General features: G+C 58.1%; 111 protein-coding genes and 1 tRNA gene (2 of these 112 running past the window's edge). 42 read left to right on the plus strand and 70 right to left on the minus strand.

All coding sequences use genetic code 11. From position 1 onward, the window contains the following. Positions 1 to 82: the 5' portion of an NAD(P)H-quinone oxidoreductase gene (locus ABJM03_RS14160; RefSeq protein WP_348418499.1), read on the minus strand. 905 nt of this gene lie to the left of the window's left edge; 82 of the gene's 987 nt are visible here — the first part of the coding sequence; the start codon lies at positions 80 to 82; the stop codon falls past the left edge of the window. 128 nt (positions 83 to 210) lie between these two features. Here ABJM03_RS14160 and ABJM03_RS14165 point away from each other — a divergent pair, with 128 nt between their 5' ends. Next, on the plus strand, positions 211 to 1,407 hold the full coding sequence (locus ABJM03_RS14165; RefSeq protein WP_348418500.1) for an AMP-binding protein: 1,197 nt from the start codon (positions 211 to 213) through the stop codon (positions 1,405 to 1,407). Then, positions 1,404 to 2,504 (plus strand): thiolase family protein, encoded by a 1,101-nt coding sequence (locus ABJM03_RS14170; protein WP_348418501.1) that lies wholly within the window; start codon positions 1,404 to 1,406, stop codon positions 2,502 to 2,504. The genes ABJM03_RS14165 and ABJM03_RS14170 overlap by 4 nt, the downstream gene beginning before the upstream one ends. Here the strand turns inward: ABJM03_RS14170 and ABJM03_RS14175 are convergent. From ABJM03_RS14175 to ABJM03_RS14190, 4 genes are all read right to left on the minus strand, one after another. Further along, positions 2,493 to 3,044 (minus strand): biotin transporter BioY, encoded by a 552-nt coding sequence (locus ABJM03_RS14175; protein ID WP_348418502.1) that lies wholly within the window; start codon positions 3,042 to 3,044, stop codon positions 2,493 to 2,495. The genes ABJM03_RS14170 and ABJM03_RS14175 overlap by 12 nt on opposite strands. Continuing rightward, positions 3,041 to 3,655, minus strand: coding sequence for an energy-coupling factor transporter transmembrane protein EcfT (locus ABJM03_RS14180; protein WP_348418503.1), 615 nt, complete (start codon positions 3,653 to 3,655; stop codon positions 3,041 to 3,043). The genes ABJM03_RS14175 and ABJM03_RS14180 overlap by 4 nt, the downstream gene beginning before the upstream one ends. After that, positions 3,630 to 4,361: an ABC transporter ATP-binding protein gene (locus ABJM03_RS14185; protein ID WP_348418504.1), complete on the minus strand. Its 732-nt coding sequence runs from the start codon at positions 4,359 to 4,361 to the stop codon at positions 3,630 to 3,632. The genes ABJM03_RS14180 and ABJM03_RS14185 overlap by 26 nt, the downstream gene beginning before the upstream one ends. 89 nt (positions 4,362 to 4,450) lie before the next feature. Next, a complete protein-coding gene (locus ABJM03_RS14190; RefSeq protein WP_348418505.1) occupies positions 4,451 to 5,128 on the minus strand; it encodes a COQ9 family protein in 678 nt (225 codons plus the stop codon). Positions 5,129 to 5,239: 111 nt separating this feature from the next. On the opposite strand from ABJM03_RS14190, the gene rpsU reads away from it, so the two are divergent. Then, the gene (gene rpsU, locus ABJM03_RS14195) at positions 5,240 to 5,446 is read left to right on the plus strand and encodes a 30S ribosomal protein S21 (protein WP_025051451.1); all 207 of its coding nucleotides are present in this window, start codon (positions 5,240 to 5,242) and stop codon (positions 5,444 to 5,446) included. Positions 5,447 to 5,514: 68 nt separating this feature from the next. Here rpsU and ABJM03_RS14200 read toward each other — a convergent pair whose 3' ends face one another. Then, a complete protein-coding gene (locus ABJM03_RS14200) occupies positions 5,515 to 6,615 on the minus strand; it encodes a histidine kinase dimerization/phosphoacceptor domain -containing protein (RefSeq protein ID WP_348419137.1) in 1,101 nt (366 codons plus the stop codon). 130 nt (positions 6,616 to 6,745) lie between these two features. Next, positions 6,746 to 7,201: an Lrp/AsnC family transcriptional regulator gene (locus ABJM03_RS14205; RefSeq protein ID WP_348418506.1), complete on the minus strand. Its 456-nt coding sequence runs from the start codon at positions 7,199 to 7,201 to the stop codon at positions 6,746 to 6,748. Positions 7,202 to 7,339: 138 nt separating this feature from the next. Here ABJM03_RS14205 and ald point away from each other — a divergent pair, with 138 nt between their 5' ends. After that, on the plus strand, positions 7,340 to 8,458 hold the full coding sequence (ald, locus tag ABJM03_RS14210) for an alanine dehydrogenase (RefSeq protein ID WP_348418507.1): 1,119 nt from the start codon (positions 7,340 to 7,342) through the stop codon (positions 8,456 to 8,458). Between the two features lie 62 nt (positions 8,459 to 8,520). On the opposite strand, the gene mscL is transcribed toward ald, so the two are convergent. From mscL to pyk, 11 genes are all read right to left on the minus strand, one after another. After that, positions 8,521 to 8,889 carry a large conductance mechanosensitive channel protein MscL gene (gene mscL / locus ABJM03_RS14215; protein WP_348418508.1) on the minus strand — a complete coding sequence of 123 codons (369 nt, stop codon included), beginning with the start codon at positions 8,887 to 8,889 and terminating at the stop codon, positions 8,521 to 8,523. Between the two features lie 239 nt (positions 8,890 to 9,128). After that, positions 9,129 to 9,575: a YtoQ family protein gene (locus ABJM03_RS14220; RefSeq protein ID WP_348418509.1), complete on the minus strand. Its 447-nt coding sequence runs from the start codon at positions 9,573 to 9,575 to the stop codon at positions 9,129 to 9,131. A 99-nt stretch (positions 9,576 to 9,674) separates the two neighbouring features. Next, positions 9,675 to 12,074 carry a phenylalanine--tRNA ligase subunit beta gene (pheT, locus tag ABJM03_RS14225; protein ID WP_348418510.1) on the minus strand — a complete coding sequence of 800 codons (2,400 nt, stop codon included), beginning with the start codon at positions 12,072 to 12,074 and terminating at the stop codon, positions 9,675 to 9,677. A gap of 66 nt (positions 12,075 to 12,140) precedes the next feature. Continuing rightward, entirely contained in the window at positions 12,141 to 12,938 is a 798-nt protein-coding gene (locus tag ABJM03_RS14230; RefSeq protein ID WP_348418511.1) for a polyhydroxybutyrate depolymerase, read from the minus strand. Positions 12,939 to 13,228: 290 nt separating this feature from the next. Next, positions 13,229 to 13,699, minus strand: coding sequence for a hypothetical protein (locus ABJM03_RS14235; RefSeq protein WP_348418512.1), 471 nt, complete (start codon positions 13,697 to 13,699; stop codon positions 13,229 to 13,231). 142 nt (positions 13,700 to 13,841) lie between these two features. Continuing rightward, positions 13,842 to 14,915, minus strand: coding sequence for a phenylalanine--tRNA ligase subunit alpha (gene pheS, locus ABJM03_RS14240; protein WP_348418513.1), 1,074 nt, complete (start codon positions 14,913 to 14,915; stop codon positions 13,842 to 13,844). Between the two features lie 89 nt (positions 14,916 to 15,004). Further along, positions 15,005 to 16,087, minus strand: coding sequence for a Hint domain-containing protein (locus tag ABJM03_RS14245; protein ID WP_348418514.1), 1,083 nt, complete (start codon positions 16,085 to 16,087; stop codon positions 15,005 to 15,007). A gap of 170 nt (positions 16,088 to 16,257) precedes the next feature. Further along, positions 16,258 to 16,623 carry a 50S ribosomal protein L20 gene (gene rplT / locus ABJM03_RS14250; protein WP_348418515.1) on the minus strand — a complete coding sequence of 122 codons (366 nt, stop codon included), beginning with the start codon at positions 16,621 to 16,623 and terminating at the stop codon, positions 16,258 to 16,260. A gap of 11 nt (positions 16,624 to 16,634) precedes the next feature. Further along, positions 16,635 to 16,835: a 50S ribosomal protein L35 gene (rpmI, locus tag ABJM03_RS14255; protein WP_348418516.1), complete on the minus strand. Its 201-nt coding sequence runs from the start codon at positions 16,833 to 16,835 to the stop codon at positions 16,635 to 16,637. Positions 16,836 to 16,966: 131 nt separating this feature from the next. Then, on the minus strand, positions 16,967 to 17,191 hold the full coding sequence (locus ABJM03_RS14260; protein ID WP_348418517.1) for a hypothetical protein: 225 nt from the start codon (positions 17,189 to 17,191) through the stop codon (positions 16,967 to 16,969). Positions 17,192 to 17,223: 32 nt separating this feature from the next. Further along, positions 17,224 to 18,669: a pyruvate kinase gene (pyk, locus tag ABJM03_RS14265; protein WP_348418518.1), complete on the minus strand. Its 1,446-nt coding sequence runs from the start codon at positions 18,667 to 18,669 to the stop codon at positions 17,224 to 17,226. A gap of 195 nt (positions 18,670 to 18,864) precedes the next feature. On the opposite strand from pyk, the gene ABJM03_RS14270 reads away from it, so the two are divergent. Both ABJM03_RS14270 and ABJM03_RS14275 read left to right on the plus strand, forming a co-directional pair. Further along, positions 18,865 to 19,182: a DUF1244 domain-containing protein gene (locus ABJM03_RS14270; protein ID WP_348418519.1), complete on the plus strand. Its 318-nt coding sequence runs from the start codon at positions 18,865 to 18,867 to the stop codon at positions 19,180 to 19,182. A 148-nt stretch (positions 19,183 to 19,330) separates the two neighbouring features. After that, positions 19,331 to 20,230: a calcium-binding protein gene (locus ABJM03_RS14275; RefSeq protein ID WP_348418520.1), complete on the plus strand. Its 900-nt coding sequence runs from the start codon at positions 19,331 to 19,333 to the stop codon at positions 20,228 to 20,230. Between the two features lie 56 nt (positions 20,231 to 20,286). Here ABJM03_RS14275 and ABJM03_RS14280 read toward each other — a convergent pair whose 3' ends face one another. From ABJM03_RS14280 to dgcN, 3 genes are all read right to left on the minus strand, one after another. Next, positions 20,287 to 21,147, minus strand: a complete 861-nt coding sequence (locus ABJM03_RS14280; protein ID WP_348418521.1) for a D-amino-acid transaminase — start codon at positions 21,145 to 21,147, stop codon at positions 20,287 to 20,289. A gap of 7 nt (positions 21,148 to 21,154) precedes the next feature. Next, complete coding sequence (gene dgcA, locus ABJM03_RS14285; protein WP_348418522.1) at positions 21,155 to 22,120, minus strand: N-acetyl-D-Glu racemase DgcA; 966 nt, start codon at positions 22,118 to 22,120, stop codon at positions 21,155 to 21,157. A gap of 85 nt (positions 22,121 to 22,205) precedes the next feature. Beyond that, positions 22,206 to 23,207 carry an N-acetyltransferase DgcN gene (gene dgcN / locus ABJM03_RS14290; RefSeq protein WP_348418523.1) on the minus strand — a complete coding sequence of 334 codons (1,002 nt, stop codon included), beginning with the start codon at positions 23,205 to 23,207 and terminating at the stop codon, positions 22,206 to 22,208. A gap of 240 nt (positions 23,208 to 23,447) precedes the next feature. Here dgcN and ABJM03_RS14295 point away from each other — a divergent pair, with 240 nt between their 5' ends. Further along, positions 23,448 to 24,407, plus strand: coding sequence for an L-malyl-CoA/beta-methylmalyl-CoA lyase (locus ABJM03_RS14295; RefSeq protein ID WP_348418524.1), 960 nt, complete (start codon positions 23,448 to 23,450; stop codon positions 24,405 to 24,407). Positions 24,408 to 24,461: 54 nt separating this feature from the next. Here ABJM03_RS14295 and ABJM03_RS14300 read toward each other — a convergent pair whose 3' ends face one another. Beyond that, positions 24,462 to 24,590: a hypothetical protein gene (locus ABJM03_RS14300; RefSeq protein ID WP_348418525.1), complete on the minus strand. Its 129-nt coding sequence runs from the start codon at positions 24,588 to 24,590 to the stop codon at positions 24,462 to 24,464. A 152-nt stretch (positions 24,591 to 24,742) separates the two neighbouring features. Here ABJM03_RS14300 and ABJM03_RS14305 point away from each other — a divergent pair, with 152 nt between their 5' ends. The 3 genes from ABJM03_RS14305 to ABJM03_RS14315 all read left to right on the plus strand — a co-directional run bounded on the left by ABJM03_RS14305 (position 24,743) and on the right by ABJM03_RS14315 (position 26,832). Continuing rightward, positions 24,743 to 25,336 (plus strand): LysE family translocator, encoded by a 594-nt coding sequence (locus tag ABJM03_RS14305; protein WP_348419138.1) that lies wholly within the window; start codon positions 24,743 to 24,745, stop codon positions 25,334 to 25,336. A 63-nt stretch (positions 25,337 to 25,399) separates the two neighbouring features. Then, positions 25,400 to 26,362 (plus strand): acetyl-CoA carboxylase carboxyltransferase subunit alpha, encoded by a 963-nt coding sequence (locus ABJM03_RS14310; protein ID WP_348418526.1) that lies wholly within the window; start codon positions 25,400 to 25,402, stop codon positions 26,360 to 26,362. Positions 26,363 to 26,409: 47 nt separating this feature from the next. Beyond that, positions 26,410 to 26,832 (plus strand): hypothetical protein, encoded by a 423-nt coding sequence (locus tag ABJM03_RS14315; RefSeq protein ID WP_348418527.1) that lies wholly within the window; start codon positions 26,410 to 26,412, stop codon positions 26,830 to 26,832. A 6-nt stretch (positions 26,833 to 26,838) separates the two neighbouring features. Here the strand turns inward: ABJM03_RS14315 and ABJM03_RS14320 are convergent, their stop codons facing one another. The 3 genes from ABJM03_RS14320 to ABJM03_RS14330 all read right to left on the minus strand — a co-directional run bounded on the left by ABJM03_RS14320 (position 26,839) and on the right by ABJM03_RS14330 (position 28,852). Next, positions 26,839 to 27,273, minus strand: a complete 435-nt coding sequence (locus ABJM03_RS14320) for a GNAT family N-acetyltransferase (RefSeq protein ID WP_348418528.1) — start codon at positions 27,271 to 27,273, stop codon at positions 26,839 to 26,841. 170 nt (positions 27,274 to 27,443) lie between these two features. Further along, complete coding sequence (locus tag ABJM03_RS14325) at positions 27,444 to 28,094, minus strand: GntR family transcriptional regulator (RefSeq protein ID WP_348418529.1); 651 nt, start codon at positions 28,092 to 28,094, stop codon at positions 27,444 to 27,446. Between the two features lie 68 nt (positions 28,095 to 28,162). Beyond that, complete coding sequence (locus ABJM03_RS14330) at positions 28,163 to 28,852, minus strand: SprT family zinc-dependent metalloprotease (RefSeq protein ID WP_348418530.1); 690 nt, start codon at positions 28,850 to 28,852, stop codon at positions 28,163 to 28,165. A gap of 112 nt (positions 28,853 to 28,964) precedes the next feature. Between ABJM03_RS14330 and ABJM03_RS14335 the strand changes: the two genes are divergently transcribed. Both ABJM03_RS14335 and ABJM03_RS14340 read left to right on the plus strand, forming a co-directional pair. Further along, positions 28,965 to 29,297 (plus strand): TIGR02300 family protein, encoded by a 333-nt coding sequence (locus ABJM03_RS14335; RefSeq protein ID WP_348418531.1) that lies wholly within the window; start codon positions 28,965 to 28,967, stop codon positions 29,295 to 29,297. A gap of 132 nt (positions 29,298 to 29,429) precedes the next feature. Next, positions 29,430 to 29,505 (plus strand) — tRNA-Ala (locus ABJM03_RS14340). Positions 29,506 to 29,665: 160 nt separating this feature from the next. Here ABJM03_RS14340 and ABJM03_RS14345 read toward each other — a convergent pair. Beyond that, positions 29,666 to 30,577, minus strand: a complete 912-nt coding sequence (locus tag ABJM03_RS14345; protein ID WP_348418532.1) for a LysR family transcriptional regulator — start codon at positions 30,575 to 30,577, stop codon at positions 29,666 to 29,668. 98 nt (positions 30,578 to 30,675) lie between these two features. Here ABJM03_RS14345 and ABJM03_RS14350 point away from each other — a divergent pair, with 98 nt between their 5' ends. The 5 genes from ABJM03_RS14350 (at position 30,676) to ABJM03_RS14370 (ending at position 34,304) form a co-directional block, all read left to right on the plus strand. Beyond that, complete coding sequence (locus ABJM03_RS14350) at positions 30,676 to 31,215, plus strand: CmcJ/NvfI family oxidoreductase (protein ID WP_348418533.1); 540 nt, start codon at positions 30,676 to 30,678, stop codon at positions 31,213 to 31,215. Between the two features lie 3 nt (positions 31,216 to 31,218). Beyond that, the gene (locus ABJM03_RS14355) at positions 31,219 to 31,458 is read left to right on the plus strand and encodes a hypothetical protein (RefSeq protein WP_348418534.1); all 240 of its coding nucleotides are present in this window, start codon (positions 31,219 to 31,221) and stop codon (positions 31,456 to 31,458) included. Between the two features lie 36 nt (positions 31,459 to 31,494). Continuing rightward, positions 31,495 to 32,283, plus strand: coding sequence for an SDR family NAD(P)-dependent oxidoreductase (locus ABJM03_RS14360; RefSeq protein WP_348418535.1), 789 nt, complete (start codon positions 31,495 to 31,497; stop codon positions 32,281 to 32,283). Positions 32,284 to 32,347: 64 nt separating this feature from the next. Beyond that, positions 32,348 to 33,256, plus strand: coding sequence for a 2OG-Fe(II) oxygenase (locus ABJM03_RS14365; protein WP_348418536.1), 909 nt, complete (start codon positions 32,348 to 32,350; stop codon positions 33,254 to 33,256). A gap of 61 nt (positions 33,257 to 33,317) precedes the next feature. After that, complete coding sequence (locus ABJM03_RS14370) at positions 33,318 to 34,304, plus strand: zinc-dependent alcohol dehydrogenase family protein (RefSeq protein ID WP_348418537.1); 987 nt, start codon at positions 33,318 to 33,320, stop codon at positions 34,302 to 34,304. A gap of 107 nt (positions 34,305 to 34,411) precedes the next feature. Here ABJM03_RS14370 and ABJM03_RS14375 read toward each other — a convergent pair whose 3' ends face one another. The 5 genes from ABJM03_RS14375 to ABJM03_RS14395 are packed head-to-tail and all read right to left on the minus strand — an operon-like array spanning position 34,412 to position 42,715. Further along, entirely contained in the window at positions 34,412 to 35,671 is a 1,260-nt protein-coding gene (locus ABJM03_RS14375) for a glycerate kinase (RefSeq protein WP_348419139.1), read from the minus strand. A 1-nt stretch (position 35,672) separates the two neighbouring features. Then, entirely contained in the window at positions 35,673 to 37,172 is a 1,500-nt protein-coding gene (locus ABJM03_RS14380) for a malonyl-CoA synthase (protein WP_348418538.1), read from the minus strand. Positions 37,173 to 37,218: 46 nt separating this feature from the next. Further along, complete coding sequence (locus tag ABJM03_RS14385) at positions 37,219 to 40,524, minus strand: error-prone DNA polymerase (protein WP_348418539.1); 3,306 nt, start codon at positions 40,522 to 40,524, stop codon at positions 37,219 to 37,221. A 48-nt stretch (positions 40,525 to 40,572) separates the two neighbouring features. Beyond that, a complete protein-coding gene (locus ABJM03_RS14390) occupies positions 40,573 to 42,114 on the minus strand; it encodes a DNA polymerase Y family protein (RefSeq protein WP_348418540.1) in 1,542 nt (513 codons plus the stop codon). Then, positions 42,008 to 42,715, minus strand: coding sequence for a hypothetical protein (locus tag ABJM03_RS14395; RefSeq protein WP_348418541.1), 708 nt, complete (start codon positions 42,713 to 42,715; stop codon positions 42,008 to 42,010). The genes ABJM03_RS14390 and ABJM03_RS14395 overlap by 107 nt, the downstream gene beginning before the upstream one ends. Before the next feature lie 202 nt (positions 42,716 to 42,917). Here ABJM03_RS14395 and ABJM03_RS14400 point away from each other — a divergent pair, with 202 nt between their 5' ends. Beyond that, positions 42,918 to 45,035 carry a DEAD/DEAH box helicase gene (locus ABJM03_RS14400; protein WP_348418542.1) on the plus strand — a complete coding sequence of 706 codons (2,118 nt, stop codon included), beginning with the start codon at positions 42,918 to 42,920 and terminating at the stop codon, positions 45,033 to 45,035. 93 nt (positions 45,036 to 45,128) lie between these two features. On the opposite strand, the gene ABJM03_RS14405 is transcribed toward ABJM03_RS14400, so the two are convergent. The 3 genes from ABJM03_RS14405 to ABJM03_RS14415 all read right to left on the minus strand — a co-directional run bounded on the left by ABJM03_RS14405 (position 45,129) and on the right by ABJM03_RS14415 (position 48,334). Further along, a complete protein-coding gene (locus ABJM03_RS14405; RefSeq protein ID WP_348419140.1) occupies positions 45,129 to 46,388 on the minus strand; it encodes an ABC transporter permease in 1,260 nt (419 codons plus the stop codon). Between the two features lie 5 nt (positions 46,389 to 46,393). Beyond that, positions 46,394 to 47,200 carry an ABC transporter ATP-binding protein gene (locus ABJM03_RS14410; protein WP_348418543.1) on the minus strand — a complete coding sequence of 269 codons (807 nt, stop codon included), beginning with the start codon at positions 47,198 to 47,200 and terminating at the stop codon, positions 46,394 to 46,396. Positions 47,201 to 47,329: 129 nt separating this feature from the next. After that, positions 47,330 to 48,334, minus strand: coding sequence for an ABC transporter substrate-binding protein (locus ABJM03_RS14415; RefSeq protein ID WP_348419141.1), 1,005 nt, complete (start codon positions 48,332 to 48,334; stop codon positions 47,330 to 47,332). Between the two features lie 532 nt (positions 48,335 to 48,866). Between ABJM03_RS14415 and ABJM03_RS14420 the strand changes: the two genes are divergently transcribed. The 9 genes from ABJM03_RS14420 (at position 48,867) to ABJM03_RS14460 (ending at position 61,555) form a co-directional block, all read left to right on the plus strand. Continuing rightward, positions 48,867 to 50,258, plus strand: coding sequence for an aminotransferase class III-fold pyridoxal phosphate-dependent enzyme (locus ABJM03_RS14420; RefSeq protein WP_348418544.1), 1,392 nt, complete (start codon positions 48,867 to 48,869; stop codon positions 50,256 to 50,258). 236 nt (positions 50,259 to 50,494) lie between these two features. Next, positions 50,495 to 51,883, plus strand: coding sequence for a Hint domain-containing protein (locus tag ABJM03_RS14425; RefSeq protein WP_348418545.1), 1,389 nt, complete (start codon positions 50,495 to 50,497; stop codon positions 51,881 to 51,883). A 157-nt stretch (positions 51,884 to 52,040) separates the two neighbouring features. Further along, positions 52,041 to 53,525: a PLP-dependent aminotransferase family protein gene (locus ABJM03_RS14430; protein ID WP_348418546.1), complete on the plus strand. Its 1,485-nt coding sequence runs from the start codon at positions 52,041 to 52,043 to the stop codon at positions 53,523 to 53,525. Positions 53,526 to 53,611: 86 nt separating this feature from the next. Beyond that, on the plus strand, positions 53,612 to 55,390 hold the full coding sequence (xsc, locus tag ABJM03_RS14435) for a sulfoacetaldehyde acetyltransferase (RefSeq protein ID WP_348418547.1): 1,779 nt from the start codon (positions 53,612 to 53,614) through the stop codon (positions 55,388 to 55,390). Between the two features lie 4 nt (positions 55,391 to 55,394). Then, positions 55,395 to 56,471: an acetate/propionate family kinase gene (locus ABJM03_RS14440; protein WP_348418548.1), complete on the plus strand. Its 1,077-nt coding sequence runs from the start codon at positions 55,395 to 55,397 to the stop codon at positions 56,469 to 56,471. 36 nt (positions 56,472 to 56,507) lie between these two features. Next, entirely contained in the window at positions 56,508 to 59,348 is a 2,841-nt protein-coding gene (locus ABJM03_RS14445; RefSeq protein ID WP_348418549.1) for a molybdopterin oxidoreductase family protein, read from the plus strand. Positions 59,349 to 59,454: 106 nt separating this feature from the next. After that, positions 59,455 to 60,213 (plus strand): 4Fe-4S dicluster domain-containing protein, encoded by a 759-nt coding sequence (locus tag ABJM03_RS14450; protein WP_348418550.1) that lies wholly within the window; start codon positions 59,455 to 59,457, stop codon positions 60,211 to 60,213. After that, positions 60,213 to 61,085 carry a DmsC/YnfH family molybdoenzyme membrane anchor subunit gene (locus tag ABJM03_RS14455; RefSeq protein ID WP_348418551.1) on the plus strand — a complete coding sequence of 291 codons (873 nt, stop codon included), beginning with the start codon at positions 60,213 to 60,215 and terminating at the stop codon, positions 61,083 to 61,085. Before ABJM03_RS14450 ends, ABJM03_RS14455 begins: the two co-directional genes overlap by 1 nt. Continuing rightward, positions 61,085 to 61,555: a GNAT family N-acetyltransferase gene (locus ABJM03_RS14460; protein ID WP_348418552.1), complete on the plus strand. Its 471-nt coding sequence runs from the start codon at positions 61,085 to 61,087 to the stop codon at positions 61,553 to 61,555. The genes ABJM03_RS14455 and ABJM03_RS14460 overlap by 1 nt, the downstream gene beginning before the upstream one ends. A 48-nt stretch (positions 61,556 to 61,603) precedes the next feature. Here ABJM03_RS14460 and dapA read toward each other — a convergent pair whose 3' ends face one another. Continuing rightward, positions 61,604 to 62,479, minus strand: a complete 876-nt coding sequence (gene dapA, locus ABJM03_RS14465) for a 4-hydroxy-tetrahydrodipicolinate synthase (protein WP_348418553.1) — start codon at positions 62,477 to 62,479, stop codon at positions 61,604 to 61,606. 164 nt (positions 62,480 to 62,643) lie between these two features. On the opposite strand from dapA, the gene ABJM03_RS14470 reads away from it, so the two are divergent. Next, positions 62,644 to 64,608, plus strand: a complete 1,965-nt coding sequence (locus ABJM03_RS14470) for a lytic transglycosylase domain-containing protein (protein ID WP_348418554.1) — start codon at positions 62,644 to 62,646, stop codon at positions 64,606 to 64,608. Here ABJM03_RS14470 and ABJM03_RS14475 read toward each other — a convergent pair. Together ABJM03_RS14475 and mnmD are read right to left on the minus strand one after the other, a co-directional pair. Then, positions 64,573 to 65,442: a DMT family transporter gene (locus ABJM03_RS14475; RefSeq protein ID WP_348418555.1), complete on the minus strand. Its 870-nt coding sequence runs from the start codon at positions 65,440 to 65,442 to the stop codon at positions 64,573 to 64,575. The genes ABJM03_RS14470 and ABJM03_RS14475 overlap by 36 nt on opposite strands. Further along, a complete protein-coding gene (gene mnmD, locus ABJM03_RS14480) occupies positions 65,439 to 66,098 on the minus strand; it encodes a tRNA (5-methylaminomethyl-2-thiouridine)(34)-methyltransferase MnmD (protein ID WP_348418556.1) in 660 nt (219 codons plus the stop codon). Before mnmD ends, ABJM03_RS14475 begins: the two co-directional genes overlap by 4 nt. Before the next feature lie 59 nt (positions 66,099 to 66,157). On the opposite strand from mnmD, the gene ABJM03_RS14485 reads away from it, so the two are divergent. Next, entirely contained in the window at positions 66,158 to 67,189 is a 1,032-nt protein-coding gene (locus tag ABJM03_RS14485; protein ID WP_348418557.1) for an FAD-binding oxidoreductase, read from the plus strand. Positions 67,190 to 67,201: 12 nt separating this feature from the next. Here the strand turns inward: ABJM03_RS14485 and ABJM03_RS14490 are convergent, their stop codons facing one another. From ABJM03_RS14490 to ABJM03_RS14500, 3 genes are all read right to left on the minus strand, one after another. Beyond that, a complete protein-coding gene (locus ABJM03_RS14490) occupies positions 67,202 to 67,744 on the minus strand; it encodes an NAD(P)H-dependent oxidoreductase (protein ID WP_348418558.1) in 543 nt (180 codons plus the stop codon). 162 nt (positions 67,745 to 67,906) lie between these two features. Further along, positions 67,907 to 68,581, minus strand: a complete 675-nt coding sequence (locus ABJM03_RS14495) for an OmpA family protein (RefSeq protein ID WP_348418559.1) — start codon at positions 68,579 to 68,581, stop codon at positions 67,907 to 67,909. Between the two features lie 94 nt (positions 68,582 to 68,675). After that, positions 68,676 to 69,572: a bifunctional helix-turn-helix domain-containing protein/methylated-DNA--[protein]-cysteine S-methyltransferase gene (locus tag ABJM03_RS14500; RefSeq protein ID WP_348418560.1), complete on the minus strand. Its 897-nt coding sequence runs from the start codon at positions 69,570 to 69,572 to the stop codon at positions 68,676 to 68,678. 62 nt (positions 69,573 to 69,634) lie between these two features. Between ABJM03_RS14500 and nth the strand changes: the two genes are divergently transcribed. Genes nth through ABJM03_RS14515 form a run of 3 tightly spaced genes read left to right on the plus strand, consistent with a single transcriptional unit; the run spans position 69,635 to position 71,867 of the window. Then, positions 69,635 to 70,288: an endonuclease III gene (gene nth / locus ABJM03_RS14505; RefSeq protein ID WP_348418561.1), complete on the plus strand. Its 654-nt coding sequence runs from the start codon at positions 69,635 to 69,637 to the stop codon at positions 70,286 to 70,288. Further along, the gene (locus tag ABJM03_RS14510) at positions 70,285 to 71,277 is read left to right on the plus strand and encodes an adenosine kinase (protein WP_348418562.1); all 993 of its coding nucleotides are present in this window, start codon (positions 70,285 to 70,287) and stop codon (positions 71,275 to 71,277) included. Before nth ends, ABJM03_RS14510 begins: the two co-directional genes overlap by 4 nt. Further along, a complete protein-coding gene (locus tag ABJM03_RS14515; protein WP_348418563.1) occupies positions 71,277 to 71,867 on the plus strand; it encodes a GNAT family N-acetyltransferase in 591 nt (196 codons plus the stop codon). Before ABJM03_RS14510 ends, ABJM03_RS14515 begins: the two co-directional genes overlap by 1 nt. 12 nt (positions 71,868 to 71,879) lie before the next feature. Here ABJM03_RS14515 and ABJM03_RS14520 read toward each other — a convergent pair whose 3' ends face one another. Next, the gene (locus ABJM03_RS14520; RefSeq protein WP_348418564.1) at positions 71,880 to 72,362 is read right to left on the minus strand and encodes an RNA pyrophosphohydrolase; all 483 of its coding nucleotides are present in this window, start codon (positions 72,360 to 72,362) and stop codon (positions 71,880 to 71,882) included. Between the two features lie 155 nt (positions 72,363 to 72,517). On the opposite strand from ABJM03_RS14520, the gene ABJM03_RS14525 reads away from it, so the two are divergent. The 3 genes from ABJM03_RS14525 to ABJM03_RS14535 all read left to right on the plus strand — a co-directional run bounded on the left by ABJM03_RS14525 (position 72,518) and on the right by ABJM03_RS14535 (position 76,601). After that, positions 72,518 to 74,545, plus strand: a complete 2,028-nt coding sequence (locus ABJM03_RS14525; protein ID WP_348418565.1) for an NADPH-dependent 2,4-dienoyl-CoA reductase — start codon at positions 72,518 to 72,520, stop codon at positions 74,543 to 74,545. Between the two features lie 68 nt (positions 74,546 to 74,613). After that, positions 74,614 to 75,549, plus strand: a complete 936-nt coding sequence (locus ABJM03_RS14530; protein WP_348418566.1) for a zinc transporter ZntB — start codon at positions 74,614 to 74,616, stop codon at positions 75,547 to 75,549. A 146-nt stretch (positions 75,550 to 75,695) separates the two neighbouring features. Continuing rightward, positions 75,696 to 76,601 (plus strand): LysR family transcriptional regulator, encoded by a 906-nt coding sequence (locus ABJM03_RS14535; protein ID WP_348418567.1) that lies wholly within the window; start codon positions 75,696 to 75,698, stop codon positions 76,599 to 76,601. A gap of 108 nt (positions 76,602 to 76,709) precedes the next feature. Here ABJM03_RS14535 and ABJM03_RS14540 read toward each other — a convergent pair whose 3' ends face one another. Genes ABJM03_RS14540 through ABJM03_RS14555 form a run of 4 tightly spaced genes read right to left on the minus strand, consistent with a single transcriptional unit; the run spans position 76,710 to position 79,656 of the window. Further along, positions 76,710 to 77,657, minus strand: coding sequence for an OmpA family protein (locus ABJM03_RS14540; protein ID WP_348418568.1), 948 nt, complete (start codon positions 77,655 to 77,657; stop codon positions 76,710 to 76,712). Beyond that, positions 77,654 to 78,223: a peroxidase-related enzyme gene (locus ABJM03_RS14545; RefSeq protein ID WP_348418569.1), complete on the minus strand. Its 570-nt coding sequence runs from the start codon at positions 78,221 to 78,223 to the stop codon at positions 77,654 to 77,656. The genes ABJM03_RS14540 and ABJM03_RS14545 overlap by 4 nt, the downstream gene beginning before the upstream one ends. 12 nt (positions 78,224 to 78,235) lie before the next feature. Then, positions 78,236 to 78,940, minus strand: coding sequence for a GNAT family N-acetyltransferase (locus tag ABJM03_RS14550; protein WP_348418570.1), 705 nt, complete (start codon positions 78,938 to 78,940; stop codon positions 78,236 to 78,238). After that, positions 78,937 to 79,656 (minus strand): molybdopterin-binding protein, encoded by a 720-nt coding sequence (locus tag ABJM03_RS14555; protein ID WP_348418571.1) that lies wholly within the window; start codon positions 79,654 to 79,656, stop codon positions 78,937 to 78,939. Before ABJM03_RS14555 ends, ABJM03_RS14550 begins: the two co-directional genes overlap by 4 nt. A 46-nt stretch (positions 79,657 to 79,702) precedes the next feature. Here ABJM03_RS14555 and sfsA point away from each other — a divergent pair, with 46 nt between their 5' ends. Then, a complete protein-coding gene (gene sfsA, locus ABJM03_RS14560) occupies positions 79,703 to 80,416 on the plus strand; it encodes a DNA/RNA nuclease SfsA (protein ID WP_348418572.1) in 714 nt (237 codons plus the stop codon). A gap of 17 nt (positions 80,417 to 80,433) precedes the next feature. Then, a complete protein-coding gene (gene map / locus ABJM03_RS14565; protein WP_348418573.1) occupies positions 80,434 to 81,258 on the plus strand; it encodes a type I methionyl aminopeptidase in 825 nt (274 codons plus the stop codon). A 3-nt stretch (positions 81,259 to 81,261) separates the two neighbouring features. Here the strand turns inward: map and rsmD are convergent, their stop codons facing one another. Together rsmD and ABJM03_RS14575 are read right to left on the minus strand one after the other, a co-directional pair. Next, the gene (gene rsmD / locus ABJM03_RS14570) at positions 81,262 to 81,819 is read right to left on the minus strand and encodes a 16S rRNA (guanine(966)-N(2))-methyltransferase RsmD (RefSeq protein WP_348418574.1); all 558 of its coding nucleotides are present in this window, start codon (positions 81,817 to 81,819) and stop codon (positions 81,262 to 81,264) included. Further along, on the minus strand, positions 81,816 to 83,024 hold the full coding sequence (locus ABJM03_RS14575; protein ID WP_348418575.1) for an FAD-dependent oxidoreductase: 1,209 nt from the start codon (positions 83,022 to 83,024) through the stop codon (positions 81,816 to 81,818). The genes rsmD and ABJM03_RS14575 overlap by 4 nt, the downstream gene beginning before the upstream one ends. An 89-nt stretch (positions 83,025 to 83,113) precedes the next feature. Between ABJM03_RS14575 and ABJM03_RS14580 the strand changes: the two genes are divergently transcribed. Next, entirely contained in the window at positions 83,114 to 83,602 is a 489-nt protein-coding gene (locus ABJM03_RS14580; protein ID WP_348418576.1) for a peroxiredoxin, read from the plus strand. 51 nt (positions 83,603 to 83,653) lie between these two features. On the opposite strand, the gene ABJM03_RS14585 is transcribed toward ABJM03_RS14580, so the two are convergent. From ABJM03_RS14585 to ABJM03_RS14620, 8 genes are all read right to left on the minus strand, one after another. After that, positions 83,654 to 84,511, minus strand: a complete 858-nt coding sequence (locus ABJM03_RS14585) for a mechanosensitive ion channel domain-containing protein (RefSeq protein WP_348418577.1) — start codon at positions 84,509 to 84,511, stop codon at positions 83,654 to 83,656. 5 nt (positions 84,512 to 84,516) lie between these two features. Then, the gene (locus ABJM03_RS14590) at positions 84,517 to 84,807 is read right to left on the minus strand and encodes a 4a-hydroxytetrahydrobiopterin dehydratase (RefSeq protein WP_348418578.1); all 291 of its coding nucleotides are present in this window, start codon (positions 84,805 to 84,807) and stop codon (positions 84,517 to 84,519) included. Next, entirely contained in the window at positions 84,804 to 85,991 is a 1,188-nt protein-coding gene (locus ABJM03_RS14595; protein WP_348418579.1) for a GNAT family N-acetyltransferase, read from the minus strand. The genes ABJM03_RS14590 and ABJM03_RS14595 overlap by 4 nt, the downstream gene beginning before the upstream one ends. A 58-nt stretch (positions 85,992 to 86,049) precedes the next feature. Next, positions 86,050 to 86,820 carry a glycerophosphodiester phosphodiesterase family protein gene (locus ABJM03_RS14600; RefSeq protein WP_348418580.1) on the minus strand — a complete coding sequence of 257 codons (771 nt, stop codon included), beginning with the start codon at positions 86,818 to 86,820 and terminating at the stop codon, positions 86,050 to 86,052. Next, the gene (locus ABJM03_RS14605; protein WP_348418581.1) at positions 86,817 to 87,275 is read right to left on the minus strand and encodes a RidA family protein; all 459 of its coding nucleotides are present in this window, start codon (positions 87,273 to 87,275) and stop codon (positions 86,817 to 86,819) included. Before ABJM03_RS14605 ends, ABJM03_RS14600 begins: the two co-directional genes overlap by 4 nt. A gap of 72 nt (positions 87,276 to 87,347) precedes the next feature. After that, entirely contained in the window at positions 87,348 to 88,652 is a 1,305-nt protein-coding gene (locus tag ABJM03_RS14610; RefSeq protein ID WP_348418582.1) for an HlyD family type I secretion periplasmic adaptor subunit, read from the minus strand. Further along, positions 88,649 to 90,385, minus strand: a complete 1,737-nt coding sequence (locus ABJM03_RS14615; protein WP_348418583.1) for a type I secretion system permease/ATPase — start codon at positions 90,383 to 90,385, stop codon at positions 88,649 to 88,651. The genes ABJM03_RS14610 and ABJM03_RS14615 overlap by 4 nt, the downstream gene beginning before the upstream one ends. Before the next feature lie 148 nt (positions 90,386 to 90,533). Next, positions 90,534 to 92,768: a PBP1A family penicillin-binding protein gene (locus ABJM03_RS14620; RefSeq protein ID WP_348418584.1), complete on the minus strand. Its 2,235-nt coding sequence runs from the start codon at positions 92,766 to 92,768 to the stop codon at positions 90,534 to 90,536. Positions 92,769 to 93,023: 255 nt separating this feature from the next. Here ABJM03_RS14620 and ABJM03_RS14625 point away from each other — a divergent pair, with 255 nt between their 5' ends. After that, positions 93,024 to 93,362, plus strand: coding sequence for a P-II family nitrogen regulator (locus tag ABJM03_RS14625; protein ID WP_348418585.1), 339 nt, complete (start codon positions 93,024 to 93,026; stop codon positions 93,360 to 93,362). Positions 93,363 to 93,378: 16 nt separating this feature from the next. Beyond that, a complete protein-coding gene (gene amt / locus ABJM03_RS14630) occupies positions 93,379 to 94,701 on the plus strand; it encodes an ammonium transporter (RefSeq protein WP_348418586.1) in 1,323 nt (440 codons plus the stop codon). Between the two features lie 104 nt (positions 94,702 to 94,805). Here amt and ABJM03_RS14635 read toward each other — a convergent pair whose 3' ends face one another. From ABJM03_RS14635 to ABJM03_RS14685, 11 genes are all read right to left on the minus strand, one after another. Continuing rightward, complete coding sequence (locus ABJM03_RS14635) at positions 94,806 to 95,990, minus strand: amino acid aminotransferase (RefSeq protein WP_348418587.1); 1,185 nt, start codon at positions 95,988 to 95,990, stop codon at positions 94,806 to 94,808. Next, entirely contained in the window at positions 95,990 to 96,844 is an 855-nt protein-coding gene (gene sseA / locus ABJM03_RS14640) for a 3-mercaptopyruvate sulfurtransferase (protein ID WP_348418588.1), read from the minus strand. The genes ABJM03_RS14635 and sseA overlap by 1 nt, the downstream gene beginning before the upstream one ends. A 150-nt stretch (positions 96,845 to 96,994) precedes the next feature. Then, entirely contained in the window at positions 96,995 to 97,483 is a 489-nt protein-coding gene (gene smpB, locus ABJM03_RS14645; protein WP_348418589.1) for an SsrA-binding protein SmpB, read from the minus strand. Positions 97,484 to 97,528: 45 nt separating this feature from the next. Then, positions 97,529 to 98,086 (minus strand): ABC-type transport auxiliary lipoprotein family protein, encoded by a 558-nt coding sequence (locus tag ABJM03_RS14650; protein WP_348418590.1) that lies wholly within the window; start codon positions 98,084 to 98,086, stop codon positions 97,529 to 97,531. A gap of 1 nt (position 98,087) precedes the next feature. Continuing rightward, positions 98,088 to 100,172 carry an MlaD family protein gene (locus tag ABJM03_RS14655; RefSeq protein WP_348418591.1) on the minus strand — a complete coding sequence of 695 codons (2,085 nt, stop codon included), beginning with the start codon at positions 100,170 to 100,172 and terminating at the stop codon, positions 98,088 to 98,090. Further along, a complete protein-coding gene (locus ABJM03_RS14660; RefSeq protein WP_348418592.1) occupies positions 100,165 to 100,827 on the minus strand; it encodes a paraquat-inducible protein A in 663 nt (220 codons plus the stop codon). The genes ABJM03_RS14655 and ABJM03_RS14660 overlap by 8 nt, the downstream gene beginning before the upstream one ends. Then, positions 100,785 to 101,429, minus strand: coding sequence for a paraquat-inducible protein A (locus ABJM03_RS14665; protein ID WP_348418593.1), 645 nt, complete (start codon positions 101,427 to 101,429; stop codon positions 100,785 to 100,787). The genes ABJM03_RS14660 and ABJM03_RS14665 overlap by 43 nt, the downstream gene beginning before the upstream one ends. A gap of 101 nt (positions 101,430 to 101,530) precedes the next feature. Next, entirely contained in the window at positions 101,531 to 102,502 is a 972-nt protein-coding gene (locus tag ABJM03_RS14670) for a C45 family peptidase (RefSeq protein WP_348418594.1), read from the minus strand. A 24-nt stretch (positions 102,503 to 102,526) separates the two neighbouring features. Next, on the minus strand, positions 102,527 to 103,984 hold the full coding sequence (locus ABJM03_RS14675) for a biotin carboxylase (RefSeq protein WP_348418595.1): 1,458 nt from the start codon (positions 103,982 to 103,984) through the stop codon (positions 102,527 to 102,529). Between the two features lie 24 nt (positions 103,985 to 104,008). Next, positions 104,009 to 106,756, minus strand: a complete 2,748-nt coding sequence (locus tag ABJM03_RS14680) for an aminotransferase class I/II-fold pyridoxal phosphate-dependent enzyme (protein WP_348418596.1) — start codon at positions 106,754 to 106,756, stop codon at positions 104,009 to 104,011. Positions 106,757 to 106,843: 87 nt separating this feature from the next. Then, positions 106,844 to 107,965, minus strand: coding sequence for a nitrilase-related carbon-nitrogen hydrolase (locus tag ABJM03_RS14685; RefSeq protein WP_348418597.1), 1,122 nt, complete (start codon positions 107,963 to 107,965; stop codon positions 106,844 to 106,846). 601 nt (positions 107,966 to 108,566) lie between these two features. On the opposite strand from ABJM03_RS14685, the gene ABJM03_RS14690 reads away from it, so the two are divergent. Beyond that, positions 108,567 to 110,189, plus strand: coding sequence for an FMN-binding glutamate synthase family protein (locus ABJM03_RS14690; protein ID WP_348418598.1), 1,623 nt, complete (start codon positions 108,567 to 108,569; stop codon positions 110,187 to 110,189). Here ABJM03_RS14690 and ABJM03_RS14695 read toward each other — a convergent pair. Then, positions 110,182 to 111,006, minus strand: a complete 825-nt coding sequence (locus ABJM03_RS14695; protein WP_348418599.1) for a DUF5666 domain-containing protein — start codon at positions 111,004 to 111,006, stop codon at positions 110,182 to 110,184. The two genes, ABJM03_RS14690 and ABJM03_RS14695, sit on opposite strands and share 8 nt — an antisense overlap. A gap of 112 nt (positions 111,007 to 111,118) precedes the next feature. Further along, positions 111,119 to 112,498, minus strand: a complete 1,380-nt coding sequence (gabT, locus tag ABJM03_RS14700) for a 4-aminobutyrate--2-oxoglutarate transaminase (protein ID WP_348418600.1) — start codon at positions 112,496 to 112,498, stop codon at positions 111,119 to 111,121. A gap of 196 nt (positions 112,499 to 112,694) precedes the next feature. Between gabT and ABJM03_RS14705 the strand changes: the two genes are divergently transcribed. Then, positions 112,695 to 113,246, plus strand: a complete 552-nt coding sequence (locus ABJM03_RS14705) for a cupin domain-containing protein (protein WP_348418601.1) — start codon at positions 112,695 to 112,697, stop codon at positions 113,244 to 113,246. Positions 113,247 to 113,310: 64 nt separating this feature from the next. On the opposite strand, the gene ABJM03_RS14710 is transcribed toward ABJM03_RS14705, so the two are convergent. Then, positions 113,311 to 113,463 (minus strand): hypothetical protein, encoded by a 153-nt coding sequence (locus ABJM03_RS14710; protein WP_348418602.1) that lies wholly within the window; start codon positions 113,461 to 113,463, stop codon positions 113,311 to 113,313. A 103-nt stretch (positions 113,464 to 113,566) separates the two neighbouring features. Further along, on the minus strand, positions 113,567 to 114,165 hold the final stretch of the coding sequence (locus tag ABJM03_RS14715) for a sensor histidine kinase (RefSeq protein WP_348418603.1). Its footprint extends 1,129 nt past the window's final position; the window shows 599 of its 1,728 coding nt (coding positions 1,130-1,728); the start codon falls outside the window, past its right edge — the gene reads right to left on this strand; the stop codon is at positions 113,567 to 113,569.

The raw sequence follows: 114,165 nt of genomic DNA on the forward strand, positions 1-114,165 counted from the left end.
CCGGCACAGGGCGCTGCGTTTCTTTCAGGACCTCCGGTCCTCCCGCCTCGGTAATCTCGATGGCACGCATCATCTGTGACATAGTGAGGATCCTTCTACCCTGTTGCCTTTCCCCAAACATAGATCAGGCCCAAGGGGAGTACACCCCCATGTGGCCAGCCACGCCTGCCTTTGGTATAAAGAACCATTGCCCGCCACCAAGGACGCACCATGCCCGCCGCACATTTCAAATGGCATCCCGATGCCCGCGTTTTTGTTGCAGGGCAGCAGATCACGCATCGGCGACAACAGACAAACCCCACCATTCGCGCCACGCCTGCCGCACAGGCAATAGGCGGCATTTTGAATTCTATGGGCGCGCACCCTTTCTGCGTTAGCGATACTGACGACATCGACCTCACCGTGCTGACAAGCCTCCAGTTTGCTACGCTCACGGGGGGCACCTCAGGCGCGCCAAAAGTGATCGCGCGCACACAGGCCTCATGGATTTCCAGCTTTGAAATCAATGCCGCCCAATTCTGCTACACCGCGCAGGACAGCATTGCCGTGCTTGGCAGCCTCGCTCATTCGCTTTCGCTCTATGGTGTTTTGGAGGCCTTGCATCTTGGCCTCGAGCTTCATGTGCTGGGCGGGCTTGGGCCAGCCGCTCAAACCGCACAGCTGCGCGCCCAAAGCTGCCGCATCCTTTACGCCACGCCAACACAGCTTCGCCTGCTGCCCGCAACCGCCCCTCTAAACGATGTACGGCTTATCTTGTGTGGCGGTGGCGCAATGACCGCCGACACCCGCGCCCATATAAAAGCTCTTTGCCCGAACGCACGCCTACATCTATTCTATGGCGCGGCCGAGACCAGCTTTGTCACCCTCAGCGATGAGACCACGCCCGAAGGTTCGGTCGGACGGGCATATGCAGGCGTCGATATTGCGCTGCGCGACACCAATGCCCGCGGTACTAGCACAATCTGGGTACGCAGCCCCTATTTATTTGACGGGTATCTGCAAGGCGACAGCCAGCACACACGCCGAGAGGGCGATTGGCTCACGGTTGGGGAGCTTGGGCGCATTGATTCCCAAGGGTACCTATACATACAAGGGCGCGCGGGCCGTGTGATCAACATAGCCGACCAGACGGTTTATCCCGAAGCACTGGAAGCGCATATCAGCGCCGCAACGCAACTGCCCTATTGTGCAGTGATGACGCAGGCCGATGATTTACGTGGGCGCAAATTGCTCGCCATCTTACCCGGCGTGCGGGATCCCGAACTGATCCGCCTCGTAAAGGACAGCTGCCGCACTGCCGGCCTGCACGTCCCGCGCCACATCGTGTTTCTGGCCCCCTTTCCCCTGTTGCCCTCCGGCAAACCCGACCTTGGAGAGATCGCCAAACAAACCGAGGCCCACCTATGACTGCACAGATCATCGCCGCCTGCCGCTCTGCCGTAGTGCCGCGTGGAGGTGCTTTTGCCGCGCTGTCGCTGCCTGATCTTGGCGCGCCTGTTCTGCAAGCGGCCTTGCGCCAAGCCGGTATCGCGCCCGCACAGGTCGACGAGGTTATTGTTTCAAACGCCCTTGGCGGTGGCGGCAATCCTGCCCGCCTTGTGGCACTTGCCGCAGGGCTTCCCGAACATGTCGCGGGGCTGAGCATCGACCGGCAATGCGCGGGCGGGCTGGATGCGCTGTTGCTGGCCAAAGCATTGGTCGAAAGCAGTGCCGCACACGTGGTGATCGCCGGTGGCGTCGAAAGCTATTCCCTCCGCCCGCAACGGTTACGAAATTTTCCGGATGGCCGACCGCCCGAACCCTATGACCAGCCACCATTCAGCCCGTGGCCAGACCGCGACCCTGACATGGCCCAAGCCGCAGATGCGCTGGCACAGGCTTACGGCATTTCAAGGGCAGATCAGGACGCATGGGCCATAGCAAGTCACCGCAAAGCGATGGGCGCATGTTTCAGTGCCGAGGAAATCGTTGGTATGGAAGGGCAGACCAACGACCCCTTTGCCCGCAGGATGTCGCCCTCTCTGGCCGCGCGTGTAAAACCGGTAGCAGGCAGCATCACCGCCGCCAATATGGCCGTCGCCGCCGATGGCGCGGCCTTTTGCGTTGTCGTGTCAGAACAATTGTGCCGCAGCTTGGGACACAGTGGCATCCGCATTATGGGCGGCGCGACCAAAGGAGACCAACCAGAACTGCCCGGCATTGCCCCGCTTGCGGCAATGCGCGCGACCTTTGATCAGACAGGCTTGAGCGCGCGCAATATTGCCTGTGCAGAAGTAATGGAGGCTTTTGCCGTGCAAGCCATCGCCTGTGTGCAAGGATCAGACCTTGACCCCGCCTGCGTGAACATTGGCGGCGGCGCATTGGCGCGGGGGCATCCTATCGGAGCCTCCGGCACCATCAACGCTGTGCGGCTATGTCACGAATTGCGCAAGACCGGCGGGACCGGACTTGCCACGATTGCAGCCGCAGGCGGTATCGCCACGGCCGTGGTTTTAGGCGCGTGACAAAACGCTGTCAGGGCGCGCGCGGTAAACCGCCGCTGTGATCAGCGCGGCCAGCGTTGCCTTTACCAGATCACCGAGAATAAACGCTTTGACCAACAACGCGGCCTCGACCAGCGTCTTTTCCAGAACCACAGACATACCCACGATGCCAAAGGCGTAAAGAACAAACACCCCACCCACAACAGCAGCAATCCCGGCAGCAAGCACCGCTTGCACATTGGCCAAACGCTCCATCACATATCCGGTCACGAATGCTGCCACAGGGAAACCGATCAAAAAGCCCACTGTCGGCGAGGCGAACAGGCCCAGCCCGCCCCGACCGCCCGACAAAAGCGGCAGGCCAAGAGCCACCAGCGCGATAAACAAAAGCGCTGCCAACCCACCGCGCCGCGCACCCAGCACAGTACCGCACAACATGATCCCAAGGCTTTGCGCCGTGATCGGCACCCCAAAGCCAAGCGTCAATGGCGGGATCAATCCCAATGCCGCAATCAAGGCTGCGAATAATGCGATCTGCACAAGGCTACGTTCTTGGGTCATTGTTTTCTTTCCATTCCTGTTCCGCCCCGCGCCCTAAGCGCTTGGGCAACATTATCTGCATCATCAAGAGCCAGCACCATGAAAGGCACGATTACCCGCCAGCCGGGTCGGCGGCGCGCCCGCGCGCGCCATGCCATTGACAGGGCTGCTCCCTTCTCTGTCAGGACGGGTGTAAACCGGATCACCATTGCGGTTGCAAGCTCTATTGCCCGCAGGTTCACCCCGAACCGGGCTAAAGGACGCAACAGCGCGCGCATCACTCCCATCATCGCGGCCAGCGTTGTGGTCATTGTCACCAGATTGGCAAGCGCCACCGCGGTGAGCATCCGGCACGCAATCATGGCCCCCTGCAGCGCCTCCCCCGTCACCAGATGCCACGTAAAAATGACCAGAACAAAAAACCAAAGCGGGCGGAGGCGTTGCAAACCATGGCGGAGGAATATCTGGCCCGGCAGTGCGTAAAGCGTCAAAACACAAGCAGCGGCCGCCAGCTGAAAGCCCAGATACGGCGTCATAAAAAGCACCACTGATGCCACACAAAGCGCACCCAGCTTGGCCCCCGAAGGCCAGTCATGAGCGCGGGTTTTAACTGGCGATGTCAGTGAGATCATCCCGCGCCCCCAGCTCGTGCATGGCGCGTAAATACGCCTCGACCACCACATCTGCCGCCCCTTGCTGCGCGATGCTCCCCTGTTCAATCCAAAGCGCGTGATCATAGCTTGCGATCATACGCGGATCATGGGTGATATGTATCAATGCGGCGTCAACGGTCGCCAAGACCCGCGTCAGATGCAGCATTGTCGGGATATCCAGCCCCGAGAAAGGTTCATCCAGAATGATAACTTCGGGGCGCATCACAAGGATCGACATCAGACACACCAGCTGCCGCTGGCCCTGAGACAGACGATGGACTGCTGCATCATGCCAGCCTTCCTTGCCAAATCGGGCAAGGATTTCCTGCACCCGCAGCGCGGTTTCAGCCTTGCCTAACCCCATCTGGCCAAGCCCGAAGCCGAGTTCTTCGTGCACTGTCGGGAAAATGATCTGGTGATCGGGGTTTTGAAACAAAATACCAACCGCGCCTAACGCGCCACGCCGGTCACCGGCGACATCCACCCCTGCGACGTGAACCCGCCCCCGGTCCGGCAATTGCAGCCCTGCAATCACACGCGCCAGTGTGGATTTACCCGACCCGTTGCGCCCCAACACCGCCACACGCGCCGCATTGCTGGATATGTTTATCCCCTTCAGGATATCACGTCCGTCAATCTCCAGATCGACATTCTCTACGTGCAGCAAAGACGGGGTATCTGCCAAAACGCGGGCCTTTTTAATGAGGTCAAAACCTGAACCCGCCGTTTACCAGCTTCGCAAAGCGGCGAAAAGCACGAAAGCAAATGGCGCGCTTAGCGGGTCCATCGGCCCGGCAACCCTTCGGCGGGCGGGCGCGATGGCGCTTTTACATGGCCAAGCAACCAATTCGGGCCTGCCATTACCTTGCTCAGCAACGGGTTATTGTTGACCTGCGCCTTGAGCTTTTCGATCTGCATCACATTCTCGATCCGACGATCCAGAAACGCCCATGTTTCGGCATGATCTTCGCTGGTATCGCCTAACCAGTATAACACCGTTGCCGAATACACCCCGCTAAGCGTGGCGCGTTTGGTGTACCAGTTCACATCCTCGGAGGTATCGCCCAGCGCGGTCCAGATCGCATCAGCCGTGCCCCAGATCGCCGCTGCGCCATCAGCCGCATACATCGGCAAAGCAAACAGGGTTGTGCCCCGGCGCACGACCTCTTTGTCTTCGACAGCTTCAAGGCGAAAGCGCACAGCGGCCGCCACCCGGTCACGGAATTTAATATCTTCCAGGTCGGCTTGGGCCAATTTCTCAAGCATCGCCGCATCCCCCTGCGCATGATACGCAAGGGCCAGATCGACCGCGCCGCGGGGGCACAGGCTTTCTGCCACGGTCCGCTCGACACCCGAATCAGCAATCGCAGCCTCAAAAGTCGTTTGGGACCAGCCATCAAACGGCACATGCATTACTGCGGCTTGCAAAAGAAGGTCTTTGGCGGCGGTCATTGGCTCTGCTCCGGCTCATGAGGGGATGCTAGACATTATAGCACATATTTGCTAAACGGCCACTTCCTGCAAATCCTTGCAACTTCAAACTAGAAAGGTGGTGAAAACCACATGCAGGTTAGTGTTCGCGATAATAACGTCGATCAAGCGCTGCGCGCCCTGAAGAAAAAACTTCAGCGCGAGGGGGTGTTTCGTGAAATGAAGCTTAAGCAACATTTCGAGAAACCATCCGAGAAGAAAGCACGCGAGAAAGCCGAAGCGATCCGCCGCGCCCGCAAACTGGCGCGGAAAAAGCTGCAGCGCGAAGGCATGATGTAAATCATCCCCTCACTGCTTTGAATAATCACCCCGTGACCTTCGTGGCCGCGGGGTTTTTATTTGCCTGCTCAGCCTATGAAACGCACAGTGAGCGACGTGCCACCTTCGCCGGATTCCACCTCCAGATGCCCACCCATCTGGGTTGCAGCCGCAGACATCAACATATCGCCCAGCCCTGTATTCTTTGGCTCATTGCCGGCGACTTCTGCCGCCGGTTTGCGCCCCACACCGTCATCGCGGCAAACAAGCAGAAAGTGCTGCGCGTCCTCTCGGGTCAGGCTCATTGTGACACGACCGCGCTGGCCATCCGGAAATGCATGTTTCACCGAATTGGCGGCAAATTCGCTCACGATCATACCAAGCGCCGACGCCTTGGGCGCCTCCAGCTCTTCGTCAACAGATGTCCCAGACAGGGTGACATTTTCCGGTGCGACATCCGCTAACAGCTTCAAAAGACGCTCAAGATACGGCTGTATCTCGATCGTGCTTTTCCCGTCGCGGCCCATCAGCTCGCTGTGCAGGCTCGACACCGCGCCAATCCGCCGCTCCACGACCTCCAGAACGTCCAGCGCTTTGGGGTCGGTGACCTGCCGCGACGCCACGCGCATCACAGATGCAATCGTCTGCAACGAGTTGCGCACCCGGTGATCCATTTCACTTTTCAGCGCTTCTTCCTGCGCGAGCTTTTTGCGTAGCTCCAACTGAACCATGACCTGTCGGGACAGCGTTCTGAGCGCCTTACGCTGAAAATCATTCAGCTTGCGCGGCTTGTTATCCAATACGCAAAGCGTCCCGATCGGCATCCCGTTTGGCGCAACCAGACTGGCACCTGCGTAGAACCCGACCTTTGGGCCCTCCTGGTGTAACGGATTATCCACCGAACGCGGGTCCTCCGCTAGGTTTTCAATCTCCAGAAAACCATCCTCAAGAATGGCATGCGAACAAATCGATTGGTCCAGCGTCGTCTGATCAGGCTCAAAGCCGACACGGGCCTTGAACCACTGGCGCTGATCATCGACCAGACTGATCAATGAAACAGGCACATCGCAAATCTCGGAAGCCAGCGCGACGATATCGTCAAAATCAGCCTCTTCGCCTGAATCGAGGATATCGTAGGAGTTGAGGGTCTGGATCCGCTGCGCCTGATCGGGGTGTTTATCGGCTAAAATATCCCTGCTCCTTCATCATCAGCTGGCCCCGTTAGGGTAAGCTATAGTTTACCATCTTGGCACAATAGAAAAAGCCACATTGCGCATAAAGCAAGAAGCTGCTTTGCCGCAACTAGTACTTTTATGGCTTCTACACAGGCAAAGCCGTTGTTTTGCAGACTGTGCGCAAGGAAAAACTTGACTGCATACCTTGCACGCCCGGAAGTCGCGCCAGAAACTGGCGGTGGATGCGTGCGAAATCTTCGGTGTCTTCGGCCACCACCTTAAGCAGGTAATCCGCCGTGCCGGCCATCAAATGGCATTCCAGCACATCGGGGATCCGGTTCACGCCACGCTCGAACGCCTCAAGCACTTCATCGGCCTGCCCTGATAGCGTGATCTCGACAAATACAGTCGTAGGCACGCCCAGCTTGCGCGCATCCAGCAACGCGACATAATCGCTGATATACCCTTCGGCCTCCAGTCGCTGCACACGGCGGTGGCAGGCGGAAGGCGACAGGTTGACCTGTTCGGACAGCTCTGCGTTTGACATTCTTCCGCGCCGTTGCAACGCAACAAGCAATTTCCGGTCGATACTATCCAGCATGAGCGCAATACCTTTGCAAGGTTTTCAAAATCTACGCAAGACTATCCTGAGCTTAACGCTTTTGGCGAGAGTAATTCGCCACAAAATTCAGGGCAACAGGCGTAATATGTCAGGCATCATTGGAGGAGGAAACAGTCAATGAAAATCGGTTGCCCAAAAGAGATCAAACCACAGGAATTTCGTGTCGGCATGACACCCAACGCAGCCTATGAAGCTGTCAAACACGGCCATGAGGTTGTCATTGAGGCCAACGCCGGTAGCGGCGCGGGGTTTGAGGATGCCGATTACATCGCCGCCGGTGCCACAATCCTCGGTACTGCCGCAGAGGTATTTGCCGCTGCCGACATGATCGTCAAAGTGAAAGAGCCGCAAGCCGCTGAACGCAAGATGCTGCGCGAGGGACAGATTTTGTTCACCTATCTGCACCTTGCTCCGGACCCCGAACAAACGAACGACCTGATGGCCTCGGGCGCGACATGCATCGCTTATGAAACAGTAACAGATGCCGCAGGCGGCTTGCCGTTATTGGCCCCCATGTCCGAAGTCGCAGGACGTCTTGCACCCCAGGTCGGAGCATGGACGCTGCAAAAGGCGAATGGCGGGCGCGGAGTGTTGATGGGCGGCGTCCCCGGCGTTGGTCCTGCGCGAGTGGTGGTGATTGGTGGCGGCGTTGTCGGCACCCATGCAGCACGGGTTGCAGCAGGGATGGGTGCGGATGTGACCGTGCTGGACCGCTCGCTTTCACGGATGCGCTATCTTGATGATGTCTTTGGCCGCGAATTCAAGACCAGCTTTGCCTCTGCCGGCAACACGATCGAACTGGCCCGCGCAGCCGATCTGATCATCGGGGCGGTCCTGATCCCCGGCGCTGCCGCACCAAAGTTGATCAGTCGCGCACAGCTGGCCGAACTCAAACCCGGCGCAGCCCTCGTAGATGTCGCGATTGACCAAGGCGGTTGTTTCGAAACATCCCGCGCCACCACCCATCAGGATCCGATCTATGACGTGGACGGGATCATGCATTATTGCGTGGCCAACATGCCCGGCGCTGTGGCGCGCACCGCGACCATCGCACTTGGTAACGCGACCATGCCATTCATGCTGGCACTGGCAGACAAAGGGTGGAAGCAGGCCTGTACAGATGATCCCCACCTGCTGAACGGGCTGAATGTACATGCGGGGCAGCTGACATATTTCGCTGTCGGTAAGGCCTTGGGCATTGATGTTCTCTCACCCCAGCTGGCGCTAAAGGCATAAGCCAACCTGCAACGCAAAAGGCCCGCCAGATTGGCGGGCCTTTCTCATCCAATGAAGGATAGTTACTTCTTCAAAGCAGCCAGAATTTCTGCCAACAGCTCTTCTTGTGTCGGGCCGGCAGGAGCAGCTTCTACCACTGGCTCTGGGCCTTTTGCTTTGTTCACTGCCTTTACCAGCATGAACACAACAAATGCGATGATCAGGAAGTTGATGACCGCCATGATGAAGTTACCGTAGGTGAAGGTTGCTTCGCCAACGGAGGCTTCCAGACCAGCAAAGTCTACGCCGCCCATGAACAGGCCGATGATCGGGTTGATGATGTCAGCAACCAGTGAGCCAACGATCGCCGTGAACGCTGCACCGATGATGATACCAACAGCCATGTCCATGACGTTGCCCTTGGCGATGAAGTCTTTAAATTCGTTAAGCATTGTTTCGTCCCTATGTTTATGTACCGGCCACATGGGTCCCACCCGCTTAGCCGTTAAGACCCGATAACATGCGCGTGAGCGAAAAACAGCTTGTTTCTATGGGGAAAAGACATGAAATTGCGGCATTTCGCACGAAAGCGGCGGATCACTTGCACGTTAGGGTTTAGATGCGCCGTCTGAAAAGTTGATTTTGAGAACCTGAGCAGGAACTCCCCCCTACGCAGCATCCGCATAAAATCTCACTCAGGCAGATGCGAGGTAAGTACATATCGCAGGATATCGACCACCTGATGCGGCTCACGGGCGACAGCCAAGGCAGCGGCATCAACTTCCTTAAGTGCATGGGCATGGTCCGGGCCGTGCAAAATAATCAGGGATTTACCAAGTGCGGCGGCAAAGCCTGCATCAAAGGCCGCATTCCATTGCCTGTACTGCTCACCAAAGCGCACAACGACAATGTCAGCATCCTCGATACCTTTACGGGTGCGGATCGCGTTGATCTGTGCCCCCTTGCGGTCGTGCCAGAACTTATCAGCCTCATCGCCCAGTATCGCCACACCGCAATCATCACTGGCAGCGTGGTTGGTCACCGGACCGGAAAAGACCACATCCAGCCCCTGCGCGCCCTGCGTGATCTGCTCGCGCCAGTCAGTGTGGATTTCCCCCGACAGATAAACTTTCAGCATCTCGCATCCCCTCAGATTCAGTATACGCCCGATCAGCACCTAGAGCGTCAAAGCGTGCTGTCCAGACACCCGCAGCGCCGCGGGTGTCCGGGTTAGTGGTCAGCCTCGCAGCACACCACCGGTCGCTTTGGTCACATTGGCAATGACCTTGGCCCCGACGGCTTCGATGTCAGCATCCTTGAGCGTCGCCTCGACCGGTTGCAAACGCACTGTCAGCGCCAGAGATTTCTTGCCCTCTCCCAAGCTGCCGCCAATAAATTCGTCGAACACACGCACATCTTCGATCAAAGTCTTGTCTGCGCCCATCGCCGCATTGACCAACGTCAGCGCTTCGATCTCGGCATCGACCACAAAGGCAAAATCACGCTCGACCGCCTGCAAATCACTAATCCGCAGCGCGGGGCGTGTGGCCCCTGCCTTACGTTTCATCGGCACTTCGCCGGGCCAAAGCGTAAAGGCCATCACAGGCCCTTTTACGTCCATCGCCGCCAGAATGCGCGGATGGACTTCGCCATAGATGCCCAGAACCTTTTTCGGGCCAAGGCAGATCTTACCATGACGGCCCGGGTGCCACGTATCATCAGCGCCGCGCAGGATCTGCACCTTCGCAGGGGCCCCCATCGCCGCAAGCACGGCCTCGGCATCGGCTTTCACGTCGAATACATCTACATCACGCGCAGCGCCCAATACGTCCTTGGGTCCGGTCCGTCCGACCAGCAAACCGGTGACCAGCATGTGCTGCTCCCCGGGCTCGCCACCGTGAAACGCAGGTCCGACCTCAAACAGCGCCATATCGGCAAATCCGCGTGCCTGATTACGCGCAGCCGCCTGTAACAGGCCGGGCAGCAAGGAAGGTCGCATATGGCTCATGTCATTGCTGATCGGGTTCTCAAGCCGCGTGGCATCCGTTCCGCCGCCAAACAGCGCGGCCGAGGGTTGATCGATAAAGCTGTAGGTCACACATTCGTGGTAGCCAAGCGCGGCCACAGTACGGCGCGCGGCCACTTCGCGGCGCTGCATCGGTGACATGATCGGACGCGGCACGCCTGTGGTCAGACGCGGCAACGGACGACCTTCGAGCTTTGTCAGCGAGGCGATCCGCGCGACTTCCTCAACAAGGTCTGCCTCGCCCTGCACATCGGGGCGCCAGCTGGGCACATGGGCCATATCACCGTCCAACTGGAACCCGAGCGCCGTCAACGACTGGCGCTGCGTTGATTCGGGAATATCCATCCCCACCAGGGAAATCACCCGCTTGGCATCCAGACGGTAGGCACGGCTCGTGTCGGGAACCTGCCCTGCAACCACAACCTCCGAGGCCTCGCCGCCCGCGTGATCAAGGATCATCTGCGTCGCGTGTTCGATCCCGTATGGCGTCCATGCAGCGTCAATCCCGCGCTCGAAGCGATAGCGGGCGTCCGAATTAATTTTAAGCGCACGCCCAGTGTAGGCCGTCCGTACCGGATCAAAATAAGCGGATTCGACGAAGACATTTACTGTCTCCTCGCTCACCCCTGACGCAGCACCGCCCATGACACCGCCAAGGCTTTCGACGCCATTGGCGTCGGAAATTACGGTCATCCCCGCGAGCAGGTTGTATTCTTTTTCGTCCAGAGCGGCAAAGGTCTCACCCCCGGTTGCCCGATGCACACGCAGGGCATTGCCTGCGATCTTATCCGCGTCAAAGACGTGCAGCGGGCGGTTGCGATCAAAAGTGAAGAAGTTGGTCACATCAACAAGGAAGCTGATCGGGCGCAGGCCGATCGCGCGCAGCTTGTCTTGCAACCATGCGGGGCTTGGGCCGTTTTTCACACCGCGAATAACGCGCCCATAGAAAACGGGACATTGTTCAAGCGTGTCGTCATCAATGGTCACACTCACAGGGCAATCAAACGTGCCCTCTACACCGCCGACATCGCGCGCTTTCAGCTTACCCAAACCGCGCGCGGCCAGATCGCGTGCGATCCCGCGCACACCAAGGGCGTCAGGCCGGTTCGGCGTAATCGCGATCTCGATGACGGGATCAACCTTGGAAGGATCGTTCTGGGCCAACCAATCGGTAAAGCTTTCGCCGACCTCGCCGGAGGGCAGTTCGATAATACCGTCGTGTTCCTCGGACAGCTCCAGCTCACGCTCGGACGCCATCATGCCAAAGCTCTCGATGCCGCGGATTTTGCCGACACCAATTGTAGTATCAATACCCGGCACGTAAACGCCCGGCTTGGCCACAACCACGGTGATCCCTTCACGCGCATTGGGCGCGCCGCAGATGATCTGTTGCAGCCCCTCATCCGTCTCAACCTGACAGACCCGCAAACGGTCCGCATCAGGATGCTTTTCGGCGGATTTCACAAAACCAAGCGTGAAATCACGCAGGCGCGCGCCACGGTCCTCGACCCCCTCAACTTCAAGACCAAGATCGGTCAGGGCATAGGTGATCTCATCCAGTGAGGCGGTCGTGTCGAGGTGCTCTTTGAGCCAGGAAAGTGTGAATTTCATCGCGGGCGTCCTTTGGGCGGCGTTTGGCGTTTGGGTAACGCCAATTGCCGCCCTTTTCAACGCGTTTCACGGATAACGCGGTGCGCGCCCCTCAAGCTGGTCAATCTGCCAACCCAACCAGCCGCGCGGAATGAAATGACCCGCATCATGCAGGTCCAGAACAACCCTGCCCCCGTCACAGTCCCATTCGGTGCGGTTAAAGTCGCGTTTGCCCGTGATATTGTATGTCGAGGTCCCTGTCGGCGCGCCGCAGTCATATTTTTCCCGCCACAGGGCCACAGGGTAGGTCGTATCGCCCCCCGGTCCCATTGGGAAATCCATCACGTTATCCTTCAACCCATGCACATGGCGCGCCTCGCGCGGCGCGGTGGCGCATTCGGTGTCTTGCGGCAAACTACCCCCCACAGCGAGCAGCGCCGCGACACCTTCCCCGTTGTCACAGACATAACGCCACGCCATCGCACCACCAAATGAATAGCCCGAGATATAGATACGGTCGCGGTCAATCGGGAAATGTTTCGCCGCGTCTTCGATCACCGCAGCGGCAAAGCTGACGTCCTTGCTGCCCTCGGCCCAAAAATCCCAGGTCCGGTTCACCCCGTTAGGGGCCAGCAACAGCACACCACGGCTGCGCGTATGGCCAGCGATGCGTTCATGTTTGACGATCAAATCCCCCTGCCGGCCCCAGCCGTGGAAATGCAGCAAGACAGGAAGCGGCGTTTTGCCATCCCAATCATCAGGCGCACGAAAATGATAAGAGCGGTCACCAAGGTCGCAAGCGACCTCATTCCCGCAGTCGGATTTCCACGGGCCCATGGCAGGGAGAAGGAGAAGGGCGAAGAAGAGCGTGATAAGTTTTTTCATGAAAGCGACGATAGCTTCTCCCGCAGGAGTGTCACCTCACATTACATTGAATTGGGCTAGATTATTCTGAGCCCATACTGGTCAGGGCCTAAGTGATCTCATCGGCCAAAGCCGTGGTGTCGCGGCGCTCTTTGAGCTAGAAGAGTATGAATTTCATAGCCGGTGGCCTTACGGGCTATTGGGCGTTTTGGTAGCGCTTCATTGCTTAGATTTCAACTTGCTCGGCGGTAAAGCTGAAGTGCATCTCAAAAAGGAAAATGAAACCCTAAATCCATCAGCTCTAATTTTGGTTATACTAAAAACGCAAAATTCAAGACCACGACGCATGCTGTTATATTAAAAATATTATTGGAGATGCGCAGTCTGGCTTCTTTCTTCAGAGCATCTTCAATCAACGCTACCTGCAATTCACGCCCTCTAATTGAAGATGCGTTTTTTGAAGAAATAACTGTTCTATAGTGATGTTGTCCTAAGTGATTTGCGCCCAAAAATCCTCCAAACAGAGTTGAAGCAAGGAAACCCATTGCAAAAAAGAGAACTGCTCGCCCCCCAACACTATGCCCTGTCAGTGGTAACAGAACACCAATGAGAAACGGCAGAGCAAATATTGCAATTACCAGCACGACAGCATTTTTGGCCTCCGATTTCTTCAAAATCCCAAGCAGGATGTCATGTTCTTCCGGTAAAAGTATCATTCCAGAAGGAACAAAATTTAAGTTCGTCACTCTTGGGTAGTGAAGTTGCGCACATGGCTGCTTCATCCGCGCATACGCTGAGAGCCGCGTTTTCAACAAAAAAAGCGATCTGATCTTGCAGTCCGTATCTCTTTTCGACCGCCTAAGAAAATCCACCAGACCCCCAGTACCAGCCCTAATCCAAAAAGGTCCTCGGAGAGTTCGGCGATCACCTGCTCAGACCACCATGCAGGTTCGGCTGATCCAAGCTGGCAAAGCCATAATGCCGCAGCCAGCGCAGGTCGCTGTCAAAGAAGGCGCGCAAATCGGGGATGCCGTATTTCAACATCGCAATCCGGTCGATGCCCATGCCAAAGGCAAAGCCCTGCCAAATGTCAGGGTCGATCCCGCCTGCGGCCAGTACTTTGGGGTGCACCATGCCAGAGCCAAGGACTTCCATCCAGCCGTCACCCTCACCGATGCGCAATTGGCCGTCGACCCATGAGCATTGAATATCCACCTCGGCCGATGGCTCGGTGAAGGGGAAGTGGGACGCGCGGAAACGGGTTTTGATGCCGTCGATCTCGAAGAACGCCGAGAAGAATTCCTCAAGCACCCATTTGAGATTCGCCATCGAGATGTCCTTGTCGATGGCAAGGCCTTCAACCTGATGGAACATCGGCGTGTGGGTCTGGTCGTAATCGGCGCGGTAAACACCGCCGGGGCAGATGATGCGCAGCGGCGCGCCCTCGGCCTCCATCGTGCGGATTTGCACGGGGCTGGTGTGCGTGCGCAGCACGTGCGGCGGGCGCTCGTCACCTTCCGCGCGGGCCATATAGAATGTGTCCATCTCGGCGCGCGCAGGGTGGTGGCCGGGGATGTTAAGCGCGTCAAAGTTATACCAATCGGTATCAATGCGCGGACCTTCCGCAACACGAAAGCCCATATCAGCAAAGATAGCTGTCAGTTCCTCGGTGACTTGGGACACGGGGTGCAGCGTACCAGCAGGCCGCACGCGGGAAGGCAACGTCACATCCAGCCACTCACTGCGCAGGCGTTCATCCAGCGCGGCATCGCCCAGCGCCGCCTTTTTCGCGGCCAAAGCCGAATTAATTTCATCTTTGAGCGCGTTCAGCGCGGGGCCGACGGCCTGACGCTCTTCCGGTGTCATTTTGCCCAGCTTGCGCATTTCCAGCGCCACTTCGCCCTTTTTGCCAACGGCCGCGAGGCGGATATCTTCCAGCGCAGCTTCGTCGCCAGCGTTTGCAATCTGGCTGAGGTATTTTTGTTTAAGATCATCCATGTCACACACGCCCTTTAGAATATGAACGTGTGCTAGCAGAACCGCTGCCAAAAGCAACCCAGCATCAATTTGTGATTGGCGCACGCCGCTTAGACCTGCGCGCTTGCCCCCATCATTGCCGCCTCTTGGCCTGTACAAATGCGTCGTGCGGACCGGCCATAGCCCCCCGCCCCCCTCGCCAGCTCGGGAAACAGGCTTTGCAACTCATCGCGCACAAGTGCCGCGCTCGCATCAAGGATATAATCCCCCGGGAGAAAGCTTTCGCTGAGGACTCCTTGGGTCTGGACGATCTGATGATCGTCAAACAGCAGATGAACATATGTCACCCAAGCACAAGGCGCGGGCCTTATGGTGTCATCGTTGATCAAATCTTTGGCCGCGATCAGCACCTCATCCGCACCGAACAGCAGCTCGGCACGCCAACCGCCCAGCAGTATGCGGTGCCGCGGCGACACAAGAACGTCTGCTTGCGCGCCTAATGTGCCTTTGCGGATGCAAACCGGGGCGTGCACACCGTGGCCCGAAACCCTGCGCACCCCGATCCAACGAATACGTTGCGGCCCCTGGTCCAGGGTCGTGACCAGATCACCTTCGGCAAGCGTTTCGATCAAACGGGGGCCATCGGGCGTCTCGACCATTGTGCCAGCCGTAAAGCAGGCCACGCCTGTATCCCCTTCGGAAATCGATTCAAAAACTGCTGTCTCGGGGTTTGGTTGATTGAATTGGATAGAGGTTGTGGTGCTATTGGCACTTGCCGGCGGTTGCAGGTTCTCTGACACGGCACCTGCGGCGGCCCCTGACAGGGCGGTAATATTTTGCGTCCCTCCGCCGATGTCATAAAAATCTATGACCTCGGGCGCGTCTGGCCCTGTTTGGGTCAGGGCATAAGCCTCGAAGTTCCCCGAACCACTACCGTCTGGATCGGTCAACAGGAGTGGAAGATTATCGGCGGAAAGGGTATAGATGACTTCGCCATTGTCGGGGTCAACATTCACCGTAACGCGCGGATCATCCAATGTGACCTCTAACCCCAGCGTACCATTTGCCTCGTAGAAGGATACGGTAAAATTCGCAGGGTCATCGTTTGGCCCAAGGGCAACTTCCAAAAACTCCGCCACGCCAGAGCTGTTGGCGAGCGCGTTTGAATAATGCAGTTCACTGATACGTGCCATCGGGGCATCCCATTCTAACCGGATGCAGGTTAACGCGAGATGCAGGGCCAGAATGTGTGCAATCTAAGGCTAATTGAGGCATTAACGATTTATTAGCACATTACCTCAGCCCATAGAAAAAGCCGCCCTCGGTCGGGAGCGGCTTTCAAATCACTACATCTTATCGGGGCTTAGGCCGCCAAAGATGCCTGCGCCTGCTTTACAATCGCAGCAAAGCTTTCGGGCTCGTTCACGGCCAGATCAGCCAGAACTTTGCGGTCTACTTCGATACCGGCAAGGTTCAGGCCATTGATGAAGCGCGAATATGTCAGCTCCGCATCATGTGCACGCACGGCCGCGTTGATCCGCTGGATCCACAATGCGCGGAAGTTGCGCTTGCGATTCTTGCGGTCGCGGGTTGCGTATTGGTTGGCCTTATCGACGGCCTGGCGTGCGACCTTAAAGGTATTCTTGCGGCGGCCATAATAACCTTTGGCTGCTTTGACGACCTTACGGTGACGGGCGTGGGTGACTGTACCACCTTTTGTACGGGACATATCAGCTCTCCTTAGCGGTCGTAGGGCATGAAGCCCTTGATGATCTTGGCGTCTGGCGCGGACAAAGTTGTCGTGCCACGTGCGTTACGGATGAATTTCTTCGTCCGCTTGATCATACCGTGCTGTTTCCCGGCCTGGGCGCTGATCACTTTACCAGTCGCCGAAACCTTGAAGCGCTTTTTGGCGCTCGATTTCGTCTTCATCTTGGGCATTTCTGTCTCCTATAGTCTACAGTTTGTGCGCGACTCGGCATGCCACTCGAGGCCGGCCACGCAGGAATGAAACTGGGCTATAGGATGCAGCGCGCCATAACGCAAGAGCAGATATAAAGCGCTGTCGGGCACTATGGCATATAACGCGCAATGACGTTCACAAACACATCCGGCATCTGCTCGAAGGTGTAGCCACCCGGCTTGCCCTGTACCGCAAACAAGATCAGCCCCCCTGCGATCAGTATTGTGATCGCAGAGGCGCGCGGGGCGCGTTTATCCGACAAGGCAGATAGAATAGACGGAACCGAAAACCCGGCGAGAATAATACCAATTACAAGCGCAAGATCGGCATCCATAGCGACCCTCCAAAGTTGTATTTTTTCAAATACTACTCTGGATCGGAGGAAACAATCAAACGTTCATCGCAAGGGGCTACGCGCAAAATATTGGTACTCCCCGGTACGTTGAACGGTACGCCGGCCGTCACCACGACAAAATCTTTCTCGGTGGCAAAGCCTTCATCACGGGCGGCACGTGCCGCGCTGATCACCGCCAGCTTGAAACGGTCCAGCTCTTCGGTGATGACGCAGTTACACCCCCAGCTCAACGCAAGACGGCGCGCCGTTCCTTTTAGCGGGGTCAGCGCGATGATCGGCACACGAGGCCGTTCCCGCGCAGTGAGAAGTGCAGTAGTGCCGGAATGCGTAAAGCAGCAGATCGCCTTCACGTCGGTGGTTTCGGCGATTTCGCGCGCCGCAGCGACCATCGCATCAGCAATCCCCGAGTGGGCCTGCGTACGGCTGGCTTCGATGATTTGTGTATAGGTCGGATCACCTTCCACCTCGATGGCGACGTTATCCATGGTTGTCACCGCCTCGATGGGATAGCTGCCCGCAGCCGATTCCGCAGACAACATGACCGCATCCGCACCCTCATAAATCGCCGTCGCCACGTCCGACACTTCGGCACGGGTTGGCATCGGGCTTTCGATCATGCTTTCAAGCATTTGGGTTGCGACGATCACCGGCTTGCCCACTGCGCGGCATTTGCGCACCAGACGCTTCTGGATCGGCGGCACAGCAGACACAGGCAGCTCAACCCCAAGGTCGCCGCGCGCCACCATGATGCCGTCGCTCACCTTCAGGATATCATCAAAACGTTCGACCGCGGACGGCTTTTCGATTTTTGACAACAGCGATGCACGGCCTTTTGCCAGCACGCGCGCTTCCTCGACATCCTCGGGGCGCTGCACAAAGCTCAGCGCGAGCCAGTCCACACCCAGCTCACAAACGAATTCCAAATCGGCACGGTCTTTATCGCTGAGCGCGGCAAGCGGAAGGATCACATCAGGAACGTTCACGCCCTTGCGGTTAGAAATCGTGCCGCCAATGACCACTTCGCAATCGGCGTAATCCTTGCCAAAGCTTTTCACTTTCAGCCGGATCTTACCATCGTTCACCAGCAGCGACGCGCCTTCTTCCAAGACCTCGAAAATTTCGGGGTGAGGCAGACAAACGCGGCTCGCATCCCCCAGCGCCTCATCCAGATCAAGACGGAAGTTCGCACCGGGCACCAGCTCTTCGCTATCGTTTGCGAATGCGCCAACGCGCAGCTTGGGCCCTTGCAAATCGGCAAGAATACCAATGGTCGAACCTGTTTCCTCTTCGGCGGCACGGATCATCGCATGGCGGGCGCGAATTTCTTCATGGGAGCCATGGCTCATGTTCAGACGGAATACATCTGCACCGGCGACATGCAGCGCCGTTAGCATCTCTTTGGTGTCCGAAGCAGGTCCAAGCGTGGCCACGATTTTCACATTGCGCTGACGTCTCATATGGATGTTCCCTTGCTTCCGTTTCCTAAAATCATCAAAGCCCGCCACGGAATGTTAGCGGTCACATCCCCTGTCTACTGCTTGTTTGCCCTAACTTGAAGCCAAAAACAGTTTCAATATCATGACAGCTCAAACCATATAACTTGACCACCCCGTCCCGCGCCCTCATTTATTAAATAACCAACAGGAGCCGTCATGACCCAACCCAGCCAACAAGAGATCGAATTGCAAGCCGCCGCGTTCCGCCGTTTGCAGCAGCATCTGATGCAGGACCGCACGGATGTGCAAAACATCGACATGATGAACCTTGCCGGTTTTTGCCGCAACTGCCTGTCGCGCTGGTATCAAGAAGCCGCCGCCGAACGGGGGATCGAGATCGGCAAGATGGAAGCGCGCGAGCTGTTTTACGGCATGACCATGGACGAATGGAAAGCCAACTATCAGACCGATGCCAGCGGCGCACAGCAAGAAGCCTTCAAAACCGCCTTTGAAGAAAACGTCACCAAAGGGTAATGCCCTGCCGCGCCACCCCATACAGCCTTGTCCATTAAGACAGCACTCTGTACGCGTCACATAAACCAATTCCCGCCCCAGTTGCGCCACAATTCCGCACTAAAACCGTTCAAATATTTACATTTAAAGACAAAAACATAGGAAACTTATGCTTGGGCTACTACTCATTCCCGCTTTGCTAGGGATCGCTCTGATCGTCGATTCCGACGACAACGATGACGATAACGAAAACAACACTGCCGTTGTGGATGAAGATGATCAAGCCACCGGCGAAAGCATCGAAACAGAGCTTACTCTCGCAGACGACAGCTTTGAGGGCACTGGCGCCAACGACCGTATTGCTGACACGGATACAAGTACCTTCATTGATGGTGGTGCGGGCAGTGACTTTATTCAGGGATTTGGCGGTCAGGACACCATCGAAGGCGGCACAGGGGATGACACGATCTTTGCCGGCGACGGGGACGACCTAGCCTCGGGTAACGCAGGCGACGATCGCGTCTTTCTAGGCGACGGCGATGATTCCTACACACCCGAATTTGACGAGACAGCCGACATCGGAGACGACTTTATCCGCGGCGGTGCGGGTGATGATGAAATCATCGATTTCAATGGCAGCAATACAATCTTCGGCGACGGCGGTAACGATATCATCGCGACCTTCGGCACTGACGGCAATCTTGACCCTTCCGACACTGTTGTTGGCGGCGCGGGCGATGATGCATTCCTCGCCGACAACGCCGATGTGCTGACAGGGGGCGAAGGTGAAGACGTATTCGGTGTGCTTGATCCTGCAAACGTCGATACAGACGCGGTAGTGATCACCGACTTCAACACTGACGAAGACACGTTGGTTGCCTTTGTGGCCGAAGCGGATCAATCCTCCGAGGAGATCCAGTTCGAGTTTGACGAAGATGAAAATGTACTGCGCGCACTGTGGCGCGGAGATGAATTGGCTACGCTGAACGGGCTGACCCTTGCGGACGCTGCCAACATCGAAACCTTTGTGATCGACGCCGAAGACCTTATTCAGGCAGGCGTTGTCTGATAACAATCGCCCCCTTCCGCACTTGATGTGCGAAGGGGGCAATCAAGAACCAACTGTTAGACAGCCGCCTTGCGCATCTCTTCGAGGTAGATTTCGCGCAACCGCAACGCCACCTTGCCCGGCACACCTTCACCAAGGCTTACACCGTCGATCTCGACCACTGGCATGACAAATGCGCTGGCCGATGTCGTAAAGGCTTCATCCGCCTTTTGCGCTTCATCAATGGTAAAGGAGCGCTCCTCGACTTCCATCTGCGCCTCACGGGCAAACCGCAAAACCGCCGCACGGGTGATGCCATGCAGGATTTCCGTGCCCAGATGGCGTGTGATGATCTTGTTGCCTTTGACGATATAGGCGTTGTTCGAGGTACCTTCGGTTACCATGCCGTCCTCGATCATCCATGCATCATCACAACCTGCCTTTTTGGCCATCATCTTACCCATTGATGGATAAAGAAGCTGCACGGTTTTAATGTCACGACGGCCCCAGCGGATGTCATCAATGCTGATAATCTTTGCGCCTTTTTTGGCGGCGGGGTTGTCAGCAAGACCCGGCTTGTTCTGGGTAAACAAAACAATCGTGGGCATAGTGGTTTCGGGATCAGGGAAGGCAAAATCACGATCGCCGTCCGAACCGCGCGTAATCTGGAGATAGATCAAACCCTCGTCGATTCCGTTTGCGCGCACCAACTCGCGGTGGACCTCCAACAGGTCTTCCTTGCTGATCGGGTTACGCATATCCAGCTCACCCAGCGAGCGTTCAAGCCGAACAGCGTGACCGTCAAAATCGATCAACTTGCCATCCAGAACCGAGGTAACTTCATACACCCCGTCCGCCATCAGAAACCCGCGATCAAAGATCGAAATCGTGGCTTCGTTCTCCGGCATATACTGCCCGTTCACGTATACTGTCCGCATCGTCGTATTATCCCCAAAGCGCGCGCATGGGCGGATGCACCCCGGCGCTGTCAAATGTCAAAGCTGCCTCACGGTCTTCGGCCAACAAGAGAGGCCCGTCAAGGTCTACGACCTTTGCCCCCTGCGCCACCAGAACCGCCGGTGCCATCGCCAGTGACGAGCCGACCATGCAGCCCACCATCACGTCATAGCCCTGCGCCAAGGCCTCAGCGCGTAGCGCCAGCGCCTCGGTCAGCCCACCTGTTTTGTCCAGCTTGATGTTCACAACATCATATTTGCCCTTAAGACCCGCAAGGCTGGCGCGGTCATGGCAGCTCTCATCCGCGCAAACCGGCACAGGGCGCTTCATACCGATCAGCGCGTCATCGTCCCCGGCGGGCAAAGGTTGCTCAACCAGCGCCACACCAAGGCGCACCAGATGGGGGGCCAGATCGGCATAGACCTCAGCCGACCAACCCTCATTCGCGTCCACGATGATGGTACTTTTCGGCGCACCCGCGCGCACAGCCTCTAGACGCGGCATATCGTCGGGCGTGCCCAGCTTGATCTTGAGCAGCGGGCGAAATGCATGCTCTGCCGCCTGCGCCTGCATCTTTTCCGGCGTATCGAGCGACAGCGTGTAGGCCGTGACTTCCGGCTTTAGCGGCGCAAGCCCCGCCAACTGCCACGCAGGCGTGCCAGATTGTTTCGCCTCCAGATCCCAAAGCGCGCAATCAACTGCGTTGCGCGCGGCACCGGCGGGCAAAAGATCATATAGGGCCGCCCGTGTAAGCGTGGCAGGCAGCCCCTCGATTTCAGCAGTCACGCTCTCTAGCGTCTCATCATAGCGGGCATAGGGCACACATTCCCCCCAGCCCGTCACACCACCTTCGGTGATCCGCACAGTAAGCACTTTTGCCTCTGTGCGTGATCCGCGAGAAATCGTGAATACCTGCGCCAGACGGAATACATCCGCCGTCACTTCAATCTGCATAGGTCCCTTTCAAGCACAGGCCAAATGCGCCTGCGCCTTGCTATTTATCTATCCAACATTGCGCAGAGCGTGCCTGCGCACCAGATCAAATTGCGGCGAGCGCCTCGGCCAAACGCTCCGCACCATGGCGGAACGGGTCAACCGCTGGCAGGCCCATCTCGGCCTCAACCTTTGCCAGATAGGCAACCGCTTCCTCTTCGGACAAATGCTGGGTGTTGACCGCAATGCCAGCCACCACACAATCAGGATTCGCGACCTGCGCCAGCGTCAGCGCCATATCGCGGATTGCTGACATGGGGGGAACTTTGTAACCCGGCAAACCGCGCATGTGGTCGCGCGTCGGCTCGTGGCAGATGATCAGTGCATCCGGCTGGCCGCCATGGATCAGCGCCATCGTCACACCGGAATAGCTCACGTGGTACAGGCTGCCCTGCCCCTCGATCACATCCCAATGGTCAGGGTCATTGTCAGGCGTCAGCCACTCAACCGAACCGGCCATAAAATCCGCAACCACCGCATCCAACGGCACGCCATCGCCGGTGATCAAAATGCCCGTCTGGCCTGTCGCGCGGAACGTGCTTTTCATGCCCCGTGCGCGCATTGCTGTATCCAGCGCCAGCGCAGTGTACATTTTACCAACTGAACAGTCTGTGCCCACGGCCAGCACCCGCTTGCCTTTGCGCTTCACACCGCTTGCGATCGGATACTCGACGGTAGGGATACGCACATCGTGCAGGGTGCGCCCGTGTTCTTGTGCAGCGGCGACCAGATCGGCCTCTTCGCTCAGCAGGTTATGCAGGCCCGACGCCAGATCATAGCCCATAGCAAGCGCCGAAATGAGCACTTCTTTCCACGCCTGCGAAATAACGCCACCACGGTTGGCAACGCCGATCACCAGCGTTTTCGCACCCGCGGCCTTAGCACCCGCCAGCGTCATATCCGTCAACCCGACATCGGCCTTACAGCCGTCCATCCGAAGCTGCCCTACAGCGTTATCGGGACGCCAGTCCTTGATCCCTTGCGCGACCTTGGCCGACAATTGATCGGGGGCATCGCCCAAGAACAGCAAATAAGGGGTCTGGATCATGTCGCGAATCTCCGTGAGGTGTGTTTTTCACAGATTGCGATATTTCACCTGCAATTCAATCGCGTCTGCGCGCACCTCCTGCATAACTGAACAAAATTCTTCGGATATTTATCAAATATGCAGGAAATTCTTGCAACGCTTCGAATATGCGTGTGCAAAATACCCTTGCGACCCAATGAGTAATTTTATAACCAAAAATAGACAACTTTTGACACTTTATGTCCCAAAGGAATTCCCCACATGAGCTTTCGCCTACAGCCAACGCCGCCTGCCCGCCCGAACCGCTGCCAATTATTTGGCCCCGGCTCAAACACCAAACTATTCCCAAAAATGGCCAGTTCGGCGGCGGATGTAGTGAATCTTGACCTAGAAGACAGCGTGGCCCCCAGCGACAAGGACTTGGCCCGCGCCAACATAATCGAGGCGATCAACACCCTCGACTGGGGGACCAAGACTGTGTCTGTTCGGATCAACAGCCTCGATACGCCCTATTGGTACCGCGATGTGGTCGACCTGCTTGAACAGACCTCCGAGCGGTTGGACATGATCATGATTCCCAAAGTCGGCTGCGCGGCGGATGTTTATGCCGTTGATGCGCTCGTCAGCGCGATTGAAGCCGCCAAAGGCCGCACCAAACGCATCGCCCTTGAGGTGATCATCGAAAGCGCGGCAGGCATCGCCCATGTGGAAGAGATTGCCGCCGCCTCACCGCGCCTTGAAGCGATGAGCCTTGGTGCCGCGGATTTCGCGGCCTCTATGGGGATGCAGACGACAGGCATCGGCGGCACACAGGAAGACTACTATATGCTGCGGGAAGGCACCAAATACTGGTCCGACCCATGGCACTGGGCGCAAACCGCGATTGTCGCGGCCTGCCGGACCCATGGCATCCTGCCCGTGGATGGCCCGTTTGGCGATTTCTCGGATGATGAAGGATGCCGGGCACAAGCGCGCCGTTCGGCTACGTTGGGCATGGTGGGCAAATGGGCGATCCACCCCAAGCAGATCGCCATCAGCAACGAAGTCTTTACCCCCTCCGAGGCTGCCGTTGCCGAAGCCCGCGAAATTCTTGCCGCGATGGAACAGGCCAAGGCAAATGGCGAAGGTGCAACAGTCTATAAAGGGCGCTTGGTCGATATCGCCTCAATCAAACAGGCCGAAGTCATCGTCCGCCAATCCGAAATGATTGCAGCCTCATAAGCCCGATAAAGACGGCGTGTCACTCGCGACGCGCCGTTTCAAACGGCTGGTGCCTCAAACGTGGCTTATGACATCCAGCGGATCATTCGCACCGCTGCGCGAAAAGTCAGATTTGGCAGCATAAAGCGCAACCGCCAAAATAGTCCCAAGCACCCCGACCAGAATATAATTCATCAAAGCCATATAGCGCCACCTTTTGAACAAATTTCTGCCGCATTCTGTCCACGCACCAATCAGCAATGCAAGGCGCGCCAATGGAAACAGTTTGTTTCAAGGCAGCCGAGCCAATCAAAACCTGCGGTTTTCTTTCTCTTATCTTTGCCCCACAAAGCATTATGAGCTTTGAAACCCTGACAGCGCTTGCGCTTTTCGCCTTTGTCAGTTCGGCTACGCCCGGGCCGAACAACCTGATGCTGATGGCTTCGGGGGCAAACTTTGGCTTCTGGCGCAGCGTGCCTCATATGGCCGGCATATCCATCGGCTTTATTGTGATGATGTTCGCTGTGGGCAGCGGCCTAACCCAGCTCTTTGACCGATTTCCGGCAATCTATGACGCACTGAAACTGGCCAGCATCGTTTATATGCTCTGGCTGGCATGGAAAATCGCACATGCAGCCCCCCTCACCAAAGACATGGACGCAGGGACCCCCATGAGCTTTTTGCAAGCTGCAGGCTTTCAATGGGTCAACCCGAAAGCATGGGCCATGGCCCTCACCTCGGTCACTGTCTACGTCGGCGACGCCTCGCTGCTGTGGCTGGGTGTTGCGGCGCTGATCTTCGGCGTTATAAACCTGCCCTCTGTCTCGATCTGGACACTTGCGGGGCAGCAGTTGCAGCGCCTCCTGACCAATCCACGACGGCTTGCAATTTACAATTGGACCATGGCCGCCCTGCTTGTTCTGTCCCTCTACCCTGTGCTTGGGTTCTGAGTGACATTGCATCACCCGCGCAGGCACGCCATATAAGGGGCAAATACCAGTGCGGAGCGTAGCATGACCCAGTATATGGATTTCGAAAAACCCCTTGCCGAGATTGAAGGCAAGGCCGAGGAATTGCGCGCAATGGCGCGGCGTGACCCTGAAACAGACGTCACACAAGAAGCCACAGCCCTGGACGCGAAAGCGGCCAAAATGCTTGAGGATCTTTACAAAAACCTCACCCCCTGGCGCAAATGTCAGGTGGCCCGTCACCCCGACCGCCCCCATTGCAAAGACTATATCGAGGCGCTGTTCACCGAATATACGCCACTTGCCGGCGACCGTAACTTTGCCGACGATCAGGCCGTTATGGGCGGGCTTGCGCGCTTCAACGACCGTCCAGTGATGGTGATTGGCCATGAGAAAGGCAACGACACTACCTCGCGGATCGAGCGGAATTTCGGCATGGCCCGCCCAGAAGGCTATCGCAAAGCTGTGCGCCTTATGGATATGGCCCACCGTTTTGGCCTGCCGGTTATCACGCTGGTTGATACCCCCGGTGCCTATCCCGGCAAAGGGGCCGAAGAGCGCGGCCAATCCGAGGCCATCGCACGCGCCACGCAAAAATGCCTTGAGATCGGCGTGCCATTGATCAGCGTCATCATCGGCGAAGGTGGCTCTGGCGGGGCGGTGGCATTTGCCACGGCCAACCGTGTGGCCATGCTCGAACATTCGGTCTACTCCGTGATTTCGCCCGAAGGTTGCGCGTCGATCCTGTGGAAGGATGCCGAGAAGATGCGCGAAGCCGCCGAAGCGCTGCGCCTGACCGCGCAGGACCTCAAACAACTGGGCATCAACGACCGCATCATCGCCGAACCCAAAGGCGGCGCACACCGCGATCCCAAGGCAGCGATTGACGCGGTTGCTGTTGCGATCGACGAAATGCTCAAATCGCTGGACGGCAAGGACGCCAAAGCACTGATCAAAGATCGGCGCGATAAATACCTCGACATGGGCGATCGGGGGCTGGCCGCCTGAGCCAGCTCTACCCCCTTGCCCGCGCTCTGCCCGGGTCCCTATCCATCATGCTGCGCCCCAAGGCGCTGCATGATGATTTAGCCACAGTTCAAGCCGCAGGCATAGATACGGTCATCTCTCTTCTTGAACCCGCCGAGGCCGCCTCTCTCGGCCTCAAAGCCCAATCCGCAACCTGTGCGGCCCTTGGCATCACATTCCTCAATCACCCTATCCCGGATATGCAGCTCCCGCAGGGCAAAGCCTTTGCTGTATTCGCACAGCGCGTCGCCGCCGACATCCGTGAAGGATCACATGTCGCAGTACATTGCCGCGCCAGCATCGGGCGCACGGGCATGTTGACCTGCGCTGTGCTAGGTTATCTGGGATACAGCGCAGAACAGGCCATCACCCATGTCAGCGCACAGCGCGGTGTTACAATTCCCGACACCCAAGCCCAAGCGACCTTCATCCGCAAAATAAGCGCCTCTTAACCCTATTCACCATTTCACCCGAAACCGCGGGCCCTCTCGGTCCAGGCGGTCAAAACCAATGGCACGGTACATTGCCTGCGCCGCCGTGTTGTCCACATGCGTGCCCACCGTGAGATAGCGACAGCCAAGCCCTTGCGCATATGCCTGCGCCGCGTGCATCAACGCCCGCCCGATATCGGCCCCGCGCTGAGCGGGATGCACATACAAATGATGCACCTCCATGCCCCGCACGCCGAAGTGCAACTGCGCCTGACCGTGCAAGGCGCAATAACCACTCCCTTTGGCCACAAGCACATGCAGCCACGGATGTGGCCCCAGCGCATCGCGACGCAAGTCCTCTGGCGTGACCGTCGCCACATCCCCGTGATGCGCCGCCAGCGCATGGATCATCGCCACCACATCAGGCAGATCGCTTTCGGTTATGGGTTGGATCGGGATCATATCGGGCACTCCATCCCTCACCGCCCCCGCCCAAACCTCCTGCGGCCAAGCGGCAGGGCGACAAAAAAGATGGGAATAGTCGACCGCCTTAAAGGGGACCGATGGAATAATACAAAGAAAGGGTACGGCGCTGTGTCATGCTGCCACTGTGAACAACCGCCCCGCGTGCGTCAACTGGCCAACATCCGCAACCCTTGCGTCACATCAGAACGCACCGCCAACCGAAGCCCCGGCTCATCCCCCGCGCGCAGGGCCGCAATAATCAGACGGTGGAACTGCGGCGGCTCCGTCCGGCGCAACCGGCCGTATAGCGCCCGCATGGTCGGCCCCATTTGCAGCCAGACGGTTTCAGCCATGGCAAGCATGGCTGGCGCTTGGGCACGCAAGTAAAGCGTGCGGTGAAATTCAAGATTGGTGCGGATGTAGCTGACCGCGTCGCGGTGCGCGACGGCCTCGGCCACCTTTGCGTTGATATTTTGCAGCCTCTCGATCAACGCCAGATGCGCCCGCGGCAATGCACGGCTGGCCAGCTCGACTTCGATCAGCGCACGCAAGGCCGCCAATTCCTCGATTCTCTCATTGCTCAGCTCGGGTGTCGCGATGCGGCCAGAGCTGGACATGCTCAGCGCGCCTTCTGCCACCAGACGGCGCACAGCTTCACGCGCGGGGGTCATCGAAACCTCGTACTCCTTCCCGATGCCGCGCAATGTCAGCGCGTGCCCGGGTGGAATATCCCCATGCATAACGCGTGACCGCAAATGACGGTAGACACGGTCATGGGTCAGCAAAGACGGATCAGCAGGGCGGTGGGTAAAGGACATGCCTTTGTGTGATCACATCACAGGATCGGGTCAAGCCCTATCGCCCCTCGCCATGCCTCCTGACAGGATCACCCGAATTTATAACGGTGCAGCGTGCTTCCATGGGTGCGTAACCAGCGGCGCGGCGCAGTGTAATCTCCGTAGATGCGCGTCACTTCCGCCCAAAAGGCCGGCGAATGGTTCATCTGTGCCAGATGCGCCACCTCATGAGCGGCGACGTAATCCAGAACCTCTGGCGGTGCCATCACCAGCCGCCACGAATACATCAGCCCGCCATCAAAGGTGCATGACCCCCAACGCGAACGCGTATCGCGCAGCGATAACCGCGCATAAGACCGCCCCAGCCGCGCGGCATAGTCGTCGCTGGCCCCTGCCAGCCTGTCCCGTGCGATTTCCTTGAGATGCGCAGACAGGCGCGCACCGACCCGCGCCGCAGGACCGGGCACAAAAATGCCATCAGCCGTGATCTCGACCCGCCGCCCTGTGCCGGCCTGCACGCGGTAGTTTTTCCCGCCCAGTGGAACCTCGGCACCGATACCCACCATTACATCCTCCCCGCGCGCCTCCAGATGCTTGCGAATCCATGCCTCTTTGCTGCGCGCAAAATCCAGCGCTTCGCGCTCTGCCAGCCGTTTCGGCATGGTCAACGTCACGCGTCCGTCCAACTGGCTGATGCGCAGCGAAATCCGTTTGGCCTGCGCGGAACGCCGCAACAGCAAGGGGATGGGAGGGTCACCAAGCAGGTGAGGGTCGGACATTCGAAGCCTCGCGATCTGGGGCAAAACGGCTTTAGACTGGACAGCACCCTTTGCATATGGCAATTGCGCTGAATCATCTAGACACAACACTTAAGTATCAAAGGGGAATACCATGCCCAACGAAGAATGGGGAACCAAGCGCCTGTGCCCCACCACGGGCAAGCGTTTCTATGACCTGAACAAGAACCCGATCATCAGCCCCTACTCAGGCGAGATCGTGGAAGTTGACCAGTCGAAATCCCGCATGATCGCAGCTGATGCAGAAGATGCAGCAACAGCAAAAGCCAAGGCTTCCGAAGTCGTGGCGGACGATGATGATCTGGTAGATGACGACGACGTCGATGTAGATCTGGACGACGACTTGCTGGACGACGATGAAGACGACGAAGATACAGTTCCGCTTGAAGAAATTGCGGATGTCGCGTCCGAGACTGACGACTCGTAATATGATGTGGCGGGATTGTGCTTTTTTCGCTTGATCCCGCTGCCGCTTGTGCCTAGTACACGGCGCAGTACCTCTGACGAGGTGCAACACTCAGGTCTCTAACAAGAGATACCAACCACGCTTGCGTGATTTGGGGCATTAGCTCAGCTGGGAGAGCGCCTGCATGGCATGCAGGAGGTCAGCGGTTCGATCCCGCTATGCTCCACCAATCCTTCTTTGATAAGCACACCATGATAGCCCTTTGGCGGCAGCGCAGTTTTCCCTTTTGCAGGAAGATTGCCCATGACGCTCCATTCATGAGGTGGAGCCTCCGGCAAACAGGGGTGCGGTCCAAACTGCAAAATCTATGGGTCTCGTAAGACGTCGGATCAGGATATTTGATGTGCTACAATCTGACGCCCGAAATGTTCGATCAAGAAATCCATGAACACACGCACTTTGGCAGAAACGACATTGCTTTTGGGATAGATCAGCCAAAGCGCCGGTTTACTAGCCAGCTCGAACTCAGGCAAAATGCGCGTCAGGCTGCCATTGGAGAGCTCTTTTTGTACCGCCCAGATGGAATTAATTGAAATACCACCGCCGTCGAGAGTGGTGAGCTTTTGCGTCAAACCATCATTCACGATCAGATAGTGGGCTGCATGTTTAGGATCGAATTGGGCCTGTGCGCCGTCTTGTGAGACGAGCGTTCTTGGTTCGATATCTTTAAAGGCTATCAGACGGTGTTTGGCCAAATCATCGGGCGCGTTGGGGACGCCATAGCGCTCAAGATAGGCAGGGGAAGCGCACAGGATGCGCGCATCATCAGCCAGCTTGCGCGCGGTGAGATTGCTATCGGCCAGAACCGCGTTGCGCAGCGCCAGATCGTAACTCCCCTCGATGAGATCAAACTCGGCGTCGGAAAGATGCAGGTCGAGACGAAGGTCCGGATACTGATCCATAAACATCGGCAACAGCGGCGCGATATAGAGCTGCGCAAAGGTGCTGGGCGCGGCAAAGCGCAATGTGCCGCTGATCGTTGGCCGCCCTGCCCCGAGTGCTGCGAGTGCGGTCTCCTCCAGAGCGATCATTTCGCGTGCATATGGTAAAAAGTCCCGGCCTTCTAACGACAGCGACACTTTGCGGGTTGAACGGTGCAACAGGTCTGCGCCCACGAGATGCTCCAGCTTTGCAATGCGCGTGCTTGCCACAGCAGGCGCCATGCCAAGCGCGCGGCCTGCGGCGCTGATGTTCAGTGTCTCACAGGCAAGAACGAAAAGGCGGAGGGATTGCGTGTCCATATTTTATACTTTTTCAGAATACTGAATTCATATATGAGTTATTTATATATATTTTGGAAGTGATAAGTCTGATTGCATAACAGACACAGGAGCTTCCGATGGCCCAGATCGCGACCGTAAATTACCATGTGCATAAACCTAACCGTCAGTCATTCGAACTTGATGCCGGCGGGGTTGTCGGCAATCTAATTTCACCCGAGCTTGCACCAACACAGGTGCCGGTTCGCGATGTGCGCGACGTCAAAGCCGGTGTCTCGTTCGAGAAAACCTCTGTCGGATTTACAACATTCCCCACTGTTGTGTCATCGTTCACAGGCAACGCGTGGCAGGACACTTATGACGCTGAGCTGACAACGCTACTTCGATCCGAAATCGGCGCGCAGGATGTTATCGTGTTTGACCACACGCTGCGTGTGGATGACCCGAACGCAGATCGCGCACCGGCCCGCAATGTGCATAGCGACTACAGCATTGAGGGGGCTGAAAAGCGGCTGATTGATATCCTTGGGGAAGACAAGGCCGCTGACTGGGCCAAAGGCCACTATGCATTCGTCAACGTCTGGCGGCCGGTCGGCGCACCCATCAATTCAGCGCCACTGGGATTTATCCGCCCTACCAGTGTCGCCATGCAGGACTGAATTTTGCTCGACCTAATTTATCCCGACCGCAAGGGCCAGATTATGGGCATCGCCGCGAACCCGCAGCATGACTGGCTTTATATGTCTAAAATGACCCCCGATGATGTGGCTTTCTTTAACATCTTCGACAATCGCGGCCTGCCTTCGTTCGCCCATAGTGCTTTGGGCATGATCGAAGATCCAGACATTCACACCGTTCGACGCAGCATCGAGAGCCGCATTTTGGTCCGTTACGCGGCCTAACTCCCCAAGCTGGGACCACAATAGAAAGTTTACCCAATGACCAAGACAATTCTCATCACAGGCTCCACTGACGGCATCGGCCTTTTGACCGCGCAAACCCTTGCTGCCGAAGGGCACAAGGTCCTGCTGCACGGACGTAATGCAGCCAAGTTGGAGGCGGCGGCGAAAACAATCAAAGGCCCTGTCGCGCAATACATCGCGGATCTGTCAAATATGGCTGATGTTCACGCATTGGCCAACGCCATTCGCGCCGATCACGATCAGGTTGATGTCGTGATCAACAACGCAGGCATCCTAAAGACCCAAAACACCGTGACCAAAGGCGGATACGACCTCCGCTTTATGGTGAACGCGATTGCCTCCTATGTGCTGACCCGTGACCTTTTGCCGATCATCGCGAAAGACGGACGCGTTGTGAACCTGTCCTCGGCGGCGCAATCGCCCGTTGATCTGGATGCGCTGCACGGGCGCAACCCGCTGAGCGATATGGACGCCTATGCGCAAAGCAAACTGGCGCTCACCATTTGGTCGCGTGAAATGGCGAAAGAGCTGCCCGACGGCCCCGCAATCATCGCGGTCAACCCGGGCTCTTTGTTGGCATCCAAGATGGTCAAAGAGGGCTTTGGCGTTGCGGGCAGCGATCTTAGCATCGGCGCGAACATCTTGCGCGAAGCGGCTGTGGGCGCGGGTTTTGCTATGGCCAGCGGGAAATATTTTGACAACGACAGCCAGCAATTCGCCCAGCCAAATGCGGCGGCACTTGATGCCGCTCACAGCGCAAAGGTGATGCAAGGTCTCGACGAGGCCGCAGCCACGCTTGGCTAATCACCGACGACGAACATTCTCATTCGGGCCGGTGCCACGCACGGCCACATCAGGAGCACAGACAATGCAAACCAACGCCCTCGAACGCGCCCGCGCGATCAGTCGTCCTACGCGTGACGAAATGTTGCAACGCAGCCCGGCGGTTCAGAAATTCTGGGCCCAAAACACCCCCTTATTTCAGGACGCATGGGCGCAATGGGAGGCCAGCACCGGCCAAGCCCCCATTCTGGACAGCAGCCTTTATGACCCGCAATTGCGCGATGCCATCACGCAGGCTTGGCAAGACCCCAGCAAGGAGAGCGCTGTCAGAAACCTTTGGACAGAAGTCTTTCCCGGTGTCTTTGAAGCGCAATTTTTTGATCCCGCCCGCCTATCGGTCCTGCGTGACTATCTTGAAAGCGTTGCTGACGCGAATATCCCGCTACGCCCACCCTATGGCATTTCGCTCAACCGTGGTGGCGCAATGCTGGACAGCCGCTCGGAGGGGTATCTTGCCGCACCGAATTTTCAGGATTTTTACCGTGACTTGATGGACGCCTACATGCGTCCCATATCGCGGCTCTTGTTCCCCGATATTGTCGGGTACGACGCACAAACCTTCGGCTTTTCGATCCAGTGGCAGGCGGATGCGGACAGATCGTTGCGGGCGCACACGGATGCATCTTCGGTGACGTTGAACATCAACCTCAATCTTCCGGGCGAAGCGTTCTCAGGATCGGGCGTAAAGTTCTTTGACCGCGAAACCCGTCAGGTCGCCGAGTTGGGTTTTGCACCCGGAAAAGCGCTGATCCACCACGGCAGCGTGCCACATGAATCCATGCCTATCACCCAAGGTGAAAGGACAAACTTTGTTCTATGGCTCTACGGCGAAAACGGTCAGGTGCCTTCGTTTGGCGCAGCCTACGATGCCATCGACGCCAAAGAACGCTGGACTGTTCCAACGGCCCCCAAAGACGGCTTTGCCCCGTTCTAGGACACAACCGTACCACGCCCCCTCACATAACCTACTTCAAACTTATCCAAGGATACTTCCCATGAAAGCTTCAACCCTTACATCCTACGGCGAAACCGCAACCTTCGAAATTGCAGAACTGCCCAAACCTACCGCGACCGCAGGCCACGTGGTCGTGCGCATTGCAGCAAGCAGCGTGAATACCGTTGACACAATGATCCGGTCAATGGGCACCGATCTTGCCTTCTCTCCTGCGCTCCCCGCTGTGTTGGGGATGGATTTCGCGGGCGTCGTCGAAGAGATCGGCGAAGGCGTCACCGAATTTGCCGTCGGCGACGAAGTCTATGGCTGCGCAGGTGGTCTGGCCAATCTCCAAGGTGCGCTGGCTGAATTTATGTTGGCTGATGCCCAACTGATCGCCCGCAAACCTAAATCTATCTCGATGCGCGAAGCGGCGGCTATGCCATTGGTTGGCATCACCGCCCTTGAAGGGCTTGAACGGGCCGGCATCACAAAGGGCCAAAAGGCTCTCGTTCAAGGTGGCGTAGGCGGTGTTGGCCATTTGGCCGTGCAACTGGCCAAGTATTTTGGTGCGAACGTTTATGCCACCATTTCCGAAGACCAACAGATCGAGATCATCAAAGGCTATGGTGCCACTCCGATCAACTATACCTCGGAAAAGATTGCCGACTACGTCGCAAAGTATACTGATGGCGTGGGCTTTGATCTGATCTTTGATACCGTTGGCGGTAGCAATATGACCAACTCTTTCGAGGCCGCGGCGCTCAATGCAAATATCGCCTCCACTGTATCGCTTTTGGAAATTGATCTGTCACCGGCACATTTCAAAGGCCTGTCCTTGCACATCGTCTTTATGCTGTTGCCAATGCTCAGCGGGCAAGGTCGCGCCAAGCACGGTGAGATCCTGACAAAGCTCGCCAAGATTGTCGACGCCGGCGCACTGAAGCCTCTACTCGATGACACGGCATACAACCTTGATCAGGTTGGTGATGCCTATGATCGCCTGACAAGCGGCAAAGCCATCGGCAAGGTTGTCGTTGAGATTTAAATAGGACGGATACCTCTAAAGGTGGTTGCCTAGCGAAAAGCTGCACAGGCAACCACCCAACCGATATGAGGTTTTTCCGACCAAGTCCGACATTAGCCCTACGCAGCTCAGCAATCAGTCTCATCAATCAGGATGGCCCTGAAATCATTCACATTCGTACCTGTAGGGCCAGGGCAAAAAATCGTGTCTGCTGCGTCGAATGCCCCCCATGCATCATTGCGGCGCAACGCATCTGCAGGGTTCACACCTGCGGCCCGCATAACCTGTGCCGTACCACCGTCAGCAAAGGCACCTGCGTTATCCTCGGACCCGTCGATTCCGTCCGTGTCCGCCGCAAGCGCTGTGATGCCTTTGGTGCCGTCGATGCCCTGAGCAAAACCCAGCAAAAAGGCCGTATTGCGCCCGCCGCGCCCATCGCTGTGGCGTAGGGTGACGGTTGTCTCCCCTCCGGACAGGATCACAACCGGCGCTGTAAAAGGGCGCTTCTGTGTGATCACTTCGCGTGCAATAGCAGCGTGCATTTGGCCGATGACTTCGGCCTCGCCCTCAATCGCGTCTGACAAAATCACCGCAGGCACGCCCAGCGCCTGTGCTTTTTGTGCAGCGGCCTCCAGCGACAAACGGGCAGAGGCAATCACATGCACTTCATTGCGCGCAAACACAGCGTCATCCGGCATGGGCGCGGGAGTAAGCGCGGCCATTACAGCCTCTGGCAAGACGATCCCGCGCGCAGAAATCATCGCGCGCGCATCCGTCAACGACACCGCATCGGGAACCGTCGGGCCAGAGGCCACCTGTGCCGGATCGTCCCCCGGCACATCAGAGACAACAAGGCTCACCACCCGCGCGGGATGAGCCGCCGCGGCAAGCCTACCGCCCTTGATCCCGCTTGCGTGCTTGCGGATCGCGTTCATCACACCAATCGGTGCCCCTGACGCCAGCAATGCCTGGTTCAATGCCTGCTCGTCCTCCAATGTCATCCCTGCAGGAGGACACGGCAAAAGTGCAGAACCGCCACCACAGACCAGCGCCACCACCAAATCATCGGGCCCCAGATTGGCGACAGCGTCAAAAAGCGCCTGTGTTGCCGCCAAACCAGCAGCGTCCGGCACCGGATGCGCGGCCTCCATCACACGGATGCTGCGCGTGGGGCAGCTATAGCCGTAGCGTGTGACAACCACGCCCTCCACCGGACCCTCCCACAGGTCTTCAAAGGCGGCAGCAAGCTGTGCAGCCCCTTTGCCTGCACCGACAACAACCGTGCGCCCTTTGGGCTGCGCGGGCAGGTTTTGGGCTAATGCCGCATGGGCATCCGCCGCCGCGACCGCTTCATCAAACAACGCAGTCAGAAACGCTTTCTTTGCCAAATCAACCACGTTTAAACGCCTCCCTCAGAGCAACTTTTTGCACTTTCCCCATCGTATTGCGTGGCAGCGCTTCCACAAGCCGATACGCACGCGGCTGTTTAAAACGAGCAAGCGCCTCGGTCATTGCTGCCTCAATTACAGTCAGATCAATCTGCTGCCCCGCCTCCGGCACCAAAACCGCCAACGGGACCTCCCCCAGATCATCATGGGGGATACCAATCACCGCGCTCTCCAGTACATCGGGCTGCGCATCAAGGATCTGCTCAAGCTCTTTGGGGTAAATGTTGTAGCCGCCAGAAATAATCAGATCTTTGCCCCGCCCCACGATCGTGACGTAGCCTGCGGTATCCTGAACGCCCAAATCGCCAGTGATAAAGAACCCGTCCCCACGCAATTCTTCCGCTGTTTTCTCGGGCATATTCCAATACCCGGAAAATACATTGGGGCCGCGCACTTCAACGACGCCGGTCTCGCCGCGTGGCAGCTCGGTGCCCTCCGCATCTGCAATGCGCAGCTCTACGTCCGGCAGGGGCAGCCCGACAGTACCTGCACGCCGCTCGCCTTCATAGGGGTTGGAGGTGTTCATATTCGTTTCGGTCATACCATAGCGTTCAAGGATACGGTGGCCGGTACGCTCCTCGAACGCCACATGCGTTTGCGCCAGCAAGGGGGCCGAGCCCGAGATGAACAACCGCATGTTCGCCGCACAAGCGCGGTCAAAGCGGGCATCCTCCAGCAGGCGGGTGTAAAAAGTCGGCACCCCCATCATCGCCGTGGCGCGTGGCATCCAGTCGATCAATTGGTCGATGTCGAGCCTTGGCATGAAAACCATCGCGCCCCCTGACATCAGCATCACATTTGTCGCAACAAACAGCCCATGCGTATGAAAGATCGGCAATGCATGCAGCAGCACATCAGCCTCGGTGAACTGCCACAGGTCGGTCAGCGTCGCCGCATTCGAAATGAGGTTCCCATGGCTTAACATTGCCCCCTTGGAGCGCCCAGTGGTCCCAGACGTATACAAAAGCGCGGCCAAATCCCCGACTTCCCGCGCTGTCGTTTCAAAGTGATCCGGCTGGCCATCAGCAGCATCGCTGAGCGAGCCGCCCCCACTGTGCAGCGTCATAAACCGCGCACCCGCCTCATCTGCAACGACTTGCAGCTCTTCCGCACGAGCAGGGTCACCAACCAAAAGCGCGGCACCGCTATCGCTCACGAAATAGCCAAGCTCACGAGCGGTGTAGGCCGTATTGAGCGGCAAAAATACTGCGCCCGCTTGCGCGCAGGCAGCATAAAGCGCCAACATATCGGTAGATTTTTCCACCTGAACCGCCACGCGATCTCCCGTTTGCACATCACACCCGCGCAATGCATGCGCCAACTGTGCCGCGCGGCGTATAAAATCCCTATGGGTAAGCGTGGCCCCATCCGGCAGATATAAAAATGGCGTCTCTTTACCGGCGTGAGGCGCAAATAGCGTATCATAGACAGGGTTGTTCATACGGGGTCTTTCCTTGCAACTCCCCCCACCTTAGACGAGCATTTGGTCAGTGGAAATCACGCGATTTCGGTATCACGCGCACATCGCGTGGATGTTTGCGCGCCCCACCAACATGAGAGGGCGTCGGATGCCCGCCCTGTACATTCGTCGCGGGCACGGCATCTTCCGACAGCGTATCAAGCCGCTCTGTGCGATCCTCAAGCCGGTCAGCAACCACATGGATCACCCGCCCGTCCGTCTGCACACGGCCATGCACAACCATCAGCCGCGTGGTCATAATCAAGGCGCGGTAATGCTCAAACATCTTGGGCCAGATCACCAAATTAGCGACGCCGTCCTCATCCTCGAGCGTGATAAAACACACACCCTTGGCGCTGCCCGGTTTTTGACGGACCAACACCAACCCCGCCAATGAAACACGCTGCCCGTGGCGCATGTGGATCAGATTGTGAGAGCTGGCAAACCCTTGCTGCCGCAGGCTGGCGCGGAAAAACGACATCGGGTGCGCCTTGAGGCTGAGCCGCAGGGTTTGATAATCCGCCACCACATGTTCGGCCTGCGCCATGGCAGGCAATGCGACCTGCGGCTCGGCCCCCTCGCCTGCTGTCTCGGCGTGTTCGAACAAGGCAAGCGCGGGCGCATCGCGCAAGCCCTGCGCCTGCCACAGCGCCTGCCGCCGGTCGATCCCACACGAGCGGAACGCATCCGCCGCCGCCAGTTTACCGATAGCACCTCGGTCCAACCGAGCACGCGCTTTGAGGTCCCCCACATCTGTGAACGGCACATCACGCGCCGCCATGATCCGTCCTGCGGCTTCCCGCTGCATCCCGTCGACCTGCCGCAACCCCAGACGCAGGGTAAAGCCACCTTCGCAGGGTTCCAATGTGCAATCCCAATCGGAATAGTTCACATCCACATCTCGGACTTCCACGCCGTGTTCACGCGCATCGCGCACAATCTGGGCGGGGGCGTAAAACCCCATCGGTTGGCTATTGAGCAAGCCGCAAGCGAATGCCGCCGGATAGTGGCATTTCATCCAGCTTGAGACATAGACCAGTTTGGCAAAGCTCGCCGCGTGGCTTTCGGGAAAACCGTAATCCCCGAAGCCCTTGATCTGGTTAAAGCATCTCTCGGCAAAGTCGCGGTCATAACCGCGTTCAGTCATCCGGCCCACCATCTTTTTCTGAAGCAACTCGATCGTTCCACGTGACCGGAACGTGGCCATCGCCTTGCGCAGTTCATTGGCCTCCTTGGGCGAAAACCGCGCCGCATCAATCGCGATTTTCATCGCCTGTTCCTGAAAGATCGGCACGCCCAAGGTCCGCCCTAGAATGCGCAACAGCTCATCCTGCGGATACTCGGGCCCCGGCGCGGGATAGCTCACCCCTTCGATCCCCTGACGGCGGCGCAGATAAGGGTGCACCATATCGCCCTGAATAGGACCCGGCCGCACAATCGCCACCTCGATCACCAGATCATAAAAGCGGCGCGGCCGCAACTTGGGCAACATGGCCATTTGCGCACGGCTCTCAACCTGAAACACCCCAAGGCTGTCGCCAGCGCACAGCATATCATAAGTATCCGCATCATCGCTTGGAATGCTCGCCAGATCATGCCGCGCCCCGTAATGCGCGCCGAGCAGATCAAACACCTTCGCGATGCAGGTCAGCATCCCCAGCGCCAGAATATCGACCTTAAAGATGCCCAACGCGTCAATGTCGTCCTTGTCCCATTCGATGAAACTGCGGTCGGGCATGGCCCCATTTCCGATCGGGACCATCTCTGTCAAAGGCCGTTCGGTCAGGATAAAGCCGCCCACATGCTGGCTCAAATGCCGCGGCATCCCCGTCATCTGCCGCGCAATCGCGATCACGCGGCGCAGGTAAGGATCGGATAGGTCCATGCCTGCATCCTTGACCCGCGCATCCCCCATCTGCCCCTCGAAACTGCCCCAGACCGTGCTGGCCAGCTTAGTGGTCACATCTTCGGACAGGCCCATCGCCTTGCCCACCTCGCGGATGGCGCTGCGCGGGCGATAATGGATCACGGTCGCACATAACCCCGCCCGCGCACGCCCGTATTTGGCATACATATACTGGATGACTTCCTCGCGGCGCTCATGCTCGAAATCCACGTCAATGTCTGGCGGCTCATCGCGCTCCTCACTCAGGAAACGCTCGAACAGAACATCATGCTCTTCGGGGTCCACAGCGGTGATGCCCAGACAGAAACACACCACAGAATTCGCCGCAGACCCACGCCCCTGACACAAAATGGGCGGCTGCGCTTCTTCGCGTGCAAAGCGCACGATGTCATTGATGGTCAGAAAATAGCGGGCGATCTTTTTCGACCGGATCAGCGCGAATTCCTTTTCAATCGTGGCGGTGACATGCGCGCTGACCCCATCCGGATAGCGCCGGGCGGCCCCTTCCCATGTGAGCCGCTCCAGCTCTTCCATGGCGCTGCGGCCCTGCGGCACGATCTCATGAGGGTATTCGTATTGCAGATCATCCAGCGAGAATGTGCAGGCATCGGCCACCGCACGCGTGGCCGCGATGGCATGGGGCCACGGCGCAAACAGACGACACATCTCGGCGGGTGGTTTGAGGTAACGCTCTGCATTCGCCTCTAGCAAAAAACCGGCTGTTTCAATCGTTTTTCCGTGACGGATACAGGTCATCACATCCTGCAAAGGCCGCCGCGCAGGCGTGTGATACAGCACGTCATTCGTCGCCAATATCCCCAGACCATGACTGCGCGCCAGCGCATCCAGACGGTTGATCCGCGCCACATCGTCGCCTCGGTACAGATACGCCGCCCCCACATGGCGCAGCCTCGGCAGCGCATTGCACAAACGCCCCAGCCCTGCGGCAAAAACGTCCAGATTGTCAGGCGGCATCACGATCAGCTGCACGCCCTCGCTATGTGCTGCGACCATCTCCAACGTCAGATGCGTCTCGCCCTTAGCCTGCCAGCCGCCCTGCGCATCGACCATCTTACCGCGCGACAACAGCGTACTGAGCCGCGCATAGGCATCACGGTCACGCGGGTAGGCCAGCAGCTCGGTTCCGCACAGCAACACCAAACGCGCCCCAATAATGGGCCGCACCTTTGCGGTGCGCGCTTCGGTATGGACGCGCACCACCCCCGCCAGCGTGTTGTGATCCGCCACGCCAATGCTGTGATAGCCCTGCAAATTGGCCGTGGCCGTGAGGTCCACCGCATCCGATGCCGCACGTAAAAACGAAAAGCACGTGGCCAGCCCCAGCTCCACATAAGGGCCGGGCGCGTTCCAGTGAAACGGGTCTTCATCGTCAATGGAGCGGCGCTTGTGTCCTTCTTGCTGCGGCATGGCACACCTATGAGGCGGAGGGCGGGGCGCCCGTGAACGCGCGCGCCGTCACCCGAACATCCCCTGCACAAACCACCGCGGATCACCGCCTCGCGCGTCGCCCACAACACCGTCCCGAAACAGCCAAAGTCGCCGCCCGTCCGTCACCTCGACCTTATAATAGTCGCGCAACCGCGTACCGGCCCGATCCCGCCACCACTCCGGCGCAATCCGTTCTGGCCCCTCAAACCGCAGCATCAGAAACGTCACCCTGCGCCATGAAAACCGTGCGGGTGGCCCCTCAGGCACAGCATATAGCACGGCAACTTCTTCTGGTGGTTCAAACAGGCGCAAAGGACGCTCTTTGAGGATATCCGGCAGCGCCTGCGCCGCCCCTGCCAACGCAGGCACCCTGCCCTCGACACGCTCGGGTTTGTGACTGTGCACCCACGCGGCCCACGTCACCCTGGACGGCCCCAGCTTGGCCGCCAGACGGTCCAGCAAAGCAGCCACATCTGCGCTGCTATCGCGCGCACCATCCAAACGATCCTGATGCAACGACAAAGCTTCGCTGCGCAAAGCCTCCAGCGTCATCAAATCAAAGCCGAACCCCGGATCAATCCCTTCCAACTTGCGCGCCACCAGCCGCACAAAATGCGCCGCATCGCGGCTGGCACTGGCCGTGGCCACATCGCGGCTGCGCCATTCACCATCCACGCGGTAAATCGTCAACCGCAACAGCCGTGCGCCCAATTCGGCGCGAGCGAGCCGGGCGGCTAAATCCTCTGCAAGCGCGTCCAACCATGGCAGCGGATCAATCACCGGCTCGGGCATGCGCACACGCGCCAGCCAGCGTACATCATCAGGCGGCGCATCCAGAGGGTCGGCGCTACGCCCCAGCGCACGGTCCAGCAAGACCAGCGGGTTATCTGCCTCAGGCCTGCCCGCAAAACGCCGCATCAGCCCCACACGCGGAACGGCTTCTAGCGCGCCGATTGTCTTGAGGCCCAACCGTTCAAGCAGCCGAACCGCATCAACACTCAGCCGCAGCGCCGCGACCGGCAAGGCGGCCAAAGCCTCAGCTATATTCTGCGGGGTACAGATCACGCCTTGCGCACCAAACCGCGCCAACATCTGCGCTGCCCCCCGCGTAGGAGCCAAAGCCAACCGCGCACCCAAGCCCTGCATTGCGAACCGCGTGTGCATGTCGCGCAACATCTGCGCCTCGCCGCCAAACAAATGCGCCGCGCCCCGCACGTCGAGCAAAATACCGTCCGCTTCGGCCACCGTCCACGGACACCAGCGCCGCGCCCATAGCGCCAAACGGTCCAACAGCGCGGCATCGCCACGCGGGTCTGCCTGTTCCACATGCAGATCGGGGTGAACCGCCTGCACATCGACCACCCGCGCCCCCGTCATGATACCCCGCGCGGCACCTGCGGCGTTCACCGCATGCACTACCGGCCCGTGACGCCCCGATACCGCCAACACAACCGGCACCACCTCATCCGGTAGCGTGCGCTGTGCGCTGGTAATCCGCTTCCAGCGGTCCATCGCCAGATCGGGGAAGAAAACGGAGATGATGCGCCCCTGTGGCCCTGCGTCCGTCATCGCGTACCGCCCATGTGCCCGGACTGCGCCCGCGTGCGCGAAACAGCTCGGCCTCCCATAAGGGTGCGCCGGGGGCTGCGGCGTTGTGGGGATGCACCTCGGATGGCAAAGACCCGATGCGCCACCGTTCGCGGGCCGCCGACAGCCCTTCCGCCTCGCCCGAGCGGATCAGCCAGACCGGCACGCCAGACGCCTCGGCGCGCAGGGCAAGCCGTTTGGTCGCGGTGAAATCCAGAACCGGCGGCGCGCCGTGCACTTCGCCCACCACAGCAGACAGTCCCGCACAGGCAGCACCTTCTTCCATCGCCCACAACACATCGCGCGCATGGCTGACCTCGACCCGCAGCAATGTCACCCCTTTGAGCGCCGGACCGTAAACGCGCCCGTTCTCGAGCCGTGAGGACCGGTCCTGCACCCAAAGCACAGGCCCTTTCTTGTCGCGCGGCAAACAGGCCAGCACAAATGCCGTCGCTGCCGCATCGAATGGCTTGGCCGACAGCGCATCCTTTAGCACCGCCTGCGCCTCTCCCAAGGGGGGCGCACAGCTGTTGCCGCGCGGTTGGGTCAGCCTCACAAGCTTGGCTCCAGAAGAATCGGTCATCATGCATTCCTCCACTTTGTTCTCTTTTTGTTCTACATGAAAGTCCCCATTTTTACAGCCCCTTTTTATCGGGCTTCATGGCCCGCTTTCTGCCCTCTCCACGTCAGGCAGACCTCTGCCGGTGACAAATCACCCATATACAAATAGGCCTCAACACAGTAGGGGCAGGCCAACCCTACTCTTATCCGCTCAGGAAAATCCCTTGATTCAGACGATCGCAGACGCACTGGCCGCGCAAGGCTATGAAACAATGACACCCGTTCAGGAGGCCGTAATTGCCCCTGAACTCGACGGCGCAGACCTGTTGGTTTCCGCTCAAACCGGCTCGGGCAAGACCGTTGCATTCGGCCTTGCCATTGCGCCCACACTGCTGGGTGACCAGACGCATTTTGGCCGCGCAGGCGCGCCGCTGGCGCTTATTATCGCGCCTACCCGTGAATTGGCGATGCAAGTAAGTCGTGAGCTTACATGGCTTTACGGCAAAGCAGGGGCCATTGTGACCACCTGTGTCGGCGGTATGGACACCCGGACCGAACGCCGCGCGCTGGACCGTGGCGCGCATATCGTTGTGGCCACGCCGGGCCGCCTGTGTGACCACATCAAACGCAACAACATCGACCTGACCGATATCCGCGCTGTTGTGCTGGATGAAGCGGACGAAATGCTTGATCTGGGGTTCCGCGAGGATCTGGAATTCATCCTTGGCGAATCCCCTGACAGCCGCCGCACGCTGCTGTTTTCCGCAACCGTTCCGGCCGCGATTGCGAAACTGGCACAAAGTTATCAGCGCGATGCGCAACGCGTGTCGGTTATTTCGGACACCAAACAGCACGCCGATATCGAGTATCGCGCCCTCACGGTAAACCCGCGGGACACGGAAAACGCGATCCTGAACATCCTGCGCTTTTATGAAGCCAAGAACGCGATTGTTTTCTGCAACACGCGTGCGGCTGTGGCCCGTTTGACCACACGTCTGACGAACCGCAACTTTTCCGTCGTGGCTCTGTCGGGCGAGTTGTCACAGCAAGAACGCACCAACGCACTGCAATCGCTGCGCGACGGGCGTGCCCGCGTTTGTGTGGCCACCGATGTTGCCGCGCGCGGGATCGACCTGCCCAATCTTGAGCTGGTGATCCACGCTGATCTGCCAACAAACGCCGACACGCTGCTGCACCGTTCTGGTCGGACAGGCCGCGCGGGCCGCAAGGGTGTTTCTGCGCTGATCGTGCCGCCCAAAATGCGCTCAAAAGCGACGCGTCTGTTGGGCTGGGCCAAGCTGAAAGTTGAATGGGCCCTGCCCCCTTCCGCTGCTGAAGTGAATGCCGCCGATCAAGAACGCCTGCTGAACGATGACGCATGGACCACACCTGCGCCCGAAGATGCGGTCGAATTCGTGCAAACTTTGGCCGAGCGCTACACCCCCGAGCAATTGGCCACCGCTTTTGTGAACCTGCACCGCTCCCGCGGCTCGGCACCTGAAGAGCTGTCCAACCCCGGTGACGGCAAAGACAGCGCGCCGCGCATGGAGTTTGGCAAATCGGTCTGGTTTACCGTCTCAACCGGTCGCAATGACGGCGCAGAGCCGCGCACCTTGCTGCCGATGCTGTGCCGCGTGGGCGACATGACCCGTGACGATATCGGTGCGATCCGCGTGCAGCCGCGCCATTCCTATGTTGAAGTCGCTGAGGGCGCTGTGTCCAAGCTGGTCGCGGCCCTTGGGCCTGATATGAAAGCCGAAGACGGCGTAAACCTGACCCGTCTTGATGGCGTGCCAGACTTTGGCCCCAAACCCGCAGGACGCGGCGAGCGTGGGCCCAAGCCTGCCTATGATAAAGGGCCAAAACCGGCACACCGTGGCAAGCCATCCTATGATCCGGATGCACCAAAGCCTGCGCGCAAACCCAAACCACGACGCGAAGATGATGATGCAGGCTATAGCCCGAAACCGCGCCACGGTGCCCCAGCCAAGGGAAAACGCGACGCCACCCGCCCGCCCAAGTCTCACAAGACCGAGCGGACACCGATGAAATCCGGTGAAAAGCCAAAGGCCAAGCCCGCGTGGAACGACAAGCCTACAGGTGCAAAACCGGCCGGTGACAAACCTTCAGGAAAGGCCAAGTCAGGCGCAAAGGCCGTTTGGAAAAAACCGGCCAAGGAAGGCGCATCCGATCGCGCCCCGAAATCTGAGGGCGGCTACAACCGCGCGGCGGATGCCTCCAAGCGCTTCACACCTCCGGGCAAGGGCAAAAAAACAGGCAAACCAATCGCCCAGCGCAGCGGAGACAGCAAGCCAAGCCGCCCGAAGGGCCCAAAGAAGTAGACTTTTAGGACACTCGTTTAAATATACTAAAAAGGCCGGAGCATTTGCACCGGCCTTTTTGCGTGATCAGGAAGAAAGCGGACTTGGGCCGGATCAGCCTTTGCCTTTCCATGGCACCATGAACCGTTCGGCCATGCGCATCAGCATATCAATGCCAAAGCCGATGACACCGATCAGGATGATGCCCAAGATAACAATGTCCGTATTCTGGAACTTGGAGGCGACCATGATCATCATGCCTGCACCTTTTTCTGCAGCGACCAGTTCGGCCGCAACGACTGTGCCCCAGCACACGCCCATGGCCACACGCGCGCCGGTAAAGATTTCGGGCAGCGAGTTGGGCACAATCACATGGCGCATGATCTGCCATTTGCTGGCCCCCAGCGAATAGGCGGCATGTACCTTCGAGATATTAACACCGGACACACCAGAGCGTGCAGCGATGGCCATGATCCAGAGGGCTGCAAGGAACAGCAGGATAATCTTGCCCGTCTCACCAATCCCCGCCCAGATGATCACCAGCGGGATCAAGGCCAATGGCGGGACGGGGCGCATGAATTCCACAATCGGATCAAACCAACCGCGGAACCAATTGCTAAGCCCCATGGCATAGCCCAACGGAATGCCTACGATGGCCCCGCAGATAAAGCCCACCACAACGCGGAACAGCGACCAGCCAAGGTGACCCAGCAGCGTTGTGCCGCGAAAGCCTTCTTCCAGAACCTTGCCCGTGCGCGCGATCACCGCCTCGGGAGAGGGCAAATACAGCGGCTCCATCTGGTAGCCATTGTCAGGCTGGAAATTGGGCGTGCCTTTGTCAGAGATGGTGACAGATCCGCCCTCAACAGCAACGGTATCGCCGGGAACCACCGAGGTGTCGTTGATCGCAATGATCTTGGCCCCGTCGGATTTTTTGAAATCATCATTCGCGTCGAACGACACCAGCTTGCTGCGGTATTGCGCCACTTTGATACTGTCATTTTTGGCAATCCCTTCACCCGGTGCGACCTCGGGCGTGTCGGGGTTTTCTTCGCGGTCAAAAACCAGCACATCCACCGTCGCCGTATCGGTCTGACCGTTGACCTCAACTGTGTAGGTGAAGGATGTGTTGCCTGCAAAGGGGGCTGGTGCGTGCAAAGAGCTTGGGATCAACTCAGAGCCCGTGAACATACCCCACAGCAAAAACAGCGTCAGGATCGAGATGACGCCCGCCCAGCGGTTCGGGCGCACGGCGCTTTCATCCCCGAAGGTAACCGTCTTGAGCGAGGTGTAATCCTTGATCCCCGCGCTGATCCGCGTGACGACGAATGCAGCAACGACGAATATGCCGATATAGACGGCCAGTACGAACAAACCCGTCATGCTTTTTCCTCCGTGCGGCCCATAATCTCTTCTTCCATATCCCAGATCATGCCCAGAATTTCCTCGCGCTTGACCGCGAAATCGGGGTGTTTCTTCACTTCGCGCAGATCAGCCTCCACGCCCATTTCGGCGAATGGCAGCCGGTATTCTTTGTGGATGCGACCCGGGCGCGGAGCCATCACGATCAGGCGCTCACCAAGCAGCAGGGCCTCTTCGACAGAGTGGGTGATCAGGATGATCGTTTTACCCGTCTCTTTCCACAGTTTGAGCACAAGGCTTTGCATCTTTTCACGCGTCAGCGCGTCCAGCGCGCCCAGCGGTTCATCCATCAAAATCACATCTGGATCATTGGCCAGACAACGGGCAAGCGCCACACGTTGCTGCATCCCGCCTGACAGCTCGTAGACGGCTTTTTCCTTGAAGTCCTGCAAACCGACCACATCCAGAAGGTGGTTCACAATCTCCGCCTTCTCTTTGGCGGGCATCCCCTTCATCGAGGGGCCAAAGCCTACGTTTTCACGCACGCTCATCCATTCGAACAACGCACCCTGCTGGAACACCATGCCGCGTTCTGCATCAGGGCCTTTGATGTCGTGGCCATTCAGGGTCATCTTCCCCTCGGTCGGGGCCAAAAAACCTGCAACAATATTGAGCAATGTTGTCTTGCCACAGCCCGACGGGCCAAGCACGCTGAGCAACTCACCCGCTTTGAGATCAAGTGATACGTCCTTGAGCGCCTGCACCGATCCGCCTCCGGGCAAATCAAAACGCATAGAGAGCTTATCAATGGAAAGTCCGGACATATCCCTGCTTTCTGGCCTTGGGTTGCGGCCGATACGGGCAGAGCTTACTCCACCGCGCCTGAGTTAAAGATCGTGCAAAAAGGCCCAGCGCGTCATTGCACGCCGGGCCTCTTCATTTCGGTTACCGAATTACAGGCCTTTGGCAGCCTCTAGCGGCCCAACATTCACTGTCCCGCTATAGCTCTCCAGACCTTTGTCAATGGAGCCGCTTTCAAGGAAAACCTCGGCAACGCCACCCATAAATGTCTGTGCGCCACCGCCAAGCCACTTGGCTCCCAGCTGATCTTTGACCGAGGGGAAGGCAAAGCCAGCCAGTGTTTCGGCAGTTGCAGCTTCGTCCATACCCGCATCTTTTGCGATAACAGGCAGCATTTTCGCAGCATCTTCACCACCGGCGTTCCACATGGCGTTGGCATCTGCTGTTACTTTGAGGAATTTGGCCAATTCCTCGCCGTTCTCGGACACATAAGAAGCAGGTGCAGATGTGACGTCAAACACCAGAATACCCAGCTCTTCTTTCTCGGCACCGGTCAACAGGATGTTACCGGATTCCTTCATACGACGCAGCGCACCGCCCCAACCACATGCCATATCAACGGCACCTTGGCTCAACGCTGCGGCACCTTCGGCGGGTGCCATATCAACGACGGACATACCCGATACATCCACACCAAAGTGGCTCATCTGCTTGAGGAACCCGTAGTGCGCTGCGGTACCAAGCGGCACCGCCACTTTTTTACCCGCCAGTTCGGCGGCGGATGTTTTGTCGATCTCGAGGCCCGAGGCAACAACGCAGTTGTCATTTTCAGAGTAGGAAACGGCAACGTCTACGATCTGAATATCCTGACCGCCCGATGCGGCAACAACAAAAGGTGGGACACCCTGGCTTACCGAGATTTGCACATCGCCCGATGCCATGGCTGCGGACATTGCAACACCGCTGTCAAAGCTCACCCAGTTAATTTTCTTACCGAGCGCTTCCTCATAGGTGCCCATTTCTTTGGCGTACTGGAACGGCATTGGCCACTCCAGGAAATAAGCGACTGTAATTTCATCGCTGCTTTGGGCAAATGCTGCGCCGGTTGTCATGGCCATTACGGCACCTGCGACGAACGCGCTGACTGTTTTCTTCATCATTATAGATAACTCCCAGTTAGTTTTTTACCGGCCCTGTTTTCAAAGCTCGGGATCGTATCTTGCGGCTTCGCACAAGTGACGCAGGTATCCTGAGTGATGGGTGCAATACATGCAAGAAGGTTTCATATGCTTTTTGAGACTCTTAGGTTCAACAACGCGCAAATTAGATTTTTAACGCAGGCGACCAGTCAACGCACTTCCAAACATTTTCTTGTACTCCAGCCAATCCGCTCCCAAACGCTCAAAAAATATGCACCCTCCGCTCACAGCAAGGACATGTATCACTCTGGAGCCAGATCAAGCAAAACAAAGGCCCAGTTCCCTACACAGCATGAGTCCAGTCAGCACCTACAGGCTTTTTCACAAGCGACAGCCGGCCGAGAATTAAAGCCAAATCTCGAAATATCAAATATGGCACTAAACATCGGCCTATACTGGCCCTATTTTTCGTCGCAAAAACACGCCTTGATATGGTAATGTTCAGGCGAACGACGCCTGATTTCCCACCCACACATGAAAGGTCGTCATCATGGACGGTACATTCAACGAAAATGACATCTCCCGCATTGTCGAGGCCGACCGCGCTCATGTGTGGCACCACCTGAGCCAGCACAAGCCATACGAAACAACAGATCCGCGCATCATCGTGGAAGGCAAAGGCATGCGTGTTTGGGACCAGAGAGGGAAAGAGCATCTTGATGCCGTGGCCGGTGGTGTCTGGACGGTCAACGTAGGTTACGGCCGCGAAACAATCGCCGATGCCGTGCGGGACCAGCTGGTAAAGCTGAACTTTTTCGGTGGCTCGGCCGGATCGGTGCCCGGCTCGATCTTTTCCGAGATGTTGATCGACAAAATGCCCGGCATGAGCCGTGTCTATTATTGCTCGTCAGGGTCCGAGGCCAACGAGAAGGGCTATAAGATGGTGCGCCAGATCGCGCACAAACGCTATGGCGGCAAAAAGCACAAAATCCTGTACCGCGACCGCGATTACCACGGCAGCACCATCGGCGCGATGGCTTGCGGCGGGCAGGATGAGCGCAATGCACAATACGGCCCCTTCCCCGACGGCTTCATCCGCGTGCCTCATTGCCTTGAGTACCGCAAGCATGAACAGGACGGTGCCCCCGACGAAAACTATGGCGTCTGGGCCGCGAACCTCATCGAGGAAGTGATCCTGCGCGAAGGCCCTGACACCATTGGCGCGCTCTGCCTTGAACCAGTGACCGCTGGCGGTGGCGTGATCACCCCACCCGAAGGTTACTGGCCACGCGTGCGCGAGATTTGTGATAAATACGATATTTTGCTGCACATCGACGAAGTCGTCTGCGGCGTAGGCCGCACCGGCACATGGTTTGGCTACCAGCATTACGGCATCGTGCCCGACATGGTGACAATGGCCAAAGGTGTGGCCTCTGGCTATGCTGCGATCTCTTGTCTGGTCACGACCGAAGCCGTGTTTGACATGTTCAAGGAAAACCCCTCTGACCATCTGGATTACTTCCGCGACATTTCTACCTTTGGCGGCTGCACAGCCGGCCCCGCGGCTGCAATCGAGAATATGAAAATCATCGAACGCGAGAACCTTCTCGAGAACTGCACGGCCATGGGCGACCACATGCTCGACCAACTTGGCGCGCTACAGGACAAACATGCCGCCATTGGTCAGGTGCGCGGCAAGGGGCTGTTTCTTGGGGCCGAACTGGTCACCGACCGCGTCACCAAAGAACCGCTGCCCGAAAAAATCGTCGGCGCAATTGTCGCAGACTGCATGCAGCAAGGCGTGATCATCGGCGCGACCAACCGGTCGCTACCTGGCAAGAACAACACATTGTGCTTCTCGCCCGCGCTGATCTGCACCAAGGACGACATAAACCAGATCATCAACGCCGTTGACGGCGCGTTGGGCCGCGTCCTGAGCTGATCCACAACACACCTAGGTCCGATCAAAGGCTCCGCAGATTTGCGGGGCCTTTTTTTGCATGACTGCCACGCCAGCCCGCTCGGCCGCCTCATATCTGAGGGGAAAACACGAAATCTCCCCGTAGATACGTCCAAAAAGCTGTCAGACTGCACCGGCGCGCCACAATCACAGCGCAAAACCGCCCAGATTCAATTTTAAAAAAGCGTTCACTTAAATGTGAGTTTTGGAGACCTGATATGCCTATTGGTGAGGTTGGAAGTCTAACGCGTGGTGGCTTTGGCGACGGTGAAATCGTTCGGATCGATTTTACCGAACCATTGGAAGACGCCGTCATCCACCTGTCCTCCACCAATGCCGGCGGCAATGAGTTCTCACTGCGGGTCGTCTCGGTGGATGAAACCGGCTTCAGCTTCATTCTAGATGAATGGGAAGACGAAGACGGGCCGCACCCGGCCACCGAAACCATCAACTGGATCGCTGTAGAAAGCGGCGTTCACATGCTCAATGATGGTCGCATCATCGAAGCTGGCACAACGACCGCCACGGATACGGCCAGCGCGGTCTCGCTCGAAGGGGGACACACCGACACGCCGGTTATCCTGACCAATGTAATGAGCCAGAATGACACCGACGTTGTGGATAGCGACCCATTTAATGTCACCTCGGACGGGTTCGATGTGCAACTGCAGGAGGGTTCGCTCTCGGACGGGGTCAACACCGGTGAATCCGTTGGCTGGATTGCCGTCTCCACCGGCGGCGACGGCTCTGAAGGGTTTGCGGCGCTGCATGACAACCTCACCACGGCCAATACCTCCTTTGGCCTTGGCGGGCCACTGACCAATGGGGCCGTGTTTGGCGAAACCCAATCCCTCAATGATCCGGACGCAGGCAATGTTGTCATCGGGTCCGGCAACAGCATCACTGGTGCCACTGGTAACGTCACGGCAAAATTCGACGAAGAAACCGGCGATGGAGAATCCGCCCATGTGCCGGAATCTTTCGGCCTCGTCGGTTTTGAAATCGGGCAAATTCTTTGCTTCACCCCCGGCACCATGATCGCCACCCCGTTCGGGCTTCGCGATGTGGCAGACATCGAAAAAGGCGATATCGTTCTCACGCAGGATGACGGCCCGCAGCCTGTTGCCTTCACCAGCAGCACACACACGCCTGCGCACAAGCTTAACCAATCCCCTGAACTGCGGCCTGTGGTGATCAAGGCAGGCAGCCTTGGCCCCAACCTGCCAAGCTGCGATCTTATCGTCTCCCCTCAACACCGCATATTGCTGGACGGCTGGCGCGCGCAGTTACTATTTGGCGAAGAACAGGTTCTCGCCCCCGCCAAAGGGTTGCTCAACGATACAACAATCAGAGCCCAAACCCCGCCCCAAGGCGTCACCTATGTTCACATCGGCTTTGAACGTCACCAGATCATCACCGCCAACGGCACCCTAACCGAAAGCCTACACGCAGGGAGCATCGCCAAGGAAGACATGGCGATAGCCGCGCGCGAAGAACTGTTCGACCTGTTTCCCGACCTACGCACCCAACCCTACACCGGTGCAGACACAGCGCGGCCATGCTTATCCGTGACCGAGACGCGGCTCTATGCCCGGCGTGTTTTCTAGGTCAAGGCATGGCTCGGGCCAAAAAAATGAAACCTAAAGTCTCACGATAATACTGCAATTTTCGGCGACTGTACTGCCTTGCCTCTCTTTCAGGCGTTAATTCATCTTCCAATAATGCCAGTTTGACTCAACATTAGGTCCAATATAGGCTAATCCTATGGCCTTACCTGTTGAAACCTTTTTTCTGTCACCGGATGCCCAAGGCACCCTGCAATCACAAATTCAGCAGATGATCGCCCGCGGCATCCTGTCGGGGCAATTCCGGCGCGGCGAAAAACTCCCCTCGACCCGCAAACTGGCCGGACATCTGGGGGTCAGCCGGATCACTGTGACCATCGCCTATACCGAATTGTTGGCGAATGATTACCTGATGTCCAAAGGCAGATCAGGCTATTATGTCTCCGAAAACGCGCCCTCTCCGCCCTCCTTCACCGCCAGCCCTGACCAATTGGACGCCGTAGACTGGTCCCGCGCAATCGGGCAACGGTTCAGCGGCGGCGTCACCCCACGCAAACCGGCCGATTGGTCCAGCTATCGCTACCCGTTCATCTATGGCCAAGCGGATCAGACGCTGTTTGACCACGCCAACTGGCGGCTGTGCGCGCTACAAGCACTCGGGCAGCGGGATTTTAGCTCGATGACGTCAGATTACTTTGATCGCGACGATACACAGCTCGTTGAATTCATCGCGCGGCATACACTTCCACGGCGTGGGATCACCGCCGCACCCGAACAAATCCTGATCACCATGGGAGCACAAAACGCGCTGTGGTTATCGGCTCAGGTACTGCTGACACAACGCCGCCGCGCAGCACTAGAAGACCCTTGTTATCATGCGTTGCGCGACATTCTGGTGCAGGCACGCTGCCACGTCACGCCCGTTCGCGTGGATCAGGACGGCATGCCACCCGAAGCGATCCCGCCGGATTCAGACGTCATTTTCACCACTCCCAGCCATCAATGCCCTACCAATGCGACCATGCCGATGAACCGGCGGCACGCCTTGCTCGAACGCGCCCGTGAAATAGATGCCCTGATTGTCGAAGATGACTATGAATTCGAGACATCGTTTCTGCGCGCCCCTTCGCCCGCACTCAAATCGCTCGATACCGACGGGCGCGTGATCTATGTCGGCAGCTTCTCGAAATCCATGTTCCCCGGCCTGCGCCTTGGCTATTTGGTCGGGTCCGAACCCTTCATCCGCGAAGCACGCGCCCTTCGCGCCTCTGTGCTGCGCCACCCGCCCGGTCACATCCAGCGTACAGCATCCTATTTCCTCTCTCTGGGTCATTATGATGCGCTTGTGCGGCGCATGGGAAACGCCCTGCACGAACGCCGATTGAGAATGGAAGAAGGCATCGCCCAATACGGCCTTGATCTGGCCGGTCAGGGCGCACATGGCGGCTCATCCGTCTGGATGCGTGCACCCGAAGGGATCGACACACAGGTACTAGCCGACCGCCTGCACAGCAAAGGTGTTCTGATCGAGCCCGGGCAATCGTTCTTTGGAGGAGAGGAGCGACCGCGCAACTATTACAGGCTGGGCTACTCATCCATTCCGGCGAGCCGGATCAACAGTGGCCTGCAAGCGCTTGCATCAGGGATTGCTTCCATGACAGACACTGGTTCTATTCCGCCCTAATTTCTGGCCCTAACGCTTTTTCACCCGAGACCCTAAGTTGCGCTTAACCAGATTCGCCTTCACATATTAATCCAAGGACCCTCCTCATGAAGATGACCACGGAAGAAGCCTTCGTAAAAACGCTCCAGCGTCATGGCATCCAACATGCCTTTGGCATTATCGGCTCAGCTATGATGCCGATTTCGGACATCTTCCCCAAGGCTGGCATCAAATTTTGGGACTGCGCTCATGAGGGCTCTGCCGGCATGATGTCGGACGGCTACACCCGCGCCACCGGCAAAATGTCGATGATGATCGCGCAAAACGGCCCCGGCATTACCAACTTTGTCACGGCTGTGAAAACGGCTTATTGGAACCATACTCCGCTTTTGCTGGTGACTCCGCAGGCCGCCAACAAGACCATCGGTCAGGGTGGTTTTCAGGAAATGGAACAGATGAACCTGTTCACCGATTGCGTCGCCTATCAGGAAGAGGTGCGCGATCCCTCCCGTGTGGCCGAAACGCTGAACCGCGTGATCATGCAGGCCAAACGCGCCTCCGCTCCTGCACAAATCAACGTCCCGCGCGATTTCTGGACTCAAGTGATCGACATCGAGATTCCCGAAGTTGTGGATTTTGAGCTGCCACAGGGCGGCGACAATGCAGTGAGCAAGGCAGCGGAAATGCTCTCCACTGCGAAATTCCCCGTCATCCTGAACGGCGCGGGCGTGGTGCTCGCGAAAGGCGGCATCGAGGCCTCCCGCGTGCTGGCTGAAAAACTGGATGCACCCGTTTGCGTTGGCTACCAGCACAACGATGCTTTCCCCGGCAACCACCCGCTTTATGCAGGGCCGCTGGGCTATAACGGGTCCAAGGCCGGTATGGAGCTGATCTCGAAGGCGGATGTTGTGTTGTGCCTCGGCACACGTCTCAACCCGTTCTCCACCCTGCCCGGATACGGCATTGAGTACTGGCCCACAGATGCGAAAATCATTCAGGTCGACATCAACCCCGACCGCATTGGCCTGACCAAAAAAGTCACCGTGGGCATCGTCGGCGATGCCGCCAAAGTCGCGACCTCGATCGCCGCAAAATTGGCCGAAACCGCAGGCGATACAGGCCGCGATGACCGCAAAGCCGTGATCGCACAGACCAAATCCGCATGGGCCCAAGAGCTGACGTCGATGACAGACGAGGCCGACGATCCCGGCACAGACTGGAACGTGCGCGCCCGCGCAGCCAAGCCTGACTGGATGTCGCCCCGCATGGCATGGCGCGCGATCCAATCCGCACTGCCGCAAGAGGCGATCATTTCCTCTGACATCGGCAACAACTGCGCCATCGGCAACGCTTATCCTTCCTTTACCGAAGGCCGCAAATATCTGGCCCCCGGCCTATTCGGCCCTTGCGGTTACGGCCTGCCTGCCATCGTCGGCGCAAAGATTGGCCAGCCTGACACGCCTGTTGTGGGCTTTGCCGGTGACGGCGCATTCGGCATCGCAGTGAACGAGCTGACGGCAATTGGCCGCGGCGAATGGCCTGCAGTGACCCAAGTCGTGTTCCGCAACTACCAATGGGGCGCGGAAAAACGCAACTCGACCCTGTGGTTCGATGACAACTTTGTCGGCACCGAGCTGGACACAGACGTATCTTATGCGGGCATCGCGCAGGCTTGCGGCCTGCAAGGCGTCGTCGCCCGCACCCAAGAAGAGCTGACAGCAGCCCTCGCAAAGGCGCTGGATGACCAGATGAACCACGGCAAGACAACGCTGATTGAGGCGATGATCAACCAAGAGCTGGGCGATCCCTTCCGCCGTGACGCGATGAAAAAGCCCGTCGAGGTTGCCGGCATTGACGCCGCTGACATGCGCGAGCCATCGGTTTGATCCTTTGAACAAACCCTCCATATTGGTGATGAATGCAGGTTCATCATCGATCAAGACAGCGCTTTTTGACGGGGCGCTGTCTGAACTCCTTCGGATAGAAGCAACCGGTATTGGCGGAGCAGGCCAGCTGGAGGTTGCAGGCAAAAAACACTCCCTGCACATGCCTGATAACGCTGCAGCTTTGGCAAACATCTTTGAGACTCTTGAGCAACATAGCATCACACTTGATACGTTGGACGGCGTCGCCCACCGCGTGGTGCATGGCGGAACCACCCTGACCCAAATACAACGGATCACGCCTGAGGTTCGCGACGAAATCGCCACCTGCATTCCGCTTGCGCCTCTCCACAACCCTCACCATTTGGCAGCTATTGATGCGATGAGCGCCGCCGCCCCCGACCTGCCCCAATTCGCCAGCTTTGACACCGCGTTCCACGCCACTATCCCGCCCATAGCCCACCGCTTTGCCCTGCCTGATCACCCCAAGCTGAACGGGGTGCGCAGATACGGGTTTCACGGGACAAGCTATGCCTCTGTGGTCCGCACCCTCCCCGAGCAGACGCAAACCCTTCCCGCACGCCTGCTGGCCATGCATCTGGGCAACGGCGCGTCCTTATGCGCGATACTTGACGGTAGATCAGTTGCCACAACGATGGGCTATTCCCCGCTAAGCGGCCTCACCATGGGCACCCGTGCAGGTGAGATCGATGCCGGCGCTGTGTTACGCCTTGTGCGCATGTTTGGCGTCGATGAAGCGGACCACCTGCTCCATAACGCATCCGGCTTGCTGGGGCTCTCTGGGCTCAGCGCCGACATGCGCACCCTTGAGGCGGCTCAAACCCCGGACGCCCAATTTGCCATAGACCATTTTTGCTACTGGATCGCACGCCAAGCAGGATCGCTGGTGTCAGCAATGGGCGGCGTGGACGCCATCGCCTTTACCGGCGGCATTGGCGAAAACTCTGCCCTGATCCGCAACGCCATCACAGACCACCTACAATGGCTGGGCAGCATCCCGACCTATGTCGTTCCGACCCAAGAAGAGCTCTACATCGCCCGCGAAGCACAAACACTGATCTAGACACACCAAGCGCCCAGGTTGCGAGAAAGGATCACGATGCCCCATAGACAGCCCAATCTAGACCTGAGCCCAAAAGTGTCCGACGAGATCCGCAAAACAACTTGTTACATGTGCGCCTGTCGCTGCGGCATCAATGTGCACATGAAAAAAGACCCGCTTGGCGATCTGAAGGTCGCCTATATCGAAGGCAACCGGGATCACCCTGTCAACAAAGGCGTTCTTTGCGCCAAAGGGTCAGCCGGCATAATGCAGCACAACGCGCCATCGCGTCTCAAAGCGCCGTTAAAACGTGTGGGCGCGCGGGGTTCAGGCGAGTTTGAAGAAATCAGCTGGGACGAAGCCTATGCAATCGCCGCAGGCTGGCTGAAGCCAATCCGCGAGACAAACCCCGAGAAGCTGGCTTTCTTTACAGGGCGTGATCAGTCGCAAAGCTTCACCTCGCTCTGGGCACAATCCTTTGGCACGCCGAACTATGCCGCGCACGGCGGCTTTTGTTCGGTCAACATGGCGGCGGCGGGCATCTACACAATGGGTGGCGCGTTCTGGGAGTTCGGCCAACCGGATTGGGACCACACCAAACTGTTCATGCTGTTTGGCGTGGCCGAGGATCACGATTCCAACCCGATCAAAATGGGTCTGGGCAAGATAAAGGCGCGCGGCGCGCGGGTGGTTGGCGTAAACCCCATCCGCACCGGCTATAACGCTGTGGCCGATGACTGGATCGGGATCACCCCCGGCACTGACGGGCTGTTTATTCTCTCGATGATCCACTGCCTGATGCAGGCAGGTAAGGTCGATCTGCACTATCTCGCGCAATACACCGATGCCGCTGTGCTGATCAACGGGGACAAAACCTCATCCGAATACGGCCTCAAACTGCGTGACAAGAAAGGCAAAGAGCTGGTCATCGATCGCAACACCGGCAAGCTTACCGCTTATGATAAAAAAGGCGTACGGCCTGATCTCTCCGCCACCCACACCGTCAAAGGCATCACCCACCGGCCCGTGTTTCACCAAATGGCCGAAATCTATCTGGACCCGCAATACGCCCCCGAAGCCGTAGCTGAACGCTGTGGCATCTCCGCCGAACGCATCCGCACCATGGCAGCCGAACTGGCGCGCGTGGCCTTTGAGGAATCCTTTGAGCTGGCCCATGAATGGACCGATTTCCGCGGCGAACACCACAGCTCCATGACAGGCCGGCCCGTTTCATTCCACGCCATGCGGGGGATCTCGGCGCACGCAAACGGCTTCCAAACCTGCCGCGCGCTGCATGTGCTGCAAATCCTGCTCGGCACCGTCGAGGTCCCGGGCGGGTTTCGCTTCAAACCGCCCTATCCCAAACCCGCAACCGCGCACCCAAAACCCCATTGCAAATCAACATCAGACTGCCCGCTTGATGGTCCCCATCTGGGCTTTGTGCAAAGCCCCCAGGACCTTGCCCTCAAAGAGGATGGTACGCCTGCCCGCATCGACAAAGCCTTCACATGGGAAAACCCCATGTCCGCGCACGGGCTCATGCATATGGTGATCTCAAACGCCCACGCTGGCGATCCTTATAAAATCGACACGCTGTTTTTGTATATGGCAAACATGTCGTGGAACTCCTCGATGAACACCTCGGGCGTCATGCAGATGCTCACCGACAAAGACGACAGCGGCGATTACGTCATCCCGCATATCATCTACTCCGATGCCTATAGCTCCGAGATGGTCGCCTATGCCGACCTGATCCTACCTGACACCACCTATCTGGAGCGCCACGACTGCATCTCCCTGCTCGATCGCCCGATTTGCGAGGCAGATGCCGCCGCCGATGCGATCCGCTGGCCCGTGATCGAGCCCGACCGCAACGTAAAAGGCTTCCAGTCCGCATTATGTGACCTAGGAGCCAAGCTTGGCCTGCCGGCCTTCACCAACGACGACGGCAGCCAGAAATACGCGGATTACGCCGATTACATCGTTTCTCACGAACGCCGCCCCGGGATTGGCCCCTTGTCAGGCTGGCGCAAAGGGCCAGATGGCCCCCAAGCCGGCCGCGGCGCCCCCAATCCCGACCAACTTGATAACTACATCGAAAACGGCGGCTTCTTCGTGGAACATATTCCCGATGGCGCGAACTACTATAAACCTTGGAGCATGGCCTATCAGGACTGGGCCGTGAAGATGGGCATCTTCGACAGCCCGCAGCCCTATCTGTTTTCCCTCTACGTCGAACCCATGCGCAGATTTCAACTGGCCGCCGAAGGCCACGGAGAGCGCCAACCACCTGACCACCTGCGCGAGCGCATCAAACAGACCATGTCGCCCCTGCCAATCTGGTACGAGACCGACCAACAAGGCAACGAGGGCTTCACCATCAATGCGCTGACCCAACGCCCCATGGCCATGTACCATTCATGGGGCAGCCAAAATGCATGGCTGCGCCAGTTGCACGGCCATAATCCGATGTACCTACCCACCAAACTAATGCGCACGCACGCCCTACAAGACGGCGATTGGGCACGCATCACCTCCCCCCATGGTGCGATCACAGTACCAGTGATGGAAATGGCAGCGCTTAATGAAAATACAATCTGGACATGGAACGCCATCGGCAAACGCAAGGGCGCATGGGCACTGGACGAAGCCGCGCCAGAAGCCACCAAAGGCTTCCTGCTCAACCACCTGATCCACGAACTCATGCCCCCCAAAGGCGATGGCATGCGATGGACAAACTCCGACCCCATCACCGGTCAAGCCGCTTGGTTCGATCTCAAAGTCGCTATTTGCAAGGTCGATGCACCCGCTGACGCACAGTCTCGACCAACTCTACCAGCCCAGAAATCCCCGGTCGCAAAAGCCCCACCTATGCTCAAATGGAAGGGGGGCCAATGATGACCAAAATTTCCACTATTTTCTCTAGCCATAAATACTCCGGGGGAATTGGCCAAAGGCCAATGGGGGCTGGCCCCCCTCTTCTCGTGGCTGCGGGGTACAGCCTATGACCACTCTACCATCCCATACAGACAAAAAACTTGGTCTCGTAATAGATCTGGATACCTGCGTGGGGTGCCATGCCTGCGTGATTTCCTGCAAAGGCTGGAACACCGAAAACTACGGTGCCCCTCTCAGCGATCAGGAGCCCTACGGCGCAAATCCGTCCGGTACCTTCCTCAACCGGGTCCACAGCTATGAGGTCCAGCCCGCAAAGGGTGACGCCCAGCTTGTTCACTTCCCCAAGTCCTGCCTGCATTGCGAAGACGCCCCCTGCGTCACCGTCTGCCCCACAGGTGCCAGCTATAAACGTGTCGAAGACGGCATTGTGCTGGTGAACGAAAGTGACTGTATCGGCTGCGGCCTATGCGCTTGGGCCTGCCCTTACGGCGCACGTGAGCTGGACCAGGCCGAAGGCGTGATGAAGAAATGCACCCTATGCGTTGATCGTATCTATAATGAAAACCTGCCCGAAGAAGACCGCCAGCCTGCCTGCGTGCGGACCTGCCCCGCAGGTGCCCGCCACTTTGGCGACTTGGGCGATCCTGAATCAGACGTGAGCAAACTCGTGACCGCGCGCGGGGGCATGGACCTTATGCCTGAACAAGGCACCAGACCCGTCAATAAATACCTGCCCCCACGGCCCAAGGACCAGCTGTCGGCCCCTGATGACAGAATTGATATCCTCGCCCCCTTCCTTGAACCTGTCGCGACCGAAACCAAAGGCTTTCTAAGCTGGCTGGATAAAACGCTGGAGAAACTCTGATGCATCCCGCACCTTCCGTCATCTTCTTCTCGACTTTCTCCGGCTTGGGCTTTGGCTTGCTGGTGTTTCTGGGTCTTGGGCTGCTTGTGCCCACCGGCTGGGTGGCTTTCGTGTTCTTTGCACTGGCTTATCTATTAGCGGTGGGCGGCCTGATTTCCTCGACCTTTCATCTTGGGCACCCCGAACGGGCACTCAAAGCCTTTTCGCAGTGGCGTTCGAGCTGGCTGTCACGCGAAGCATGGTGCGCTGTGGCGGCATTGGTAGTGATGGCATTTTATGGCGCAGGGTTGGTGTTCTTTGACACACGCTGGGCGCTTGTGGGGCTGGTGGGGGCTGCTGCCTCATTGGGGACCGTCTTCACCACCTCGATGATCTATGGCCAGCTCAAAACGGTCCCCCGCTGGAACAGCGGCTACACACCGGCGAACTTTATCTCGATCTGCCTTGCCGGCGGTGCGATCCTTGCGGATCAGGGCAATACAACCATTTTCTTGTTGGCGGCGGCTGGCGGCATCCAGATCGCCGCATGGCTGCGCGGTGATAGTGCGCTGGGCAATAGCGGTACAGACATCGCAACAGCCACGGGGTTAGGTGACCGCGGGACGGTTCGCGCCTTCGAGCCACCCCACACGGGCACCAACTATCTGTTGCGCGAATTCGTCTATGTGATCGGGCGCAAACACGCCCTCAAGCTACGATTGATCTCGATCATACTGATGGCAGCACTTCCGATTATCCTGCTCTTAATGCCATTCAGCCACTGGCTCGCCTTGCTTGCGGTTGTTGCCCATGTGGCTGGTGTGCTTACCGCACGCTGGTTGTTCTTTGCCCAGGCAGAGCATGTTGTCGGATTATACTACGGAAAAAGATGATGAGAGCAGATACAACATTACGCGACGCCACAACCGCCGACAGCGAAAGCCTGAGTGCGCTTGCAGACTGCGCGCTCAAGGAAACCGGCTATGACGCCCGGATGGTGAGCCGCTTTGCCGCACGCAATACGATGGAGATCACCACAACAGACATGCTCCGCCATCCGTTTTGGGTCGCAGAGCAAGGGTCAGAAATCGTTGGGTGCATTTCCCTTGACCCCAAAGACGGGAAAACAGGTCAGATTTGCAATTTTTATGTCACCCCCAAGCTCAAGGGCACGGGCATTGGCAGCCTGCTGTGGTTCCGGTTAATGCTTGTTGCCCAGACTCAGGGCTTTACCGCATTAAGCGTTATATCCGATCCGCTGTCGGTTTCATTCTATGAGCGTTTGGGCTTTGTGACGCAGTCAATGATACCGGTCCCCGCCCTTAGCGGCTGCGAGGCAGCATATATGGAAATGGTGCTTTAAGACCGCGGGACTGTTACACGGCGGGCGCTTGCGCGCCCGCGAATAAATTCAGTCCAGCAAACCCGCATGCCGCAGACCGGCATCAACCAGCGCGCGTGTCTCGTCCGCCAGCCCCGTCAGAGGCAGGCGCACCTCTTCCGAGCAAAGATCAAGGCGAGACATTGCATATTTCACGCCAACAAGGCCGGGCTCGGTAAAGATGGCCTTATGGAGTGGCATCAGACGGTCCTGCACGTCCAATGCGGTCGCATAATCCCCTTTGGCGCAGGCGGCCTGCAGCTGCGCGGAAAGCTTGGGCGCGACATTCGCCGTAACCGAGATACAGCCGACCCCGCCTTGGGCATTAAACCCGTGCGCAGTCGCGTCCTCGCCCGATAGCTGGATAAAATCCGGCCCGCAGGCCATCCGTTGGTCACAGACCCGTGCCAAATCGCCTGTGGCGTCTTTGACCCCGACAATACGCGGCAGCTTGGCCAGCTCACTCATGGTGTCTGGCGTCATATCCACGACCGAACGGCCGGGGATGTTGTAGATAATAATCGGCAATGCGCAACAGTCATGCACAGCCGTGAAATGCGCGATCAACCCGCGCTGCGTGGGCTTGTTGTAATAGGGCGTGACTACCAAAAGCCCGTCCGCACCGACCTTTTCTGCGTGCTGGGCCAACCGGATGCTTTCCAGCGTGTTGTTGCTGCCAGCGCCTGCAATAACCGGAATCCGGCCTGCGGCTGCTTTAACGACCTCTTCGACAACCAGCTCATGCTCACGGTGCGTCAATGTCGGCGATTCGCCTGTGGTACCCACAGGCACCAACCCGTTAGAACCTTCGCCCACATGCCATTCCACCAGCTTCTTGAGCGTCTCAATATCCAGCTCGCCGTTGCGAAACGGCGTGACGAGGGCAGGCATAGAACCTGAAAACATGTGCACGCTCCTTTTATTGTGCTGGAGACCGATGGGCCCCTCCCGTGATACGATCAAATGACCGCAGGTAAAAGACCGCCTGCGCGCAATGGTGTGAATTGAACAAAAGCGCATATGGTCTATGTTTACAGGCTGTACTTCGAGCGAGATAGGAAATGCAAGCCATGAGACACTATCTGACGGCCCTGTTGCTGCTGTGTGCCACGGCGTCACCATCGCTCGCAGAACGCCCTCGTCCGCTCGGCTGGGCGATGGACGCGGTGCGCAGCGGCGATTTTGACGGTGCCGCCCGCATTGCACAGCGCGACGGCAAAGTGGCCGAAGATGTTATCTTGTGGCACCGCCTGCGCGCCCAGCAAGGCAGCTACACCGAGATACTGGATTTTGTGACACGCCGCCCCGACTGGCCCGGCATGGCGTATTTGCGCAGACGCTCAGAACCCGAAGTCATCAAGCAATCCGATACCGAGATACTCGCGTTCTTTAATGAAAACCCCGCCCAGACCCCGCGCGGGGTACTGGCCCACGCAAAAGCCCTGATCGAAGCAGGTGCCATTGGCCGCGCCCAAACCAATCTGGTGCTCGCATGGCGCACAATGCCCATGAACAGCACCTCACAGTCATTGTTTCTGGACGATTTTTCCGAGCTTTTGCAGCCCCATCATGATGCCCGCCTGGACGAGATGGTCTGGCAGCGCGAATACGACTCCGCGGGGCAAATGTATGGGCTCGCCAGCACCCAAGCCGAGCGCATGGCAAAGTCGCGGATCGCCTTCTACCGGCGGACAGGCGACGCGGTCTCTACCTACGAAGCCCTGCCTGCAACGCTCAAAGCCACCGGCGGCGTGAACCATGCAAGGTTCGAATGGCGCATCCGCGAGGGGCGCTCCGAAGACGCAAAGGATTTGATGATAGAGGCTTCCAAATCCATCGAAACACTGGGGAACCCCGCCGCATGGGGCAACCGCCGCCGCGCGCTGTCGCGCGATGAAATGCGCTCGGGCGATCCTAAGCGCGCCTATACGATGGCCTCACAGCATGGCCTGACCGAGGGCTCCGACTACGCAGATCTGGAATGGCTTTCGGGCTATATCGCGTTGCGCTTTCTCGACGATCCGATGTTGGCGCACCGGCATTTCATGAACCACGACAAAGCCGTGGCAAGCCCGATCAGCAAAGGGCGCGCAGGCTATTGGCAGGGCCGCGCCCTGGAGGCGGCTGGCGACAGTGCAGGTGCCACAGCAGCTTATACCATGGGTGCGAATTACCAGACCTCATTCTATGGCCTGCTTGCCGCCGAGCGTGCCGGCATCCCCTTCCCTGAAAAGTTCAAAGGCCTGCCCCCCGCCAACGACTGGCGCAACAGCCCATTGGCTGCCGCACCCTTGTTCGAGGCGGGTCTGCTGCTGCAAGCCTCGGGCGAGATGAGCCTTGCCGAACGGTTTTGGACCCATCTGGCCGAGCAGTTGCTAGAGCCGGATCTCGAACTGCTGGGCCAAGCGGCAATTGACGTGGGCCAACCTCATCTCGCGGTAATGATCGGCAAACGCGCCGCCAGCCGAGGCCTGCAAATTGCAGCGCCCTATTACGCGCTCCACCCGCTCAAGGACGCGGACTTGCCCATGGCGCCCGAAATGTCACTGGCCATTGCACGCCGCGAAAGCGAATTTGACCCCGTTGTGCAATCGGGCGTCGGCGCGCGGGGTCTGATGCAGATCATGCCTGCCACGGCGCTCGAAGTGGCCACCGGTCTGGGCCGGCGCGCTGAACACAGCACAGACAGGCTCACGGCTGATCCGGTCTATAATGCGCAACTGGGGTCACAGTATCTGTCGACGCTGGCAGGGCGTTTTGACGGGAACGTGGTGATGGTCTCTGCCGCCTATAACGCAGGTCCCAGCCGCCCGATCCGCTGGATGGATGAATACGGCGACCCGCGAATGGGGGATATCTATGTTGTGGATTGGATCGAAATGGTGCCCTTCCGGGAGACGCAGAATTATATCATGCGCGTTACCGAAAGCCTGCCCATCTACCGCGCGCGTCTGGGGCGTGAAGCCCTGCCGATCCCCTTCTACGAAGAGCTGATCGGCTCAACGCTGAAGGCGTTCGCGCCAAAAGGTGAATAGACCGGCAGCCACAATAATTGCGCATCCAATGGCGACATTGGTGCGCAGTGTCTCTCCGAATACAGTGATGCCGATGGCTGCGGCAAAAACCAGTTGCAGATATGCAAAAGGCTGTACGGCGCTGGCCTCGGCCACCTCGTAGCACCGGATCAGCAGCCAGTGCCCCGTCACTCCCGTCAGGCATAGGCAAATCATCCAGACCCAATCGCTCCCCGCCATCGGCTCCCAGAACCACAGGCCAATGCCCGTCATGGCCACGGCCCCCGTGGTCCCTGTCCAGAAAAAGCTGGTTGCCGTGGTGTCACGACGGCCTGCGAACCGCGTGAGCAGCCCGTAAAGCGCGAACATCATCGCAGCCAGCAATGGCACCAGCGCACGAATGTCGAACACACCACCATCCGGTTGCAGGATGATGATCACCCCGACAAAGCCTACCCCGATCGCCGCCCAGCGCCGCCAGCCAACGTGCTCGCCCAATACCGGACCGGACAGCGCCGCGATGATCAGCGGATAGCAGGTGAAAACCGCATGGCTTTCAACCATACCCAAAAGGGTAAAAGCCGCGACCATCACGCAAATCTCACAACTCAGCAGCAGGCCACGCGTAATCTGAAGGAGCGGCTGCACCGTGCGTGCCGCGGCACGGATGCCCCCCGCGTGGCGTTTGGCAATGGCGATAACAAACGCCGCAAAAAACCAATAGCGGATCATCACCACCATCAGCACATTATATTCGTCCGCCAGATGCTTGGACAGCCCGTCCTGCACCGCAAAAACCATTGTCACCGCGATCATCAGCACGATACCCAGCGGGATGTTATTGCCCTGCGTCATGGCATGAACCCCCGCGTCATATGACGTTTACGTCCATAGCCTTGAACCCGGCTCACCTCAAAACCCGCCTCGGCCAATCCGCGCCGCACGAATCCGGCTGCCGTATAAGTCGCGGCTGTGCCGCCTTGCGCCGTATGCGCGCCGACCTGCGCCATCAGCTCGGGCGACCATAATTCGGGATTTTTGGCAGGCGAAAACCCGTCAAGGAACCATGCGTCCGCGCGCCCATCCCATTCCGGCAATGTGGCACGCGCATCGCCTACAATCACGCGCAAGGTGAAATCGGGCCCTTCCAGCCGCTCGGGATAATCCTGTGCGCGGGCCAGATCAGCGGGCAACCCCTCAAACGCAGAAAGTGCGGTGCGCAGGTCGTCCATATCCAACGGGAAGGCCTCAAAACTGGTGAAATGCAGCCTGCCGCCACATCCGCAGTCACGAAACGCTTGCAGCGCCACCAGAAAATTCAACCCCGTGCCAAAGCCAAGTTCAGCCACATGAAACCCGTCAGAAAAGCGCGCAGGCAGGTCATTGCCCGCCAGAAACACATGCGCCGTCTCGGCCATGCCGTTCTCGAGGCTGAAATACGGATCGTCAAACTGGGTTGAAACGGGCACACGCCCCTCACGCCATTCAATCTGAGCTGTCTGGTCCTGCACGGTGATGCCCTGTATCTGTCGCGTTATCCGCAGTTAGCGCGCAATTGAAGGCCAGAGCAATGACAGATATTACAATCCGCGGCGCGGGCATCTTTGGCCTCTCAATCGCATGGGCCTGTGTGCAGCGCGGTGCCTCCGTGCAAATCATCGACCCGCATGGCGCAGGTGCAGGCAGCAGCGGCGGCATCGTCGGTGCACTGGCCCCGCATGTGCCCGAAAACTGGAATCCGAAAAAGGCATTTCAACTCGACAGCCTGCTCATGGCAGAAGCGTTTTGGCGCGAGGTTACCACAGCAGGCGGCAGGCCATCCGGCTATGCCCGCACAGGGCGGTTGCAGCCTGTCGCGGATGCCGCAGCGCTCGCGCTGGCACAGCAACGCGCCGACACGGCAAAACAGCTTTGGCAGGATAACGCGCAGTGGGCGGTCCTTCCGCCCATGCAGTCGGACTGGCAACCGCTTAGTCCCGAAGGGCATTTGATCCACGACACCCTGAGCGCGCATTTACACCCCCGTCAGGCCTGTGATGCGCTGCTCGCAGCCTTGGGCGCGCGGGGCGTCAGGAGGCGTAGCGAAGGCCACGACAAGGGGGCCGTACTTTGGGCCACAGGCGTGGCTGGGTTAGAGACCTTGACCGCTGCACATACCCGCAGCATGGGCAATGGCGTCAAAGGACAAGCCGCTTTGTTGCGGTATGACGCTGCGGGCGAGCCGCAGCTTTTTGCAGACGGTGTGCATATCATCCCGCATCTCGACGGCACGGTTGCCATCGGGTCAACCTCTGAACGGGAATATGACGCGCCGACAACAACCGATGAGCAACTTGATGATGTGATTGCCCGCGCCCGTGCGGCAGTGCCTGCGTTGCGCGATGCACCCGTCATCGCCCGCTGGGCCGGTGTGCGACCCCGCGCGCGCAGCCGCGCGCCTATGTTAGGCGCATGGCCTGCCCGCGACGGGCATTTCATCGCCAATGGCGGCTTTAAAATCGGATTTGGCATGGCACCTAAAATCGCTCAGGTCATGGCCAATCTGATACTGGACGGCCATGACACAATCCCCCAAGGCTTCAGGGTCGAAGATAACCTTTAGCGCGCCGCGTACTTAGCCTTGGATATCCGCGCGCAACGCCTGCATCAGCTCGGTCAACTCCTTCACATAGATATCCCCCTTCAGCCGGCCATCCATGTCGAACGCATCATGGCTGGCGGCCACGTGAATCTCGGGACCGGTCAGCAAACGCGGACGGAATGTAACCAGAAAGCTGCGCAAGACCAACTGTGCCCGCTCGCCACCCGCGCGCCCCGAGGCAGCAGACATTACCGCAACCGGCTTGTCCGTCCACGGCTTGACCTTTGCGCGGCTTATCCAGTCGAGCGCATTTTTCAACACGCCTGACGGCCCTTTGTTATATTCCGGAGTCGAGATCAGCACCGCATCGGCCTGTGCAATCTGTTGCGCCACGGCTTCAACAGCCGCAGGAACGCCATGCGCCTGTTCATCATCGCCATTATAAAGCGGGAAGTTAATATCGAGCAGGTTGTAATCCGCATCCCCGAAAAGCCGCGCAGCTTCAGCCAGAAGCAGGGTGTTGTGGCTGTCTCTGCGCAGGGAGCCTGAAATGCCGACAAGTTTCGGTTGGGCCATGGGTGTGTTCCTCTTTCAAACGGTATTCCTGAAAGATGGGGCAACCGCAGTATAGCGCAAGAGCAGTTATTCCATATGCGCTGTGCATTCGCGCGCAGAAATAAAAAAGCCTCCGGCGCATTACCGCACCGGAGGCTCCATCTGCTTGAGCTATAGAAAGGGTTAGCTCGCGTTAGGCAGGATCACAATCTCAACGCGGCGGTTTTGTGCTTTGCCCTCAGGGGTCAGGTTGCTGGCGACCGGCTGGGATTCACCGCGACCAATGGCCTGTACGCGCTGGGACGGGATACCGTTGTTCAACAGTACAGAAGCGACCGCGTTGGCGCGGCGCTCGGAGAGTTCCTGGTTAAAGCCTGCCTCACCATCGCTGTCAGTGTGGCCAATCACCTGCACCGTCGAATCCGGGTAGGCCTGCAGGTTGCTTGCCACAGTGCCCAGATCGCGCTGAAGATCGGGACGCACGGCGCTGGAGTTTGTCGCGAACAAGATATCTTGCGGCAATGTTACGATCAGGCGGTCACCGGTATTGGTGATCGTGACGTTGTCATTGCCAAGGCTCGCGCGCAGATCACGCTCTTGACGGTCAAGCAATGCGCCCGCACCCGCACCAACCGCGCCACCGATCAACGCGCCTGTCAACGCACCTTTGGAGCGGTTGCTATCATTGGCCAACGCGCCAACCAAAGCCCCTGCACCCGCACCAAGGATCGCACCGTTTTTGGCACGCTGGTTCGGGTCGTCAGGCGAAATACCGATAGAGCCGTCAGGGTTGGTACAAGCGCCCAACGCAACAACAGCCGCCATTGTCGCGACGAGCGGGAATTTCATAATTGTCATAGTCTACTGCCTTACTGGTTGCGGCTTCGTTCGGGCGAAGCATCGTCTGAGTGAACATAATATAGGCCAAAAAACTTCCCGACAAAATGCTTGCCTAAGCCTCGTGAGCGGCATCTTGCGCATTGATACCGGTTTGTGACCTTATAGACTCATACCCCAGCATGGCCCGTTTCATCGGCAAACCCCAGTGATAGCCACCCAACGCGCCCGACGCGCGCAGCACACGGTGGCACGGGATAAGATAGCCGATCGGATTGCGCCCCACAGCCGTGCCGACCGCACGCACCGCCTTAGGGTTGCCGATATGCTCTGCAATTGCGCCATAGGTTGTAACGCTCCCTTCGGGCACCTGCAGCAAAGCCTCCCAGACCTTCAACTGGAATGGCGCGCCAATAAGATACATCGGCGCTGTTTCACCCGCTGCGCCTTGTCCGAATGCGGTGCGCACCCAAACGGCAAGCGCCTCGGGGTTTTCAGAGTACTGCGCCTTTGGCCAGCGGGCGCGCAGATCGGCCATCGCCTCAGGCGCGCCCATCCCCGCGGCAAGCGAGAGGCCGCAAATACCTTTGCACGTCCCCATCACCAATGCAGGTCCGAACGGGCTATCGAACCAACCCCAGTCGATCTTGAGCCCGGCTCCACCCGCCGCGAAATCACCCGGGCTCATGGATTCCCAACGCACGAACAGATCATGCAACCGACCCGTGCCCGACAGCCCCGCCCCATGTGCCGCTTGCAGCGTCGTGGCATGCGACCTCAACAGCGTCTTGGCGTGGCCTAGCGCAAGATACTGCTGATACCGCTTGGGCGAGACCCCAACCCACGCCGAAAAAACTCGCTGAAAATGCGCAGCACTCATGCCCATCTCGGCGGCCAAAGCCTCAAGCCCGATATTTCCCTCGGCCGCGTCAATCACAGCAATCGCGCGGGCAATTACACCATAGTGATAGGCCTTATCCTGTTCTGGTCCGTTTTTGGGCATCTGTGTCATAGCACCACAATATGCCGCCCCCCGCTTGCACGCGACCCGAAACCTGCGCATATCTACCTGCTATGGAAAAGCCCTCAAAACAACTCGACTATCACACCATCCGCGCCATCATGGAGCGCTTTCACGAAGCTGAACCAGAACCAAAAGGCGAGCTGGATCACGTGAACGTCTACACTTTGGTCGTGGCTGTGGCCTTGTCAGCGCAGGCTACGGATGCCGGTGTGAACAAAGCCACCCGCGCCCTGTTCCAGATTGCTGACACGCCCCAAAAGATGCTTGATCTGGGTCTTGAAGGCGTGACCGAGCATATCAAAACCATCGGCCTGTTTCGCCAGAAGGCCAAGAACGTCATCAAGCTCAGCCAAATTTTGGTCGACGAATATGACGGCATTGTGCCCAATTCGCGCGCTGCCCTGCAAGGCCTGCCCGGCGTGGGGCGCAAAACCGCGAATGTGGTGTTGAACATGTGGTGGCAGCAGCCCGCCCAGGCCGTAGACACGCACATCTTCCGCGTCGGCAACCGCACCGGCATTGCACCGGGCAAAACCGTCGACGCGGTTGAGCGCGCGGTCGAAGATAACATCCCCGCCGATTTTCAGCTTCACGCGCACCACTGGCTTATTCTACACGGGCGCTATCATTGCAAAGCACGCAAGCCGCAGTGCCGGACGTGCATCATCAAAGACCTGTGCCAATACAAGGACAAAACAGAATGAAAACTTACGACCTCGTTGGCATCGGGAATGCCGTTGTAGATGTGATCAGCCATGCCGAGGATGCGTTCCTTGATAACATGGGCATCGACAAGGGCATCATGCAATTGATCGAGCAAGACCGCGCCGAACAGCTTTATGGTGCGATGGGCGACCGCGTGCAAACACCCGGCGGCGCTGTGGCGAACACCATCGCGGGCGTTGGCGCGCTTGGCCTGAACACCGCCTTTATCGGGCGTGTGCACGATGACGGTCTCGGCCAGTTTTACGCAAAGGCGATGACCGACAATGGCATTGATTTTGTGAACGCCCCTGTGGCTGGCGGTGATCGCCCCACCTCACGCAGCATGATCTTTGTCACGCCTGACGGCGAACGCTCGATGAATACCTATCTGGGCATCTCCACGGGCCTATCCTCGGACGATGTGCCTGCGGATGTGGCGGGCAACGCCAAGATCATGTTCCTTGAGGGCTACCTGTTTGACGAAGACGCAGGCAAGACCGCCTTCCGCGAGGCCGCACGCGCCGCCAAGGCAGGCGGCGGCATGGCAGGCATCACCATCTCCGATCCTTTTTGTGTCGAACGCCACCGCGCCGATTTCCTGCAAATGATCGAACATGAGCTGGATTTTGTTATCGGCAACGAGGCCGAGCTGAAATCTCTATTCGAGACAGACAACCTCGAACAGGCCATGACCCGCACTGCCGCAATCTGCCCCATCATGGTCTGTACCCGTGGCGGCGATGGCGTAACCCTGATCCGTGGCGGCGAGCGTGTGGATCTCCCTGCCCCCGAGCGCATCACCCCCGTCGACGCAACCGGTGCCGGTGACCAATTCGCCGCCGGTTTCATCTATGGTCTGGCCACGGGCCAATCGCTTGAGACCTGCGGGCGCATGGGCAACCTGTGCGGTGCCGAAGTCATCAGCCACATCGGACCGCGCCCCGAGAAAAACATGATGGACGAATTCCGCAAAGCCGGCCTTGTCTGATGCTTGAGCACGGAACCCACGATATTCCTGCGGGCAAATTGGCCGTGGTCGTGACCTATCTTGAAATGACATCCCGCGTGGCGACAAAAGACATCGCCGCCCCGCAGGGTGTTACCTTTCAGCGGATCAAACCGACACTTGAGGAATACCGTGACCTGTTCCAACGGGTGGGCGCGCATGACTGGCTGTGGTACGGGCGGCTCAGGCTGAACGATACCCAGCTACAGGCGCTACTCGACGATCCAAAGCGCCCGATTTACACGCTTGCAAAAGACGGCTGCCCGGAGGCGCTGCTCGAACTTGACTTTACCACCACTGGCGAGTGCGAGCTGGCCTATTTCGGCCTAACGCCCCGGCTTATCGGCTCGGGCGCAGGGCGCTACCTGATGAACCAAGCCATCGCGATTGCATGGGATGCCGGTGTGCAGCGTTTCCACCTACATACCTGCACCCACGACAGCCCGCAGGCGTTAGAGTTCTACCTGCGCTCGGGCTTTGCCGTTTACAAACGCAGGGTAGACATCGACGACGACCCCCGCTTGCTGGGCCTGCTTCCCAAGGGTGCTGCCCCGCGCATCGCAATTCTCTAAGCTTCAGACAGTTTAAAGTTTATCCGCAAAGGCCTTCAATACGGCAGCGTATACTTCGCGTTTGAACGGCACGATATTTTCCAACAGCGCATCTGCCGGCAACCATCGCCACGCGCTGAACTCAGGTATTTCCGTCTGGATATTTACCTGATCATCACTGCCCTTGAACCGCAGCAGAAACCACATCTGCTCTTGCCCGCGAAAGCGGCCTTTCCAGATGTTCGGCACCAGATCATGAGGCAGATCATAAGGCAGCCATCCGTCGGTCTGCGCCTCGATCTCAACCAGATCACGGCTGATGCCCGTCTCCTCCTCCAACTCCCGCAGGGCTGCATCGGCGGGATCTTCTCCCGCATCCACGCCCCCTTGCGGCATCTGCCATGCATCCGTATCGCGATCCAGACGCTGGCCCACAAACACCTCACCCGCCGCATTCAACACCATCACGCCCACACAAGGTCGGTAAGGGAGCTTTTTGATTTCTTCCGGTGTCATGTGATTTTCCAGTTTGTTGACCCAATCTGGCGCAACCCTACATCACCCGTGACCACGCGAAAACCAAAAGCAACCTGACGCCGCGTTCTTAATGACATCACAGCATGCCACAGCCATGCTATACAGACGTCAAATTTCGCCAGAAGGGTTTCCCCATGTCCAGCTACCCCAATATGCTTGCCCCTCTTGATTTGGGTTTCACAACGCTCAAGAACCGCGTCCTGATGGGGTCCATGCACACAGGGCTGGAAGAAACCAAAGACTGGAACCGTGTGGCCGAGTTCTATGCCACCCGTGCGCGCGGCGGTGTCGGCCTGATGGTCACCGGCGGCATAGGCCCCAACATGGAGGGATCGGTCCTGCCAGGTGCGGCCATGATGGTCAGCTATGCGGATGTGGCCAACCACAAAACAGTCACCGACCGCGTTCACGCCGCAGGTGGCAAGATCGCCATGCAAATCCTGCACGCAGGCCGCTATGCATACAGCCCCAAATGCGTGGCTCCCTCGGCCATCAAATCGCCGATCTCGCCCTTCCCCCCGACCGAACTGGACGCCGAAGGGATCGAAAAACAGATCGCCGATATCGCAGCCTGTGCAAGCCGCGCAAAAGAGGCGGGGTACGACGGTGTCGAGGTCATGGGTTCAGAGGGGTATTTCCTCAACCAGTTCCTTGTCACCCACACCAACAAGCGTACCGACGAATGGGGTGGCAGCTATGAGAACCGCATGCGCCTGCCAATCGAGGTGGTCAAACGTGTGCGTGAGGCCGTTGGGCCGGATTTCATCCTGATCTACCGTTTGTCGATGATTGATCTGGTGCCCAATGGATCGACCTTTGAAGAGGTTGTGCAGCTTGCCCAAGAGATCGAAAAAGCAGGTGCCACGATCATCAACACCGGCATCGGCTGGCACGAGGCGCGCATCCCGACCATCGCCACCTCTGTGCCGCGCGCCGCTTTTGCATGGGTGACCAAAAAGCTGATGGGCAAAGTATCGATCCCCCTCATCGCCTCCAACCGCATCAACAGCCCAGACGTGGCTGAGGAAGTCCTTTCTACCGGTTGTGCCGATATGGTCTCGATGGCGCGGCCAATGTTGGCGGATGCCGATTTCGTAAACAAAGCCGCCAATGGCCAAGCCGCCCAAATCGCGCCCTGCATCGGCTGCAACCAAGCCTGCCTTGATCACACCTTTAGCGGCAAAATCTCAAGCTGCCTTGTGAACCCGCGTGCCTGCTATGAAACCGAGCTGGTGCTCGAGCCCGCGGCAAAAGCCAAAAACATCGCGATTGTTGGTGCAGGCCCTGCGGGTCTATCAACCGCCATCGCCAGCGCAGAGCGCGGCCATACTGTCACCATCTTTGATCGCGCCTCCGAGATTGGCGGTCAGCTCAACCTTGCCAAACAGGTCGCAGGCAAGGAAGAATTCTGGGGCTTTGTCGACTGGTACCGCACCATGGTTGCTCATCACGGTATCACCGTAAAGCTGAACACCGAAGCCTGTGCCAACGATCTGGACGGCTATGACGAAGTCATCATCGCCACCGGTGTTGTGCCACGCGATCCACAGATCGAAGGACAGAACCGCGACAACGTCGTGAGCTATATCGACGTGCTGAATGGTACGGCAAAAGTCGGCGGTCATGTGGCCGTCATCGGCGCGGGTGGCATCGGCTTTGATGTCTCCGAGCATTTGGTCCACGAGGGCGAGAGCACCACACTCAACCTGCCGGAATGGATGCGCGAATGGGGGGTGGCAGATACATCTGACCACCGCGCGGGCCTTGCCCCCGAAGGGCCGCAGCCGCATAAACCCGCCCGCACCGTCACCATGATGCAGCGCAAGCCCTCCAAACCCGGCAAGGGGCTGGGCAAGACGACGGGTTGGATTCACCGTGCATCGCTCACCATGAAGAACGTCCAGATGATTGCCGGTGTGAATTATGAGCGTATCGACGATGAAGGCGTGCACATCATCTTTGGCGAAGCCCGTGAGAACCCGCAAGTCATTCCCGCCGACACTGTGGTGCTTTGTGCGGGGCAACTCTCGGAGCGTTCGCTTGCCGATGCGCTGGAAGCCAAAGGCATCCCTTGCCATGTCATCGGCGGTGCCGATGTCGCCTCCGAGCTGGACGCCAAACGCGCCATCGACCAAGGCATAAGGCTGGCCGCCACGCTGTAGCTTTCGGCGACTTTGCAACGCAGGGGCCAGATGGTATCAAAGGGGCCCAACAGCCCCGAGGACAGCTCATGCCCCTGTGTGTATTCGACATCTCCGAAGACGGCAGCAGCGCCACTCCGACCGGCTCAAGCCTGGAAGGCCCTGCGCGCTACCGTTGGTGGCATTTCGATCTGGCTGATCCCGACTTGCCCGAGTGGAGCAAAACCAACCTGCCTCTCATCCCTGCCGAGGCGCTTTTGCAACAAGAGACCCGCCCGCGCTGCGATGTGTATGAAGACGGGCTGATCCTCAACCTGCGCGGCATTAACCTTAACGAAGGGCAACGCACCGAAGACCTTGTTTCCATCCGGATGTGGGTCACAGATAGGGCAATTGTGACCGTGCGCGTGCGCCGCGTCTTTGCCATTCAAGACATCAACAAAGCCGCAATGGCGGGGTTTGCACCGCCGACTCCCGCCGCCTTTGTAACCGATCTTGTGACCCGCCTCACCGCGCGGGTTCAAGACGAAGTCGCCGCCGTAGCCAGACGCACCGAATTTTTCGAAGCCGCTCTCGAGGACGATACAGCCTCGATCCCACCTGAGCTGACCCAAACCCGCCGCCGCGTGATTAGACTGAACCGCTACCTTGATCCACAACGTGCAGCACTCACCAGCCTGTCAAAAGCTCCGCTGTTTTCCACCCCCGATCACCTTGCCCTGCGCGAATTGGCAAATCGCACCACCATGGCGGTTGAAGAACTGGATGCCCAGCGCGACCGGCTCAGTGCTGTGCAGGACGATCACGATCTGGAAACCGCCCGAAAACAAGCGGCGAACAGTTTCCTGTTGTCCGTGGGCGCGGGGATATTCCTGCCTATCAGCTTTCTCACAGGGCTATTCGGCGTTAACGTCGTCGGCATGCCCGGGATCGACGATCCACGCGCGTTCTACCTTCTGTGCATCACCATGACCGTGCTAAGCGCCATCCTTGTGCTCATTATCAGGCGGCTCAAATGGCTCTGAACATCTAGCACGAAACACACTGTTCCTCTGTTTCCTGACACGCAACGGTTACGCAAATACCTTCCCACTGTCCCACCTCCGCCCCCTTTGTGCCGCATTCCACCATCATAGATGCTCCTTGAATTAAGAATGAAGGGGATCGGCCAATGGACCGCCTGACAGAAATGGAAGCATTCGCCACTGTGGTGGATCAGGGCGGGTTTACGGACGCCGCCAAGAAGATGGGGATTTCAAAATCCGCCGTCAGCAAACACGTCTCGTCGTTGGAGGCGCGCCTTGGTGCCCGCCTTCTTAACCGCACAACGCGCCGTGTCTCCCCCACCGAAATCGGTCTGGCCTATTATGACCGCGCCCGCCGTGTGCTGAATGATGCAGGCGAAGCAGACGCGCTTGTCACCTCGATGCAATCTGCGCCATCCGGTCTGCTGCGTATCTCGGTTGCCACGGATTTCGGGGTCAACCACCTGTCGCCAGTCCTGTCAGAATTCTTGGGCGACTTTCCGGACATCACGGTCAACATGGTGCTTAACAACCGCTACGTTGAGCTTATTTCCGAAGGGTTTGACATGGCCGTGCGCATCGGGGAGCTAGAAGACAGCACTCTGCGCGCCCGGAAACTGACCGAGACAACCAAACGCATGATCGCTTCGCCCGCCTATTTTGAAAAATATGGCCGCCCTGAAAAGATTGACGATCTGAATGAGCACAAGCTGCTGCATTACTCCAACCAATCCAGCGGCAATGTCTGGAAGTTGACCGCCCCCTCGGGCGAAAAGCGTCAGGTGCGCACAGCCGGCTGGCTGTCGGTCAATGACGGGCAATCCCTACTCAACGCCGCTGTCTCGGGCCTTGGCATCGCTTATCTGCCGAGCTTTCTTTATGCGGACGCGATGGAGAAAGGCCTGATTGAGGATGCCATCCCCGATCTGCCGACCGAGACCCAAGGTATCTATGCTGTCTACCCGCCCGGCCGCTTTACCCAGCCCAAAGTCCGCGCCTTTATTGATTTTCTGGTCCACGCTTTTGCCGAAAAGGGCCCTAGCGACTGGTAAGCCAGATACCCCACACCACGTCCCCTCGGTGTACCTCTCCCCCGTTAGAACATTAGTTCTTTCGGGGGCTTTTTTGTTTACCGCTCCCCCCCTTGCCACCGCCGCCTGCTACCGGGAGAGCAGCACCGCTTCGACGCGTCTGTTCATCTCCCGCCCCTGCGGCGTTGCATTGCTGGCCAGTGGTGCAAGATACCCCGTACCCTCCGCCTCCAAACGTTCCGGCGCGATGCCATAGCGTGTGATCAAATGCTGCCGCACCGAACGGGCACGGTCACGCGACAAGGTCATATTTGCCTCAAGGCCACCCACATTATCCGTATGCCCAACCAACGCCAAAGCCATGTCCGGCTCTGCCAAAAGCACCGCGACCAAAGCCTCGAGGCTCGGGAATGGCCCCTCGCCTAAATTTGACGTACCGCTGGCAAACTCCAATCCATCCAGCGCCACATGGCCCTGCATCACAAGCGCCTCATCCAGCGGTGCAGAGGGCACTCGCTCCACTCCCGCCTGCCCTGCTGGCTGAGGCACCGCGCCAGCAACCTGAATAGTGGGGCCAAGATCGGTTTTTCCTGCCTGTATGATCTGCAGATAAGAAGCACCGCTCGAGGCGCTGGCCAATACGCTCACGACTTCGGTCGTATCGGCAATATCCCCGCGCACTGCGGTAACGACGTGATAGTTGCGGATGTTCACATACATATGCGGTGAGGGCAGCACTTCGGTCCCGAAACGGAAATCATACCCACCGCAATCCGGTGCCGCGCAATCCAGAACGATAGAAAAGCCCGCCTCCTGCAACTGGCTGCGCAAAGGCGCAATAAGCTGTAGCGGCGTCAGGCCAGCCACATCAATGCGCCACGCACTGCGGTTGACCGTCCCCTCGACCAACACATTGGGGACTTGGCCATCCGTAAAGCCACCGATGGGTGCCCGATAGCGATCCTGTACCGTGTCACGTGCAACCACCTGCCGCGCTGTGGCGGGTAATTGCAGATCGGCTGCGTGAACCGCACCCGCCACCATCACCGCGCCCAATATGCTCAGCCATATCCTCATCTGTTTTGCGCGTGATATTCTTTGTTCGGGCGCATATCCGACGCGCTGGCCACGCGGTTGGTCATGTTAAAGAAACCCGTCACGCTGGCGATGTCCCAAATATCGCGATCGCTAAAGCCAGCGGCCCGCAGCGCTTCGCGGTCGTCCTCTTCAATGACCTCAGGAGCCTCGGTCAGCTTGACCGCGAAATCCAGCATCATCCGCGTTCTGGGGTCCAGATCGGCCACACGGTAATTCATCACTAACATCTCACCCAGCACAGGATCACCCGACAACTCACGCACCGCAGCGCCATGCGCGGCCAAGCAATAGAAACACCGGTTCACCGCCGAGACAACAACCGCGATCATCTCACGCTCAAGCTTGCTCAGCGCGCTGTCGCCCAGCATCAGGTCGTTATACATCGCCGTAAAAGTGTTGAGCTTGTCGATATCAAACGCATAGGCGCGCAACACATTCGGGATCATCCCCAGCTTGTCGGTGCAAACGTCAAAATACTTTTGCGTCGGCGCAGGCAGCGGTTCAACCATCGGCAGGTTGAGGGCAGTAGGGGCGTCATCGGCCATGTGCTGGCTCCTTCAATCAGAGTGTTGACGGTAATGATAGGTGCCCACGGCCTCAAAGCCCAGCTTGGTATAAAGCGCGTTGGCGGCAATGTTCTCAGTCACGCAAAGAACCGCCAAATGCGTGGCCCCTTCCTGCTGCGCCCAAAAAGCAGCCGCGCGCATCATCCACTGCGCCACGCCCTGTTTGCGCTGATGCGGCAAAACCTCCACCGCGTGAACCATGGCCACGCCATCATGAATTCCGGCAAAAGCCGCGCCTGCGGGTTTTTCGTTCCAGCGCGACAGGATCGCAGTCTTATGCCGGGCGCGGTTCATCACCGCCAGACGGTCAGGTCCAACGCCGCCCTGCGCCCAAATCTCGGCCATGATCGCCAGTGGCTCCCAGATGGTAAAACATGTCACGGGCGGGATTTTTGTATCGGTCAACAGCGTGACGGGCGCCGCGTACAGCACAACCTCATCAATCCGCGCATAGCCACGCGCCTCCAACGCTGCGTCCAACACCTCGTCGCTTTCGCGGATCATAAACAACGGTGTCTGCCCCAAGCCGCGCATCGCCGCTTCGGCCTGCGCGATGTCGCCTGACCCTGTCGCCGCACTGACCCGTTTGCCGCCGCCTGCCCCCTCACGGATGGTCCAGCCGTCCACGTGGTGCCGATGCGCGGGGGGCCATGTGCCTTCGCACACCTCGTACAATCGCGCGGCATTAGGCGTCATGCGAAAGCAGCCTCAAGCTGTGTCATCGCTTCATCCAACAGGGCAGCATCCTTCCCCCGCACCACGATATTAGAGCCGTATTTCCCGTCCCGCTGAAACGGGTAGCTGCCCATGGACAGGCCGGGATATGCGGCGGCCAAATCGCCCAATGGCCCCGCGATATCCCCCTCGCCGCGGTGCACGGTCAGCGTTTTGCTGATCAGCGGTGCACCACCGGTCAGCGTGGGCAGCACGCTGGCCACCATCGCCTTGAACACGCTGGGCACACCAGCCATCACATGCACATTTTCAATGGTGAACCCGGGGGCCGAAGAGACAGGATTTTCAATCAGTTTTGCGTCGTCGGGTATCCGTGCCATGCGCAGCCGCGCCTCGTTCATCTCGGTACCGGCCTTATCGTAATGCGCCTGCAGGATCGCGCGGGCGTCTTCGCGCACGTCGATACGTTGGCCAAACGCTGCCGCCATACAATCGGCGGTGATGTCATCATGGGTCGGACCAATCCCGCCCGAGCTGAACACCGTGTCGTACCGCGCCGCCAGTGCCTTTACCGCATCCACGATCACGTCGTGATCATCCGCCACAATGCGCACCTCGGCCAAGGTGATGCCCGCCGCCGTCAGCTCCCCCGCGAGGTGATGCATATTGGCGTCCCGCGTCCGCCCCGACAGAATTTCGTCACCAATTACCAGCATGGCCGCCGTGGGGTTCGTCATCGTGCCTCTCCTTGAGCATGTCTCTCATAGGGTATAGCTCCCTGTCATGCGCTTTCAAACTGATCTTATCCCCGCCCGCCTGATCCGCCGCTACAAACGCTTTTTGGCGGATTGCACGCTGGAGGATGGCCGCGAAGTGATCGCCCATTGCGCCAATCCCGGCTCGATGATGGGGTTGGCTGCGCCCGGCACAAAAGTCTGGCTTGAGCCGAATGACGATCCCAAGAAAAAGCTCGATTACGGGCTGCGGTTGGTCGACCATGAAAACGGGCATTTGACGGGGGTGGATACCTCCCTGCCCAACCGGGTACTGCGCGCCGCCCTCAAGGCGGGTGAGATTGCGGCGCTCAGCGCATATAAAACCGTGCGGCCAGAGGTAAAATACGGAACCAACAGCCGCGTTGATTTCCTGCTGAGCCAGAACGGGCTGCCCGATGCTTATGTCGAGGTGAAATCCGTCACCCTGTGCCGCAACGCGCCTTTGGCCGAATTCCCCGACAGCGTTACAGCGCGCGGTGCCAAACACATGCATGAGCTGGCCGAGGTTGCCCGCGCAGGCCACCGCGCCGTGCTGCTGTATCTGGTGCAGCGCACCGATTGCACCCATGTGGATATCGCCGCCGATATTGATCCCAAATACGCCGCCGCCCATGCAGATGCCACAAAAGCAGGCGTTGAAACGCTGTGTATCGGCACCCACATCGCGCCTGCGGGCATCACAATCGCAGGCCCTCTGGCCCTTGGCCGCCCTGCGGGGTAAAGAGGCACAAACAACTGATGGAGAGACCGGTGACAGACACCCACAAAGGTCGCACAACCAAAGACGGCATCCGCATTCACGAAGCGGCGGATTTTGCGGGCATGCACGCGGCAGGCAGGCTGGCCGCGACCATTCTGGACGAAATCGCAGAGCATGTGATCGTCGGCCAGACCACCGCCGAAATTGACCGCATCATCGAGGAAAAGGTCAATGCCGCCGGTGCCAAATCGGCCACCATCGGCTATAAGGGGTATCAGCATGCCAGCTGTATCTCGATCAACCACGTCGTCTGCCACGGCATCCCCGGCGATAAAAAGCTTAAAGACGGTGACATCGTCAACATCGACGTGACCGTGATTGTGGACGGCTGGTTTGGCGATACATCGCGGATGTATGTCGCGGGCAAACTATCGCGCAAGGCCGAGCGGCTGATCGACGTGACCCATCAAGCGCTGATGAAGGGCATCGAGGTTGTCAAACCCGGCAATACCTTTGGCGATATCGGCCACGCGATCCAGACTTTTGCCGAAGGGCACCGCATGTCGGTCGTGACAGATTTCTGCGGCCACGGCCTTGGCCGCGTGTTTCACGCCCCGCCAAATGTGCTGCACTACGGCAAACCGGGCACAAAAGCAGTGCTGGAGCCGGGCATGTTCTTCACGATTGAGCCAATGGTGAACCTTGGCCGGGCTGAAACCAAAACCCTCGCCGATGACTGGACCGCCGTGACCCGCGACAAATCACTATCCGCGCAGTTCGAGCATTCCATTGGTGTGACCGAAACCGGCTATGAGATTTTCACGCTTTCGCCAGCGGGCAAATTCCACCCCACCTACGGGTAAACCCTACGCCCCCGTATAGTGCAGCAGTGTCACATGCGTATCGCCGTATTTGCGGCGGTCCGTGCGGCTGAACTCGCGCGGCGCATGCATGGGGGCGTTTTCTTCCCAGACAATCGTCGCACCATCGGCCAGCCAACCGCCCTGCGCGGCTGCGGCCAATGCGGTCTGTCCCATGCCCTTGCCATAGGGCGGATCCAGAAACACCAGATCAAAGGGCGCTGAAGGCCATGCGCCTAAAGCGGTCGCGTCGTTGCGCATCACTGTGGTGGTGTCCTCCACTCGCAACTTTTTCACATTCTCCGCGATCAGCTTTTGCGAGGTGCGCCCGTTTTCCACAAACACCGCCTGTGCTGCGCCGCGCGACAGCGCCTCAAGGCCCAGCGCGCCAGTACCCGCGAAAAGATCCAGCACGCTTGCCCCGTTGATTACCCCAAGATGGGCAAGTGTTGAAAACAGGCTTTCGCGCACGCGGTCCGAAGTCGGGCGCAAATGCGCGTCTGCGTCCCCCTTCCCCACATCCGCCAACACGGTGCCGCGAAATTTTCCTGCAATGATCCTCATGCTTTCAACAGCGCCTTGAGATCAGATGAGGCGTCGGCCACCACCTCGGGTGCCGGTGATTTACCGCTCTCAATCAGGCGCTTGCCGACCATATAGCCGCGCGGGTCATTGGCAGCATCCACCGCCAGCAATTTATCCCCCGCATAATACCAAAACGATACCGGACCAGGGGCAGCACCGCGTGTCACCACATGGTCATACCCCGTATTCAGCCCCGCAATTTGCAGCTTTACGTCATATTGGTCCGACCAGAACCACGGCTTGGCCACATAGTCTTTTTCCGCGCCCATCAGATTTTCGGCGACAACCTCCGCCTGCTCGATCGCGTTTGGCACGCTTTCCAACCTGATCCGCGCATCCCGATAAGGGAAGGACGCACAATCGCCCGCGGCCCAGATGTTTGGCACATTTGTACGGCCCTGCGCATCCACCGCGATACCGTTATCCAGCGCGATACCCGCCGCCTCGGCCAATGTCGTGCCCGGGGCGACACCCACGCCGACGATCACAAAATCAACCGCCAGCTCTGTGCCGTCCGACAGCTTTGCGCCCGATACGCGCCCCTCGCCGGTGAGCTGTTCCAGCCCAACGCCTTCGCGTAGATCAACGCCGTGCCCCTTGTGCAGATCGCGGAAGAATGCGGATGTCTCGGGCGAAGCGACCCGCTGCAAAATACGCGGTGCCATCTCGACCAATGTGACCTCAAGCCCCAGCTTGGCCGCGACCGATGCCGCCTCTAGCCCGATATAGCCACCACCGACAATCAGCACCCGCGCGCCTTTGACAAACTGCGGTGCCATCGCATCTACATCGGCCAACCCGCGCACCACATGCACGCCTTCCAGCGCGCCACCGATTGCGGCAGGCAGGCGGTGCGGGACCGATCCAGTGGCCAGCACCAGATCATCATAAGCCATCATCCCGCCCGCCACAGCGATTTGATTATTCGCCGTATCAATCGCATCCACAGAAGTATCCAGCAGCAGCTCAATGCCGTGCTCTTCGTAAAAACTGTGCGGGCGCAGATACAGACGCTCAAGGGCCATATCGCCCATCAGATAAGCCTTGGACAGCGGCGGGCGCTGATAAGGGGGCTGCGGCTCTGCACCGATCAGCGTGATTTTGCCGTCAAAACCACCATTGCGCAGCTTCGCCACGCATGACGATCCCGCCTGCCCTGCTCCGATAACAACGATGTGGCGCATAGATAAACTCCCTAGGTACACTGGCCCTGCACGTGCCCAGACCCTATATCTGCATCAAGGATAAACACAATCACATGAAAGGTGATCCAATGCCCATTTCCCAAGGCGATACACTGCCCGATGCCACACTTGTCCAAATGGGCAGCGAAGGCCCCGCGCCGGTCAAGATCAGCGATCTGACCAAAGGCCGCAAAGTTGTCGTTTTTGCCGTGCCGGGTGCGTTCACACCCACTTGTAGCTCGGCGCATGTGCCCAGCTTTATCCGCACAAAGGACCAGTTTGACGCAAAAGGCGTGGATGAAATCATCTGCGTATCGTGCAACGATCCCTTTGTGATGCAGGCATGGGGCGATGCAACAGGTGCCACCGCTGCTGGCATCACGATGCTGGGCGATTCTGCTTCAGAGTTCACAAAAGCCATCGGCATGGATTTTGATGCGCCGCCTGCGGGCCTTGTTGCACGGTCCAAACGCTATGCAATGCTGGTCGAAGACGGCAAAGTCACCCTGTTGCAAGCCGAAGAAAACCCTGGCGTCTGCGACGTCTCGGGCGGTGAAAGCCTGCTCGACAGCATGTAACCAATACGCGAACAGGGCCGCAAATCCATGCGGCCCTGCTCGAAAGACACTCTATTCCGCTGCGGCCTGAACGATGGTGCGCGTCGGGAAGGGAATATCAATATTGCCCGCGTCCAACGCCTCTTTGACCTTGCGGGTCATATCCGCGCGGTAGGCAAAATAGTCTGACGCATTGCACCACACCCGCACCAGAAAATCGACAGAGCTGTCGCCAAGGTTCGTCACCTGAATAAACGGCTCGGGATCGGTATGGGACCGTTCGTCCCCCATGATCGTGTCGCGAATAATCTTTTCCGCAGCACCCAAATTCGCGCCATATCCGACGCCGAATGTCCATTCCGCGCGACGTGTGTCATTGGAGGAATAGTTGGTGATGATATTGCCCCAAACATCCGCATTCGGCACAATCACCTGCACATTGCTAAGGTTTGCAAGCTCGGTGAAATTCAGGCTGATGTGTTTGACCGTCCCCATGTAATCCGCCACTTCTACGAAGTCGCCTATCTTGATCGGGCGGAACAGGATCAGCATGACACCGGCCGCGATGTTGGACAGCGTCCCCTGAAGCGCCAAGCCAATGGCCAGACCCGCCGCACCGATGATCGCCACCACAGAGGTCGTTTCGACCCCGAATGTGTTGAGCACAAACAGGATGGTGAAACCCATGATGACATAGCGCGCAATCGAGGCCAGAAATTCGAACAGCATGTCATCAAGGTGTTTGTTCGCCTTGCTCAGCTTTACGATCCGGCGCTGCACCCAAGCAGAAACGATCCAGCCCAATACAAGGATCGCAACCACGCCCAGAATGGAACCCGCGGCCGAGGCCATCGTTTCCAGCGTCAATAAATCGCCCAAGGACTTGCCCTGCCAAATCTCTGTCTCAAGTATCGTGTCGAAATTTTCCATAGTCTTTAAAGTCCGTCCATCTTTCTTGCCAATTTGGCGTCCAACGCACTCAAACCGCCCACATCATGTGTGGTCAGGGTGACTGTGACGCTATTGTAAACATTCAACCATTCCGGATGATGCCCCCATTTTTCGGCCCAAATCGCCGCCCGGGTCATCCAGCCAAACGCATCCACGAAATCATCGAACTTATAAGTCTTGGTAATCGCATCGCGCTTGTCGGCCATCTTCCAACCGCTCTCGAACAACGGGCCTAAAACGGGGCCGCGTGTCTCTGCGCTTAGTATTTCTGTCATTCCTGTTCCTCAATTTCTGTCTTTTTGAAGGGGCCGTAATCGGTCAGCACCTCGATTTCTTCTTCAACAGCGGCCCGCTCTGCCCGCAGATAGTCCCCCACCGCACGGCCAAATCCCGCATCCCGCATCCAGTGCAGCGACCACGTGGGCGTCGGCAAATAGCCCCGCGCCAGCTTGTGTTCGCCCTGAGCGCCCGCTTCAACAGTGCCCAAACCCAACGCAATCGCGATGTCGATCGCTTGGTAATAGCACAGCTCGAAATGCAGGCAGGAGTGATGCTCCACGCAGCCCCAATATCTGCCGTACAACGCATCAGCGCCGATAAAGTTCAACGCACCGGCGATCCACCGCCCGTCCCGTTCAGCCAGAACCAGCGCCATGTCATCGCGCAGCTCTTCTTGGGCAATCGAAAAGAACTCCCGCGTGAGATAAGGCGTGCCCCATTTGCGGGCACCTGTGTCTTGATAAAATGTCCAGAACGCATCCCAATGCTCGGGTTGCAGATCATCGCCCGTAAAGGTCTGGATTGTGCCACCGAAACCCTGTGCGGTTGCACGCTCCTTGCGCATGTTCTTGCGCTTGCGCGAGCTAAGGCTGGCCAGAAACCCGTCAAAGTCTGCATAATTCTGGTTGCGCCAATGAAACTGCTGGCTCTTGCGCGCCATCAGGCCCAACGCTTCGGCCCGTTCTGCCTCTTCGCCCGTGCAAAAAGTGATATTGAGCGAGCTGAGGTTGTTGTTATCCGTGAGCTGGACAGCCCCCTGAACCAGCGCGTTAAAGCCCGTGTCCTCGAACCCCTGCCGCGTCAGGAACCTGCGCCCTGTGGCGGGCGTATGCGGCACAGCAATTTGCAGCTTGGGGTAATATCGCCCGCCTGCCCGCTCATAGGCATGAACCCATGCGTGGTCGAATATATACTCGCCCTGCGAATGGGATTTGGCGTAAAGCGGCGCAACACCAATGATCTCGCCCTCGATTGTTGCGGTCAGGTATTGCGGCTGCCAGCCCGTGCCAGGCCCGACGCTGCCGCTGTCCTCAAGCGCCTTGAGAAAACGGTGCGTGGTAAACGGATCATTAGGGCGCCCACCCGCCAATGCCTCGGGGCAGGCACAGGCATCCCAATCGGCCGCATCAATATCGGCAAGCGATCCGATGATGGTGATCTCGACATTCTGCGCGCTCATCGGCTAGGCATCCCCGTTGCTGTTGCGTGCCCTATAAGTGGCCCGCAACACGGGATGTTCAAGCATCCAGAGTGGCGTTATAGCCCTCGAAAGTGACTGTATCGGCCACTTTGCGCGCCTGTGCCTCTTGTCCAGCACTGCGCACAGTCCAGCAGCAAATCATAACCCCTGCCGCCTTCAGCTCGGCCACGCGCGGGCGATCCAGATCATCAACCTGATGGCTGATGAACGACGCCCCCACCCTGTCGTAATCAGGGATCTCACGCAGATAGTCGCAGGTATCCGAAGACAAGGGCCACTCGGACGTCCGGTAGGAGGACGTCACAATACCGCGCGGAATATGCGGCGCGAGTTCTTGCATCATCGCAACCGAATGCGGATTGAAAGACATCACCGCAACATCGCCCACATACCCTTCAAGCGCAAAGGCAACCGCACGCTCCAGCGGGCCGATGTTGGGGCCCATTTCGCCATCTTGATCCTTGATCTCGATAACCAGAGGGACCTGCCCCGCCACCAACGCCAAGACCTCGGGCAGATCGGGGATGCCTTCATCCCCGCCCCGCAGAGGCGTTTGACGCAATTGATCCGCATTGAACAGCTGCACCGCCCCCTGCACATCCGTGAGCCGCTCCAGATGGTAGTCATGAAACACCATCGCAGCACCATCACCACTTAGCTGCACGTCGATCTCGATGCCATAACCTGCCGCAATCGCAGCACGGATGGCAGCACGCGAGTTTTCAGGCCGGCCCTGTGACACATCATGCAAAGCACGATGCGCCAAAGGCGTGGCAGCAAAGACGGGGGGCAAAGCAGTGGCGGTCATTCGATTTCAAAGATGCCTTCGATCTCGACAGCAACGCCCAGTGGCAGCGCGCCAGCCGAAACCGCAGAGCGCGCATGACGGCCCGCATCGCCCAATGCCTCAACCAGAAAATCAGAGCAGCCGTTGATGACCTTGGGCTGATCGGCAAAATCCTTGGTGGAGTTCACAAAACCGGTGAGTTTCACCACGCGCTTGAGGCGGTCGATATCGCCACCGCAAGCGGCCTTGACCTGTGACAACAGTTGCAGCGCGCAGGTTTGGGCCGCTGCTGCACCTTCTTCAACGCTCATGTTTTCGCCCAGAACACCAAGGATCAGCCCGTCATCGGTCCGCGAAATCTGGCCGGACACATAGACAATGTTACCCACCTGCACAAAGGGGACATAGTTTGCCGCCGGCGCAGAGGCGTCCGGAAGGGTGATGCCAAGATCGTTCAGACGTTTTGCGATGCTCATTTGAGAAGCTCCTTGATCAAAGTGATTTTGCCGGACGCTACCCCTGATGCGGGCGGTGCGAAAGACCCATGATCAGGTTTCACGCCATGACTTTACAAAATAATCTGTCACCGGTTTGAGCAGATAGGTCAGAGGGGACCGATCACCGGTTTTGATGAAGGCATCCACCGGCATACCGGGCAGTAAAACAGTACCCTCCGCCAGCCGCTCTACCTCGCCGGGTTGCAATGCAATCTCGGCCCTGAAATAGCGCCCGCCTGTGGTTTCGTCCTCCAGCGCATCCGCCGAAATCAACATGACCTGACCGATCAGTTCGGGCGTGGTGCGTTGATCCAATGAAGACAGCCGCAGGTTTACCTCTTGGCCTACGGATATTTCATCGACATTTGTGGGCATCACCTGAACCGCGATGACCAATGGCCGGTCCTGCGGCACCAAAAACATTAACGGCTCGGCTGCGCGAATGACCGACCGCGGCGTTGTCACCTGCATGGAATAGACGATTCCCGACACAGGCGCGCGAATGTCCAGACGGTCGATCTGCGCCTTCAGCGCGCGGCGTTGTTCAATCAAAGACAGCTCTTGATAGCGGATTTCGCGCAGTTGCGTGATCGCCTCTTCGCGCGCTGATGCCTCCAGTTGAAGGCCAACAATCTCGATCTCGGTAATGCGCCCCTCGGCCTGTGCACGACTGGACACCAAACGGCCGACCTCACCGATCAGTTGCGCCTTTTCCTGATTGAGGCGCATCACCGATGCCGCCTGAGCCAACCCCTGTTCCAGCAGCCTTTGCTGGTTCTCCAACTGCGGATCAATCATGCTCAGCTGCGCATCAAGCGCCGCCTCCTGCGCCCTGATCCCGACGATCTGATCCTCGATCTGATTACGCTGCTTGCCCAGCTGGTCGATCTCGCGATCCGTGCTGTCGCGGCGCGCATTGAACAGATTTGTCTGGCCATCCATCAACTCTTTAGCATCTGCGCTATGCGCAGCGGCCTCGATCAGCTCTTGAGGGAATTCGATTTCATCTTGTTCGTCGCGCTGCGCTTCGAGCCGGCCACGCCGTGCCATCAGTTCAAAAAGCTGCCCCTCGATCAGCGCCAGCTCCGAAGCGGCCTGTTGTGGATCAAGGCGCAGCAATAGATCACCGGCCGAGACAAGATCCCCCTCGTCCACCAGAATCTCCGAAATGGTGCCACCCGTATCATGCTGTACCACCTGCCGGTTGCGGTCGACTTCGATTTGTCCGCTGGCCACGATTGCGCCCGCGATATTAGAGGTCACAGACCAATAACCGAACCCGCCCAGCAAAAGCGCCAGCCCGAAAAAGCCGATCAACAGCGGGCGCGTTGCGCTCCATTTGTTCGCAGCACTCACGTGACACCTCCCGCATGGGCCGGTGCCTGCGCGATGTCTTTGTGGTTTTGCACCATACCTTTGAGCACCTCATCCTTCGGCCCAAAGGCTTTGCGCATGCCACCGTCGAGCACCAACAAGGTATCACACTCCTGAATGGCCGCAGGCCGGTGCGCCATGATCAACACCGCCCGCCCTGAATCCTTCATCCCCCGGATCGCCTGATTAAGTGCTTGTGAGCCCAGATTATCCAGATTCGAATTCGGCTCATCCAGCACGAGGATCACCGGATCATCATAGAGCGCACGCGCAAGGCCGATCCGCTGCATCTGCCCGCCAGACAGGCGGACCTTCCCCGCGTGAATAACCGTATCATAGCCGTCCGGCAGCTCCAGAATCATCTCATGCGCGGCGGCCATCTTTGCGGCGGCAACAACCTTGGCCGCATCAGGCACATCCGCAAGCCGCGCGATGTTTTGTGCAATGGTCCCGTCAAACAGCGCCACGCGCTGTGGCAGATAACCGATATGCCTGCCCAATGTCTCGGAGCCGTAATGCTCCAGCGCGGCCCCATCAAGGCGGACCGAACCGCCCGCTGGCCGCCAGACACCGGTGAGCGTGCGTGCAAGGGTCGATTTCCCCGCTCCAGACGGACCAATAACACCGACCGCCTGCCCGGGCTGCACCTGAAACGAGACCGATTTTAGCGATGCCTGTTTTTCACCGGGCGGAACCACTGTGAGGTTTTTGGCCACAAGAACCGCACGCGGTTTGGGCAGTTCGGTCCGCGGATCTTCGGGGCGCACCGTCCCCAATAGCGCGGCCAGATTTGCCCATCCCGTCATACCGCGCTGGACAAGCGCCCATTGATTCAACCCCATCTCGACAGGGGCCAAAGCACGCCCCAACAGGATAGACCCCGCGATCATGGCCCCCGGCGTCATTTCGTCCTGCAAGACAAGATACGCCCCCATACCCAGCATCGCCGACTGTAAAAACAGCCGGATTGTCTTGGTCATCGAGGTAAAGGTGCCCCCGACGTCGGTTGCCTTGACCTGCCCCTCAAGCGTTTGACTGCGCGCTTTTTGCCAGCGCGCGAAAGCAGCGTCGCGCATCCCCATGGCCTGCACCATTTCAGCCTCGGTACGGATCTGGTCCGCCATGGCTGTCGCTTGCTGACCGGACAGCGCCGCGCGCGCCTGCGCCCCGCGTGACAAATACTGGTTGGCAATCGCGATCACGATCAAAACTGCAGCGCCGCCCAATGCCATATATCCCAGATAGGCATGGAACACGAAAATCCCCGCGAAAAAGATAGGCGTCCAAGGCAAATCAAACGCAGCGACCAAGACCGGCGAAGTGATCAACCTCTGGATCGCTTCAAGGTCGGCAAGGCTGGCGTTTGTCTTGTCATCGGGAATAACTGCGGATTTGCGCACCACCGCGTCAAACACGCGCCGGTCCAGATCATCCTGAAACCGCGCGCCGACACGCGCCATAATCCGGCCGCGGGTATAATCCAGCACACCCATGACCGCATAAAGAAACACCACCAGCAACGACAAAGCCACCAACGTTTCCTGACTGCCAGAGCCCAGCACACGGTCATAAACCTGCAGCATATATATCGGGCCGGTAAGCATCAAAAGATTAGCAAAGGCAGAAAACAGGCCAACCGCCCAATACAAAGCACGGCTGCGCTTGCGTACTTGGCGCAGCTCCTCGCGACCAGCTTTTACAAAATCGCTTTGCATAAATGCCTTTCCAATGCCCCACCTCACCAGTGGGATATTCAAATCAATATTCTGCTTCGATAATTTAATACTCTGAAATCTATACTAACCATGTACTCTACTGCGGTGTCATTCGACAAGGCTATAGCACGCTACCGTCCGGCACAGATCAGTTGCCGCCGCCCAATACACCGCCAAAGATATCCTGCAACACCTGATCAATGATGTTTCCGGGCCGGGACCTTTCGCGCTGTGCCGGCGCTGGTGCGGCAGGTTGGGGCGCGCTGGGTGCCGCTTCGTTGACATCCCCCTCAAACACGACCTGAGCAGGCGGCGCGGGCAGGATCATCGGCAGCGGCTTTACCGGCACGCCCTCGTGCACACGAGTCATGACCTCCCGCCAGATTTCCGCAGGCAGCCCGCCGCCGGTCACACCCTTGAGCGGCGTATTGTCGTCATACCCCATCCAAACACCGGCCACATAATCCGCAGAGAACCCGATAAACCATGCATCTTTTGCCGCCGATGTTGTGCCGGTTTTACCTGCCAACTGCCGCCCGCCAAACTGCGCCCGCTTGCCCGTCCCCTCCGAGACGACCTTTTCCATCATATAGATCAGCTGCCCCGCAGCTTTATCCTGAATAACACGCTCGCCGATGCCGCCGCCCGTTCCCATCAAAGGCTCGTTATCACCGCGCAACCGCAGATCAACCAACCCGTAGGGCGTGACAGAAGACCCACCGTTAAGGATACCGGCAAAAGCACCCGTCATCTCGATAAGCGTGCTCTCCGATGCGCCCAAAGCCAGCGCAGGGCCCGCGGCCAGATCATTCTTGATCCCGAATTGCGAAGCCACCGTACTTACCGTCTCGCGGCCAACCTGTTCTGACAACTTTACCGCCGGAATATTGAGCGATTGCGCCAGCGCGTTCGTCAGCGTCGTCGGCCCGATAAAACGGTTGGTATAGTTCTTGGGACACCACTGTCCCGAACCGGGGATGTTGATGCAATACGGGCTGTCATCAATCAGGTCATTCGGTGAATACCCCAGATCAAGCGCCGCTGCGTAGACGAAAGGCTTAAACGCAGAGCCGGTTTGCCGCAGCGCCTGTGTGGCGCGGTTGAATGCACCGGTTACTTTGGATTTGCGCCCACCAACCATCGCGCGCACCGCGCCATCCGCGCTCATCACAACGATGGCCGCTTGCGCCTTTGAACCTGCGCGCACCTTGTTGTCAAAGACCCAGTTCAGCCCTTCCTCGGCTGCCTTTTGCATCCGCTGGTCCAGCGTGGTGCGAATGATGACATCCTCGGTCGTGTCACGGGTAAAGAACTCAGGCCCGGTGGACATCACCCAATCGGCAAAATACCCACCCGCGCGTGCTTCCGCGGCGTCCGACAGCTCTCCGGGGTTGGCAAGGGCATCTGCAACCTGCTCATCGGTCAGATAGCCCTGTTCGTTCATCAAACGCAGGACCGTTGCGGCGCGATTGCGCGAACGTTCCAGATTGGCCGTAGGAGAAAGCGTGCTGGGGGCGGTCAGCAAGCCCGCGATCATTGCAGCTTCGGATGCGCTGACGTCTGCGGCCGATTTCCCGAAAAACCGCTGTGCCGCTGCTTCGGCACCATACGCCCCACCGCCCATATAGGCGCGGTTCAGGTAGATCGACAGGATATCATTCTTGGAATATTTCGCCTCCATCGCCATCGCATAGACGGCTTCCTTGGCCTTACGCTTGAGCGAGCCGCGACGGCATTCCGCCTCGTATTGCGCCTCGGCCAGGCCCGCCGAAGGGTCGTAAGGCTCCCCGATGCACAGCAGCTTTGCTGTCTGCTGGGTGATCGTCGAACCGCCGTGCCCCGAAAGCGGACCGCGGCCCTCGCTCAGGTTAATACGCACCGCCGATGCAATCCCGCGCGGGCTAACGCCAAAGTGTTTGTAGAAACGTTTATCCTCGGTCGCGATGACCGCGTTCTTCAGATGTGGCGATACACCCGTCGCCCGCACAGCACCGCCAAACTGGTCTCCGCGCCACGCAAAAACCTCGTCGCTGCTATCAAGCATCGTAACAGAGCCTTTCGCCCGCCCGTCCAGCAAATCCTCAACCGGCGGCAAGGTCGTATAAAAATATCCGACGATCAGGGCCAGCATCGCAACAACCACAAGCGCAGTCCGCGAAAAAATCACCCAGATCAGACGAAGGATCCAGCGTGCCAGCGCCGACAAAAACCCAAGCACACCACCCTTGCGCGGGCCCGCGGGCTTGCGGGGCCGTTTGGTTTTGGCCTTCGGCTTTGCTTTGGCCTTGGCTTTAACTGCCGCCTTGGACGCCACAGGCTTTGCCTTGCCGCCATAGCGGTTTTCCGCCACCAAAGGGCGTCTACGCTTGGATGAATCAGTCATTTACTTGGGCCTGCTCGGCTATTGTTTTACCGCACCTTACCTGCAGTGGGGCGAATTGTTTAGCGTTTGATTAACGTCGCCGCCTTCTTAAACTGCACGTTTTTTACACAAAATCTAATTTTAGCCTATTTTTTACTCAAAATGACCGACAATCCAGAGCACCTCCCCTGCGTCGCGCTTTCCTTTGGAACCCGTTATCCGGTTTTCTGCGGCAACATCATGCAGGAAAACCTGCGCATAAGAGGGGACAACTAGGTGAAACTCATCATTGCCACGATCAAACCATTCAAGCTCGAAGAGGTGCGCGAAGCGCTGACCGAAGCGGGCGTACGCGGTTTGATGGTCACGGAAATCAAAGGGTTCGGCGCGCAGTCGGGTCACACCGAAATCTACCGCGGCGCAGAATACGTCGTGAACTTTGTACCGAAGGTCAAGCTGGAGCTGGTCGTTGCCGACAGCATCGCGGACCAGATGGTCGAAGTCATCACCAAAACAGCCCAGACCGGCAAAATCGGTGACGGTAAAATCTTTGTACTCGACGTCGAGCAAGCCGTGCGTGTGCGCACCGGCGAAACCGGCGAAGACGCTATCTAATCCAAAGGACGAAATGATGAATAAGAAATATATCATGCCAGTCGCCACCGTCGCAGCCCTGCTGCCGACGCTCGCACTGGCCCAAGACGCGGCCCCCGTGTCTGCCGACATGGTCTGGATCATGAACACGCTGCTGTTCCTGATCGGTGGCTTCCTGGTTTTCTTCATGGCCGCTGGCTTTGCGATGCTCGAAGGCGGCTTGGTCCGCTCCAAGAACGTCACAATGCAGATGACCAAAAACGTAGCCCTGTTTTCGCTGGCCACAATCGCCTACTGGGCGTTCGGCTATAACCTGATGTACCCGCTGGGCACATGGTCCGTCGAAGGTGTCGTATCCGGCGTATTCGGCGCAGGCGTTCTGGAAGCAGTTGGCATTGATCTGGCCGGTGCCGACGATGGCGAATATGCCTCTACCGGTTCCGACTTCTTCTTCCAGCTGATGTTCTGTGCAGCAACTGCCTCGATCGTATCGGGTGCCTTGGCCGAGCGCATAAAACTGTGGCCCTTCCTGATCTTCGTGGTCCTGCTGACCGGCGTTATCTACCCGCTGCAAGCATCATGGAAATGGGGCGGTGGCTTCCTTGACGAAGCAGGCTTCCTTGACTTCGCGGGCTCCACAGTTGTGCACTCCGTTGGTGGCTGGGCTGCTCTGGCAGGCGCACTGATCCTTGGCCCACGTATCGGCAAATACAAAGACGGCCGCGTAAACCCGATGCCAGGTTCCAACCTCGCACTGGCGACACTGGGTATGTTCATCCTGTGGCTCGGTTGGTTCGGCTTTAACGGCGGCTCACAGCTGGCGATGGGTTCTGTAGGCGACATCGCAGACGTATCCCGCATCTTTGCCAACACAAACGCAGCGGCTGCTGGCGGTGCTGTTGTTGCTCTGATCCTGACACAGGTTCTCTACAAGAAGCCTGACCTGACAATGATCCTGAACGGCGCATTGGCTGGCCTCGTTTCCATCACAGCAGAGCCTCTGACGCCTTCACTGGGCATGGCGACACTGATCGGTGGTATCGGTGGTGTGATCGTGGTCTTCGCGGTTCCATTCCTCGACAAGCTGAAAATCGATGACGTTGTTGGTGCGATCCCTGTTCACCTCTTCGCAGGTATCTGGGGTACAATCGCTGTTGTTCTGACAAACGGTGACGCAAGCCTCGGCACACAGCTCTACTCCATCGCGGTTGTTGGTGTCTTCACCTTCGTCGTCTCCGGTGTGGTCTGGTTCATCCTCAAAGCAGTCATGGGCATCCGCGTCAGCGAAGAAGCTGAAATCGCAGGCCTCGACACTGCCGAGCTGGGTATGGAAGCCTATCCTGAGTTCACCCGCGGTTAATCGCAAATCGCGCAGCTTCGGTCAGACCGGAGCTGCGTAGACAAGATACAAAAGGCCCCGCATCCAATGATGCGGGGCCTTTCTTTTACGTAAATTAATCTAAATCAGATGCCGCAGTCGATAATCGCTTTGGCAAGGACCGGCACTGTCTCGGCATTCAATCCAGCGATATTCATGCGGCTATCACCGACCATGTAAACCCCGTGCTCGGTGCGCAGCTTCGCAACCATCTCGGGCGTCGTACCCAGTCGCGAAAACATGCCGCGGTGTTGCGCAAGGAACCCGAACCGGTCAGAGCCTGACAAGCGCTGCAGCTCAGCCGCAAGCTGCGTGCGCAGCCCCAACATAGACAGGCGCACCTCTTCCAACTCATCCTGCCAATCAGCGCGCAGCGCCTCATCATTCAGGATCATCGTCACCAAACGCGCCCCATGATCCGGCGGGAAGCTAAAATTCTGGCGGTTCAAATAAGCCAGCGCGCCCTGGTTCAAAGCAGTAGCACTCTGATCCGCACTGATCGCCATCAGCAATCCGGTCCGCTCGCGGTAAATCCCGAAGTTCTTCGAGCAACTCGCCGCAACCAGACACTCAGGCACCGATGCTACAACTTTGCGGGTCGCAGCAGCATCTTCCACCAGCCCCTCGCCAAAGCCCTGATAGGCGATGTCGATCATCGGCGTGGCACCGGTCTGCTGTAGCACCGCGATGACCTCATCCCACTGCGCCGCATTCAGGTTGGCGCCCGTCGGGTTGTGGCAGCAACCGTGCAACAAAACCACATCGCCTTTCTGCGCGGTCTTCAGGTCTGCGATCAAACCGTCAAAATCAACACCACAAGTCGCCTCATCGAAATAGCGATAAGGCACCATTTCCATGCCAAGGTATTTCAGGATCGACAAATGGTTAGGCCAAGTCGGATTGGACACAAACACCCGTGCCTCGGGCCGCGCCATGCGGATCATCTCAAAGGCCTGCCGCACAGCACCAGTGCCCCCGGGCGTCGCAACCGCAGCAATAGAACCGCGCGGCACAGCATCCCCCAACACCAGATCAATCATCGCATCGCCAAAAGCCGGATCGCCCGCGAGGCCGGTGTAAACCTTAGTGTCCTGTGTCTCCCACAGCTGATGCTCGGCGTCCTTAATGGCACGCATCACAGGCGTCAGCCCCGTGGCGTCTTTATAGACACCAACCCCGAGGTCGATCTTCCCCTCACGCGGGTCGCTACGGTACATCTGGATCAGCTCCAGAATTTTATCAGCAGGCTGTGCCTGCAAAGTCTCAAACATTACGCATCTCCGGTTGCGATTGGCACAGTCGGGAACATCCCCCACTCCGCCCAAGATCCATCATAAAGAGCCCAGTCAGCATGGCCCATCCGCTCCAACGCCAGCGCCAAAACGGCGGCTGTCACACCCGACCCGCAAGACGTGACAATCGGCTTTCCCAAATCGACTCCCGCCGCCTCGAAAATAGCGCGGGTTTCATCAATCGACTTCATCGTTTTATCCGTGTTCAGCAAATCCCCGAATGGGACATTGCGCGCCCCCGGAATATGCCCTGCCCGCAGCCCTTCGCGCGGCTCGGGGACCTCACCACGAAAACGCGCGGCCGCACGGGCATCGACAATCTGCGGCGTCCCCAACTTGGAGGCATGAGCAACCTGCGTCACATCCCGCACCAATTGGTTCTGGAACCGCACCGTCATATGGCGGTCGCGCGGCACCGGAGGTAAATCCTCAACCTCACGCCCCTCGGCGAGCCATTTCGGCAGGCCGCCGTCCAGCACAGCAACATTCTCTTGGCCCATCAACTTGAAAAGCCACCACACACGCGGCGCCGACATAATCCCCGCACCGTCATAGACAACAACCTGGTGGCCATCACCCACACCCATCGCCCGCATCCGCGACATAAACTTCTCGATCGGCGGGGCCATATGCGGCAATGCGGATCGCCCGTCAGAAATCTCGTCAATATCGAAAAACCGCGCACCGGGAATATGACCCGCATCATACTCCGCACGGGGATCACGCCCATCTGCCGGCAAATACCATGACGCATCCAAAATCCTCAGATCGGGATCCTTGAGATGCTTCGCAAGCCATCCGGTCGAGACAAGTGTTCCGGTATCGTCAGTCATGGCGGCTCCTCCTTTGGCACAGCAACTGCCTACTCCCGGATGTCACCCCCGGCAAGACAAACCCTGCGTGGCAAGGGTCACAGCCCTATTTTTTCTAGCCAAAAATACTCTGGGGGAATTGGCCCGAAGGGCCAAGGGGGCAAAGCCCCTTCAGCCGTGATCTTTTAACAAACGCGACTTCTGACGTGACCAGTCCCGCTTGGCAGAATCCTCGCGCTTGTCATGCAGTTTTTTACCCTTGGCGATGCCGATCTTGATCTTGGCCATACCGCGGTGATTGAAATACATGACCATCGGCACCAACGTCATGCCTTTGCGCTGCGTCGCGTTCCACATATCTGCCAATTGCTTGCGGCTCACCAACAGCTTGCGACGGCGGCGCTCCTCATGGCCGAATGTCTTGGCCTGCTTGTAAGGCGCAATATAGCTGTTCACCAACCACAGCTCGCCGTCCTCTACGGCCGCATAGCTTTCAGCGATGTTCGAACCGCCCATGCGCAAGGACTTCACTTCAGAGCCTTCCAGCATGATGCCGCATTCCACATCATCTTCGATCGCATAATCAAACCGCGCGCGGCGGTTTTCTGCGATGACCTTATAGTTAGGGTCCGATTTTGAAGATGATTTTACCTGAGCCATACGACCGGATGTAGTGTGCCCTCGCGCCGCACGCAAGGGAGCGCGTTAGCGCAATGCATCACGGGCAAGGAATGTCGACAACTCCGAGATGATCGCCCCGCGTGCCGCAGCAATCGCTGCGGGTCCGCCATTCGGATCATAGGCAAGGCTCAGGTCAAATTGGCCCGACCGCTCGCGGCCCTCGAAAACACCGACAAAATACTGCCCTGTCGCACGAAACACGCCATCTGTTCCCGCCACCAGATCGACAAACCGCACATCCAGCGTGGCAGCCGCTTCTTGCTCGAACGGCCACGGCTCGGACGCCACCCGCGCACGGGTCAGCTGTGCCAGATTACGGCTCAGCTCGAGACTGATCGCGCGGTCGGGCGAATCGGCCCACAGGACCTTGGATGCGATGATCGTCCCATCGGGGGATTGTTGGGAAATTTCATCCGCCGAAGCATAGCTGGGCAGCGATACGTCTTTCACTTCGACAGACGCGTAGCGGATGCTTTGCTGTTGCTCGAGGACAGGCGTCTTGACTGCAATGCTGTCAGGCGTGCCGCAGGCGGACAAAAATGCCAACGCGGTGGCGGCAACAGTGGATTTGATCAAAGTCATATTATCTTCCCAACAGCAAAGAATTCGGGTTGCGTTCAATCGTACGCGCCAGTTTTTCCAACGCTTTGGCAGCTTGCTGAATATCGCGCAATGTCGTCTCGACACTGCGGCTCAGCGCATCACCTTTATTATAGCCGTCAATTGTCTGACCGGCTTGGGCCAATAGCCCGTTGAGCCGCGCGATAACCTGAGGAAGCTCGTCCAGGCTACCTGCGACACTATCCGCAGCGCTGCGCGCCGATGCCAGCGTCTGGTTCACATTGTTAACCGCACCGCCCTCACGCAGTTCACGCAAAACCTCGTTCAGCTCATCCAGCGCACCGGCCAGAGCCGCCGGCAACTGAGCCGTATCAGGGCTGCTCACCAATGCTTCTGCGGATTTCGTGAGCGACGTCAGCTCATTGATCAGCTCGTCAAACTCCAAAGATGACGCCTTATTTGCGACCTCCTGAAGTTCCGCCACCAGCTCGGGCACACCGTCCACGGAAGACGTCACCGCATCAGCCGCTTCAGAAGCCGATTGCAATGTTTCGCTCAACACGGTCGCAATCCGTTGCTCCTCAAGCTGGGTGACCAGCTCCTCGACCCGCACAAGGGTCGCATTCAGCGAGACAGGAATATTCTTCACATCATCCGATGTCACCAACCCTGAAAGGTCACTAAGCAGCGTGCGCACATCGCCGGGCGTATTCTGCAAATCCTGATTAGAAATCAACGCCTCGGCCGAATTCATCACATTGATCGCACTGTTGAGCAGATCCTCGATCGGCAGATTGTTGATGCGGGTAAAGACGCCCTCGACAGTGGCTGTTGCCCCCTCCGTGTCGCCCTTGCTGGTTGGCATGATCGGCAAACGGATATCCTCGGAGACCAGCTGTGCGGGTGGCGCGTCCGGCACAACGACCATCTCGACCTTAAGCCCCCCGGTAAGCAGGCTTGCCGAGGCCAGCCGCGCCCGCAGACCATCGGCCACGCGCCCTTGCAAAAACTCCAGCGCCGCAGCTGCAGATACTTCCCCCGGCAGGCCAAGGCGTGCGGGCTGGATCGACAGAATGACATTCAACCGCACACGGCTGTCACCGAATTGGTCAAGATCGACAATCCCCGACAGGCTATCGACCACCCCGATCCGCAAACCGCTCAACTCAACCGGAGCGCCAACGGCAAGGCCGGATACGTTTTCTTCAAAGATCACGCTCAATTGCAGCGGATCAACCGTAGAGCTGGTGAACAGGCTGTTACGGGCGTTTTCTTTGTTCTCAAAAACCTCGAACACTTCGCCGTCCTGAACAATGTCACCACCCGATACAAAAGTATCAAAGGTGATACCGCCGCCCACCAAGGTCGCAAGCGATTGGAAGTCAAGCTCGGCCCCGCCAGCACCCACGCTGAAACTAAACCCCGACGTATCCCAAAACCGCGTTGACGAGTTGATCAGATGCCGGTGCTCTTCGTAAATCAGCGCCTCGGTAATCGCGAATGCACCGCTACGCGCGATTTGCGCACGGCCGATCTGGCCTACTTGAATTCCGCGAAACAGGATCGGCGCATTATCCGTCAACGAGCCGTTCGCCGTGGTGCGGAACGCAATCTGCAAACCGCTTTCGCCCGGCTTGATCAATGGTGCCGTATCCGAGCCCTTGAACTCTGTAGCCGGTTCACCGATCTCGCCATCCCACGACCCTTCGATGTAAACACCGCTCAAAACTGTGCTAAGGCCGGTAACCCCTTGCGCGGTCACTTCGGGCTGCACCACCCAAAAGATCGAGCTGGCATCCACATATTCGGCTATTTCTTTCTCCAACCGGATGTGCACCTCGACAAATTCGAGCCCCTCGGCAAAGCTGATTTCCTCGACCTTACCCACCTCGATATCGCGGTATTTGAGAACGGTCTCCCCCGCGGTGATACCCGTGCCATCTTTGAAATCGACCGTGATCAGCGGCCCACGCTCGGCGTAGGATTGCCAAGCAACGCCAAAGGCCACGATCATTGCAAAGATCGGGATCAACCAGACAAGTGAAGCACCAGAAAAGCTGCGCTTTTTGCTGGATTTAATCGTTACTGTGGGCGGCGTATCAGCCATTATCAAGTGCCTCTTCATCGTCAGCTGCTTGCGCGTCCCAAATCATGCGCGGGTCAAACGCTTGGGCGGACAGCATGGTAAAAATAACAGAAAGTGCAAAGAAAAACGCAGCGGGACCCGGTGTGATCGACGCAAGCCCTTTGAGTTGCACAAGAGCAGAAAGAATGGCGACCACGAAGATATCGATCATGGACCAGCGGCCAATATACTCGACAATTTCGTACATCAAAAGACGTTTATGTGACGACCCGCCAGCCTTCTGGCGAACGCTCACAGCGAGATAGGCAATGGCCCAGAACTTGGCCAGCGGGATCACAACAGAGGCAAAGATGATGATCCCCGCGATGCCGTAAGATCCATGGTGGGCCAATTCGACCGCGCCGCTGACGATATTGCTGTCAGAGACCGTGAACAACTGGCGGGTGTGCAACATCGCAAGCGTGTTGGCGGGGACATAGCACATCAACCCGACCAGCCACAGCGCCCAGACCCGTTGCAAACTGCCAAGGTCGCGCGACACCAGCTTGTGACCACAACGCCCGCACACGGGCGTACCCAACGGCCACGCCCGTGTGCAGCGTGTGCACGCGACAAGTCCGGCCTCGCGGGCCGTTACCGTCTTTTGGGATGTTCCAGAGAGTTCCATACAGACCATCTACACATAAATCCGTCCTGCGCGATGACAAGCACCACCAGAACTCCAAACATCCAAAACGCCGGCCCGAAAGTCACCGTCGCCAAATCCGCCACCTTCACCAGCGCAACCGCACAACCCAGCGCGAAAATCTCGGCCATAGACCAGGGCCGCATCGCCTCTGATATACGAAAGGCGCGCATCGCATGACGTGCTGGCGGACGGTCCAGCACAATAGGCACCAGCACATAAAGCGTCAGCAACATCCGCAGCAGCGGCACAAACATGATAAAACCAGCCGTCATAAGCGCCAGCACCAACAACGGCCCATCCGCAAATGACAATGCCGCATCAAGGACCGAAACCGCATTCGTCCGCCCTGCCGCTGAAATCTGCAAAAACGGGAACACGCTGGCCGCGATAATCAACACGACTACAGCCACAGATATGGCAATAATCTCCATCCCTGCCTTGCGGCGCGGCGCAATCAAAACCTTGTGGCAGCGATCACATACCGCACGATCACCCTTTTCGGGGCGCTGCAACCGATAGGTCGCATCGCAGACCGGACAAACGATCAGCTCTTCGAGGGGCGCGTTGGAAAGATCAATGGCGTCAGACATGACCGTGTATATAGCGCGGCACCTACAGGGGTGACACATTTATTTACGATATTTTCCCGCCCGCCGTTTAACAAGCGCCCGCGCCAGAACCAGCCCCGCAATCAAGCCACCCCCGGCAACTCGATCTCGCGCGCGCCCTCGACAAATTCATCCAAAGACAACGGCCAAACCACATCGGGCCAGCGTAGCTCCATCTGCTTTTTGCGCGGGCGGTAAAGCGCGGTATACAACGTGCCAAACCCATGCGCGAAAGCCGTGGAATAAAGCGGTGGCTGCAAGAACGCGCCGACGAATTTTTCCTCCGGATCACGGTGTAGCCGCAAACGTTGCAGCAAAAACCGCTCTCGTTCGACCGTGGCGGTAAACCGCGCATGGCTGATCCATTCCACGTTTTCCTGATGGTTTGTGGCCACTGCCGCATGGGTGATAATCGCCGGCCGGTCAGGCGCCATCATCACGGTCAGATAATTTCGCTTACGGTCCAGCACGGTTACATTATAGCTCATATGCGTTGGCACACGCGCCAGGACCTCGCCTGCTTCCTGAGCGGTTTCGCAAATTTGCAGCACATAGCGCAGGATCAATGGCACGCCAAAGCCTTCGCCGACCACGCGCCGCCCCCCGAAGGTAAGCGAGATTGACAGGCCCTTGTCATTCACACCATCCACCAACCCCCAAAGCCCGTCAGACGTGCCCATCACCGATCGCCCCATCCAGCGCGTGCGCAATGTCAGCGCGTCAAAAGCCATCGGGTTATAGTCGTAATTACGCACCATAACCGGTTCCTTGCCGGCCCAGATCGCCTGACTACAACTCGCCAGATAGGGCGGCGGGGTGTAAAAGCTCAGGAACCGCGCCGCATGATCGCTACCACCGGCCAGTTCGCACAGCTCTTCGTATAGCGGCAACATCTCGGGCATATGGTTACGCAGCTCGCGCAAGCCTTCGGCATAGGTCGGGCGGGCGGTCTCCCCCTCACGAAGCCACCATGCCCGATAACCGGACCAATATTCGCGGAAAAGCCCGGCCCACTTTGGACCGGGCGTTTCCTCCGAGATCGCGCGCCAATACATAGCGGCCTTCCTAAGGAAAAAGGATTAGAGAATCTTATACGCAGGGTCGGACAGCTCAGGCCCGGCCGAGGCAACCGGCAGCGGCGCACCTTCAACCTTGCTTTTGATGCCGTGAATCCATTTCTTTGCCCGCTCGTTAAGCTGGAAACTTTTCGTCATGGAACGCCCGCGTGTAACCAGAATACCGATATCGGCCCCCTCATAGCGGTAATCCCCCGGCTGCAAAATCCGCAAGAAAAACGCCTCATTCTCGCTCTCGACTGCGCGCCGGTGATAGTCAAACCGGTTAAAATCAACGGTGCCATCCTCACGCATCCGGTAAATCCCTGTCTCGGGCGCCTCAGCACAGATATCAACGCTGTCTTTGGTGTGTTTGATCACCATCTGGCTCCAGCTGTCGATGTTCGCCGGATCGGCCCAGCGGGCGTTCAATTCATCCACATCAAGGTTGAATTTCTTCTTCGAGAACTCCAGCAGGTGGAACAGGAACAAAGGCGCATCCGCATGGGCAAAAGCCGCGTGGTTGGTCATCGACGACGCACCAGTGATCCGCGGGTTCAGCTCACCCAACCACAGATCGCCGGTCTTTTTATCAATCAGGAAATCCAGCTCGAAATACCCGCGATAACCTTCCTTGCGCAGCTGTTCACCAAACCGGAACGTCAGATCCCGCGCTTTTTGGCGAACCTTGGGGGGGAAGGCCGTCGAGAGGATTTCATTGCCACACCAGCCCCCGCGATAGGGCGTCAGCTCATTAAAGCCCACAAGTTCGGTCATCAAAGGACCGACGATGGTGCCCTCTTTGGTCGCGCAAGCCTCGATCGCCGCACCACGGCAATTGATCCGCTTCATGATCTTGATCTCGCCCTCGCCGATAATCTCGGATTGGTGGCGGCGGAAATCGGCCTCGTTTTTGATAAAGAACGTCGTGTGCCCACTGTCGCCAAAGGCAGATTGCAGCACCAGATCATGACCCAACCCCGCCTTTTCACAGGTTGCGCGCAGGTCTTCATAGCTTTTGACCTCGGCCAGCGTGTTGGGCACCGACGGCACGCCAGCCTTATTGCCGATGCGCACGGTTTCGATCTTGTTGTCCATTTTGGTGCGCAGCTTGGCTTTGGGGAACCACACATCCGCACCCAATTCCTTGGACAAACGCTCGGTTTCCTCATCGAACATCAAGAACACAAACTTGGGCTTACCGCCGCGCTTTTTGATAAAGTCGATGACCTCTTTGTGCTGCAACAGGTAGTTGTTGATATCCTCAATGGACTGGAACTCTGCGTGCGGCTGCTCGGAGGGGCAGAACACATTGGGGTGCTTGCCGCCATAGCAATCGATATAGCAGATGTATTTGAAATTCTTCACCCATTCATCCAACCCCAACAGGTTAAAATTGGTGGCGGAAATGAAATACACAGGCTCTTCATTGCGATGAAAGAACCGGCGGATCTCCGAGATATTTTTAAGAACGGTCGCCATGGTTTCTGCTCCTTATCTTAACGTTTAAGCCGAGGCTTTTTTGGATGATTTCGGAAGGATCGCGCTGGCACCTTCAAGCGCCTCTTGCGTAAAGACGCGCAAGCCAAGATCAGGCCGGTAACCGTGAATTTCGCTGACATCGAGCGCACGCATGAAGGACAGGATTTCCAGACTGATCACCTGCCCCGGCACCAGAATGGGAAAACCCGGCGGATAGGGGATGATAAAGCTGGCCGAAACAATCGTCTCGCCGCGCGCCATCGCCTCTTTTAATGAGCCGTCAAGCTCGAGATAATCACAGTTCTTGTCTTCATAGGCCAGAAAAAACGCCTTGCGGATATCGCCCTCGCGGCTGTTGCCGCTTTCCAGAAATGCGGAATGGAACCGGCTGAAATCCGGCAAGGGCGGGCAGTTTTCCAGCAGGTTTTTAACGCGACGGTCAAAACCCAGCTTTTCCATGCCAGAGGCATCATCATTCAGCTCATCCAGCGACTTGGCAATCTCGACCAAGACCTCGATCAAATAGGCCACCGAAGAACGCGTGGTCCCGATGTTGGTCATAAACAGCACGGTATTGCGTGAGGTTTTATTCACCTGAATACCGTATTTATCCATCAACACCTTGTTTTTGAAGGTATCTCCATCCCAACCCGTACCACCGACCAGCAGCGTCACGCGCGATGCGTCCAACACAAATTCGTCGCGCTCCCAACAATCCCAAAGGTCGGTCCAACCTTGTTCCGCATCGTAATAACTGGTCACACCACTCTCGCGGTGTTCTTCGGGGATCATGTCACCGGCGGTCAGCACGCAGAAGTATTTCTTGAGCAAGGGGTGATCGCTGATCGCGCGGCGCATGGACATCGCCGCCTCGATCTGGCGCTGGACGAACTCGAAGCCCTCCAATTCCACCTGCCGCCGTCCCACGTCCAGCGACGCGATGATCTGGTAATTGGGCGAGGTCGAAGTATGGGTCATATAGGCTTCATGAAAGCTCTGCTCCACTTCGCCTTTAAAATCCTGATCGTTCACATGGATCATCGAACCCTGACGCAACGAGGTAAGCGTCTTATGGGTCGATTGCGTTGAATACGCCCGCACCCGCGCCGTCGGGGGCGGGATCAGGCGGGTGTTCAGCAATGTCTCGTGGTCCGCATCTTTCAGCTCTTCTTGCTGGGCTTCATAGGCCTCGCGGTGCTTTTCACTGCGGAAACGATCCCGCAGCACATTGGCCGCATTCATCGCTGTGCGCTGGCGGTAGGTCGGATTGAACCGCGCAAAGGCAAACCACGCCTCGTCCCACAGGAAAATCAGGTCCGGTTTGATCGCCAGACATTCCTGCATCACCCGTTCGACGTTATAAACCAGCCCGTCAAAGGTGCAGTTGGTCAGCAACAACATCCGCACGCGGTCCAGTTTGCCCTGCGCCTTAAGCTCCAACAGCCGCTGCTTCATCTCACGCAGCGGCACCGCGCCATACATCGAATATTTGCTTAGCGGATAGCTATCGAGATAGCTCACCTGCGCCCCCGACAGCACCATCCCGTAATGATGCGATTTGTGGCAATCGCGATCCACCAGCACAATATCACCGGGTTTGAGCAGCGCCTGCACGACGATCTTGTTACAGGTCGAGGTGCCATTGGTCGCGAAAAACGTCTGTTTCGACCCGAACGCCCGCGATGCAAGCTCTTGCGCCTCTTTGATCGGCCCCTGCGGCTCTAGCAGACTATCAAGCCCGCCAGAGGTCGCCGATGTCTCTGCCAGGAAAATATTAGGGCCATAAAAGGCACCCATGTCCTGAATCCAGTGGCTGCGCGTAATGGATTTACCCCGGCTGATCGGCATGGCGTGAAACACGCCTGTCGGCTGCTTGGAATACTCGACCAAGGCCGTGAAAAACGGCGATTTATTCCGCGCCATAACCCCACGCAGAATGTTCAGATGCAGCTCCATGAAATCTTCGGAGTTGTAGAACACGCGCCTGCAAATCCCCAGATCAAGGCCCGCGATATCCTCAACCGAACGTTCTGTCACCAGATAGGCGTCCAGCTCGGGGCGGACCTTGGCGATCATGCGACACAATTCGGGGCCGAAATTCTCCGGCGGGATGGCGTCGATTTCTTCGCGCCCCCCAGCACGGGCCAGATAGCGGTGCAGGATTTCCTCAACCTTGTCGGAATGCAGGATCAAACCCGGGCGCACCACGATGGCCTGAATGTTGTAGTTGAACAGAACCGCAATCAGCGCGTCCTCGATCGACGGCACGACAACCGCTTCATAGATAAACGGGTCTTCGGGCCGCCGCATGTCGGTGACATTGGATTTAAGCCACCGCTCCTGATGCTCGTTCACATGATCGACGATCAACACCTCGAAATACGGCTTGGACAGCGCGCGCATCTCGGGGCTTTGATGGGCGTCATCGTCCTGCTCTTCCTGATCCACACTATCGCGTTCAAGCGGGATCGCACGGCGGCGATAGGCACCTGTCGTCAGCGCACGGGTGACACGGTTCACTGCGAATACCGCATCATCCAGCTTGCCCAGCTCGAAATGGCGGCGGATCAGGTTAAAGGCCGCTTTGCCCGGAAACGCCCAATAGCCCTCCATCGTCCCCAGGGATTCAAGCAGTTCCTGCACCGTGTTGCGCAACATCGCCATTTCACCGGCGCTAGGATTACGCGCCAAGGCAGAGCCAGCCTCACGCAGGGCACTCCACCGGTCAGATCGTAATTGTATCGCTGACGAATAATCTCTCATCGAGTGCATTCGGTCGTTCTCCGCAAATTATTGCGCGACAAGGGAATGCAATCGAACCGGGGCGGGCAGCGCGCCTACCCCGGATTTGCACCGGCCCTAGCCGCTAGGTGTATCTTTGCCCGGCTCACCGGTGAGAACACCGGGTTTGACAGGCGGGTTGGTTGGCGCGGTGACAGGCACGCCAGCCGGCTCTGTTTCGGGCGGCGTTGTCGCAGTCCCTGCTGTGGGGTTCGGCAGTGGCTCTTCGGCAAAGGCAGGCGGCACTTTGAAAGCGAAACCGGGCAAACTGTCTTCGCCTGCCGCATCCGGCGTATAGGGCACCCGCATGGCTGGCGTTGTCGTATCAAGCCCGGCCGTAGTTCCCTGCTGGGGGATTGCAAGCGGCCCAAGCGTTTGCAGGAACGCATCCGTCCCACTACTGCGGTCATAAACCGAAAAATCGCTCGAACGGTCGCGGAAGGATTTAAGCACTTGGCCCAACCCTTTCATCCCTGTCTCCCGCTGGCGACGCACCATGTCGAGATCAATCTCGATGGGGAACATATCTTCCTGACCCGCCGATTGATGCAGCACCATCGACGTCGGATCCACGACACAGGATTTCCCCACACCGCCCGCGCCAAGGCCATTCACATCGACTACATAACACTGGAACTGCGCCGCCGTGGCCCGCGCAATCGCAAGCTCGGCATCCCGGTCGGTGGTGCCGGTCAACACAGGGTGCAACAATACCTCGACACCCTGCGACGTCAGCTGGCGCGTCGTCTCGGGGAACCAGATATCGTAACAAATCGACAGGCCAAAGCGGCCCACATCCGGCACATCGAAAATACAAAAGTCGGTGCCTGCCGCAATCCCGCTCTCATACGGGCGGAATGGAAACATCTTGGCATATCGGCGAATGATCTCGCCCGCGGGGGTGATCACAACAGAGGTGTTATAGATGCGGCCGTCGTCCGGATCCGTGATAAACATCGAACCCGGGATCAACCAGACCTTGTGCTTAACCGCTGCGGCCTGAAATTTCTCCAGCGCTTCGTTCTGGGGCGGTAGCGCATATTGATCCAGCGGCCCAAAGGCGGCCAATTCGGAAAACAGCACCATCTGCGTCCAAGGGAAGCGCGCCATCAAGATGTCCAGACGCTGGATCATACCATCGACGTTCGGTTGTAGGGCATTGACGTACATCTGTACGCCCGCAATTGCGAAAGGGGTCATATCTGTTCACTCCGAGAACCACGGCTATGGCCGCTTACCCCATCCCATACGCCCATCGACCCCAGAGGGGAATAGCGCACCCGCACGCCAGGACCCACCGGCCCGAAAAGAAAATATGCCATCCCTAGCTGAGAAATCTTACGCTGCCGCCGCCTTGCTCAAAGCACGGGAACCTGCCCCGCGCCATCCGCTACCCTGAAAATCACTTTTCAGAATAACCCCCGTTGTCCTTTCAATCGCGACGCCATGCGCCACAACCATGCTTAAGGGCACCTACCGGATAGAAAGATCGCAGACATGCGCCCCCCTCACCTTTTGCCCTCCCTTCGGCAATTCCGCTGCTTTTCACGCAGCAAACCCGAAGCTCACAAGAAAGCCTAGGTCCCTTTCCCCCGATGAGCAAGGCTTGTCTCCCAGATAGACCGCCCACCTGCGGACCAGCAGTGAAAAACGCTAATTTCAATGCGTTATCGGAAATTTTATAGGCACATCTCGCCCCTACACGATTAAGACAGCTTGGTTTCGAGCTCTTGCAAAGTGCCGCTTTAATGGGCTCTAAACTTTTACACGCTAGCCAAATCGAAATTAGCCGGAGCACTACATGACGAAGTTGTCACAACTCACCCGCTACAGTGCCTTTGCCGCTGCAATCATATTCACATTGTTCAGCCTGTTAGCCGTGGTCAGTTGGTCTGCATGGTATCTGGTGCCCTTCTTCATATTTGGCGCGCTGTCCTTGGTGGGTCTTCATGATGTCCGCCAAACGGCCCATTCGGTCCTGCGCAATTATCCCGTGATGGGCCATTTGCGTTTTCTTCTTGAAAGCATCCGCCCCGAAATCCGCCAATATCTGCTCGAAGACGACCACGGCGAAGAACCCTTTAGCCGCGATCAACGCAGTCTGGTGTATCAACGGGCCAAAGGCCAAGAAGACGCGCGGCCCTTCGGCACCAAAAAACATGTCTACGAAAGCGGTTATAGCTGGGTCACCCACTCGATGCAGCCGACGCACATCGAGGACACCGATTTTCGCGTCACTGTGGGCGGCAAGGATTGCACACAACCCTACAGCGCCTCGGTGTACAACATTTCCGCCATGAGCTTTGGATCGCTGTCCGCCAACGCCATCTCGGCCCTGAACAAAGGTGCTAAAATGGGCGGCTTTGCGCAGGATACCGGCGAAGGCGGGATCAGCAGATACCACCGCGAAGGTGGCGGTGATCTGATCTATGAAATCGGTTCGGGTTATTTCGGTTGCCGGACAGAGAATGGTGAATTCTCCCCCGAACGCTTTGCCGAGCAGGCCAAGCGCGACCAGATCAAAATGATCGAGGTCAAGCTCTCACAGGGGGCCAAACCGGGTCATGGAGGTATGCTTCCCGCTGCTAAAATCACGCCCGAGATCGCCGATGCCCGCGGCGTTCCCATGGGCAAGGATTGCATATCCCCCGCATCGCATTCCGCCTTTTCGACGCCCATCGAAATGATGGCGTTTCTTGGCACGCTGCGTGAACTATCGGGCGGCAAACCCGTGGGTTTCAAACTGTGCATCGGCCATCAGCGGGAATTTATGTGCCTCGTAAAAGCCATGCTCAAAACCGGCTTTATCCCCGACTTTATCGTGGTGGACGGCACCGAAGGTGGCACAGGGGCTGCACCGCTCGAATTTGCCAACCACGTCGGCATGCCGATGGTCGAAGGTTTGCAATTTGTGCACAATACCCTGCGCGGCGCAGGTATCCGCGATCAGGTCAAAATTGGCGTGGCCGGTAAAATCGTCTCGGCCTTCGACATTGCCCGCGTATTGGCGATTGGTGCGGATTGGTGCAACGCCGCGCGCGGCTATATGTTCGCCGTCGGCTGCATTCAGGCACAGGCCTGTCACACCAACCACTGCCCCGTTGGCGTCGCAACCCAGGACCCGCTACGCGCCCGCGCGCTTGACCCCGAACACAAGTCCCACCGCGTCGCCCGCTTCCACCGCGAAACCCTTGATGCGCTGGGTGAAATGACCGGTGCCGCAGGTCTCACCGATCCCAGCCACTTCATGCCCCATCACCTGATGATGCGGCAATCCGATCGCTGCATGGTACAGGGCAATATCGCCCATCCCTACCTGCCCGAAGGCTTCCTGCTGGATGAAAACGCAAGCGATCATGACGGCTACAAGGACCGCTGGGCACGGGCCAGCGCAGAAAGCTTCAATCCACCCGAGTTTATCTAGCACATCCCAATACGACAAAAGCGGCCTCTAGGCCCTCGGGGGGCGTGCGCAATGCGCGCCCCTCAACCGCACAGCGCTCAACCAGCGCCCCCGGTGCCGGCATTTCGGCATCACGTGCCGTGCCTAAAATGCCGGTGCCGTGGATCATATATGTCTGTGACGCAACCGGTGCCGATGCATGGCCCTGCCAAAGCGCCATATCGACCGCCCCACCAAAAAGCCCCTGCGACATCAAACGCACCTGCAACCCTGCGTCGCGCGGCGTGCCGGTCAATATCCAGACACCTTCACCGAAACCACCCGCTGGCACCTGCACATTGCCAAGCCCGCTCGCTCCCAGCTGCAGGCTCAAAGGGTCCACCACGCCCGTCAATTGACCAAACCCTTGATCCCTGAGCACCCGCAACTTTGTGGTGATCACAGTCTCACCACTCCAAAGCCCGCTCACCGCGACCCAACGCCCCTGCCCAATTTCAGTGTCGGGAGGCAGATGCACCTTGCTGCCCATGACCACAGCGGTATCGGCGCTTACCGAACTCACCGGCCCCGCGACGGCATAAATCTGCAAAAGCCGCACAGCCTTCAGCGCGCCGCCATTCAGCGTTGCGGAGATAGCCACCGTATCTCCCTGCTCCAGCGTTTGCCCAACGCCCAGCGGGCTAATCACGGGTACAGTGTCCGGCACGTCAATCGACACCCCCGCAACAACAAGCGGGTTCATCTGCTCGACCGTGCCAAAAATCCCCAGCCGCACAGCATCCTGCGCCTGCACCGCAGCGGCCGACAGCAACCAGAGCAACAGCAACCATTGACGCATAAGGACAACCTCTTTGCCATTCCCTGTACCAGTGGCCTGCCCGACAGGAAAATAAAAAACGCGCCGGAGTTTCCCCCGACGCGCTCTGATCATCCAGATCTGTCGCAGATTATTACACGCCTTCGGCTACTGCCGCCGCGAGCGATTCTTCGAAAATGGCCAACCCTTCATCGACAATCTCTTCCGAGGCTGTCAGCGGCACCATCACACGGATTGCATTGCCATGCATACCGCAGCTCAACAAAAGCAAACCACGCTCCTGCGCAAGAGCAATGACGCGTTTGGTCAGCGCCGCATCGGGTGCAACAGAATTGAAATCGCTCACAAATTCCACGGCGACCATCGCGCCCAGGCCACGAATATCCCACATGCGATAAGGGGCCGCACGCGCGCCGATCTCGGCGAACCGCGCCTTGAGCTTGTCCCCCATAGCGATGGATTTCGCGAGCAGATCTTCGTCTTCGATCGCGGTGATCGCAGCCAAAGCCGCGGCGCAAGCGACAGGGTTGCCGCCATATGTCCCGCCAAGCCCGCCGGGCTCCATCGCATCCATGACATCCGCCCGACCAATCACACCCGCCAACGGATAGCCACCGGCCATTGATTTTGCCACGGTGATCAAATCAGGCACAACGCCGGAATGTTCAATCGCGAACCATTTGCCAGTCCGGCCAAAACCGGCCTGAACCTCATCCGCGATCAGCAAAATACCGTGCTCGTCACAAATCTCGCGCAGCGCGGTCATCATCTCGAAAGGCACCGGCGTATAACCGCCCTCCCCCAAGACAGGTTCGATGATGACACAAGCCACGCGGTCAGGCTGCGCATCGGTGAGGAAGAGATTCTTCAGGCCCGTGATGGCATCATCCACAGTGATCCCGTCGCGCACCGAGGGGAAAGGCGCACGGAAGACATCAGCAGGGAATGGGCCCACGTCCTTTTTATAGGGGCTGACCTTGCCGGTCATCCCGAGCGTGAGCAGCGTGCGTCCATGGTAGCCACCGGTAAAGGCGATCACGCCCGGACGACCCGTGGCAGCACGCGCGATTTTCACCGCATTTTCAACCGCTTCGGCACCTGTGGTCACCAACAGCGTTTTCTTTGGCGCATCACCGGGGGCCAGCGCGTTCAGCTTTTCCGCCAGCTCGATATAGGGCGCATAAGGAACGACCTGAAACGACGTATGCGTATAAAGATCTTCCTGCGCTTTAGCTGCGGCAATCACGCCCGGATGGCGATGACCCGTGTTCAACACGCCGATACCGCCAACAAAGTCGATAAAGCGTTTGCCATCCACATCCCAAAGCTCGGCATTCTCGGCATATGACGCATAAACCGGTGCCGCAGAAGCCACACCGCGCGGCACAGCAGCCTGCCTGCGCGCAACCAGCTCGGCATTGGTATAGGTCACTGGTGTGGGTTCAGTAACGATAGAGATGTCGGGCTTTTTCTTTGCGCTTTTACGAGGCGCGCGTTTTGCTGGGCTGGCCATGACGATTCCTAATTTCAAGTGAAAACCGGACGCGGATAAGTCGCGTTTAAAAAAGCTTTCGCCGTGTTTAATTTAATTGTCAATCGGCATAATCCGGACACTTGTTTTTTTCACCACAGGGTGATCATGTCGCGCAGAATACCGCCACCCCTTCGGCCCCGAAACCTGAAGGCCACTGACGACAGGAACACCCCCTTTGGACATCGGACATCGCCTAAAACAAATCAGAATAGAGCGCGGCCTGTCCCAGCGTGAGCTCGCTACCCGTGCCGGTCTGACCAACGGCACCATCTCGTTGATCGAGACGGATAAAACATCCCCGTCCGTCGCGTCACTAAAAAGCCTGCTGGACGCTATTCCCATCTCCATGTCCGAATTTTTTGGTGTCCTCGAAAGCAACAACACCCCGAAAATCTTCTACCGCGCAGACGAATTCCGTCAGGTTGCCCCGTCAGGCACCGGCCAGGTATCCCTGCGGCAATTGGGCAACGCCCGCGATCACAGCCTGCAAGTCCTCCACGAGACATACCCACCGGGCGCGGACACCGGGCCGGAGTTTTTGTCACATGAAGGGGAAGAGGCCGGTATCGTCACCCAAGGCCAGATCGAACTCACCGTCGGGGATGCAGTTGCTATTCTGAACAGCGGCGATGGCTATCTGTTCGACAGCCGCCAGCCCCATAGATTCCGAAATATCAGCGACGCGCCATGCGAAATTGTAAGCGCGCTCACACCGCCGGTTTTTTAGGTTAAACCATTGTTAGATTACGAAAAATTACTGCAGGATGTTGAAATCCCGCAGTAATTTCGCCTCAATCATCTTTCCGTCGCCCATTTTTTCTGTCCGACCTACGACCGGGCATCAGACGTTCAAAAAAGTTGCCGTTCGAAGACGTCATTGACACAACAATGACAATGACGACCGTCAGGATCATGAGGCCACCGATAAACATGTCAGTTGTCATCTCCGCCTCCTTTTGCACAAGCATTCAAGAACCCAACACGAGCCATCGCCTTAGGTTCCAAGTACAAAAAAATTTTACCTGCCGTGGTTAATCGCGACACAAATCAATAATCGTAGACGTCTTTGTCATTCAGCGGCACAGGGAAAGACAGCTCCAGAACATACATCCCGCCTTCTTCTTTGATCTCCAATGAACCGTTCAATTGACGTGCAAACGCCTGAATGAGCCGCGATCCAAGGCCGGTCCCGTCTTCCAAAGCGATGCCACCGGCAGTGTTGCTGACCCGCAGCAAGGCCCGTTCCGGCTCTGTATGGGACAGGTAGACACAAATCTCCGCCTCGCCGGGGCGGTCCTTTGGCACGTATTTGAGCGCATTTGTCACCGCTTCGGACACCAGTAATGTCAGCGGTGCCGCATCGTCGGGGCCGATGATAACCGCTTCGTATTCCTGAACGACATCAATACCTGCATTGGGCTCCATGCCCACGTCCAGACTTCGGGCCACAATTTCGCGCAACAGGATTCCGGCATCAACGCGGGTCATCTCGTTGTCCTGATAAAGGCTCTTGTGCACAGTCGCCAATCCCAGAATCCTGTCCTGCAGGCGCAGCAGCACCCGTCGGTTGGCCTCTGTCGGGGCTTGTCTGATTTGCATATTCATAATCGAGGAAATCAGCTGCAGGTTATTTTTGACCCTGTGAT

This window comes from Sulfitobacter sp. (assembly GCF_039977885.1).
GTDB lineage: Bacteria > Pseudomonadota > Alphaproteobacteria > Rhodobacterales > Rhodobacteraceae > Sulfitobacter.

Bases quoted from the DNA above. Each gene is read 5' to 3' on its own strand.
- ABJM03_RS14235 (WP_348418512.1), bottom strand. From the start codon at position 13,699: ATGAAGCAGCCATGTGCGCAACTTCACTACCCAAGAGTGACGAACTTA.
- xsc (WP_348418547.1), top strand. From the start codon at position 53,612: ATGAAGATGACCACGGAAGAAGCCTTCGTAAAAACGCTCCAGCGTCAT.
- ABJM03_RS14490 (WP_348418558.1), bottom strand. From the start codon at position 67,744: ATGGCCCAACCGAAACTTGTCGGCATTTCAGGCTCCCTGCGCAGAGAC.
- ABJM03_RS14605 (WP_348418581.1), bottom strand. From the start codon at position 87,275: ATGAGCATCGCAAAACGTCTGAACGATCTTGGCATCACCCTTCCGGAC.
- nth (WP_348418561.1), top strand. From the start codon at position 69,635: ATGGAAAAGCCCTCAAAACAACTCGACTATCACACCATCCGCGCCATC.
- ABJM03_RS14315 (WP_348418527.1), top strand. From the start codon at position 26,410: ATGCTGCGCCCCAAGGCGCTGCATGATGATTTAGCCACAGTTCAAGCC.
- ABJM03_RS14180 (WP_348418503.1), bottom strand. From the start codon at position 3,655: ATGATCTCACTGACATCGCCAGTTAAAACCCGCGCTCATGACTGGCCT.
- ABJM03_RS14395 (WP_348418541.1), bottom strand. From the start codon at position 42,715: ATGACCGATTCTTCTGGAGCCAAGCTTGTGAGGCTGACCCAACCGCGC.
- ABJM03_RS14520 (WP_348418564.1), bottom strand. From the start codon at position 72,362: ATGACACCGGAAGAAATCAAAAAGCTCCCTTACCGACCTTGTGTGGGC.
- ABJM03_RS14220 (WP_348418509.1), bottom strand. From the start codon at position 9,575: ATGCTGAAAGTTTATCTGTCGGGGGAAATCCACACTGACTGGCGCGAG.
- ABJM03_RS14385 (WP_348418539.1), bottom strand. From the start codon at position 40,524: ATGCCGCAGCAAGAAGGACACAAGCGCCGCTCCATTGACGATGAAGAC.
- ABJM03_RS14495 (WP_348418559.1), bottom strand. From the start codon at position 68,581: ATGACAATTATGAAATTCCCGCTCGTCGCGACAATGGCGGCTGTTGTT.
- ABJM03_RS14260 (WP_348418517.1), bottom strand. From the start codon at position 17,191: ATGGATGCCGATCTTGCGCTTGTAATTGGTATTATTCTCGCCGGGTTT.
- ABJM03_RS14305 (WP_348419138.1), top strand. From the start codon at position 24,743: ATGAGCTTTGAAACCCTGACAGCGCTTGCGCTTTTCGCCTTTGTCAGT.
- ABJM03_RS14600 (WP_348418580.1), bottom strand. From the start codon at position 86,820: ATGACCGCCACTGCTTTGCCCCCCGTCTTTGCTGCCACGCCTTTGGCG.
- ABJM03_RS14350 (WP_348418533.1), top strand. From the start codon at position 30,676: ATGGCCCAGATCGCGACCGTAAATTACCATGTGCATAAACCTAACCGT.
- ABJM03_RS14165 (WP_348418500.1), top strand. From the start codon at position 211: ATGCCCGCCGCACATTTCAAATGGCATCCCGATGCCCGCGTTTTTGTT.
- ABJM03_RS14680 (WP_348418596.1), bottom strand. From the start codon at position 106,756: ATGCACTCGATGAGAGATTATTCGTCAGCGATACAATTACGATCTGAC.
- ABJM03_RS14275 (WP_348418520.1), top strand. From the start codon at position 19,331: ATGCTTGGGCTACTACTCATTCCCGCTTTGCTAGGGATCGCTCTGATC.
- ABJM03_RS14390 (WP_348418540.1), bottom strand. From the start codon at position 42,114: ATGACGGACGCAGGGCCACAGGGGCGCATCATCTCCGTTTTCTTCCCC.
- ABJM03_RS14555 (WP_348418571.1), bottom strand. From the start codon at position 79,656: ATGACGAACCCCACGGCGGCCATGCTGGTAATTGGTGACGAAATTCTG.
- ABJM03_RS14675 (WP_348418595.1), bottom strand. From the start codon at position 103,984: ATGGCGACCGTTCTTAAAAATATCTCGGAGATCCGCCGGTTCTTTCAT.
- ABJM03_RS14425 (WP_348418545.1), top strand. From the start codon at position 50,495: ATGCCTATTGGTGAGGTTGGAAGTCTAACGCGTGGTGGCTTTGGCGAC.
- ABJM03_RS14595 (WP_348418579.1), bottom strand. From the start codon at position 85,991: ATGAGCGCGCAGAATGTCGAGATCACCATCATCGGATCGCTTGCCGAT.
- ABJM03_RS14445 (WP_348418549.1), top strand. From the start codon at position 56,508: ATGCCCCATAGACAGCCCAATCTAGACCTGAGCCCAAAAGTGTCCGAC.
- ABJM03_RS14370 (WP_348418537.1), top strand. From the start codon at position 33,318: ATGAAAGCTTCAACCCTTACATCCTACGGCGAAACCGCAACCTTCGAA.
- dgcN (WP_348418523.1), bottom strand. From the start codon at position 23,207: ATGATCCAGACCCCTTATTTGCTGTTCTTGGGCGATGCCCCCGATCAA.
- ABJM03_RS14430 (WP_348418546.1), top strand. From the start codon at position 52,041: ATGGCCTTACCTGTTGAAACCTTTTTTCTGTCACCGGATGCCCAAGGC.
- ABJM03_RS14510 (WP_348418562.1), top strand. From the start codon at position 70,285: ATGAAAACTTACGACCTCGTTGGCATCGGGAATGCCGTTGTAGATGTG.
- ABJM03_RS14695 (WP_348418599.1), bottom strand. From the start codon at position 111,006: ATGCGTCAATGGTTGCTGTTGCTCTGGTTGCTGTCGGCCGCTGCGGTG.
- ABJM03_RS14330 (WP_348418530.1), bottom strand. From the start codon at position 28,852: ATGTCCGACCCTCACCTGCTTGGTGACCCTCCCATCCCCTTGCTGTTG.
- ABJM03_RS14665 (WP_348418593.1), bottom strand. From the start codon at position 101,429: ATGTCTGACGCCATTGATCTTTCCAACGCGCCCCTCGAAGAGCTGATC.
- ABJM03_RS14685 (WP_348418597.1), bottom strand. From the start codon at position 107,965: ATGACCCCTTTCGCAATTGCGGGCGTACAGATGTACGTCAATGCCCTA.
- ABJM03_RS14365 (WP_348418536.1), top strand. From the start codon at position 32,348: ATGCAAACCAACGCCCTCGAACGCGCCCGCGCGATCAGTCGTCCTACG.
- ABJM03_RS14535 (WP_348418567.1), top strand. From the start codon at position 75,696: ATGGACCGCCTGACAGAAATGGAAGCATTCGCCACTGTGGTGGATCAG.
- ABJM03_RS14470 (WP_348418554.1), top strand. From the start codon at position 62,644: ATGAGACACTATCTGACGGCCCTGTTGCTGCTGTGTGCCACGGCGTCA.
- ABJM03_RS14295 (WP_348418524.1), top strand. From the start codon at position 23,448: ATGAGCTTTCGCCTACAGCCAACGCCGCCTGCCCGCCCGAACCGCTGC.
- amt (WP_348418586.1), top strand. From the start codon at position 93,379: ATGAATAAGAAATATATCATGCCAGTCGCCACCGTCGCAGCCCTGCTG.
- ABJM03_RS14310 (WP_348418526.1), top strand. From the start codon at position 25,400: ATGACCCAGTATATGGATTTCGAAAAACCCCTTGCCGAGATTGAAGGC.
- ABJM03_RS14500 (WP_348418560.1), bottom strand. From the start codon at position 69,572: ATGACACAGATGCCCAAAAACGGACCAGAACAGGATAAGGCCTATCAC.
- ABJM03_RS14525 (WP_348418565.1), top strand. From the start codon at position 72,518: ATGTCCAGCTACCCCAATATGCTTGCCCCTCTTGATTTGGGTTTCACA.
- ABJM03_RS14455 (WP_348418551.1), top strand. From the start codon at position 60,213: ATGCATCCCGCACCTTCCGTCATCTTCTTCTCGACTTTCTCCGGCTTG.
- ABJM03_RS14530 (WP_348418566.1), top strand. From the start codon at position 74,614: ATGCCCCTGTGTGTATTCGACATCTCCGAAGACGGCAGCAGCGCCACT.
- ABJM03_RS14590 (WP_348418578.1), bottom strand. From the start codon at position 84,807: ATGACAGAAATACTAAGCGCAGAGACACGCGGCCCCGTTTTAGGCCCG.
- ABJM03_RS14660 (WP_348418592.1), bottom strand. From the start codon at position 100,827: ATGGTCTGTATGGAACTCTCTGGAACATCCCAAAAGACGGTAACGGCC.
- ABJM03_RS14170 (WP_348418501.1), top strand. From the start codon at position 1,404: ATGACTGCACAGATCATCGCCGCCTGCCGCTCTGCCGTAGTGCCGCGT.
- ABJM03_RS14325 (WP_348418529.1), bottom strand. From the start codon at position 28,094: ATGTCCTTTACCCACCGCCCTGCTGATCCGTCTTTGCTGACCCATGAC.
- pheT (WP_348418510.1), bottom strand. From the start codon at position 12,074: ATGAAATTCACACTTTCCTGGCTCAAAGAGCACCTCGACACGACCGCC.
- ald (WP_348418507.1), top strand. From the start codon at position 7,340: ATGAAAATCGGTTGCCCAAAAGAGATCAAACCACAGGAATTTCGTGTC.
- rplT (WP_348418515.1), bottom strand. From the start codon at position 16,623: ATGTCCCGTACAAAAGGTGGTACAGTCACCCACGCCCGTCACCGTAAG.
- ABJM03_RS14515 (WP_348418563.1), top strand. From the start codon at position 71,277: ATGCTTGAGCACGGAACCCACGATATTCCTGCGGGCAAATTGGCCGTG.
- ABJM03_RS14580 (WP_348418576.1), top strand. From the start codon at position 83,114: ATGCCCATTTCCCAAGGCGATACACTGCCCGATGCCACACTTGTCCAA.
- mscL (WP_348418508.1), bottom strand. From the start codon at position 8,889: ATGCTTAACGAATTTAAAGACTTCATCGCCAAGGGCAACGTCATGGAC.
- ABJM03_RS14650 (WP_348418590.1), bottom strand. From the start codon at position 98,086: ATGACTTTGATCAAATCCACTGTTGCCGCCACCGCGTTGGCATTTTTG.
- ABJM03_RS14545 (WP_348418569.1), bottom strand. From the start codon at position 78,223: ATGGCCGATGACGCCCCTACTGCCCTCAACCTGCCGATGGTTGAACCG.
- ABJM03_RS14300 (WP_348418525.1), bottom strand. From the start codon at position 24,590: ATGGCTTTGATGAATTATATTCTGGTCGGGGTGCTTGGGACTATTTTG.
- ABJM03_RS14175 (WP_348418502.1), bottom strand. From the start codon at position 3,044: ATGACCCAAGAACGTAGCCTTGTGCAGATCGCATTATTCGCAGCCTTG.
- ABJM03_RS14475 (WP_348418555.1), bottom strand. From the start codon at position 65,442: ATGACGCAGGGCAATAACATCCCGCTGGGTATCGTGCTGATGATCGCG.
- ABJM03_RS14360 (WP_348418535.1), top strand. From the start codon at position 31,495: ATGACCAAGACAATTCTCATCACAGGCTCCACTGACGGCATCGGCCTT.
- ABJM03_RS14245 (WP_348418514.1), bottom strand. From the start codon at position 16,087: ATGGCACGTATCAGTGAACTGCATTATTCAAACGCGCTCGCCAACAGC.
- ABJM03_RS14690 (WP_348418598.1), top strand. From the start codon at position 108,567: ATGACGAAGTTGTCACAACTCACCCGCTACAGTGCCTTTGCCGCTGCA.
- ABJM03_RS14345 (WP_348418532.1), bottom strand. From the start codon at position 30,577: ATGGACACGCAATCCCTCCGCCTTTTCGTTCTTGCCTGTGAGACACTG.
- dapA (WP_348418553.1), bottom strand. From the start codon at position 62,479: ATGTTTTCAGGTTCTATGCCTGCCCTCGTCACGCCGTTTCGCAACGGC.
- ABJM03_RS14540 (WP_348418568.1), bottom strand. From the start codon at position 77,657: ATGAGGATATGGCTGAGCATATTGGGCGCGGTGATGGTGGCGGGTGCG.
- rpmI (WP_348418516.1), bottom strand. From the start codon at position 16,835: ATGCCCAAGATGAAGACGAAATCGAGCGCCAAAAAGCGCTTCAAGGTT.
- sseA (WP_348418588.1), bottom strand. From the start codon at position 96,844: ATGACTGACGATACCGGAACACTTGTCTCGACCGGATGGCTTGCGAAG.
- pyk (WP_348418518.1), bottom strand. From the start codon at position 18,669: ATGAGACGTCAGCGCAATGTGAAAATCGTGGCCACGCTTGGACCTGCT.
- ABJM03_RS14190 (WP_348418505.1), bottom strand. From the start codon at position 5,128: ATGACCGCCGCCAAAGACCTTCTTTTGCAAGCCGCAGTAATGCATGTG.
- ABJM03_RS14615 (WP_348418583.1), bottom strand. From the start codon at position 90,385: ATGCAAAGCGATTTTGTAAAAGCTGGTCGCGAGGAGCTGCGCCAAGTA.
- dgcA (WP_348418522.1), bottom strand. From the start codon at position 22,120: ATGCAGATTGAAGTGACGGCGGATGTATTCCGTCTGGCGCAGGTATTC.
- smpB (WP_348418589.1), bottom strand. From the start codon at position 97,483: ATGGCTCAGGTAAAATCATCTTCAAAATCGGACCCTAACTATAAGGTC.
- ABJM03_RS14620 (WP_348418584.1), bottom strand. From the start codon at position 92,768: ATGACTGATTCATCCAAGCGTAGACGCCCTTTGGTGGCGGAAAACCGC.
- ABJM03_RS14320 (WP_348418528.1), bottom strand. From the start codon at position 27,273: ATGATCCCGATCCAACCCATAACCGAAAGCGATCTGCCTGATGTGGTG.
- ABJM03_RS14230 (WP_348418511.1), bottom strand. From the start codon at position 12,938: ATGAAAAAACTTATCACGCTCTTCTTCGCCCTTCTCCTTCTCCCTGCC.
- sfsA (WP_348418572.1), top strand. From the start codon at position 79,703: ATGCGCTTTCAAACTGATCTTATCCCCGCCCGCCTGATCCGCCGCTAC.
- ABJM03_RS14655 (WP_348418591.1), bottom strand. From the start codon at position 100,172: ATGGCTGATACGCCGCCCACAGTAACGATTAAATCCAGCAAAAAGCGC.
- gabT (WP_348418600.1), bottom strand. From the start codon at position 112,498: ATGGCCAGCCCAGCAAAACGCGCGCCTCGTAAAAGCGCAAAGAAAAAG.
- ABJM03_RS14410 (WP_348418543.1), bottom strand. From the start codon at position 47,200: ATGTCCGGACTTTCCATTGATAAGCTCTCTATGCGTTTTGATTTGCCC.
- pheS (WP_348418513.1), bottom strand. From the start codon at position 14,915: ATGGATGATCTTAAACAAAAATACCTCAGCCAGATTGCAAACGCTGGC.
- ABJM03_RS14585 (WP_348418577.1), bottom strand. From the start codon at position 84,511: ATGGAAAATTTCGACACGATACTTGAGACAGAGATTTGGCAGGGCAAG.
- ABJM03_RS14635 (WP_348418587.1), bottom strand. From the start codon at position 95,990: ATGTTTGAGACTTTGCAGGCACAGCCTGCTGATAAAATTCTGGAGCTG.
- ABJM03_RS14670 (WP_348418594.1), bottom strand. From the start codon at position 102,502: ATGTATTGGCGCGCGATCTCGGAGGAAACGCCCGGTCCAAAGTGGGCC.
- ABJM03_RS14380 (WP_348418538.1), bottom strand. From the start codon at position 37,172: ATGAACAACCCTGTCTATGATACGCTATTTGCGCCTCACGCCGGTAAA.
- ABJM03_RS14270 (WP_348418519.1), top strand. From the start codon at position 18,865: ATGACCCAACCCAGCCAACAAGAGATCGAATTGCAAGCCGCCGCGTTC.
- map (WP_348418573.1), top strand. From the start codon at position 80,434: ATGGAGAGACCGGTGACAGACACCCACAAAGGTCGCACAACCAAAGAC.
- ABJM03_RS14335 (WP_348418531.1), top strand. From the start codon at position 28,965: ATGCCCAACGAAGAATGGGGAACCAAGCGCCTGTGCCCCACCACGGGC.
- ABJM03_RS14205 (WP_348418506.1), bottom strand. From the start codon at position 7,201: ATGCTGGATAGTATCGACCGGAAATTGCTTGTTGCGTTGCAACGGCGC.
- ABJM03_RS14575 (WP_348418575.1), bottom strand. From the start codon at position 83,024: ATGCGCCACATCGTTGTTATCGGAGCAGGGCAGGCGGGATCGTCATGC.
- ABJM03_RS14450 (WP_348418550.1), top strand. From the start codon at position 59,455: ATGACCACTCTACCATCCCATACAGACAAAAAACTTGGTCTCGTAATA.
- ABJM03_RS14280 (WP_348418521.1), bottom strand. From the start codon at position 21,147: ATGCGGACAGTATACGTGAACGGGCAGTATATGCCGGAGAACGAAGCC.
- ABJM03_RS14710 (WP_348418602.1), bottom strand. From the start codon at position 113,463: ATGACAACTGACATGTTTATCGGTGGCCTCATGATCCTGACGGTCGTC.
- ABJM03_RS14460 (WP_348418552.1), top strand. From the start codon at position 61,085: ATGAGAGCAGATACAACATTACGCGACGCCACAACCGCCGACAGCGAA.
- ABJM03_RS14420 (WP_348418544.1), top strand. From the start codon at position 48,867: ATGGACGGTACATTCAACGAAAATGACATCTCCCGCATTGTCGAGGCC.
- ABJM03_RS14485 (WP_348418557.1), top strand. From the start codon at position 66,158: ATGACAGATATTACAATCCGCGGCGCGGGCATCTTTGGCCTCTCAATC.
- rpsU (WP_025051451.1), top strand. From the start codon at position 5,240: ATGCAGGTTAGTGTTCGCGATAATAACGTCGATCAAGCGCTGCGCGCC.
- ABJM03_RS14415 (WP_348419141.1), bottom strand. From the start codon at position 48,334: ATGAAGAAAACAGTCAGCGCGTTCGTCGCAGGTGCCGTAATGGCCATG.
- rsmD (WP_348418574.1), bottom strand. From the start codon at position 81,819: ATGAGGATCATTGCAGGAAAATTTCGCGGCACCGTGTTGGCGGATGTG.
- ABJM03_RS14550 (WP_348418570.1), bottom strand. From the start codon at position 78,940: ATGACGCCTAATGCCGCGCGATTGTACGAGGTGTGCGAAGGCACATGG.